We start from the raw sequence: 112,076 nt of genomic DNA on the forward strand, positions 1-112,076 counted from the left end.
CCCGCGGCACCTTCAATTCGCACCCCTACGTCATGACGGCGATGGATGAATTCCTCAGCCGCCTCGCCAGCCCGAACTTCAACGCCGTCTATCAGGGACTCGACGAGACCTGGAACGGCCGCGCCGCCGCCTTGAACGAGCGGCTGACGGCAAAGGACTTGCCCGTCCGCGTCAGCAATCTCTCCTCGATCTGGATGGTGCAATATACCGAGCCGTCCCGCTACAACTGGATGCTTCAATATTATCTCCGCGCCGAAGGGCTGGCGCTCAGCTGGGTCGGCACCGGCCGGCTGATCTTCAGCCTCAACTACACCGATGCGGATTTCGGCGAAGTCGCCGACCGTTTCGTCGCGGCTACCGAGAAGATGAAGCGCGACGGCTGGTGGTGGCACGATGCTTCGATGACCAACAAGAACATCAAGCGGCAGATTTTGAAAGAGATGCTCGCCAAGCGGCTGGGCCGCTGAGGCCATCGTCATGGCCAGGCAAAAGCGCGAAGCGCGTCTTCGCGCCGATGTCCCCGCCATCCACGTCCTATTTGCTGCCGACATCGCCGGGCCCGCCTCCGCGTCATTGCCTGCGACAAACGCGAAGCGTTTACGCAAGGGAGCGTAGCGACGAAGCAATCCATCTATCCCCGCGCGGAGAGGTGGATTGCTTCGCTTCGCTCGCAATGACGATCTCACAACTGGTGCTTAAGAACGTGGATGGCCGGGACAAGCCCGGCCATGACGGCGTTGTTGGATCAAGCTCAACGCTTACGCGTGCTTGACGTGCTTTTCGAGGCCGGGGTCGATCAGCTCGCCCTTCATCAGAGCCAGCGGCGCCTTGTAGTACAGCTTGAGATCGCTGAAGGGGTCGGTGAGGATCTTGGTCATCCAGACCAGGCCGGTCTCGACGTCGCGGATGAAGAACAGGTGGATGGTGCGGAACAACAACCCGCCGGCTCCGACCACGAGCCAGATCTTGGCCACCTGGCGCATGAAGTCCGCCGGCGACGTCCAGGGCGTGAACAGACCGAACAGGGTCGGGTCGAAATACAGGACCAGCGGCGACAGCGCCCAGATCGCCATCAGCACGACCTTGCGCTGCAAATTGTAGCCGACCTTGATTTCTTCCTTGTGCTCATGGGTGGCGTGGTTGACGTGGTCATACCCCCTCGGCTCGAAGAAGAAGTGACCGGCCTGTCGCGAGGTCATGGAGACCAGCCAGCCGACGAGCGCCGATACCATCGGATCGATAAACAGCATCGCGTAGGCGAACAGGAAGCTCGCGGCGCTGACGAAGTGCAGCGACTGGTTGATGCGGCTGTGATGATAATAGCGATGGTCGTCCCAGCGCTGGGTTCGCAGTTCCTGCAGAAAATTCTTGATCATTCTCTACCCCTAAATTCTCGTCCGTTTGACGTTTACTGAGATTCGATGTCCGGCATGTGACATCATGATGTTGACATGTGACTGAACGCAGCGACGCGATGACGCGGACGTCATCAGCCGCGCGTTACGCGGCCGCGGCTACATCGATCTTGCGAAAACGCACCAGCGAGAAATGTCCGAGCGGCGGCACCAGGCGGCGCTCCGCCAGTTCGATGCCGCGCGCGCCAGCCAGCCATTGGGCATAGCGCGACCAGGCGAACTCGGCGGTGCGGAAGCCCAGCGGGCGCACCACCGGCTGCAGCCGCTGCTCGATGAAGCGGCGCATGCCGGCATCGGCGCTGACGCGGGTCAGGATGATGAGCTCGCCGCCCGGCCGCAGCACGCGGGCGAATTCGTCGAGCGCCTTTTCCGGGTTCGGCACCGCGGTGACGACATATTGCGCCATCACGACGTCGAACGAATCATCGGGAAATTCGAGGTTTTCGGCGTCCATCACCGCAAGGCCCTCGACGTTTTTCAGACTGAGTTCGTCGACGCGCTTCTTCGCCTTCTCCAACATCAACTCCGAAATGTCGGTGCCGAAGATGCGCAGGTGCGGCGCGTAGAGCGGCAGCGAGATTCCGGTGCCGACGCCGACCTCGAGCACGCGGCCACCGATCTTGTTGGTGGCCTGGATCGCCGCCTTGCGGCCCTTGGAGAACACGCCCCCGAACACGAGGTCGTAAACCGGCGCCCAGCGATCATAGGCCTGCTCGACCGTTTCGCGGTCGAAATCCAGGGTCCTGCTGCCGTCAAGCTTGATGATGTCTGCCATGGTTCGTTCTGCCTTCTTGTCTTACGCGTATGACTGGTTTGATGGTCTTAGCTCTGCACGGCACTTGTCGCGGGTGCCCGGCGCACCGGCCGCAACGCACGGCTCGGCTGCAGCGCCGTCAGATTGCCGATGAACTGCCGGGCGCTGTTTTCCCAGGAGCGCGAAAGCGCAAAGCTCCGACAGGCCTCGTGCGACATCGTCAGCGCGCGCAGGCACGCGCTGCGCAGATCGGTGTCGATCGCGCCGATCGGATGATCGGCGATGACATCCTTCGGACCCGTGACCGGAAATGCCGCCACCGGCGTACCGCAGGCCAGCGCCTCGAGCTGCACGACGCCAAAAGTGTCGGTGAGGCTCGGAAACACGAAGACGTCGGCGGCCGCAAGATGCGCGGTGAGGTCCGCGCCCTTCTTCTCGCCGAGGAAGATCGCGTCAGGAAATTGCTTTGCGAGTTGCGCCTTCTGCGGCCCGTCGCCGACCACCACTTTCGAGCCGGGCAGGTCGAGCGACAGAAACGCTTCGAGATTCTTTTCCACCGCGACGCGGCCCATGGTCATGAAGATCGGGCGCGGCAGATCGAGCGCCGCCGGAACATGCGGGTTGAAGAGATCGGTGTCAACGCCGCGCGTCCAGAAGCCGAGTTTGCGAAAACCCCGCGCGGAAAGTTCCTGCCGCAGCGAGTCGGTCGCGACCATGACGGTGGAAGACGCGGCATGAAAGTGCCGCATCACCGCATAGCCGACACTGAGCGGAAGGCCGGTGCGCACCGCGACATATTCGGGAAAACGCGTGGTATAGGACGTGGTAAACGCGAGCTTACGACGGCGGCAATGGGCGCGGACCGCCCAGCCGATCGGCCCCTCGGTCGCGATATGGATCGCGTCCGGCGCGGCCTCTGCGATCCGCCGCGCGATCTCGCGCCGGTTCGGCAGCGCGATGCGTAAGCCGGGATAGGTCGGCAAGGGCATCGATGGAAACCCGTCCGGAGTCAGAAAGCTGATATCGGCGCCGAGCGCGGAGGCGCTACGCGCCAGCGACGTCAGCGTGCGGACCACGCCGTTCACCTGCGGATGCCACGCGTCGGTCGCTACCAGTATCTTCATGTCCCGGACCCGAGATTAATGATTCTCAAATCCGACGTTGGGACATGGATATTTCAAGCGTGTGACGTCATCGTTCCGTAAGGTTGTTTTTTAAGCCCCTCTCCACGCATTTTGGTGTAACGTGACAGCAACATGTCAGACTCGAACGACAATAATGCGCGATCCCGCCGCCGGCGACAGGGGCGTAGCTACGCGCTCCTGATCCTTGCCGCCGGCATGCTGGCGTTCGGCGTCGCCGCCGGCGCGCTGTATTACGTGCTGCGGCCGACCACGCTGCGGATTGCGGTCGGGCCTGCGGGCAGCGAAGACCAGAAGCTGATCCAGCTCATGGCGCAGACCTTTGCGCGCGAAAACAGCGCGGTGCGGCTGTCGCTGGTCACGACGGAAGGGACGGCGGAGAGCATCGCGTTGTTCACCGCCGGCAAGGCCGATCTCGCGGTCGCGCGCGGCGATCTGAACCTGCCTGAAAATGCCGAGTCGGTCGCCATCCTGCGCAAGAATGTCGTCGTGCTGTGGGCGCCTTCGGGCCTTCCGGCCAAGGGCTCAAAGAAGCAGCCGACGCCCAAGATCAAGAGTCTCGATGAACTCGCCGGCCGCCGCGTCGGCGTGATCGGGCGGACGCAGGCCAATGTCACGCTGCTGCGCGTGATCCTCAAAGAGTCAGGCATCAATCCCGACAAGGTCACGATCAGCCAGTTCGGCACCAACCAGATCAATGAGATGGCGCGCGATCCGTCGGTCGACGCCTTCATGGCGGTCGGCCCGCTCAAGAGCAAGATCACCGTCGACGCGATCGCGGCAACGGCAACCGCCCGCGGCGAGCCGAAATTCCTGCCGATCGACGTTGCGGACGCGATCGCGAAGAAGAACCCGGTCTACGAATCCGAGGAAATTCCCGCCAGCATCTTCGGCTCCTCGCCGCAGCGGCCGGAAGACAAGATCGACACCGTTGCCATCAATCACCTGATCATCGCGCCGAAGTCGCTGTCGGACACCGCGGTCGCCGCCTTCGCCCGCCAGCTCTTCACCAACCGCCAGCAGCTGGCGCGTGAATTGCCGACCGCCTCGCAGATCGAAAAGCCCGACACCGACAAGGACGCCGCGTTGCCGGCGCATGCGGGCGCGGCCGCCTATATCGACGGCAACGAGCGCACGTTCCTCGAAAAATACACCGACTACATCTGGTTCGTGGTCCTGGGGCTCTCGGGCCTGGGATCGGCAGGCGCCTGGCTGAGGCACTACTGGAACAAGGACGAGCGCGAGCAGTACATCGCTCATCGCGATCATTTGCTCGAGCTGATTTCCAGGGTGAGGAAGGCCGAAACGTCGGAAGAACTCGTGGAAATGCAAAGCGCGGCCGACCGCATGTTGCGCGAGACACTGGATTGCTATGACGACGGCACCGTCGAGGAAAGTGATCTGTCGGTGATCGCGCTGACGCTCGAGCAATTCCATCACGCGGTCACCGACCGCCGCGTCGTGCTCAGCGCCGGCGGAGCCGGCATGCCGCGGATGCGTGCCGGGTAGCGCTCACGCGCATTGCACCGAGAGCAATGTTGATGTTGCGCCCGGACCGGCGCAGCGCCATGTTGCGCCCGATCGCGGCGTTTCGCGCAATACCCCCAGCGGACATTCATGCCTTTCCGCTTCACAGGAAAGAGTGACAGACGGCGCCTGCCGCGGCCATGGGCCTCGACAACATCGGCGCAGGTGCGGCTGTGATCGCGTCGGCCATGCCAGAAATGCCCGGGCTGTTCACGCTCGCGATCGCGCTCTCCGGCATGTTCCTGATCGCCTTCATGAAGGGCGCGTTCGGCGGCGGCTTCGCCATCGTCGGCATCCCGCTGCTTTCGCTGGCGATGGACCCTATTACGGCCGGCGCACTGCTGGCGCCTTTGTTCGTGGTCATGGATATCACGGCGCTGCACTATTGGCGGCCGAACACCTGGTCGCGCGTCGACCTTGCGATGCTGCTCCCTGCCCTCGTCGTCGGCATCGGGCTCGGTTATTTCGCGCTGCGCGATCTCGACCGGCACGCCGTCGAAATTGTCATGGGCGCGGTGACGCTGGCGTTCGTCGCGTTATGGTTTCTGGGCGGCGGTGAAGTCAAGCCGCGTCCACGCTCGACATGGAAGGCGATGCTCGCCGGCCTCTCCTCCGGCGTGACCACGATGGTCGCGCATTCGGGCGGACCGCCGCTTGCGATCTACCTGCTGCCGCTCGGCATGTCGAAGGCGCTCTATGCCGGAACTACCAGCCTGTTCTTCACGGTCGGCAACCTCCTCAAAGCCGGCCCGTGGCTCGTGCTTGCCACGCCCTCGAAGAGCCTGTGGGTACTGATGGCGCTGTGCGTACCGGCCGTCCCTGCGGGCGTCTGGGCCGGATGGCGGCTGCACGAGCGCCTCGACCAGCGCGCGCTCTACCGCGCCTGCTACGCCATTCTGGTCGTCACCGCGGCAAAACTGTTGTGGGACGGGCTGGCGGGATACGTCCGGGCCTAAAGAAACCGGCCCTTAACCCTGCGACGAAACACGGACGAAACAATTCCCTAACGGGACGAAACCATTTTGGCGATTTTGTGCAAATGTCCTGAAACGCTTCACCTGTACATGTTTGCCCAACGACGCGCCGAAAAACGGTGCGACTGGGCGTAGAACAGGGGACGACCAATGTTTCATTCATTGAAGCTGAACACCCGCTTTGCTGCCGCCGCTTTGGGTGCGCTGGCAATCGGCGTGACCGCATTTTCCGCACCCGCCGCCGCGGCTCCGCTGCCGCTGTTTCCGTTTTTCCTGCCGCAGTTCGAAGCGGCCCCGCCGCCGGTGCAGGCGGTGCCCCAGGATGAAGAAGACCGGACGGTCGAGATCCCGGCGCGCCTGCGCCGCCAGGTCGTGAGCTACGCCGGACGCGAAGCGCCGGGCACGATCATCATCGATACCCCGAACACCTATCTCTACCTCGTGCTCGGCAACGGCCAGGCGATGCGTTACGGCATCGGCATCGGCCGCGACGGCTTCACCTGGTCGGGCACGCAGACGATCACCCGCAAAGCGGAATGGCCGGCCTGGACCCCGCCCCCGGAAATGATCGCCCGCCAGCCCTATCTGCCGCGCCACATGGCCGGCGGCCCCGGCAATCCGCTCGGCGCCCGCGCGATGTATCTCGGCGGCACCATCTATCGCATCCACGGCACCAACGCGCCGGAGACGATCGGGACCCGCGTTTCCTCCGGCTGCCTCCGCCTCACCAACGAAGATGTCAGCGATCTCTATTCGCGGGTCAGCGTCGGAACCAAGGTGATCGTGCTGCCGATGACGGATCGCCGCGCCGATCTTGGCCGCACCATCCGCTAAGTTATTAACGTCTCTCAATGCGAATAACGGCCCCGGCTTTCGTCGGGGCCGTTTGTATTGATCCAGGGCGTGTACTCACAAATTGCGTTCGTTCGGCAATCGCTGGCGCATGTCCGCTTTGCCCCCAAAGCGACCAAATAGCAGACATCTCGATCTGTCCGCTTAGTGCCGCCGTTAACGGAAGTGGCCCCTTTATTATTCGTCGATCACCTCGTTAGAGCTTTTCCTACTAATTGCGAGAAAACGTTAGGAATGCCGACGGCTGGTGGCGCGCCGTTGATCTATATCAAGCTTCCGCTGCAGGGTTTACGATGGTGGTTGCTTATCGGGCCGTTTGCGTACCGTATGCGGCGGCTCATTCCCTCTCTTCGAGCAGGGGTGATCATCATGCAATTCTCCCGGCCCAACGAGCCCAGTCGTCGCCTCGTTCTAGGCGCACTCGCAGCACTGCCCGCATTCTCCGTGCCACTCGTCGCCAGTGCCCAGACACAAACAACGACCGCGCAAGCATTGCTTCCCGCAGCGGCTAGGTTTTCGTTCGCTGCGGTCGGCGATACCCGACCGATGATGTATCTGCCGCTGAAGGAAGGGCAGCCGGACCTCAGCAAGTTCTTCGTCGAGATGTTCGGCTTGGTCATGCCGGAAAAGGTTGCCGAGGCCGTCGTAGCGAAGGATGTGAAGATGATCTTCGATCCGGTCACAAAGGACCTGATCAAAGTAGTCATGCCGTTCGCGTCCAAGACGGAAGTTATGACCTTAACGGTGGATAAAGGTTGGGTCACCGAGGCATCCGTTGAAGACTTGAAGCTGCTTCCCGGAGTGCATCGAACGATGTTCCGGCTTCAAGGCGGCGAATGGGTGACCCGTGAAATCGTCAAGGACGTTCAATCCGGTCGCGCCAAATTCGTGGTCAATAGCGGTGACGCCGTATGGTGGGGCAATCAGGGCTTGACCGTCAGCGACAGCCCATACTGGAAACGCGTGAACGATACGATGTTGAAGAAGCTACCGGCGCCAGATGATGAGATGCGCGCAGCCGGGTTGGATGGGCGATTTTTCATGAGTGTGGGCAATCATGAGATATGGGCCGATCCGAAAATCGAGGGCGTTCTTTCGGCGGTGCCCTATCTGAAGAAGTTCGGTGTCACGCCGGAAAACCTCATCTACAAATTCGACTTCAAGGGCACCCGCTTTATCTATCTGTGGAGCGGCAAGTACGACTACCGTTCGCCGTCACTATGGGACGCTGATCGGCCGAAGTATGCAGAGCAGATGACGCAACTTCAGAAGTGGATGGACGAGGCGAAGGCGAATGGAATTCGGAAGACCTTTATCGTCTTCCATTATCCGGTTTTTGCGCGCTCGGGTCTAGGTCCTATCCCGGCTCCCGACAACCCGCACAAGGTGATTGCGGCATATGCCAAGGACATGGAAGTGGTCGTGTTGAACGGGCACGTCCACACCACGGAATTCTACGAGGTAGATGGGGTGAAGTATCTGATGCTGGGCGGTGGGGGCGCGGAACAAGACCCAATCCTTCCCGGTCGAACGAGCATCAAGGTACCCGCTGACTATCCGCCGGACCTCTACTGGAAGGGACAGGCTCCGAAAGAGGAGTACAATTACGTACTTGTCGATGTCCAGCCCGACCAGAAGACGAAATTCACGCTCAATCGGTTCCGGCCGTGGTCGGCAGAGCCATTCGGGGTTGAGGAACTCTTCAAGTGAGCCGGAAGCAGGCGTTTACGGGAGTGAGGTTCTGGCGACAGTTTTCCTAATCATCCATGGCTTGGTCGCGGTCGCATTGCTTGGCGCGATAACACACCAGACTTTAGCGGCTTGGGAAGCGGCTCACGCGCGGCCCGCCTCGTTCTTCGGCCGCTTTCGTTCGGTACCCTCGGCCTCGTTCGCCAACGCCGTTGTCGTCCTCTATGCGGTTTCCACCTTGCTGGGTGGGCTCGTCTATCTTTACTTTCGTGTGGATGTGCGGCCCGAGCTAGAGCGCGCTGGCCACTGGCATGTCCTAGGCTTCTTCGACCTCAAGGAACATTTCGCCGCTATCGGGTTAGCGTTGCTGCCCGCCTACTGGGTTTGCTGGCGACGCCCGCTTGCCGGTGAGCCCACCCGAATCCGCACCGCGCTCACTTCCATCCTTGCCTTCATCGTTTGGTGGGGCTTTCTGTCCGGTCACGTTGCTAACAACATCATGGGTTTTGGCTCATGACGTCATCCGCCCCATTCCGCCGCTTTGCATTTGCGTTCGGGTCGACATTCGCAGTTCTCTACGTGGTCGCCGTCGCAAAGGATCTGGCTCTGTTCACTGTTTTCCCGTCGCTCGGCATCGTACTTACAGGTACGCATCATTCACGAGATGTCGCCGACCCCGCGATGGGGTTTCTGGCTCCTGCAATGTACTGGTACGGATGGGCGACGACGGCTGCACTCGGAGCACTGATGGCAGGCCTTGTTGCCGCGTCGTTACCCGGGCGTTCGGTGCGACACTTCTGGTCGGGATGGGTGTGGCTAATTCCTGCGCTTTCGATGATCGCTTGCGTCTATCTCACTCTGCCTTGGTTTCGGCTCTGACTTGGGTGCGACTTCCGCAATGGGGTCACAAGCGGAAATACTCACACTGAGCAGATGTTATCGCGTTATCCCCTAGAAGCGGACATCCGATCTGCGCATTTATGCGTACACGCCCTAATGCCAGCCTTATTGCGCAGTGGCGCGCCGCTCGCCGCCGCTGTAGAACGTTGTGGGGCAATTCAATGGGATCCGGGGGGACGATGCGTCTGCCGATGCATCTGAAGACGATTTCGATTGCACTCGCGGTCGTCATTGTCTCGTTTGTAGCCAGCCTGAAGGTGATGGACTTCGTCGCGCCGCGCGCCACGAACAAGCCGCCCGCGCTCGCCGAATTGCCGCCGCTGCCGCCGGCGCCGCGCGCATCCACCGTGATGGCGCCGATTGCGGTTGCGCTGTCGGCGATCCGCGACGCCGCCGATCGCGGCGCGCCGCGCAACTTCGCCGGCAAGGCCGACAATCCGATCTCGCAGATCCTGCAGAATGCCGATATCGGCTGGACCGCCTCGCGCGGGCCGATCACCGCGACCGGCGCGCAGGACGTGCTGTCGCTGGCGACGCCGCTGACGGGAACGCTCAATGTCACGGGCTCGCTGTCGGCAAAGGCGACGGGTGCGGTCGGCGACGCGCTCGGCGGCCTGCTGGGCGGCAACGTCGCGAAGCAGATCGGCAGCGTGAACATCAAGAACCTCAACGCCAGCGCCGAGATCAAGGGCAACGTCCTCATATCGGCGCGGCCGAGGATCGCCCCGAACTGGCGCATCGAGCCGAATTTGACGGCACAGGTCAATCTCAACGACTCGAGCCTCAGCGTGGCGGGCGCGCGCGTCAACGTGCCTGCGCAGGTGAAGCCATTGATCGACAAGAACGTCGCCGAGCAGATCGCGCTGGTGCAGGCGCGCATGCGCAACGATCCGGCCTTCGAGCAGAACGCGCGGGTACAGTGGGCCAAGGCCTGCCGCTCGATCCCGCTGCAGGGCACGACGGCCGGTTCGACGATGCCGGCGCTGTGGCTGGAATTGCGCCCCATCCGGGCGATTGCCGCGCAACCGCGCATCGACGCGTCGAACCTCACGCTGACGCTCGGCATCGAGGCGGAGACCCGTATCACTCCGGCCGAGACCAAGCCGTCCTGCCCGTTCCCCGCCACCATCGCCATCGTGCCGCCGACACCGGGACGGGTCGCGATTGGCGTTCCCATCGATATGCCCTTCACCGAGATCAACAAGATCGTTGAAGCGCAGTTCGCCGGAAAGACTTTTCCGGAAGATGGTTCCGGCTCGGTCGACGTCACCGTCAAGCGCGCCAGCGTCGCGGCGTCGGGCAACCGCTTGCTGATTTCGCTATTGGTGAGCGCCAAGGAAAAAAAGAGTTTTCTGGGCCTCGTCGGCGAAGCCAATGTGCATATCTGGGGAAGGCCGGTGCTCGATCAGGCCGAGCAGACGCTGCGACTGACCGATATCGAGCTCGCCGTCGAGTCGGAGGCCGCCTTCGGGCTATTGGGCGCCGCGGCGCGCGCGGCGATCCCGCATCTGCAGAAGACGCTGGCGGAAAAAGCGACCATCGACCTCAAACCGTTCGCCGCCAACGCCCAGCGAAAGATTGCGGCCGCGATCGCCGATTTCCAGAAGAACGAGGAAGGCCTGCGGGTCTCCGCCGAGATCAGCAAGCTGCGGCTCGCCGACATCGCCTTCGATTCCAAAACGCTGCGCGTCATCGCGGAAGCCGAAGGCGCGATCAACGTCTATGTGAGCGCGCTGCCGGCATTGTAGCGCCGAGCAGCGCAACTCTCTCCGTCATTGCTGCGTAGTCCGTAGGGTGGGTAAAGCGAAAGCGTGCCCACCATTCGCATTGCGATCCGTTGGTGGAATAATGGGCTGCGCTTTGCCCACCCTACGCTTACTACGCATGCCTCGCTTACGATCCCTCGAACTTGAACGAGACGCTGAGCTTGGCGCGGTAGGCTTCGACCTTGCCGCTGGCATCCAGTTGGAGATCCAGCTTCACGACCTCGGCGACGCGCAGATCGCGCAGCGACGCGCCGGCGCGGTTGACCGCGGCGGCAGCGGCCTTCTCCCAGGATTCCGTGCTGGTGCCGATCAGCTCGATGACCTTGTAGACGCTATCAGGCATGTCGTCCTCCCGTTGATGCAAGGGTCAATGCAAGGCAGGACGCAGGGTGCTCCTGCCGCAACACAACCTAACATCGGGACGCGCATCGTGAATAGGATGCGCTGCACCATTACGAGCGGTTACGCGCCGGCGTGCGCCCATAAAGCAAACGGCCGGGCGGCAATTACGCCGTCCGGCCGTTTGTAAAGATCGTTGCTGTGCGACCGATGGCTTACTCGGTCGAGTACTTGAACTCCGGCATCGCCTTGAGCTGATCCTTTGTCGCGCTCAGCATGGCGTGGTCCGGATACCACGGATTCTTCTTGACCACGGCAGGCGCCGTCGTCGCGGCACCGGTCGTCGTCGTGCTCGAAGGCCTTGCGCCGCCGGGGGCGGGTGCGCTTGAAGCGCCGGTATAGGCTATCGGATCATCGACGAACTTCACCTTGTCGAAGGCGACCGAAACCAGATGCTCGCCGACACCGAGGAAGCCACCGACGCCGATCACCACGGCTTTGATGTTGCCGCTCTTGTCGGTCAGGAGATCGTTGATCGATCCGAGGCTTTCGTTGCTATCATTGTACACATTCAGGCCGACCAGCTTCGAGGACCGCCAGTTGCCCTTGAACGACGAGGTATCGGCCGCAGCCACAGGCGCAGCGCTTGTCGCCTGATCGGTGTTGGCAGACGAAGTCGGACTCTGCGCGAACGCGACACTGGCCAGCAGCGCGGAACCCGCGAGGCCGGCGATGGCATATTTGGCTAACATGATGGGTTCTCCTCAGTTCGGAAACGCTCTGGGAAAACCCGTCACTTCAACAAGCGTTCCACGAATTTCATCGGGAACACCGGGAACGAAGACGCGCGACGATGAAACGCAGATGCGCCATCAGAAGCCGCCCCAGTAAGGCGGCATGCCGTAATAGCGATGCAGCTCGGCTTCCTTTGCGCGATCGCCCCAGTCGAAATCCTTGTCGGCACGAAACGACGGCGCGCGCTTCAGCTCTTCATCATCGATGTCGAGTTCGTAGGCTTCGAACTTCGTGTTGTAGCGAAGCCGTCCCCACGGCAACGGAATCAGATTGGCCCCGATGCCGAGAAACCCGCCGAAACTCAGGATTGCATAGGATACTTTACCGGTGACCTTGTCGATCATCACCCGTTCGATGTGGCCGATCATGTCCCCGTTCGGCCGGCGCACCGCGGTCCCCTCGACGCGGTCGCTCGCGATCAGCTGATGCGGCTTGGTCATGACGTCGCTTGCCATTGTACCCTCCACACGTGAATGGGAACCAACGCTGCACTGCGTCGCCAGTTCCGCCGCCGCGAAACAAGACAACCATCCTTTCCTATCCGGAAAGGATGGTTGCAAGGCGCAGCTTTGGGGAAGCGGTTTGAAAAATCAGCTCTGGTAGTCGATCAACAGCGCCGAGAACGAGTTGCTGCTGCTCGAAGTCGTGCCGGCCGCGCCATAGGACGTCGATGACGAAGCCGACAATGACTCCTGCAATGATTGCAGGAACTGCTTCAGGATGTCGTCGATCGATGTCGAGGACGAGGAGGATGTGTCGTCGCTGGAGGACGCGTCGCCTGAAGGCGGCGGGCCTCCCGGAGGCGGACCGCCGGCTCCGTGCGGGCCGCCGGCGCCGCCGGGTCCTTTGGCGAACGCCGCCTTGAAGACGCCCTGCAGTTCGGTGGCCTGATCGCTGGTCAGCTTGCCACTGGAAACTTCGCCGGAGATAAGGTCGTCGATCTTCGATTTCAGGTCGGCGTGCGACGGCCGCGTGCCGCTGGCCTGGTCGCTGGCGCGGCTGGCTTGCATCGCCGAATCGATATCGGTCAGGGCAGCCGACAAGGCGTCCTTGTCCGATGAACTGATGGCACCGCTGTTTACTTCGGACTGCAACTCATCCTGCAACTTCTGGAGGGGCGACTGGTAGGTCTGGGCCGAGGCCGCCGAGATCGAGGTCATGATAGCTCCAAGGGATCATCAAGGGATCGTCAGGGGATGGTCAGGTGATTCGTCGAGGTACGCGTGGAACATGCATCGACCGTAGGGCTCCGGGTCTTAACGAGATATTTTCGCCCGCCCCCTCGCCTGTTGCCCGGTGTTGCCCCGAGTTATCCAGAAACATCCGGAAACAAAAATCCTTCGCACGCACGCCCGAATCACCGACAAAAGGTCGGTATGGCCCAGGCAATACCCAACATCCTTGTCGTTGAGGACGATCGCGAGACGCGGTCGCTGATCGCAAAATACCTGCGCAACAACGCCTGCAACGTGGCGACCGCGGCCGACGGCCGCGAGATGGCCCGCGCCATGACCGACCGCAGGGTCGATCTCTTGATTCTCGACGTCATGCTGCCCGGCGAGGACGGCCTCAGCCTGTGCCGCAAGGTGCGCGCGCAATCGCAGACCCCGATCATCATGCTGACCGCGCGTGGCGAGGACGTCGATCGCATCCTCGGCCTGGAGATGGGCGCCGACGACTATCTGGCCAAGCCGTTCAACCCGCGCGAATTGCTGGCCCGGATCAACGCGGTGCTGCGCCGGCAGGCCATAGCCTTCACCGCCAGTGCCACCGAGGGCGCGACCGCGCTTGCATTTGCAGGTTGGCGGATCGATTTCCGGCTACGCGAGTTGCGCAATCCCGAGGGCGCGCACGTCGCCATGACCAGCGCCGAGTTCGACCTGCTGCGAACATTCTGCGAGCGGCCCGGCCGGGTGCTGTCGCGCGACAGCCTGCTCGACCTCACGCAGGGCCGCAATGCCGGCTCGTTCGAACGCTCGATCGACGTGCTGGTCAGCCGCATCCGTCGCAAGATCGAAGCCGATCCGCAAGCCGCCACCATGATCAAGACAGTGCGCTCCGGCGGCTACATGTTCACGCCGCGCGTTGAACCCAGCGTCGAGGCGATGACCGCCGCCGGCCACTGATCATGATGGGCCTTTTGAATCTGCGCGGCATCAGCGGCCAGATTGCAGCCCTCGTCGTCGTCTCGATCGCTGCCCTCCATCTGATCATCACTGCGAGCTTTTTTCTGCACCGGCCCGACCAGCCGGATCCGTCGTTCGATCGCGGCGGCCACGGCCAGCTTGCCGCGTCCGTGCAGTTGCTCGGCGCCGCGCCCGCCTTCGAACGGTCGCGGCTGTCCGCCGACATCGCGCGCGCCTTTCCACAGCTCGGCATCGAAATCCTTCCCTCCGGGTCGATGCCTGCGGCGGACGCAGCCAGCGGGTTCAACTCGCACGGCCTGCAGCGGCGTCTCGGCCATGACTATCGCATCTTCCCGCTTGCGGGCGGCGAGCCCCGCAAGCTCGGCATCGGCTTGCCGGACGGCATGTTGATTTCGGCCAACGTCCTGCCGGACCGGCCGCGGCCGCCATTTCTCGGCGGGCCCTGGATGATGACGCTGCTGTTTGCCGTCATCAGCGTCACGTTGCTGGGCCTGTGGGCGGCCCGCGCATTGACCGCGCCCTTGTCGTCCTTCGCCAAGGCCGCCGAGAGCTTCAGCCTCAACGGCGGCGCGGCGCCGCTGCCCGAACGCGGGCCGGAGGAAATCCGCTCGGTCGCACGCGCGCTCAATCGCATGCGCCAGCGCATCACCGGCCTGATCGACGACCGCACCAAAATGCTCGCCGCGATCAGCCACGATCTGCGCACGCCGATCACAAGAATGCGTCTGCGCTCCGAATTCATCGAGGACGAGACCCACCGCAGCCGCATGCTCGACGACCTCGACCAGATGCGCTCAATGCTGGAATCGGTGCTGTCGTTCCTGCGCAACGGCCGCAGGTTGGAGGCCATGACGCTGACCGATGTCGCCAGCACGCTGCAGCTGATCACCGACCAGTTCGCCGACATGGGACGCAAGGTCGGCTATGACGGCCCCGCGCACGCTATGGCCACGGTGCGGCCGGACGATCTGCACCGCGCCGTCACCAATCTGGTGGAGAACGCCGTGCGGTTCGGCGCCGAGGCGGTGATCCGGCTGCGCGTCTTGGCGGATCACCTCACCATCGACGTCGAAGACGACGGCCCCGGCATTTCCGATGCGCTGAAGCAGAACATGCTGGAGCCGTTCGTGCGCGGCGACGAGGCCCGCAACATGGACGAAGCGGCAGGCTTCGGCCTCGGTCTTTCGATCACCAACGCCATTGCAACCGCGCATGGCGGCACACTGTCGCTGCACGACCGGCAGCCACATGGACTGGTGGTTCGGATACGATTGCCGGTTCGCCAGAACAGCGACCGCGCTGCGGCCTAGATAGTTGCGTCAGGCTGCCAGCGCGTCGGGATCCGCTTCCTCATAGATCGCGATCGCCTCGAAGCGATAATCGCAGGCGCGACAGAACCAGAGGAAGGACGTGCGGCCCGGACTGCTCTCGACCCAATCGGGTCTCGGGATCGGCTTGCCACACTGCGCACAGGGATTGCCGCGAGGCAGATAGCTGGAATCGAGTCGAGCCATGGCGCATCTCCCTTTTGACGTCTTGCCGACGACGTTTTGCTTGATCGACGATTATTATGTCGTTGAATGAGACAGGATTGCTGTCAAAACTAAACATTCTGGCGGCAACGCTTGTACACTTTCATCGATTCATTTGCACGACAATCATGCGCGTCGGCATGACGCAGTTCGCGTAGCAGACGCGATGCATCGCACTAACAATTTGCGCGGCGCGCCCACCGTTGGTCCGTTAACGAATGCGCTGCCTGCAAGATCTCGCCGCGATGTCGTCGGTTTTTCGCCACATCTGCGCCCGGTAATGGAACTACCCAAACCAACAGTCGTTAACATCCGTCCGCAGAGATTTTTTTATGAAAAGTTTTCCGACGTTTGCGTTCGCCGCCGCCGCAGCGCTCTTGGTTTCGCCCGATGCGATGGCGCAGAGCCGCGCGCAGTATGACAGCATGGTCGCAAGCCATGCGCGCGCCAACAACGTGCCGGAAGCGCTGGTGCACCGCGTGATCGTGCGTGAGAGCAAATATCATGCTGGCCTCGTCGGGCGCGGCGGCACCATCGGGCTGATGCAGATCAAGCTGCCGACCGCGCGCGGCCTCGGCTACACCGGTGACGCCGCGGGCCTGCGCGATCCCGACACCAATCTCGCCTGGGGCGTCAAATATCTCGCCGGCGCCTATCGCGCCGCCAACGGCGATCACAGCCGCGCCGTGCGTTATTATGCGAGCGGCTATTACTACGCGGCAAAACGCCAGCGGTTCGAACAGCCCAAAGTGGCCGCGCCGATGCTCGCGAGTGATGCGCCGCCAAAAATCGTCGCCAAGCCGGTCGAAACGGCGAAAGTCCCCGCCGAGGCGAACGCAATGCAGACCTCCAAATAGCGGGGGTTTTGCAAATAGCGGCGTTTTGGGCCCCGGTTCAGCCTGTCCGAGGCGCGACAGCGGTGCAGTTCCCGCAAAGCCGCGTTGACACGTCAGCCCAACTGCCTACATTAGCCCTGTTCCGAGGGGTGCTCCGATGAGGAGCTGAGATACCGCAAGCTTGGGCAGTTCAGCCCAGGACCGCGGTGACCCTTTGAACCTGATCCGGGTCATGCCGGCGAAGGGACAGGGATGTACCAGAAGTCAGATCCGCGGGGGGATTCCCCCGTTTCCATCATCGGCGCGGGCATTGCCGGCGCATGGCAGGCGTTGCTGTTCGCGCAGGCCGGCCATGCCGTCACTCTGTATGAGCGCAGTGACGCCGATATGACGCTTTCCACCAGCCACTGGGCCGGCGGCATGCTGGCGCCCTGGTGCGAGGCCGAAACCTCGGAGCCCGCGATCGGCCGGCTCGGCATCCGCTCGCTCGACCTGTGGCGCGAGCATTTTCCCAACACCCCGTTCAACGGTTCGCTGGTCGTGGCGCATGCGCGCGACCGCGCCGATTTCGAACGCTTTGCGAAACTGACATCAGGCCATGTCAGGCTCGACGGGCACGGGCTAAGCGAACTCGAACCGTCGCTGGACGGCCGTTTCCGCGACGGCCTGTTCTATGCCGGTGAAGGTCATGTCGAGCCGCGAAAAGTGCTGCCCGAACTGCATGCCCGGATCGAAGCCGCCGGCGGCACCATCAAGTTCGACTGCGACACCAGCGCGGAAGATCTCGACGGCATCGTGATCGACTGCCGCGGTCTGTCCGCCCGCGACGAGCAGCCCGAATTGCGCGGCGTCAAGGGCGAGATGATCATCGTCGAGACATCCGAGGTCGAGCTGTCGCGCCCGGTGCGGCTGATCCATCCGCGCTGGCCGCTCTACGTGATCCCGCGCGGCGACAACAAATTCATGCTGGGCGCAACCTCGATCGAGGCCGAGGACACCGGCGTCAGCGTGCGCTCGGCGCTGGAACTGCTCGGCGCCGCCTATGCCGTGCACCCGGCCTTTGCCGAAGCGCGCATCGTCGAATTCGGCTCGGGCCTTCGTCCCGCCTACCCGGATAACCTACCGCGCATCACGGTCGACAAGAAGATCGCGGTGAACGGCCTTTACCGCCACGGCTTTCTGCTGGCGCCTGCGCTGGCCGAGCTGACGCTTGGCTATGTCCAGCGCGGCGCGATCGACAATGAGGTGATGCGATGCGTGTGACCGTCAATGGGGAGCAGCGGGAGATCGCCTCGTCCCGCGTCGACGCCCTGCTCAGCGAGCTCGAATATGAAGGCACGCATTTCGCGATCGCGCTGAATTACGATGTGCTGCCGAAAAACCGCTGGGCGGAGACTGTGCTGAAGAGCGGCGACGAGATCGAGATCATCACGCCGCGGCAGGGAGGGTGAAGTGATGGTGAATCGCGCCGCGGTCTCCCTTAACCTCTCCCCGCTTGCGGGGAGAGGTCGGATCGCGCTTGCGATCCGGGTGAGGGGGTACAGGTCCATCGATAGATCACACTCGCGGAGAGAGCCCCTCACCCCGACCCTCTCCCCGCAAGCGCGGGGCGAGGGAGCCAAACCGTCATCGCCCGGCTTGACCGGGCGACCCAGTACTCCGCGGCCTATCGGTTTGATCGCTGGCTTCCCGGCGTACTGGATCCCCGCCTTCGCGGGGATGACGAGTGGCGTTGTCGAGACGACAGGATCATTTGAGGAGACACCGTGAGCATGCTCAACTTCTACGGCAAAACCTTCTCCTCCCGCCTGCTGATCGGCACGGCCTTGTACCCCTCGCCCGCGATCATGCAGGACGCGATCCGCGCATCGGGAGCCAATATCGTCACCGTGTCGCTGCGGCGCGAAGCCGCCGGCGGCAAGACCGGCGATGCGTTCTGGTCGCTGATCCGCGAGCTCGGCGTCACGGTGCTGCCGAACACCGCCGGCTGCCGCAGCGTGCGCGAGGCGGTGACGACGGCAAAACTGGCGCGCGAATTGTTCGGAACGCCCTGGATCAAGCTGGAGGTGATCGCCGACAACGACACGCTGCAGCCCGACGTGGTCGGCCTGGTCGAAGCCGCCGCCATCCTGATCAAGGACGGCTTTGAAGTGTTCCCCTATTGCACCGAAGACCTTTCGGTCGCGATGCGGCTGGTCGATGCCGGCTGCAAGGTGGCGATGCCGTGGGCCGCGCCGATCGGAAGTGCAAAAGGCATCACCAACCGCGATGCCTTGAGGCTGATGCGCGAGCGCCTGCCCGACATCACGCTGGTGGTCGACGCCGGCCTCGGCGCGCCCTCACATGCCGCCCACGCCCTCGAACTCGGCTACGACGCCGTGCTGCTCAACACCGCCGTGGCCAAAGCCGCCGACCCGGTCGCGATGGCCAACGCATTCCGCCTCGGCGTGGAAGCCGGCCGCACCGCTTATGAAGCCGGGCTGATGGAAGCCCGCGACTTCGCCTCGCCCTCAACCCCTGTGATCGGGACCCCGTTCTGGCATGCCGTATCCTGATAAATTCTATCCCGTCGTTCACAACGTCGCCTGGGTGACGCGGCTGGCGCTGCTCGGCGCCGGCACCATCCAGCTGCGCGCCAAGGACCTCAATGATTCAGAGGCGCTGCAGATCGTGAGCGACGCGCTGGAGGCCATCAAGGGCACCGACGCCAAACTCGTGGTCAATGATTACTGGCGCGCGGCGATCGTCGCCGGCGCAACGCACCTGCATCTCGGCCAGGAAGACCTTGCCGACGCCGACCTCAGCGAAATCCGCAAAGCAGGATTGACGCTCGGCATCTCCACCCATGACGACGCGGAACTGGCGACCGCGCTTGCCGCGAAGCCGGACTACATCGCGCTCGGCCCGATCTTCCCCACCACGCTGAAATCGATGCGCTTCGCGCCGCAGGGCATTGCAAAAATTACCGAGTGGAAGAAGCGCGTAGGCAGCATCCCGCTGGTCGCGATCGGCGGCATCAAGTTCGAACAGTCGGCCGAAATTTTTGCCGCCGGCGCGGATTCCATCGCCGTCGTCGGCGATGTCACGCAGAACGCCGATCCGGATGCGCGGGTGCGGCAGTGGCTCGGCCAGAGCGCGGAGGCCGCGTGATGCGCACTGTTCGAAGCACCGTGCCAGTCATTCCGCCGTCATCGCCCGGCTTGACCGGGCGATCCAGTACGCCGCGGCCTCTCCGCCCCTCAGCGCGGTCTCTGGGATACTGGATCCCCGCTTTCGCGGGGATGACAGCGGTAGCCGTTTCTCGCTCAGCGATGCCAACGAATTAGAACAAGGAGGATAACATAATGAACATCCGCTCCAATCCCGACACCACGCTTCCCGCCGTCACCACCGGCCCCCTGCCCTCGTCGCGAAAGATCTTCGCTACCCCCGACGCCGCGCCCGACCTGCGCGTGCCGCTCCGCGAAATCATCCTGAGCGAAGGCGCCGGCGAGCCGAACCTGCCGGTCTACGACACCTCCGGCCCCTACACCGACCCGACGGTGACCATCGACGTCAACGCCGGCCTGTCGCGCAACCGTCTCGCCTGGGTGAAGGAACGCGGCGGCGTCGAGGAGTATCAGGGCCGCGACATCAAGCCGGAAGATAACGGCAATGTCGGCGCCTCGCACGCCGCAAAGGCGTTCACCGCGCATCACAACCCGCTGCGCGGCCTCGACGGCCACAAGATCACCCAGCTCGAATTCGCCCGTGCCGGCATCATCACGAAAGAGATGATCTACGTCGCCGAGCGCGAAAACCTCGGCCGCAAAAAGCAGCTCGAACGTGCCGAAGCCGCCCTCGCCGACGGCGAAAGCTTTGGCGCGGAAGTCCCCGCCTTCGTCACGCCGGAATTCGTGCGCTCCGAGATCGCGCGCGGCCGCGCCATCATCCCCTGCAACATCAACCACGCCGAGCTCGAGCCGATGATCATCGGCCGCAACTTCCTGACCAAGATCAACGCCAATATCGGCAACTCCGCCGTCACCTCGTCGGTCGAAGAAGAAGTCGACAAGATGGTGTGGGCGATCCGCTGGGGCGCTGACACCGTGATGGACCTCTCCACCGGCCGCAACATCCACACCACGCGGGAATGGATCTTGCGCAACGCGCCGATCCCGATCGGCACCGTTCCGATTTATCAAGCGCTGGAAAAGTGCGAAGGCGATCCGGTCAAACTGACCTGGGAGCTCTACAAGGACACGCTGATCGAACAGTGCGAACAGGGCGTCGATTATTTCACCATTCACGCCGGCGTGCGCCTGCCCTACATCCACCTCACCGCCAACCGCGTCACCGGCATCGTGTCGCGCGGCGGCTCGATCATGGCGAAGTGGTGCCTGGCGCATCACAAGGAGAGCTTCCTCTATACCCATTTCGACGAGATCTGCGACCTCATGCGCAAGTATGACGTCTCGTTCTCGCTCGGCGACGGCCTGCGCCCCGGCTCGATCGCCGATGCCAATGACCGCGCGCAATTCGCCGAACTGGAGACGCTCGGCGAGCTCACCAAGATTGCGTGGGAAAAAGGCTGCCAGGTGATGATCGAAGGCCCCGGCCACGTGCCGATGCACAAGATCAAGATCAACATGGACAAGCAGCTCAAGGAATGTGGCGAAGCCCCGTTCTACACGTTAGGCCCGCTGACCACCGATATCGCGCCGGGCTACGACCACATCACCTCGGGCATCGGCGCGGCCATGATCGGCTGGTTCGGCTGCGCCATGCTTTGCTATGTGACACCGAAGGAACATCTCGGCCTGCCTGATCGTAACGACGTCAAGGTCGGCGTCATCACCTACAAGATCGCCGCCCACGCCTCCGACCTCGCCAAGGGCCACCCCGCCGCGCAACTGCGCGACGACGCGCTCTCCCGTGCGAGGTTCGACTTCCGCTGGACCGACCAGTTCAACCTCGGCCTCGATCCGGACACCGCAAAGAGCTTCCACGACGAGACCCTGCCGAAGGAAGCCCACAAGGTCGCGCATTTCTGCTCGATGTGCGGCCCAAAATTCTGCTCGATGAAGATCACGCAGGACGTGCGGGATTACGCGGCGACGTTGAATGATCCGGCGAGTGTCGGGATGTCGGTGAGCGGGACCATCGAGGATGGGATGGCGGCGATGAGCCAGAAGTTCAAGGAGATGGGGTCGAGCGTGTATCTGGATGCGGAGAAGGTGAAGGAGAGTAATCGGGTGTTGTGAGGGCTGCGCACTCACCTGAATCGCAATGACCGACAATCTGACCGGTGTCTGGGACGGCACCTATGTTCAGTCGCAAATTGGAATGGTCACGTTTCTGGCGACGCTTATCGATTCCGGTGGCGCGCTCGGCGGAAACGTGACCGAACCCTGCATCTTGCCCGGCTGCCTGGTGGGCGGCACCCACAACGCCTCGATTGCGGGCCATCGATCCGGCAGCGCGGTCTCGTTCATCAAACGTTACGAGCCATCTGGCTGCGGCTATGACACGGTCTTTTATGAAGGCGTGGTAAATGCTGACGCGACAGAAATCGATGGGCGCTGGAGGTTGCCAGGGCTGTCTGGAACATTTCTGATGGTTCGCTCGACCAAGCCTGCACAATCGATCGCAACCGAAGAACGGACGAAAGAGCCGGCGCGTTAGCAAGTAGCCCGGATGAGCGCCGCGACATCCGGGACTACGTCAAGAAAATCTCCCCGCATATCGCTCCGCTCATGCGGGCTACGAATGGTTGAAGTGGTGACGGTCGAGTTTTCGACAACCAGCGTGCAGGACGGACGAGCGAAGCGACATCGCCATCTTTCGCAACGAGAGCATGGCGGACTGGGCGCGAGCGACGATGGGTTTCGCTGGGCTCTACCCATCCTACGCTGCTGACAGGTCTATCTGCCCGCCGCTGAACATATACTTCAGGGTGTGACAAAGCGACGTCAAAACCTTTCCGTGCCATTTAACCTTTCATTAACCGATTCGCGCCCACCCTCCGTCTACGGCTTGGGGGCCGTTGATTCCTGATGTTTCTGCTCCGCGTTTCGGAGCAAGCGTCGATCGGGAGGTGTTGATGCCCCAGGAGTATCTTGGCGGGTGCGGTGACGTGTATCTTGGCCTGGACTGTGTTCCCGTGCCCGAGATTCCGCTGTCGGAGTCTCAGACCCTTTCACCCCACCAGATCGTGCCGATGCTGATCGGCTCCACAATCGAGGCGATCGAGCGCGAGCTCGTGCTGCAGACGCTGGCGCGCTGCCACGGCAATCGCACCCACGCAGCACGCGTGCTCGGACTTTCGGTGCGCACGATGCGGAACAAGATCCGGCAGTATGCGACTGACGGCGTCGACGTTTCCACGCACAGCTAGGTCGAGCACGTTTCGCCGTCATCGGGGGTGCGTTCGTGCAAGCTCCATCGGCTTTGCTTGCTGTAGCGAGGCTGCAGTCCGCGTAAAGCGTAGGGTGGGCAAAGCGAAGCGTGCCCACCATCACGAGCACAGTGTGAATTGGTGGGCACGCTTACGCTTTGCCCACCCTACGGACCTGCGCTGCGGACTGATTTGCTTGCCGCGCAAGCGCAAATCCTGTGCATCCGTGCGACAAATCAACACGACGGGCAAATCAGTAAAACCTGTCCAGTCCTTCGCGCAAAAATATTCCGCTTAACACGATGGCCAAATCAGCCACATATCTCCGCCCGTCTCACCCGATGAGAGGGGCGCTCGCGAACGTCACGAACGCGCGGTGGGATGCGGTGGACGCGAGAGCTGCGACTGACGTGTGTGGCTCGAGCGTACGGTGAAGTCGTGTGGTCCTGATGTCGCGGTGCTGGCATTAAGTCCGAGAGAAGCGAAGCTTCTCGGAGGCGACGGTGGCAAAAGAGCCGTTCGCCGGGGAGAGCACGAAGTAAGCCGTAAAGCCACTGCGCAGGGAAGGCCGGGATGCTCCGCCTGTACCTGTATGCTCGTGTGCGCGTTTCTCATGCGCAGATTGCACACGAGACCGTGGGTGCAGCGTGCACCCGGTCTTCCCTGCGCCCTCCGATTTCGAGGAGAGGCAAATGATGATGCAAACCTCGGGCGAAAGAAGTCGCGAGAACGCGAAACCATATCCCCGTCATTGCGAGCGCAGCGACGCAATCCACCTCTCCGCTTGCCGAGCTATGGATTGCGTCGCTGCGCTCGCAATGACGGGAGTAAGCCGCAGCGCACTGGATCTACCGCACGGGCCGGGAACTGAACGGCATACATCGCCCACCCCTCACAACCCTTCGTTGCAATAACGATTCCAGATACGATGCGTCCCTTGCAAAAGCGTGGCAAAGTCGCGAACAATCCGGTGTCCGAAAAATGAGTCTATTCAAAATGCAAATGACCGGGCAACTGTCCGATTATTTTTTTGTTACCCGCTCCGATCGAAACGGTGATGACTTAATTTCGACGTATCAAGCCAGGAAAAAAGCAAGGGGAAGAACCGGCATCGCAGCGTCGCCAACGAGATAAAAAAGCCAACGAGATAAAAACAAGGCAGGAGAAGGCAAAGCGTGGGTGAACTTCTGGGATCGATGGCTTTTTTCCTGATCGTCATCGCCGTGATCGCTGGCACCTGGGCCTGGATTTCCACGCTGTTCAGGAAAGGCGTCATGGCGCTGGTCGGCTTCGACCGGATCTGCGTCCAGCAGTTTGAGACCATGTTGCTCTACCGGAACGGACGCTTCGAAAGGGCCCTGCCCCCCGGGCGGCACCGCATCCGGGCCGGCAGCCGGCAGATCGCGCGGATCGACCGCCGTCCCGAAATCTTCAGGCTCAACCAGGGCACCGTTTCGACGGACCGCTTTTCCCTCAACCTTACCTATGTCGTGCGGACCCAGATCGTCGACCCCAGGGCCACCTTCGAAAGCACGCAGAATTACCGGGACGAGATCTGCATGCGCCTGCAATCGGTCGTGAAAGCGATGTGCAGCCGCAAAACGCGGCTGGAAATCCAGACCGATCACCAGACCTTCAGCAACAATGTCCAGAAGGCAGCCAACCAGGTGTTCCGCTCGATCGGCTGCGAATGCCTGACCTTCGAGCTGATGCAGGTGGATGTCGCCGGGCCCGCCATCGAACTGGACGCCAAGAGGGCGAGTGTCGCGGCGCAGGCGCCCGTGAGCGTGGGTGGAAAAAGCGCGCTCGCTGCAATGTGATCGCGCCACGCCGGCCGGCCGATCGGTCAGCCGCGCCGCCCTCCGGCCTGCCGCCCGGAATGCCCCGGCCGCCGGACCGTCGCGCGAGAGGCGGCTCATGCTGCGCCGCTGCCGATTCCGAACAGATCATCCTACACTGGTCCAGCACCGGCACGCCGCGCTGGGTCGCGAAACGCGTGCGCAGCTCGTCTGCGCGCGCCGAATGGCTTTCGCCATTGCGAAAACGGCCGCAATGCCCAACATGTTCCCTATCATCATTGACCCGGAACACCCTGACATGAGCCAGACCAGACTGTTCGAGCCCTTTAAGCTTGGCCCGATCACGCTTCCGAACCGCCTCGTGATGGCGCCGCTGACCCGTAACCGCGCGGTACCTCCGGGCATGGTGCCGAGCCCGCTGGCGGTCGACTATTACGGCCAGCGCGCTTCCGCAGGGCTGCTGATCACCGAGGCGAGCCAGGTTTCGCAGCAGGGCCAGGGCTATCAGGATACGCCCGGCATCTACTCGAAGGATCAGGTCGCGGGCTGGCGCAAGGTCACCGACCGCGTGCATGAAAAAGGCGGGCGCATCTTCATCCAGATCTGGCATGTCGGCCGCGTCTCGCACGATACGTTGCAGCCCGGCGGCGGCAGGCCGGTGGCGCCATCCGCGATCCGCGCCAAGGGCAAGACGTTCGTCAATGGCACCTTCACCGATATCTCCGAGCCGCGCGCGCTGGAGCTGTCGGAAATTCCTGACATCATCGAGGATTTCAAACGCGGCACCGAGAATGCGCTGGCCGCCGGTTTCGACGGCATCGAGATTCACGGCGCCAACGGCTATCTGCTGGATCAGTTCGCCAAGGACGGCACCAACAAGCGCACCGACGCCTATGGCGGGTCGATCGAGAACCGCGCCAGGCTGATGCTGGAAATATCCAAGGTGGTGGCCGCCATTGCCGGCCCCGAGCGTACCGGCATCCGCATCTCTCCGGTGACGCCGGCCAACGACGTCTCCGATAGCAACCCGCAGCCGCTGTTCGATCACATCGTCGATGAGCTCAACGCGCTGAAGCTGACCTACATCCACGTCATCGAGGGTGCGACCGGCGGCCCGCGCGACATCGCGCCGTTCGACTATGCATCCCTGCGCAAGCGCTTTGGCGGAGCCTACGTCGCCAACAACGGCTATGACTTCGATCTGGCGAATAAGGTGCTCGATGCCAACGCGGCCGACCTGATCGCGTTCGGAAAGCCGTTCATTTCCAACCCCGACCTGGTGGAACGCCTGAAGAAGGGCGCGCCGCTGAATGCGCCGGACAAGGCGACGTTCTACGGCGGCGACGCCAAGGGCTACACCGATTACCCGACGCTTGAGGCCGCGCAGGCGGCAGAGTAAGGGCGCAACGTCCCCTCCCGTCATTGCCTGCGACAAACGCAAAGCGTTTGCGCAAGGGAGCGACAGCGACGAAGCAATCCATGCCTCAGCAAGCGTCGAGATGGATTGCTTCGCTCCGCTCGCAATGACGAACGAAAAAAAAGGCCGGGATCGCTCCCGGCCTTTCGTTTTTCTCGGGTTGTCATGCCCCGCGAGAGCGGGGCATCCAGTCACCGCAGCCATCGGCAAGCGAGCCGAAAGGCCGTGGCGAACCGGATCGTCCGGACCAGCCGGACGATGACGCCCGGGGGATTACTTCGCCTCGGCGCGCTTGGGAGGCGTTGCCGGCCACGACTTCACCAGCGTGTCGTAGTCGACGGTTTCGCCCTTCGGCTTTTCGTTCGACAGCTTGCGCTGGGGAGCGATGTTGCCGTCCTTGGCGGACTTGGCGAACCAGAACTCGGCCGTCTCCTTCTTGTTCAGCTTCGGCCCGCAGGCGCCCTGCACGCCGGACTTCTCAAGACGTTCGAGCACCGAGTCCTGCGCTGCTGCCAGCGCATCCATCGCCGCCTGCGGCGTCTTCGCACCGGACGACGCATCGCCGATGTTCTGCCACCACAACTGCGCGAGCTTCGGATAGTCAGGCACGTTATTGCCGGTCGGGGTCCACTGCACGCGCGCGGGCGAGCGGTAGAACTCGATCAGGCCGCCGAGCTTCGGCGCACGCTCGGTGAACGACTTGTCCCAGATGTCGGATTCACGCACGAAGGTGAGACCGACATGGCTCTTTTTCAGTGACACCGTCTTGGAGTTGATGAACTGCAGATAGAGCCAGGCCGCCTTGCGGCGATCGGGCGGGGTCGACTTCAGCAGCGTTGCGGAACCGGCGTCCTGGTAGCCGAGCTTCATGCCCTCCTTCCAGTACGAGCCATGCGGCGACGGCGCCATGCGCCACTTCGGCGTACCATCGGCATTCATCACCGGGATGCCCGGCTTCACCATGTCGGCGGTGAAGGCCGTGTACCAGAAGATCTGCTGCGCGATCGCACCCTGTGCCGGCACCGGCCCCGATTCGGAGAAGGTCATGCCCTGCGCCTGCGGCGGGGCATACTTCTTCATCCACTCGAGGTATTTGACGATCGAATAGACCGCCGCCGGACCGTTGGTGTCGCCGCCCCGCTCGACGCTTGAGCCCACCGGACGGCAGCCTTCCATGCGGATGCCCCATTCGTCGACCGGCAGTCCGTTCGGGATGCCCTTGTCGCCGTTGCCGGCCATCGACAGCCAGGCGTCGGTGAAACGCCAGCCGAGCGAGGGATCCTTCTTGCCGTAGTCCATGTGACCATAGACCTTGACGCCGTTGATCTCCTTGATGTCGTTGGTGAAGAACTCGGCGATGTCTTCATAGGCCGACCAGTTCACGGGAACGCCGAGATCGTAGCCATACTTGGCCTTGAACTTGGCCTTGTACTCCGGATTGGAGAACCAGTCGTAGCGGAACCAATAGAGGTTCGCGAACTGCTGGTCGGGAAGCTGATAGAGCTTCTTGTCCGGACCGGTGGTGAAGGATTTCCCGATGAAGTCGTCGACGTCGAGTTGCGGATTGGTGACGGCCTTGCCTTCGCCGGTCATGTAGTCCGACAGAATCACGGTCTGATTGTACCGGAAGTGCGTGCCAATCAGATCGCTATCGTTGATCCAGCCGTCATAGACGTTCTTGCCGGACTGCATCTGGGTCTGCAGCTTCTCAACGACGTCACCTTCCTGGATGATGTCGTGCTTGACCTTGATGCCGGTGATCTCGGTGAAGGCTTTCGCCAGCGTCCGCGATTCATACTCATGCGTCGGGATGGTTTCCGAAACGACGCTGATTTCCATTCCCTTGAAGGGCGCGGCGGCCTTTTCAAACCACTGCAGTTCCTTCAACTGATCGGCCTTCGACAGCGTCGAAGGCTGGAATTCGCTGTCGATCCACCGTTGATTGACGGCATCGTCCGCACGCGCAGGTGCGGCCATCGTAATGGAAGCCGCGATCAGCGCAGCTGCGCTGGTCATCGTCAGAAAGCTCTCCTTGGTCAAGGAACTATTCCTTCCTCTAAAACGTCGCATGTTGATTCCTCCGGTTGCAGCGACAAACACAAACTCAGGCCCGGGTTGATCCCGGATCTGCTCTTTTTCGCTTCCTAGACGGTGCGGAAAACCGCAACGGCCGAAACAAGCGAAATCAGGGTTGCGAGCCACAGGCTCGATATTTCAACGCCCTCTCCGATCGGGAGCGTCAGAAGCGGGTCGATGCCGACAAAGGCGATCCACAGCAGATGGATGACAGCGGCGAGCACCAGCGAAATGAACAGGCGGTCACCGCGCGTGGTCGGAATGCGCAGCACGCCGACGCGTTCGGCTTCCGGATAGGCGACCGCAAGCCAGGTCATGACGCCGAGCGTCAGCGACAGCATCACGAAGAAGATCGCGGTCGGCAGCGTCCACGCCATCCATGCGATATGTTCCATCGGCGCCCCCTACACCCGACCGAGCGCAAAGCCGCGCGCGATATAGTTGCGGACGAACCAGATCACCAGGGCGCCGGGGATGATGGTGAGCACGCCGGCAGCCGCCAGCAGCCCCCAATCCATGCCAGAGGCGGAGACCGTGCGGGTCATGATCGCCGAGATCGGCTTGGCGTTGACCGATGTCAGCGTGCGCGCCAGCAGCAATTCGACCCACGAGAACATGAAGCAGAAGAATGCAGCGACGCCGATGCCGCTCGCGATCAGGGGCACCAGGATCTTAATGAAGAATCGCGGGAAAGAATAGCCGTCGAGGAACGCGGTTTCGTCGATCTCGCGCGGAACGCCCGAGACGAAACCTTCGAGAATCCAGACCGCCAGCGGCACATTGAAGATGCAATGCGCGAGCGCGACCGCCCATGGCGTATCGAACAAATTGATCGCCGAATAGAGATTGAAGAACGGCAGCGCATAGACCGCCGCCGGCGCCATGCGGTTCGACAGCAGCCAGAAGAACAGATGCTTGTCGCCGAGGAAGCGGTAGCGCGAAAACGCGTAGGCGGCCGGCAACGCCACCGAAATCGAGATCACGGTGTTGATCAGTACGTAGGTCAGCGAATTGATGTAGCCGGAATACCAGCTCTCGTCGGTGAAGATGCGCTTGTAATTTTCCAGCGTCGGCTGGTGCGGCCACAGCGTCATGGTGGTGACGATCTCGGTATTGTTCTTGAAGCTCATGTTGACGAGCCAGTAGATCGGCAACAACAGGAAGATCAGGAACACCACCATGATGATGCGGCGGCCGGGAATCGTGTTCATCACGCGGCTCCCTTTTTTTCGGGACGCTCGGTCCCGGCATTGGTCATGACGGTGTAGAAGATCCAGCACACGATCAGGATGATCAAGTTGTAGACCAGCGAAAGTGCCGCGGCCTTGCCGAGATCGAACTGCCCGAGCGCGATCTTGACCAGTTCGATCGAAACGAAGGTGGTCGAATTGCCAGGACCGCCGCCGGTCACCACGAACGGCTCGGTGTAGATCATGAAACTATCCATGAAGCGCAGCAGCACCGCGATCAGGAGCACGCGGTTCATCTTCGGCAACTGGATCGCCTTGAACACCGCCCAGCGCGAGGCGCCGTCGATCTGCGCCGCCTGATAATAGGCGTCGGGAATCGACTTCAGCCCGGCGTAGCACAGCAGCGCCACGAGGCTGGTCCAGTGCCAGACGTCCATCACGATGACGGTGGCCCAGGCGTCGAACTCGTTGGAAACGTAGTTGTAGTCGATCCCGAGACCGTTGAGCGTATAGCCGAGCAGGCCGATGTCGGGCCGACCGAAAATCTGCCAGATCGTTCCGACCACGTTCCACGGGATGAGCAGCGGCAGCGCCAGAATCACGAGGCATACGGCAACGGTCCAGCCCTCGCGCGGCATCGACAGCGCCACCACGATGCCGAGCGGCACCTCGATCGCCAGGATGATGGCGGAGAACAGCAGGTTGCGGCCGAGCGATGCCAGGAACCGCCCGCCGAGATCGGTCGATGGATCGAGCAATTCCTTGAACCAGCCGACGCCGTTCCAGAAGAACTGGTTGTTGCCGAACGTGTCCTGCATCGAATAGTTCACGACCGTCATCAGCGGCAGGATCGCGGAGAACGCGACCACCAGGAACACCGGCAGCACCAGGAACCAGGCTTTCTGGTTGATGGTCTTGTCCATCAGGCAACCCCCTCGACCAGATGGCTATCGGCATAAACGTGAACATGGGCGGGATCGAACACGAGCCCGACCGAGTTGTCGGGTACGGAAAACCCTGACGGCACGCGGGCGGCGAATTTTGCGTCGCCAATGCGAACGCGCGCGAAGCGGACGCGGCCAAGATCGTCGATGCGCTCGATCGTGGCGGACAGCAGGCCGGACGCGGGAGCCGCGACAGTGACGAATTCCGGCCGCACGCCGATCTCGATTCTAGCGCCCGACGGCAGCACGCCGTAATTGCGGTGCAGGCCAATGACGTGACCGTCGATGCGCGCCTCATGCCCGCTCACCTCAGCCGGCACGATGTTCATGCCGGGCGAGCCGATGAAATAGCCGACGAAAGTATGCGCGGGCTTGTCGAACAATTCGGCCGGCGTGCCGCTCTGCACCACGCGGCCGTCATGCATGACGACGACCGTGTCGGCGAAGGTCAGCGCCTCGGTCTGGTCATGGGTGACGTAGATCATCGTGAGATCGAGCTCGCGGTGCAGCGCCTTGAGTTTTGAGCGCAACTGCCATTTCAGCTCGGGGTCGATCACCGTCAGCGGCTCGTCGAACAGCACCGCGGCGACGTCGGAACGGACGAGGCCGCGACCAAGCGAAATCTTCTGCTTGGCGTCCGCCGTCAGGCGCGTCGCCTTGCGGTCGAGATAGAACGTGAGGTCGAGCAGGTCGGCGATGTGCCTTACCCGCGCGTCGATCTCGGCCTTGGGCACGCCGCGGTTCTTCAAGGGGAACGCAAGGTTCTGACCGACCGTCATGGTGTCGTAGATCACCGGAAACTGGAACACCTGCGCAATGTTGCGCTTCTGGGTTGACAGCGGTGTGATGTCGGCGCCGTCGAACAGGATTTTTCCGCGCGAGGGCGCGACAATGCCGGAAATCAGGTTGAGCAGCGTGGTCTTGCCGCAGCCGGACGGGCCGAGCAGCGCATAGGCGCCGCCCTGCCGCCAGGTCATGGTCACCGGCTTCAGCGCAAATGATTCCTCCGGCGCGTCATTGCCGCCGTAGGAGTGCGCGAGATCGACGAGGTCAATGCGGGCCATGTCGCATCTCCCTCAGGTGGGGCCCGGCGCGGCGACCAGACGGTCGGCGGCGTCGAACACGAAGACATTGTCGGGATCGAGCACGGCATCGAGCACGTGGCCTGGCTCGTATTCATGCACGCCCTGCAGCACCGCGACCCAATTGGAGGCGTCGCGGTTGAGATGCACGAAACTTTCCGAACCGGTGATCTCGGTCACCGTCACGGTGGCGTGGAACGCGTGCCGCCCGACGATGCCGTTGGCGACTTCGAGCTGATGGGCGCGGAAGCCGACACGATAGGGTCCGTCGGCGAGCGATGCGTAGAGGCCAGTGGCCGGCGCCTGGATGCCGCCGACATATTGCACAGAACCGTTCTTCTTCTCGATGCCGACGATGTTGAGCGGCGGATCGGAGAACACCTGCGCCACCCGCAGCGTATCGGGCTGGCGATAGACTTTTGAGGTGTCACCGGCCTGCAGAACCTGGCCTTCCCACATGCAGACGGTGTTGCCGCCGAGCAGCAGCGCCTCCGAGGGCTCGGTCGTCGCATAGACGAAGATTGCGCCCGATGCCTCGAAGATGCGCGGCAGTTCGGTGCGCAGCTCCTCGCGAAGCTTGTAGTCGAGGTTGGCGAGCGGCTCGTCCAGCAAAACCAGATCGGCGCCCTTGACCAGCGCGCGCGCAATCGCGGTGCGCTGCTGCTGGCCGCCGGAAAGCTGCAGCGGGGTGCGCTTCAGATAGGGCTCAAGCCGCAGCAGTTTGGCGGCTTCCTGGACGCGCCGGTCGATCTCCTCGCGCGGCCTGCCCTGCACCCGCAATGGCGAGGCGATGTTTTCATAGACCGTCAGCGAGGGGTAATTGATGAATTGCTGATAAACCATCGCGACCGAGCGCTGCCGCACGTCAACGCCGGTGACGTCCTTGCCATCGACCAGCACGCGGCCGGTCGCAGGTTTGTCGAGACCGGCAAGCAGGCGCATGATCGAGGTCTTACCCGACAGCGTCGGCCCGAGCAGCACGCTCAGCGTGCCGCGCTCAAGCTTCAGCGAGACATCGCGAATGGTCGGGATGCCGTCCACAGATCGCGTGACGTGATCGAGCGTGACGCTCACGGTCGCCCTCCCGCTTCGCGCAAGGGACGTTCGCCGGGCGCGCGGTGGGCTTTGATCCACTCATCGAGCGCGGCAATTTCATCCGGCGACAGCCGCAAGCCGAGCTTGGACCTTCGCCACACCACATCATCGGCGGTGCAGGCCCATTCGTTCGACATCAGGTACCTGACTTCGCTCTCCGTCAAGGTGGCGCCGAACGATTGGCCGAGATCGGCAGAGGACTTCGCGGTGCCGAGCAGTTTTTTCGCACGCGTGCCATAGGCATGCGCGAGCCGGTTGGCATGCGCCGGCTTGAGGAACGGATATTCCCGCGTCAATTCCGCCGTAAGCGCGGCGATCGCCGAAACATCCATGTCGCCGCCGGGCAGCGGCGACTTGCCGGTCCAGCCTTCCTTGGCCTTGGCGCTGCGCAGGTATGGCGAGAGCCGCTCCAGCGCTTCCTCGGCGAGCCGCCGATAGGTCGTGATCTTGCCGCCATAGATCGACAGCAACGGCGCGCCACCGGGCGTATCGAGTTCGAACACGTAATCGCGCGTCGCAGCCTTGGCTTCGCTGGCACCGTCGTCATAGAGCGGGCGCACGCCGGAATAGGTCCAGACGACATCCGCCGGCAGTACGGGCTTTTTCAGGTATTCGCTGACTGAGGCACAGAGATATTGGATCTCTTCGGGGCTTGCTTTCACCTTGGCCGGATCGCCGTCGTAATCGCGATCGGTGGTGCCAATCAGGGTGAAATCGTCCTGATAGGGAATGACGAAGATGATGCGGCCGTCGGCGTTCTGGAACATGTAGGCGCGGTCGTGCTCATAGAGCTTGCGCACCACGATGTGGGAACCCTGCACCAGCCGCACTTTTGCCCGCGCGTTGACGCCGGAGCCCGACGAAAGCACCTGCTCGACCCACGGGCCGCCGGCATTGACCAGCGCGCGCGCCTGGATGGTGGTGCGCTCTCCACTGATCGTATTCTCGACGGTGACCTGCCAGATGCCTTCGACCTGCCGGATCTCGACCGCGCGCGAGCGGGTGCGGATTTCGGCGCCGCGATCGGCGGCGTCGCGTGCGGTCAGCACGACCAGGCGCGCGTCATCGACGAAGCAGTCGGAATATTCGAAACCGCGCTTGTAGCGGTTGGCGATCAGAGGTTTTCCGACCTCGTCGTGGACGAGATCGACCGAGCGCGTCGGCGGCAGCAGATGGCGGCCGCCGATATGGTCGTAGAGGAACAGCCCCAGCCGGAGCAGCCAGGCCGGGCGCAGGCCTGCGTGATGCGGCAAAACGAAACGCAGCGGCCTGATGATGTGGGGCGCGATCTGCCACAGGATTTCGCGCTCGATCAGCGCCTCCCGGACCAGCCGGAACTCGTAATATTCGAGATAGCGTAGCCCGCCATGCACCAGCTTGGTCGACCAGGACGACGTTCCGCTCGCCAAGTCATTCATTTCACACAGGAAAACGGAATTCCCCCGACCCGCCGCATCGCGCGCGATGCCGCAGCCGTTGATGCCGCCTCCGATGATGGCGAGATCGAATACCCTGTCCAACGAAACGCTTCCCCGGCGATCGCCCTTCATTTCGGCGATTTTGCTTTCGGATTGGAGTTAATCACAAAGAAAAACGAAAGCAAGTCGAAAGCGAGGTAGCCTGTGGACCAAGCGGGTTGAATCCGAGGGATGACGGGATCAGGGCCGTCCTCGTGGCAGCGGACCGCCGCTCACGACGTAGACGCCGACGGAAATCGCGGCGATGGCAATCCAATCCATCGTGGTCGGCCACTCGCCAAGAATTGGAATCGCCATGACAGCCGTCATCGCCGGAGACAATGCGGCGAACGCGGCACCGCTGGAGGCGCCGAGGATGCTGACCGCGCGTCCGTAGAAGATAAGTGAAACGATCGCCGTCAGAATTCCCTGCACGAAGGCTTGCAGAGCGATATCGCTCCAGGGAGCCAAGGCGAGACTCGTACCCGCCACCATCACATAAACCGGCATGTAGAGAACAAGGGCGCCGACTGCCGCGATGGCCGCAGCATGCAGCCCACCAAGCCGCGCACGGCGCATCGCGACCGTATAGAAGGCCCAGGCAAGGGCAGAGCCGAGAAACAGCAGATGCCCGATGCTCTGCCTGGACTCGATCGCATCGCCGCCGGCACCCCAGGCGATTCCGAAGGCGCCGAAGAGGATCAGCACGAAGCCGATCTTTTTCGCGGCCGTAAACGGTTCGCGCAGGAAGGCTGCCGCAAGAAGCGCGACCATCAGCGGCATGACGCCGGGAAACAACGCTCCCGCGTGCGCGGCCGGGGCGAACATCAGGCCGGCGTTCGCGAACAGGACGGGTGCACCGCCGCCGAGCACGATCGCCGCCACTCCGATCCAGCCGAGGCGATCGAGCGCAAGACCTCTGCTCCCGACGTAAGGCAACAGCAGCAAGCCGGCCACACCAAAGCGAAGCGCGGCAATGTCCCACGGCGTGAGACTGCTCTTGAGACCGAGGCGGGCCACCACGATCCATCCCGACCATATGCTGACCGCCGCGAGGCCATAGAGGGCGCCGCGGACATAGGCGGTAGCGCTGCGTCCGCCGGCAGCCAGATCGGTCATGGGTCGGCTCTTAAAAGATCGGGGAAACAGTATGTAGGTATCAGCGCAGGCGCGTGACAGTGGAAGCCGGCTCGCCGACCGGCTCGTCGATATCCGCCGGCGGCTTGTCCATCGCCTCGACTACCTCGATGCCGCGATGGTGGCAGATGCTGGCAAGGCCTGCCGGCAGCGGCGCATCCGTCACAAAGGTCTGGATCTGGCTGAGATGGGCGATGCGCACCGGCGCGCTGCGCCGGAGTTTTGTCGCGTCCGCGACCAGCATGACGCTGCGCGCATTGGCGATGATCGCCTGCGCCGCCTGCACTTCGCGATAGTCGAAGTCCAAGAGCGCGCCCTCCTCATCGATCGCGGATGCGCCGATGATGGCGTAGTCGACCTTGAACTGGCCGATCAGGCTGATTGCGGTCGAGCCGATCACCGCGCCGTCGGCGCGGCGCACCGCGCCGCCTGCCACGATCACCTCGATGCGCGGATGGCGGTACAGCAGCATCGCGACGTTGAGGTTGTTGGTGATGACGAGCAGGTCTTCATGCGAGGTCAGGGCGCTGGCGACTTCTTCCGTCGTGGTGCCGATGTTGATGAACAGCGAGCAGCCGTTCGGAATCCGCGACGCGGCGGCGATGCCGATCGCCCGCTTCTCCTCCGCCGCCACGAAGCGCCGCGCCTCATAGGCGAGGTTCTCGACGCCGGAAGCAATGATGGCGCCGCCGTGGATGCGGGTCAGCGAGCGCTGGTCGCAGAGGTCGTTGAGGTCCTTGCGGATGGTCTGCGCCGATACCTCGAAACGCTTGGCAAGGTCTTCCACCATCACCCGGCCAAAGGCGCGGGCGATGTTGAGGATTTCAGTCTGACGGTGGGACAGTCCGGCCACGGCTGGCACCCTTGAGATATAGGCCTGGGCACAAAGTTGCCGTTATGGTGCGGCTGATTGGGGCCGCGGTCAACGTGGGAGATCGGCCGCAGGGCCGTTGGCCGGCCGAAACAATTATTCTGGTTAAGGCGACCGCGCCGGAAGCCAGGTGAGCCGCACCTGCTGCGGCGCTCGACAAAACAATTTGTGGCTGCAAGACTGCCCCACAAACAAAAATGGAGGAAACGATGGACATCGATCGACGTCAACTGGCGCTGCCCGCACTCGCGCTCGGGCTATTGACTGTGGTTCCGGCCTTCGCCGGTGCGGACGAAGATGCGGTTGCGAAAAACGTCGAAGCCTTCCGTGTGGCGCAGGCCGCCGGCAATGCCGAAGGGCTTGCCTCGCTCTGCGCCGACGACCTGAGCTACAGCCACTCCAATGCCAAGGTCGACACCAAGGCATCGCTTCTCGACGGCACCGCCAAGGCCAACTACAAATGGACATCGCTCGACTACAAGGATCCCACGGTCCGCGTCGTCGGCCCAGCCGCCATCGTGCGCTTCACCTTCGTCGGCGAGCAGGAGTTCACCGACGGCAAGAAGACGCCGCAGAATCTGCACATCCTGATGAACTGGCAGAAGCAGGGTAACGACTGGAAGCTGCTGTCCCGGGCGGCCACCAAGCTCTGACCCCCGGGCGACCGGCGCTGGCGGTCAGGCCGCCAGCGTCATCCCGCTGGCGAGCTGCCGCGCGGCGCGCTCGGCCTCGCGTGCGTTGCGGAATATCTGCCCTTCCAGCCGATTGAAGCGATGCGAGGCGGCAAAGAAGCGATAGCCGCCGGGAGTGCGTACGATAATTCCTGCCGGTTGCGAGCCGACTTCGATGATATAGGTGTCCGACATGGCCCAGCCTGTGATTTCTTCCGGGCTTACAACGGGTTGCACGGCAAATTGTTCCTTGCTCCCGTTGCGTCAGAACCCGGAATTATGTCAAAGCTGGTCACGGAATAGCGAGCGAATCGTTCAAATGGCCGGAGAACTGACATGATGCCGAAATTCGCGCTCTCGATGCTGGTTGCCCTAGCGGCTTGCGCACCGCTCCAGGAGGCGGCGGCGCAGGAAAGCACGCTCGGGGGCGCGCTGTTCGGCGGCGCCGCGGGCGCCATCGTCGGCGGCGCGCTCGGCGGTGGCCGGGGTGCGGCGGTCGGCGCCATTGTCGGCGCAGGCACCGGCGCCGCGATCGGTGCCCAGGGCGAACCTCGGGACGGCGGCTATCGCTGGTATCAGGGCGGTTGCTACGTCGAAACGCCCGGCGGCTGGCAGGCCGTTTCGCCACGTTACTGCGGTGTCCAGGCGCAATACGCCCCCCCGCCGCCCCGCTATTACGACGATACGCCGCGCTGCATGCGTTCGCCGAGCTACAATCCGCGTCGTGGCACCTTCATCGGCCGTGATGGCTACGAGCGTCCCTGCCCGTAAGCTTCAGGTCGTGATCACGCCGTCCGGGGTGACCGGCTGCGGACGGCCGTTGTCGTCGATCGAAACGTAGGTGAAGTTGCCGTCGGTCACCAGGATCGACTGCAACTCCTTGCGCCGCACGACCCATGCTTCGAGATGGACCGTGATCGAGGTGCGACCGACCCGCACCAGATTGGCGTAGACGGAGACGAGATCCCCGACATAGACGGATTTGCGGAAATTCATCGCTTCAATCGCGACCGTCACCGTGCGCGACTTGGCGATCTTGGACGCGAACACCCCGCCGCCAATATCCATCTGGCTGAGCAGCCAGCCGCCGAAGATGTCGCCATTGGCGTTGGTGTCGGCCGGCATCGCCAGCGTGCGGATGCAAAGATCGCCGCGCGGCTCAGTCTCGGTTGAGACCGGTGTGTGCACATGGGTTTCGGTCATATCCATCCCGGATGCTGCGTACAGAGATCGCGGATCATAGACGACCCGGGCCTGAAGTTAAGTGTCGCCGCACTTGCCGCCCCGGGCCCGCCAGCACGCCGGTTTCCCGGTAACGCCGCTGCCACGCGCCGTCGTCGGCACGCGGCACGATTCCGGTGACGGGCCCGATCACGCGCTCCAGGCCGCGCCAGACATGGAGCCCGTCGCACACATAATTCGCCCATCCATTCACCACGCAATAATGGACCGCCTGATTGTGGTGATGAACCCAATGGTGCGCCGGCGGGCACACCAGATGAAGCCGCTGCGCCAGCCGCATGATCGACGAGCGGGCGGGCTTGTGCGCGAGATTATGAAAATGCATGCCGAACAGCAGGCAGATCGCACTGATCAACCACAGAAGCATCAGCGTCCAGGTCACAGCCGAGACCGGACACAATGCGGTGACGACAGCGGCAACGCCGAACGCCACCGCGCTCGGCGCGGAGCCGAACGATGCATTCTCCAGGAAACCATAGACATGGTCAGGATGGGTATGATGCTCGCGGGTGATCGCGATCGCGCGCCCCATGGTCCGCTCGTCGAACCAGGTATCCATCGCCCAATGCACCGCGCCGGACGAAAAGTCGGCCAGGAAGTAACCGGCCAACAATGCCGCCATCAAATACGGCCAGCTCAACGCGGCAAGGGTGAAGTAATAGGCGAGCCAGAATGCGCAGAACAGGATGACGGCAATATTGGCGCCGATCCAAAAACGCATGGTCCTGATTTCACGAAGCGTCGCATCCTTGAAAAGCGGAACGGTCTGCATGGCGTCTCCACACTTTGGGGATACGACCTGTGATCGTGTTTACCTAACACAATCCATCAGATTGCGCCACGATCCGGCGATGCCACACACCATCGGCCAGGAACGTCCAAGACGGGCTCTGACCGACGTCCAGCCTTGTTTGCTACTTGAAGGTCTCCCAGCCGGCATCCGGCGTAAACCGGCCGCCGAATTTGCCGGTCAGAGTGTCCAGCGTCGCGACCACGTTCTCCACGCCGCGGGTTCGCGCATAGTTCAGAGGACCGCCGCGGAACGGCGCGTAGCCGGTGCCGAAGATGACGGCGCCGTCCACCACGTCGGCATTGTCGACGATGCCCTCGCGCAAACAGGCGACGCAGACATTCGACATCGGCAGGATCAGCCGGTCGACCATTTCCGCCGATGGTTCCGAGATCGCGGACATGCCGCCGGTGTCGGCCTTGCCGTCCTTCCAGGTGTAAAAGCCCTTGCCAGTCTTACGGCCGAGTTCGCCCTTGGCGACCTTTTCTCGCAGCCAGGCCGGCGTCGGCGGCAGCATGTCGCCGAACTTCGAGCGCAGCATGTCGCCGACATCGAGGCAGATATCGAGCCCGACCTGGTCGGCCAGTTCAATGGGTCCCATCGGCATGCCGAACTTCTTCGCGGCAGCGTCGATGACCGATTTGTCGATTTTCTCGTCCAGCATCACCATCGCCTCCAGCATGTACGGCGTCAGCGCGCGGTTGACGAGGAAGCCGGGCGAGGATTTTACGGGGAGCGGCAGCCGGTCGATGGCGCCGACGAAGGCCAGCGCCTCTTTGAGTAATTGCGCATCGGTGCCGTCATGGCTGACGACCTCGACGAGTTGCAACCGCGATACCGGATTGAAGAAGTGCAGCCCAAGCAGCCGCTCGGGCCTCGATAGCGTGGTGCGCAGATCCTGCAGCGGAATACTCGAGGTATTGGTGGCAAGGATCGAGCCGGGCTTCATTTTCGGCTCGAGGCCGGCGTAGACTTTTTGCTTCAGCTCCAGTTTTTCCGGCACCGCCTCGATGATGAGATCGGCATTGCGGACGCCCTCGGCCTGCATGTCCGGCATCAACCGATCCAACGCATCGCGCACGGCGGGGCGCTTACGCAAAATCTTGCCGTAGAGCTCGGCGGCGCGCTTGATCGCGCCCGCGATCGGCTCCGGCTTCATATCCGCGAGCGTGACCTGCACGCCCTGACCGGCGCACCAGGCGGCGATGTCGCCGCCCATCGCACCGGCGCCGATAACGTGAACGCGCTCGATCTTGTTGCCGCTGCCTGCGAGCTTCTTCATCTGCTCGCGCAGGAAGAAGACGCGGATTAGATTTTGCGCGGTCGGCGTCACCATCAGCCTGGCGAAAGACGCCTTTTCCGCGCTGAGCATCGCCCGCTTGTCGCCGCCGTGCTTTTCCCAGAGATCGATCAGCGCGTAGGGCGCGGGATAATGCGCTTGCGGCGCGGCCTTGGCGGCCTCGCTGCGCATCCGCCCGGCGAGGAATCCCCTGACGGGACCGAGGCTGAGAACATTGTTGAGCAGCCCGGGCCGCGCGCGCTGCAGCCGTCCGGACACGGCGTCCTTCACGGCATTGCGAACATGCCGCTCCTGCGTCACGGCGTCGACCAGCCCGAGCGACTTTGCCTTCCGTGCATCGATGGTCTTGCCGGTCAGCATCATCGACATCGACTGCATCGGATTGACCAGCTGCGTGAAGCGCACCGTGCCGCCGAGACCGGGATGCAGGCCGAGCATCACCTCGGGAAAGCCGAACCGCGCATCCTCGATCGCAATCCGCATCTGGCAGGCGAGCGCCACTTCGAGGCCGCCGCCGAGGCAGAAGCCGTGAATCACGGCCACGCTCGGAACCCGCAGGGCCTCGAGCCGGTCGATCACCGCATGCGCGCGGCCGATCTCGGTCTCGACCGCGTTCGAATCGGTCGCCCCACGAAACGCATTGACGTCGGCACCGGCAATGAAGCCGGACTTTTTGGCAGAACGGATGACGAGGCCGGTAGGGCGCTGTCCTTCCAGCTCCGCCAGCACCTTGTCGAGTTCCTCGATCAGATCGGCTGAAAGCGTATTGGCGCTGGTGCCTTCGCGGTCGAACAACAGCCAGGCGACGCCGTCGGCATCACGCGTCAGCCTGAAATTTTTGTAGGGGCCAGCGGCGTCGGGCGTAGGCCCGAGTTCGAGCACGCGATCGCCGAGAACGTCCATGATCTGGCTATCCATGCTCACACCATCTCTATCAGCATCGCACCGCCCTGCCCGCCGCCGATACATTCGGTGGCGATGCCGCGCCGCGTGCCCAATCGCTTCATGGCGTTGACGAGGTGCAGCACGATACGGTTGCCGCTGCAGCCCACGGGGTGGCCGAGGCTGATCGCCCCGCCATCGACGTTCAGCCTGGTTTGGTCGAGTTCGCCCGCCGCGCCGTCGAGGCCAAGAATTTCCTTGCAGAATGTTTCATCGTTCCAGGCGGCGAGACAGCCCAGCACCTGCGTCGCAAACGCCTCGTTCAATTCCCAAGTTTCGATATCTCCGAGCGTCAGCTCGTTGCGTTTCAGCAGCTCGGTGGCCGACAGCACCGGGCCGAGACCCATGATGCCGGGATCGAGCGCCGACCACTGGCTGTCGAGAATGGCCGCCTTCGGCGTCAGGCCGTGCTTCGCCACCGCCTCCTCGGAAGCGAGGATCACCCAGGACGCGCCATCGGTGATCTGCGAGGAATTCCCCGCCGTGACCTTGCCCCACGGGCGCTCGAATACCGGCTTCAGTTTCGCCAGGCTCTCCGGCGTCGAGTCCGGCCGCACGCCATCGTCATGATCGTAGAATTTGCCATCGCGCGCGAACGCGGTTTCGACCTCGCCCTTCAGCCAGCCTTCCGACTGCGCTTTCGCCAGCCGCTTGTGGCTTTCGGCGGCATAGGCATCCGACTGGGCGCGGGTGACGCCGAAGAGATGGCCTACCACCTCGGCGGTCTGGCCCATGTTGAGTTCGGTGATGGGATCGGTGAGCCCGCGCTCCAGCCCGATAATCGGCTTCAAATAGCTGGGCTTCACCTTGAGCGCGGCCATGATTTTCGCGCCGATGCCTTTCGCTCCCGCAAGGCCCGCGAACCAGCGCACGCCCTGTTGCGGCCAGACCAGCGGCGCGTGGCTCAACGCTTCCGCGCCGCCCGCCAGGATGAGGTCCGAAACACCTTCGCGGATGTAGCGGTAGGCCGTGTCGATCGACTGCATGCCGGAGCCGCAGTTGATCTGCACAGTGAAGGCGACCATCTTCTCGCCCATGCCGAGCCGCAGCGCGGCGACGCGGGCCGGGTTCATTTCGTCGGCGATGACGTTGACACAGCCGAGGATGACCTGATCGAAAGCTGAGGGCGCAAACGGCTGCCGCGCCAGCAGCGGCCGGCCGCATTGCACGGCGAGATCAACCGGCGTGAACGGCCCGGGACCGGAGCGCGCTTTCAGGAACGGCGTCCGGCTGCCGTCGACGATAAAGACCGGTTTTGCCATCAGCTTGCCGCCCTCTGTTCACCCAGTTCCTGGAAGAACTGATGCACGTCGGCAGCCTTCCTGTAAATCGGCGACAACGCTTCGGCTGCGAAATCGTCGACCTCGATCACCTTCGCAACGGCTTCGTGCGCAGCCTGAAGCTTCTCGCCATCGGCCTGCGTAATGACGCCTTTCTTGACCGCCTCTTTCCAGTCATGCAGGCGCGCCGCGCGCATTTGTTTGGAAGCATCTTCTGCCGCCGTGACCAGAAGGAACGCCTTCTCCAGCCGCGCCACGCCGCCATCATCGTCGACCGCGGAAAGATCCGATGTCAACCGGTCGCGCGCCGCCGACGGCTCCAGCACGAGCTGCGCGCATTGGTGCACGACGCGGTCCGACGGGCCGGTCACCTTTGCGCCGAACGGCTGGATCAGGAATTTCAGTATCACCGCCACGAACCGGTTCGGCAGGTTGGCGAGGATTTCGGCAAAGCGGTTTTCGATGGTGCGGAAACCACTTGCCATGCACCATTCAAGCGCCGCGAAATCTTCCCTTTGTCGTCCCTCGTCCTGCCAGCGTTTGAGCGCCGCCGACAACAGATACAATTCGGACAGGATGTCGCCGAACCGGGCCGAGAGCATTTCCTTGCGCTTGAGCGCCCCGCCCAGCGTCAGCAGGGCCATATCCGCGCACAAGGCAAACGCGGAAGAATAGCGCGAGAGCTGGCGGTAGAACTGCGTCGCCTCGCCCGCATCGGGCGCTGGTGCAAACAGGCCGCCGCTCCAGCTTCGGCCCCAGGCGCGGAACATGGTTTTGAAGCTGTGGCCGACGTGATTCCAGAATGCCTTGTCGAAGGCGTCGAGCCCCTTGGCGCGGTCGGCTTCACCCAGCGCATTCATTTCCTCAAGCAGGAATGGATGAGCGCGAATAGCGCCTTGGCCGAACACGATGAGATTGCGCGTCAGGATGTTGGCGCCCTCGACCGTGATGCCGACCGGCACCGAGCGATAGAGATTGCCGAGATAATTTTGAGGCCCGTCGATCACGGCCTTGCCGCCATGGATGTCCATGGCGTCGTCGATCGCGATCCGCATCCGCTCGGTGGCGTGCAGCTTCATGATGCCGGAGATGACGGCGGGATGATGCCCCTGGTTGAGCGCGGCGCAGGTCAGCCGCCGCGCGGCGTCGAGCAGATAGGCGGTGCCGGCGATGCGGGCGAGCGGCTCCTCGATGCCTTCGAACTTGCCGATGGCGATGCCGAACTGCTCGCGGATGCGGGCATAGGCGCCAGTGGTGCGCGCGGCATAGGCTGCGCCCGCAGCGGAGAGTGAAGGCAGCGAGATACCGCGGCCGGCGGCGAGCGCCGTCATCAGCATCTTCCAGCCCTGCCCGAGCCGCTCTTGCCCGCCGATGATGTAGTCCATCGGTATGAACACGTCGCGGCCCCAGTTCGGGCCGTTCTGGAACACCTGCATCGCCGGCAGATGCCTGCGGCCGATTTCGACGCCGGGCAGATCGGTCGGGATCAGGGCAACGGTAATGCCGAGATCTTCCTGCTGACCCGCGAGGTGATCGGGGTCATAGGCCTTGAAGGCGAGACCGAGCAGCGTCGCGACCGGGCCCAGCGTGATGTAACGCTTGTGCCAGTTCAGCCTTAAGCCGAGCACCTCGCGGCCTTCGAAATTGCCCTTGCAGATGATGCCGGTGTCGACCATCGAGGACGCATCGGAGCCCGCTTCCGGGCTGGTCAGGCCAAAGCAGGGAATGTCAGTGCCTGCGGCGAGCCGCGGCAGCCATCTTTCCTGCTGCTCTTTGGTACCGAAGCGCATCAGCAGTTCGCCCGGCCCGAGCGAGTTCGGCACCATCACGGTGACGGCGGCCGTCAGCGAGCGTGAGGAAAGTTTGCGCACCACTTCCGAATGCGCATAGGGCGAGAAGCCGAGGCCGCCGAATTCCTTGGGGATGATCATGCCGAAGAACTTGTGGCGCTTGATGAAGGCCCAGGCTTCCGGCGGCAGATCGCGCCATTCCCAATTGATCTTCCACTCGTCGAGCATGGCGCAGAGCTCGTCGACGGGGCCGTTCAGAAAGGCCTTCTCCTCTTCAGTCAGCGTCGCCGGGGCAACGGCCAGCAATTTCGACCAGTCGGGATTGCCGGTGAAGAGATCGGCGTCCCACCAGACGTCGCCCGCTTCAAGCGCCTCGCGCTCGGTGTCGGACATCGCCGGCAACACGCCGCGTGCCCAGGAAAAAATCGGTTTGCTGATGAAATCGCGGCGGAAGCTCATGGCGAACTCTCCTGGTCTGCGGCGCGACGTCGCGCCTCACCTGGGCCAAACGACGGCTCATTCTAGCTGAAACGTACGGGTTTCGGGGACGGTTCGCATCGGGATTGAAGCGAAATTGATAAACCGGGAGATAACGGCGGAAGCCCGGAAGCGTTCCGAAAAGTCTGCATTATCCGGTGGTTAAAACAATCTCTCTCGTCATTCGGGGCGCGACAAAGTCGCCAGCCCGCAAATCCCTCGTGGACACCGGTTTTGCTGGCCAATGGATTCGGGACCTGCGCCAACGGCGCATCCTCAGGTGCACAGTTGCGCACCGGGAAATGACGCGTAGAGAGATCGCGGCAGACCCAGCCGTTACGAATCGCGCTTGTTGCGTCGCCGCTCATTGGGGACGAACACGGCAAACACCTCTCTAACGCGAACGGCAGGCGTGACATCCCGGGTAAAGCGAAGCTCCTCGGTCGTCCGGGTTTCCTCCACGCGAGGCGCGTAGAGCGCGCTGCCGTACAGCGATCCGTCAAACCGCAAATTGCTCTCGTCGTCGGTGAGATAGGCATTCGAAATAAACAGAAGAACAAACAGCGCCGATCCTACGACGGTAAAATATTTGAATATGGGCATTGGTACACACGCCTCTCCCTTGCTTGAAAAGGAGGGTGCACCACGCGCCATAAAAGCAGGGTTTAGACCTGCCCGGCTTTTGCCGGAGCGGTTGGTTGGAGGTTGCCAATTTATGACGAATTTTAACTAACCAGGGCGCGTACCCATAAAACCCGGTTCGGTAAGCGCTACCCGCCGAATGCCCGCCTCCTGAACCCGGACATTGCCCGACGCAGTCGGCACTTCGCGCAGGTGTCGAAGCTGCCTTGAAGACAAATCATTGTTTCGGAGGAACTCCATCCTTCCAATCGGCGCTGGACGCGTCCAATAATTGAAGCAAAAGTTTCGCGCGATCGGGCGCCTTGGCTTCTATGGCCGCCTGCTTCTGCTGTCTCCATTCCATGTCCGCGAGATACCTGGTCATCCAATCCGCAAAAGTTTTCTTCGGATCCGCGCCAAGCTCCATTCCAAGCGTCTGGCTGAAGACATATTCGATGGTGATCAAATATCGTAATAGCCCCGTCGTCCGGTCCAAAAGTGCGGGCTCACGACAGTACGCGTCAAAAGCCAGACTTACTGTTTCTTCCAGATTTCCCTCTTTCTTCAGCAGACGCTTGGCGAGCTCCAGCTGGCTTTCAGGCGCGTTACCCGAATCGCGCAACCTGATGCGATAGGGAATTTCCTTGATATAGTCGTCCGCGCCTTCCCTACTCACCGAGAAAGGATACTTCGCGCGGAAGCGTTCGAACAAATCCTCCGCTTCCTCATACTGTCCCAGCTGAAAGGTATACCACGCGACGTCGTAGGCTACTCCTTCAGCCAACACGGAACGGGGTGACTTTTCCAGAAAGTCGTGGCTCGCCGCAAGCAGTTCGCGGAGCGCCTTGTCTCTGGCGGCGGATCGCTCGGCCGGTATCACGCTGTTCATCGTTTTCAGTGCTTCAGCGGCGTCCGCCTCCGAACGCGGAATCTTCCTTGCGAGCCGGCCAAATAGCGAAAGCACCACCGTATCTATCTGGTCCTCATCCAACGCCTCGACGCCACGCTGCTCCATTTCGTCGAGCGCATGCGTGAGGCCCTCGAATGCGCGTTTGTATGCGAAGGTTTTTAGCTTGCAGTACGATACGCGTTCCTTGACTTGTATTGCCGTGAGGAGATTGGCCGGGCCTGGAATTCGATCAGCCACCTGACCGTCCGGCCCTCGAACCACTGTTGAGCTATAGTAAAGTGAAAACATATCTCCTGTTGCGGTACCGTCGGCGCTCCCGATATCGAGCACGAACAGCGCCTGGTTGAACAATTTATCAATGAACTCGTGAGCAGCATCTTCATTCCCTTCCGCCGCTGCAACGAAATCAGCCGCGCCCGGCCCGTCCCTGATCTCGACGAGGGAACATTCCGACTGTCTCTCGATCGCCTGCAACTGTGCCATGAACCACGCAAGACGTGTATCTCTGGGGCCTGCCGGCTTAATGAGTTGGGAGTGGCTCGAGGCGATCTTCAGCACGAATTTTTCGGGAAGCGAATTAATGCCGCTCTGCGGCGCGACCCAATAGTCCTTGATGCTGATGATCGCGCGTTCGTGCACGGTCAGCTTATTGCCTGGAGCGCCCGGAAACGGACTAATGCGTGAGTTCCAGAAGACCTGCAGGTTGGCGAGGCTTTCGCTGAATGCACGCAGGAACGCGAGATCGGGGGAAAAGAGCGTACTAAGGGCGGTCACCCGGTCGGATCCGTGATTGGGTGTTCCATAGGTAAAAAGGCTGTGCAGGCGCATCGCAGCCGCCATATCGACCTCATGCAGGTGACGGAACGCAAGCTTGCAAACCAGACCACCCATGCTGTGGCCGACGAGTACGTACGAGTCGTAGCGCTCCTGGTCGACGAGGGTCATTTGAATGGCGCTCGCAAGCACTTCAGCCCAAGCCTCGACTCGCGGCAGCCGTTGGAATGGAATCAGCCTGCTGACCACCGAGGTTTGATAATTGAACAGGGCGAAGTCGAACGCCTGGAGCTCGCGCTCCGGAAAGGCTTCAGTGAGAAAAGGCAACCACGCCGTCGCGCCGCTGTTCAACCCATGCACGAAAACGATGATGCGCTTCTCTTGAGCGTCATCGAGAACGCTGGTGCGTTTTATTTGCAGCAGGAGCGGCCGATCCGCCAATGCTTTATGAACTTCGTCCATGGACCATTCGCTGAGCGTCACCTGACGCAATGGAATGTCGGAAGGTGTGGCCATGAGCTCCTCCTCCGGGTCCGGATAGTTGGCAGCTCGCTCCTGTCTGGTATGGAGCGACGGTAACTCGCCTGCCTTTCGAGCGAATGTGAAGCGCCTCACACGTTGCATAAATTCCGGGTGTAGCGGAGCAGTTGCTGGCAGGTGGAACAGGCACACCAGCAAGACAAGCGGCTCGTCTTCATCTGCAAACCCCGCCTGATAAAGATTTGGGCGGGCACGTTGTCAAAAGCGATCAAGCGCCGGCGGGTCGCGCCGGCGCTTGATTATTGTATCCCGCGAAGTGCAAAGCGAACTAGCCTGGTCCCGCGCCCTGCGTGGCGGTGTACACGGCGTAGAGCGACTGGCTCGCGGCCATGAACAGACGGTTGCGCTTGGGGCCGCCGAAGGTGACGTTGCCGCACACCTCGGGCAGGCGGATGCGGCCGAGCAGCTTGCCTTCCGGCGACCACACCGTTACGCCGCTGTAGCCGACGGCGCGGCCGGCATTGCTGGCGGCCCAGACGTTGCCGTTGACGTCGCAACGCATGCCGTCCGGTCCGCATTTCACGCCATCGACCATGAAATCGCTGAACCGCTTCTGGTTGCTGAGCTTGTTGTCGGCGCCGACATCGAACACGAACATGTCGCCACTGCCGCCTGCGCCGGTGTCGCCCGGCCCCTTGCCGGTCGAGGCGACATACAGCTTCTTGTAGTCGGGCGAGAAACAGAGGCCGTTGGGATCGGGCACCTGCGCCTCGGTCACCACGAGGTCGACGCGGCCGGAGGGATCGATGCGATAGCAATTGGTCGGCAGTTCGCGCTTGCCCGGCACGAAGCCGGCCGGCTGGCCGATCCGCGGATTGAGCTTGCCGCCGGGATTGGTCGCGCCTCCCGCGATGTCGGGTTCGCCTTCATAGAGCTGGCCACCGTAGGGCGGGTCAGTGAACCAGTAGCTGCCGTCCGGATGCGCGACGACATCGTTCGGCGAATTGAGTTTCTTGCCGCCGAAATTGTCGGCCAGCACGGTCGCGGTGCCGTCGTGCTCATAGCGCACCACGCGGCGGGTGAGATGTTCGCAGGAGAGCTGGCGGCCCTGGAAATCGAACGAGTTGCCGTTGCTGTTGTTCGACGGCGTGCGGAAGACGCTGACGTGACCGTCGTCCTCCGACCATCGCATTTGCCGGTTATTGGGAATGTCGCTCCACAGAAGGTAGCGCCCCTGCGCGCTCCAGGCCGGCCCCTCGGCCCACAACAGCCCGGTGTGGAGGCGCTTGATCGCCGTGTTGGGCTGGGCGAGGTCATTGAACGATGGGTCGACCGCGATGATATCCGGGTCCCAGAAATAGGTGGTCGGCGCGCCACGCGGACTGAAATCGCGCGGCGGGTTGGTGATCGTCGACGGCGGCGCCACCGGGCCGGGTTGAGGGCTGGTCAGGGGTGTCTGGGCCAGCGCTGCGCTTGCTCCCGCCACGGTGGCGCCGGCGCATACCGCCAGACCGTGGACAAGCGTTCGTCGTGATATCGTGGTTTCCGGATCGCACTGCTGTTCTGGATCGCGCCGCTCTTGGCGTGTCATCGCATCCTCCCAATATGTTCACCGGCCGTTGATTCAGCCTGGCAACCTGAGGTTAATCCGGACCGCGTCCGGTTGCGAGAGCTGCTTTCAATTCCGCTCCCGGATCAAACCTGCTGTCGAAAAATGGCATTACGTCGTCCAACGCATGCCTGACGCTCCGCCATCTCAGCGCTTGGGGCGATTGCCCACATGGCGACAAAGTGGTCGACGTGTTAGTCACTCCCCGGTTTTCCGAGCTCTCCGCAATTCAATCTGTCCGCAGGACAAACCAGCGATGAAGACGCGGACTCAACAGATATTGCATTGCACCGCGGTATCGCGCGCCGGTCGGCTTCTTGCTGCGACCTTGTCATTGGCGATCTGGACCAACGCGGCCGCGGCCGGACAGGCCGCCAACATCCCCGCCCCGTCTCCAGACAAGCTCGAGCGCATCACCGAATTTTTCAACAATGAGGTGGCGACCGGGAAATTGCCGGGCGCCGTCGTGTTGATCCAGCAGCATGGCAAGCCGGTCTATCTGAAATGTTTCGGCGTCCAGGATGTCGCAACCAAAATTCCGATGACACCAGACACGATCTTCGCGCTTCATTCGATGACAAAGCCGATCACCAGTGTCGCGGCGATGATGCTGATCGACGCGGGCAAGCTCTCGCTTGCCGATCCCGTGTCCAAATTCATTCCCGGGTTTTCCGACGCGAAAGTAGGCGTCGGTTCAGGCACTCCTGACGGCGAGAGCGCTCTAAAGCTTGTGCCGGCAGATCGGCCGGTGACCATCATGGACCTGCTGCGCCATACGTCAGGCATTACGTACGACTATATCGGTGGCAAGCTGATCATGAAGGCCTATTCGGAATCGGGCCTTTTTAATGAGCAATACAACAACGAGGTGTTTGCCGATCGCATCGCCAAATTACCCTTGGCGCGGCAACCCGGGACGCTTTGGCGTTATGGACATTCAACCGATGTTCTCGGGCGCATCATTGAGATCGTCTCCGGACAGACGCTCTATCAATTCGAAAGGCAGTACATCTTCGAGCCTCTCGGCATGGCCAGCACGAAATTTGTGCTGGAAAGTTCCGACGAACGGGCGCGGATGGCGGAGCCGCTGCCAAGCGATACCATCCTGAAACTCGCGGAGGCCCAACGTCGCGCCCATCCGGAATGGGAGTCCGGCGGCGGCGGATTGGTCTCGTCCCTGACCGACTACGCCCGTTTTGCCCAGATGGTCCTGGGCGGCGGGCAATTCGACGGCGAACGGTACCTCAGCCCGGCTGCATTCAAGGCGATGACGTCAGACCATATCGGGCCTGGTTCAGGCGTTGCGCGGGATTATTACTACTTTCCCGGCGATGGCTTTGGCTACGGCTATGGCTTTGCGGTGCGTACTGATCCAGGAAATGCCAAACCACCGCCGCCTGGTTCGATCGGCGAGCTTAAATGGGATAGCGGCAGCGGCACTTATTTCGGGGTCGATCCAAAGCTGGACATGATTTACATCCTGCTGGAGCAGACCCAGAACGAACGTGGACGCATCACGCCCGCATTCAGGAAGCTGGTCTACGACGCGTTCGCCACGGACAAATGATCCGACTGCCCTGCTACGTAAAACCTTCGTCAGGAATATTCAACACCTGACCGCACGCCTTGCAGTGCACGGCATCGCTGTCGTGGCGCTGCAGTCCACAGGTCGGACAAGCAAACCGCACTTTGTGGGGTGAGAGCAGCACGCGGGCCAGATTGAAGAACAGCGTTACGCCGAAAATCATGATGACCACGGTGATCATGCGGCCGGTCGTTCCCGGCAGGGTGATGTCGCCAAAGCCCGTTGTCGTCAGCGCCGTCACCGTGAAATACAGTGCGTCCGCATAGTTCGCGATCTGCGGGTTGCGAAACTTCTGCGTTTCATAAACGATCGCGGTCATCACGAAGATGAATACCGCAAGGTTGGTGACGGCAAAGATCACTTCCTCATTGCGCCGGAAGAACGTGCTGTCTTCGCGCAGTCGGGCCAGCATCCGGTAGTCGCGCAGCAACCGCAACGTTCGCAAAACCCGCAGGAAGCCGCCGGCTTCGCCGGCAAGAGGCGCAAGGAATGAAATAATCGCGACAATGTCGGTCCAGGTCGAAAAGCGGGTAAACTCGAGCAGCCGATGCCGGCTGACGAGCAGTCGCGCGGAAAAGTCCGCGAGCATCACGACGCCGAACATCACATCGAGCGATTCGGTGACATCGTTGGAAGGGAGAAATGAAGTCGCGATGATAAACAGAACGGTTACGATATCGAATGCCAGCAGCGCGTAGCGGAAGCGAACACCTTGCGGCGTTGCGCCTTCGTAAAGACGTCGAACGGCCTTCCGGGTTGCGGCAAACGACATGGCGCCATCTTCGCCGCTCGCGTGCGCCATTGCAAATGATGGTTGATGGCGGCGGAAACTTCAATTTCGGAAAACCGCCCAGGAGGTCACTTCTTGTTCGCCGCCGCGTGCTCGATGAACGCGACCTCGGTGCCCTTCTTCAGCAGCTTCGCCAGTTTGTCGACGTCCCAGTTGGTCAGGCGCACGCAGCCGTGCGATTCCGACTTGCTGACCTTCGAGGGGTTCGGCGTGCCGTAAATGCCATAGCTCTCCGATGAAAGCCCGATCCAATGTGTGCCTGCCGGGTTGTTGGGACCGGGGTTGATCGTGAAGGCTTCTTTGGATTTGACGCCCTTGAACTTGTAGTCCGGATTGTAGCGGTAATTCGGTCGCGCATCGATCGAGGTGACTTTGAGCACGCCGCTTGGGGTCGGCTTCTCGTCGCTTCCGACGCTCGCCGGGAAGAAGGCGAGCAGTTCGCCGGCCTTTCCGAAGGCCTTTACCGTCTGGGCATCCTTGTCGACTTCGAGGCGTGCGACGGCTTGCTTGGCCTCCTTTTTCATGACGTTCACGATCGAAATCGTCTGGCCGGCCTCGTCAAATTTCTTGCCGGGGTTAAGAGCTTCAAGAAGCGCTTCGCTCATGTGAAATTTTTCGGCAATCGCCTCGCGCGGACTGGTGTAGTCCAGCGACTTGAGCCCTTTCATATCTTCCATTTTTGCGGGGAGCTTTTCCAGAAACGGTCCCTTCGCGTCTTTCTCGGTGATCTTGTAGTCGACGACGACGGGATCGGAACTGGCGGCCAACAAGGCGGCCCAGATTTCAGGCGTGAGCGGCTGCTTGCCAACGGGCAAGCCTTTGGCTTCGCCGAACGCCTTGAGCGCCTTCTCGGCGTTCTCGCCAAGCTTGCCGTCGATCTCCCCGGGAGAAAAATTGGCGCGGTCGAGCAGAACCTGCGCCTTGACGACGACCGGATCTATTCGGTCATCGGCCGGCGGCTTGCCTTTGAACTCCGCGTTGTTGACCGCCGCCGCATCGGGGCCTGCGAAGGCCGGAGGAACGAGACAGGCAAGCAGCACCAGCCCGGCGAGTAAGCGGATCATTGGCAATCTCCGAAACAACATCTGATAAGGAGTTGGACGGCTCGGAGTTCCCGAAGTCGTAGCCCGGGTGAAGCGAAGCGCAACCCAGGGCCAGCCCGTCCGGAGAAAGATCCCGGGTTTCGCTTCGCTTCACCCGGGCTGCATTGAGTAGCTCAATCCGGCCGGATCATCTCGAACATGTTTTCCGGCTTGATCTCAAAATAGTCGCCGCGGCGGCCGGCCCGGACGATCGGATGAGCCAGCCCGGTCTGGTAGACGCCGTCCTGGATGAAGGCCTTGTCGATGTGGACGGCGACGACTTCGCCCAGCGTCAGCCAGGCCTGCGCCTTGTCGCCATTGGCACCCTGCAACTGGATGATCTGCGTCACCTTGCATTCGAACGCAACCGGGCTTTCCGCCACGCGGGGCACGTTGACGAGCTTGCAGGGCGCAGCGGTAAGTCCGGCGATCTCGAACTCATCGACATCGCGGGCAACGTGCGCCGCGGTCGCGTTCATCTGCTTCGCCAGATCCATGGTAGCGAGATTCCAGACGAATTCGCCGGTATCCTGGATATTGCCCGCGCTGTCCTTCCAGTTCGTCGAGGAGAAGCCGATGATCGGCGGGTGATAGGCGAAGGCGTTAAAAAAGCTGTATGGCGCCAGATTGACATTGCCGCTGCCGTCGCGCGAGGAAATCCACCCGATCGGGCGCGGAGCGATGATGGCGTTGAAGGGGTCGTGCTTGAGGCCGTGGCCGTTCTTCGGCTCGTAGAAATGCAGGTCTTTTGCGGTCACGCCGGAATTTTCCTTATTTTTCGTAGCCCGGATGGAGCGAAGCGTAATCCGGGACTCTCGCAAGTGGCCAGAGTCGTCCCGGATTACGCTTCGCTCCATCCGGGCTACGAAGTTCGGGATAGCCGGTCAAGTGGCGAACAATTCAATTCGCCTTGCGCGGCTCGAGGGCCCGGAAAAGGAAATCAGTCATCTGATCGATCGTTGCGGTGGGCTTGTTGGCGGCCTGCGCGATCATCTGCGGGTGGAAGAAGCGGATCATGCCCGTGCAGGTGCAGAGCGCTGCCAACGGCAGGTCAGGCGCCTCGAACTCGCCGGATGCTACGCCCTGCGCGATCACCTGGCCGATGATGCCGGTGATACATTCGATATGGGCAACGCAGACGTCCCAGTCCTCCTCCATCGCAATCGCGACCATCTCGTGCAGCTTATTATCGCCGACATAGCGCTCCGAGTTCATCCGATTGACGGTCTTTAGCAACTCGCGCAGGCGCGGCTTCGCCGGACCGGGTTGGGCCACGATCCGCCGCGCCTCGACCTCGACCTCACCCATCAGCGTCCGCGCCACGCCTTCGTGAATCGCCTTCTTCGAATCGAAGAAGCGATAGACGTTGGCGGGACTCATCCGCAGTTCTTTGGCGATGTCGGCGACCGTGGTCTTCTGGTAGCCGATCTGCCGGAACAGACGCTCCGCCACCACGAGAATCCTTTCCCGGGTGTCAGTCTCGACGTGTTCCGAAATCAGCGTCATGTCAGTACTCAATGTTCAATTATTCTGCGGCGTCGGCAAGCGGAATTGCGTGCGGACCCTTGATCTGATGTTGCGGCGCAAGATCAGGCTGCTCGGCCTGGCCGCTTTCTTCCAGGCTCCTCCTGAACCACAGGGCGTAAAGACCCGGCAAGTACAGCAAGGTCAGGAAGGTTGCAACAAACAATCCGCCCATGATGGTGATCGCCATCGGGCCCCAGAAGGCCGAGCGCGATAGCGGAATCATGGCGAGAATCGCCGCCAGCGCCGTCAGCACCACTGGCCGCGCACGCCGGACGGTGGCCTCGACGATGGCCTCCTTGCGCGTCAGACCCTGAGAGACATCCGCCTCGATCTGATCAACCAGAATAACCGCGTTGCGCATGATCATGCCGGCCAGCGCGATCAGGCCGAGCAGCGCCACGAAGCCGAACGGCTGGTTGGCAACATTGAGGCCGAACGAAGCACCGACAATGCCGAGCGGCGCGGTCAGGAAGACCAGCAACAGACGCGAGAAGCTCTGAAGCTGGATCATCAGCAGCGTCAGCATCACCATGACCATCAGCGGAAACAGCACGAAGATCGAGGCGTTGCCCTTGGCGGATTCCTCGAATGCGCCGCCCGGCTCGATCCGGTAAGCGGGTTCGAGATGGTCGCGGATCTCCTTCAGCTTGGGCCAGATCTGGCTTGTGACATCGGGTGCCTGGACACCATCGACGACGTCGGTGCGGACCGTGATCGCCATGTCGCGGTTACGCCGCCACATGATCGGCTCCTCATGAGAATACTCGATCTTGGCGATCTGTTGCAGCGGCACGGCAACACCATTGCGTGACGTCACAGTGAGGTCACCGACGCTACCGAGATCGAGCCGTTCGGACGGGACGGCACGCGCGACCACGCCAACCTTCTCAATGCCGTCACGGATGGTGGTGACCTGCGCGCCCGAGATCAGCATGGCGAGTGCCTGCGAGACGTCCTGCGGGGTCAGGCCGAGCGCGCGGGCACGGTCCTGATCCACCACGAGCTTCAGGTAAGGCGACTGCTCATTCCAGTCGAGCTGCGGCTCCACCACGTTCGAATTCTGCCTCATGACGTCGCGCACCTTGTAGGCGATGTCGCGCACGGTGTTGGCGTCGGGGCCGATCACGCGGAATTGCACCGGGAAACCGACCGGTGGGCCGAAATTGAAGCGGTCGACGCGCACCCGGGCTTCGTTCAGATCGCCCTCAGCGACTGCCTTCTCCAGCCGCGCCTTGATCCGCTCGCGGGCTTCGACGTCCTTGGAGACGATCACGATCTCGGCAAACGCCTCGTTCGGCAGCTGCGGATTGAGGCCGAGCCAGAAGCGCGGCGAACCCTGGCCGACATAGGAAGTATAGGTCGCTATATCCTTGTCGTCCTTCAGCAGCGCCTCGGCCTTCTTCACGGATTTTTCCGTGACGTTGAAAGCGGTGCCTTCCGGCAGGCGCAGCTGCAGGAACAGTTCGGGCCGCTCGGACAGCGGGAAGAACTGCTGCTGCACGTGCCCGAAGCCAACGATCGAAAGCGCGAACACGCCGACGGTTGCCAGCACGACCTTGACCCGGTGATCGACGCACCATTGCACGACGGCGCGAAGGCCACGATACATCCGTGTCTCATAGATCGCGTGCGGATCGTGGTTGTGGTGCACCTTGATGTTCGGCAGCAGCTTGACGCCAATATAGGGCGTGAAGATCACCGCCACGAACCAGGAAGCAACCAGCGCGATCGCCACGATCCAGAAGATACCGCCGGCATATTCGCCGACCGCAGAATTGGCAAAGCCGATGGGGAGGAAGCCAGCGGCCGTGACCAGCGTTCCCGTGAGCATCGGAAACGCAGTTGATTCCCAGGCAAAGGAGGCCGCGCGCATGCGGTCCCAGCCCTGTTCCATCTTCACCACCATCATCTCAACCGCGATGATCGCGTCGTCGACCAGAAGGCCGAGCGCGATGATCAGCGCGCCGAGCGTGATGCGATGCAAATCGATCGACATCGCGTTCATGACGATGAAGACGATGGCGAGCACCAGCGGCACCGACATCGCGACCACGATGCCCGTGCGCCAGCCGAGCGCCACGAATGAGACGAACAGCACTATCGCGAGCGCCTCGATGAAGGAATGCACGAACTCGCCGACGGCGCGCTCGACCACCTTCGGCTGGTCGGCGATCTGCTCGACCTCGATGCCCTGCGGCACGGCCTTCATGAAATCGTTGGTCGCTTTCTCGACCTCTTTGCCGAGTTCGAGGATGTTGGCACCCTTGGCGGTGACCACGCCGATGCCGAGCGCGGGCTTGCCTTCCTGGCGGGCGACGAAGGTGGGGGGATCGACGAAGCCATGCGTGACGGTTGCGATGTCGCCGAGCCGGAACACACGGCCGTTGCTTTCGACCGGGCTTTCGGCCACCGCCTTGACGCCGTCGAGCGCGCCGGTAACGCGCAGCGGCACGCGCTGCGAGGACGTTTCCACCGTGCCGGCCGGCGTGACGTTGTTCTGTTTGGCCAGCGAATCGAACAGCGCCTGCGGCGTGATGCCGAGCGTCGCCAGCTTGGCGTGCGAGAACTCGACGAAGATGCGCTCTTCCTGGGTGCCGTAGAGATTGACCTTGGTGACGCCGGTCACCTTCAACAGCCGCTGGCGCATGCCTTCGGCGGCTTTCTTCAGCTGCGCATAGTCGGCGCCGTCCCCGGTCATCATGTAGAGAATGGAATCGACGTCGGAGAATTCGTCGTTGACGGTCGGCCCGAGCAGGCCTGCGGGCAACTGGCCCTGCACGTCGGCGAGCTTCTTGCGCAACAGGTAAAACAGATAGGGCACGTCCTTTGGCGGGGTCGAATCCTTGAACGTGACCTGCATCGCCGTGAACGACGGTTTTGAATAAGTCTGCACCTTCTCGAAGAACGGCAACTCTTGCAGCTTCTTCTCGATGGGGTCGGCGACCTGGGTCTGCATTTCCTGCGCGGTCGCGCCCGGCCAGATCGCCGAGACGTTGACCACCTTCACGGTGAAGAAAGGATCCTCGGCGCGGCCAAGCCGCTGGTAGGAGAAGAAGCCGGCGGCGCCCAGCATGATCATCAGGAACAGGATCAGGGTCGGATGGCTCACCGCCCAGCCCGAGAGATTGAAGCGCTTCATGTCACTCTCCAACTTCAAAATCTGTTTGCGTTTCCAGCGTCATTGCCTGCGACAAACGCGAAGCGTTTGCGCAAGGGAGCGAAGCGACGAAGCAATCCACACTTCCTTGTGGCGACATAGATTGCTTCGCTTCGCTCGCAATGACGGAGCTAACTCGCAATGACGAACTAGAACGACAGCGCCGAGACCACCCGGACCTTCTGGGCCGGATCGATCTTCTGCACGCCGAGCGCGACCACCTTGGCGCCGTCGTTGACGCCGCCTGAGATCACGACCGCATTGCTCTCGTAGGATTTCACGATCACCGGCTGCAGCTTCACCGCGCCGGCATCATCGACGGTGTAGAGCGAGGGATTGCTGCCCTGGCTGAACAGTGCCGACAGCGGCAGTTTTGCCACGCGCTCGGTCGCGGCATCCGCCAGCGTCAGCGTCGCCGTCATGCCGAGCGAAACCTTGTCGTCGGCTTCCGGCAGCGAGAATTTCGCAAGATAGGTCCGGGTCGCCGGATCGGCCGAGGGCGCGATCTCGCGCAGCTTCGCGGCATATTTCTTTTCCGCATCCGACCACAGCGTTACGCTGGCCGTGCCGGACTTGGCGCGGCCGACCAGCGTCTCGGGAATCGCGACCACGGCTTCCTTTTCGGCAAAGCGCGCGACGCGGATCGCGGTCTGGCCCGAGGCCACGACCTGGCCGGGATCGATCAGGGTCGCGGTGACGACGCCGCGGCTGTCGGCCAGCAGCGTTGCATAAGAGAGCGAGTTCTTGGTGAGTTCGACCGAACGCTCGGCACGATTGAGACGCGCCCGCGCCTCATCGGCAGCGGCGTGGCTCTGGTCCAACTGCGCATCGGTGGTCCAGCCCTTGGCGCGCAGATCCTTGGCGCGCTGCTCGGCGGCGCCCGCTTGCGCCAGCACGCCGGTGGCGGCGCGGAATTCGGCCTCGGCCTGCTCGGCCTGCAGCTTCAGGTCGACCTCGTCGAGGGTGGCGAGCGGCTGACCGACATCGACGGTCTGGCCAACCTCGACCAGGCGCCGCGCGACCTTGCCGGGAACGCGGAAGCCCATGTCGGTCTCGATCCGCGGCCGGATGGTCCCGACAAAACTGCGCTCAGGGGTCTCTGCCCCGTAATGCACGGTAGCAACCAGGACCGGGCGGCCCGGAGCCGCCGTTTCCGCCGCCTTTTCGTTACACCCGGCCAGCGCAAACACCGCGAACGCCAAAGACGCTCCTGTCAAGAGCCTGTAATAGCTAGAGAAAATGGACCGGGCAAACATGGGGACTCTCCATCGGAACATCTGATGAAGAGTATCAAGTGCTCACTGATGAATGTCAACATTCGTCAGTGATCATCAATTCGTGAGTGCCGATGTGATTAATGGTAGGCGGCGAGCAGCTTTCGGCACGACCTCGCCTCGGATGCCGGCTTTAGCGGACGACCGGCTATCGCCGTTCTCGATGCTGGATCCGTCCATTTTCGATCTGGCCGTTTGCCGCCCTTTAAGAAACGAAATGCCAGGTTGTGGCCATGAAATGGATACTCACCTTCGCGTACTTCGCATTTATGTATTGGTGTGTCCGGAAGGCCCACGAAAGCGCCGCCGAATATGCAGCAACGGGCATGCTGCGCTCGCCGCTCTATTGGACGGCGATGATTCTGATCTGTTTCTTGTTCGGGCTTGCGCTCTCCGAGCGTTACGTCCTCACCCAAAGCTCGACCTTGATCTGGGCGTGGTGGGCCGCGCTTGGGGCAACGGTGATTGCACTTCTCATCGTTCGCCGCGCAATGAAGTGGCGCTATCCGATCTAGCAGTGAACGTAACGGTCGCAGGATGGTAGAGCCAACGGGTCCGGCCTTCGGCCGGACCGATGATAAACTCGGCGAAACCCATCCTCTCGCTGCGGGCACAAAGAGATGGATTTCGCTGCGCTCTACCCATCCTACAAGATTATTTCGCGTCCGCGAATTCCGTCTTCGTCTCGTGGCCGCCCAGGAAGACGAGCAACCCCGCCGCAAGCGGCAATAGCGATAGCACCAGCAATCCCGTCGACGTGTTACCGGTCGCCTCCTTTACCCAGCCGATCAAATAGGGCCCGCCGAACCCTGCGAGGTTGCCGATCGAATTGATCAGGGCGATGCCGCCGGCCGCCGCCGTGCCGGACAGCCACGCGGTCGGCAGCGTCCAGAACACCGCAAAGGTGCAGAAAATACCGATGGCGGCGACCGTCAGCACGGCCATGGTGATGGCGGGATCGGTGATGTAGCTGGAAGCGGCCAGCGCAGCCGCCGTCAACAGCAGCGGCCCGCCGACATGGGCGACGCGTTCGCGGGTGGCATCGGAATGCCGCGCCCACAGGATCATGGCGATGGTGCCGAACAGATAGGGGATCGCGGTGACGAAGCCGGTCTGCGCGTTGGTGAGCCCGAACGCCTTGACGATCTGCGGCAGCCAGAACTGCATGCCATAGAGCGCGCCGACGAAACCGAAATAGATCAGGCTCAGCGTGATCACTTTTGGCGATGACAGCGCCTCGCCGAGCGTCAGGTGTTTTGCCGCCTGCTTGGTCGCGATCTCCGCCTGCAGCTTGGCCGAGAGCCACGCTTTCTGTTCCTTGGTCAGCCAATCGGCCTTTTCAGGCCTGTCGGTCAGATAGAACCAGGTGACGATGCCGAGCAGCACCGAGGGGATGCCCTCGATGATGAACAGCCACTGCCAACCCCTCAGGCCCATCACGCCGTCGAGCCCCAGCAAGAGCCCAGAGATCGGCGCACCGATCACGGTCGATACGGGAACAGCAATGGCAAAGGCGGCGAGAAACCGCGCGCGATATTCTGCCGGATACCAGTAGGTCAGATAGAGAATGATCCCGGGGAAGAAGCCGGCCTCGGCCACGCCGAGCAGGAAGCGCAGCACGTAAAAGCTCATCTCGCCGCTGACGGTCGCCATCAGCGCCGAGATGATGCCCCAGGTCACCATGATGCGGGCGATCCAGCGGCTGGCGCCGAATTTCTCCAGCGCAAGGTTGCTCGGCACCTCGAAGATGAAATAGCCGATGAAGAAGATGCCGGCGCCCCAGGCGAAGATCAGCGGCGTGAATTTCAGGTCCGCATTCATGGTGAGCGCGGCGAAGCCGAGATTGACGCGGTCGAGGTAGGAAAAGAAATAGGCCAGCACCAGAAACGGGATCAGCCGCCACGAGATCGTACGGATGGTGGAAGTTTCGATGTCGCTCTTGGATGACACAGCTGGCTGGCTCATGGTTTCCCCCGTCAGGCTTCTTGTTGCCGACGACGATTAGCTGGGGTTGTCACCGCTTGCAATGCAGGATGCCCGCGCTGGCGCAACATCGGCATTCCGCCCGCGAAGGGCTCGGCTGTGGAGGCCGACGGCGAGCGCCTTACTCCGCCAACTGAAACCGCTCGAACCGGTCCAGCTCTTCCTCGATGCGGCGCTTGTAGTCCTTGCGCTGGGCCCCGCGACCTGCGCCCTTGCCGACCCAGCTCCATTTCTGCATCAAGAGTTTCTTGTTCTGGCGGTCGGTCTTGAGGTCGATGGCGGCGACGATGTCGCTGCCGACCAGCACCGGCAGCGCGAAATAGCCGAACAGGCGCTTTTCCTTCGGCACATAGGCCTCGAAGCGGTGGCCGTAATCGAAGAACAGCTCGGTGCGCTTGCGCTGGATGATCAGAGGATCGAACGGCGAGAGAATGTGCACCTGGCCCTCACCGCCTGGCACCGCCCCATCCGCCTCGAGCACTTCCGGCCGGGCCCAATGCTCCTGCTTGCCGGCGCCTTCGAGCGCGACCGGCGTCAGTTCCCCGCGCCGCACCCGCGCCTCGATCAAGCGCCGCACCGCCCCTTTGCTCGGCGCGTCGAGATGGCAGATGGAATCGAGGCTGACGACGCCTTGCGAACGCAACGCGCGGTCGAGCAGGTAGGTGGTGGTTTCAGCCGTCGAGGCCGGCTTCGGCGGCTTGTCCCAGCCGAAATGCCGCGTCATCAGCTCATAGGTCTTGAGCATGCCGGTGCGTTCGGAGATCGTCACCTCGCCGGTGTAGAAGGCGAGCTGCAGCGCCCGCTTCGAGGGTTTGCCGCTCTGCCAGAGATGTTCCTTCTCGGTCAGAACGTCGTCCTCGATGTCGCGGATGGTCAGCGCCCCATCGCGCCGCAACAGCCGCATCACCTTGCGGGTATCCTCGGGCTTGACGGAAGCAAACCACTGGTGACCCTCGCGGCGGTGCTCTCGCATCGCCGGCACGAAGAAGCGAAAATCCTTCGCCGGAACATAGGACAGCGCATGCGTCCAGTATTCGAACACGCTCTTGTCGACGCTCTGCGCCTGGCGCAGGTCCGCGCGGGCGTAGGCCGGGATCCGGCTATAGAGAATGTGATGATGGCAGCGCTCGATGACATGGATGGTGTCGATCTGCACATAGCCGAGATGGTCCACCGCCGCCGTAACCGCCTGCGGCCCGGCGCCGAACGGCTCGCTGGTATCGAGCCGCTGGGCATGCAGCCAGAGTAGCCGGGCCTCGGTTTTGGTCAGGGGGCGGAGTTCGGTCGCGCGGGGCATCGCGCGGCAATGTAGTCGGATTCGCCGGCGGGAGGAGTCCCGGATTCGAGGTATCTGACCCTACGGACCGGGATCAACCCTCCGCTTCTGCCGATCCCCGACGCTGCCGGTTGCGATCTCGGCCTCGCAGGAGGCGCGGCCGGGCTGGGGCGCCTGACATTTGTAGACGTTGCCGGTGAGGCGATCGACCAGCCACGCGCTCTCCTCCGTCGGGCTTTCGAACCCGACGTAGCGGCTGCCGAGCGCACTGATCAGCGTCGACAGCAAAATTGCAGCGGCGATCATCGCCGCGCCAATGAGTGTTGGCATGGAATTCCCGGAACCAGCAGGCTCCGATGCGCTGGTGCGATAGCCCTGATACTCACGCTGTCGCTTGACTGACTGTAACACCCGCCCCGCCCGTCTGGTTGCCCCGAACGAATTCTTCTTCAGATTTTTTTTGTGAGTTGATTTGCTAGGCACCCATCTTGCCGATTTGTTGTCCACAGATCGGCGATCGCGCGACGACCCACAGTTTTCTTTTCTGAAGCAAGCTGCAGGAAGTAATGCAGCGGTCGCTTGGCCCGTAAGACTCCGGATGCCACCGTGCTCGCACCGTCCTGTCACTGCAGTGCGTTGTGCTGCGGACATTGAGATCGCCTGGATCGCTACGCTGCGGATCGCCGCACCGCGCGAGCAGCCTCCATCGAACTTGGTGACAGCCCGATGCCGAAGTCGAGGCCGGTCAGCCGACGCCCGCCCGACGTCGTGGCGGGATAAGGATCGAGGCCGCGGTTCCCGCCTGGGTAGCGTCTTCCGAGACGAGCGGCGAGCCATCCCGGGCGTCGATCCAACGCGTGATTCATATCACGCGCGCAATGTTGGCCGATCCATCCATGGAAGACGGTCCACCGCGCGAAATGACGCTCTATCGGGCCCAAACATCCTGCAATGCCACTTCAAAGCCCGGGCCTCGCACAGGACCGCGGCCACCAATGTGACTTGAATCACATTGTCGGCTTTGAACCCGTCCTATCGTTGCAGCATCAAAACGTCATGCACGCCACTTTGCAGGCGTTTAACAGTGAGGATTAAGACAATGACCCGCTTTCTTTCGATCATGACTATCGGCGCCGCGCTGTCGATGACAGCGGGCCTTGCTGTCGCCGGCGACACCGTGTCGGCTGAAAAGATCCTGGATGCCCTGAAGCCGAAACCGGGTGTGAGCCGCGGCCTTTCGACCGGCCCGCAGCAACCGGTGGACGTCGCCGTACAGGCCAAGGAAGTCGGCTTCGTCAACACGCTCCGTAACCGCAAGACCCGATCGCTTTCGCTCGGCGAGCGCCAGGAAATTGCGGAACTTGCCGCGACCAAGCCGAAGATCGATCTCGAAATCCAGTTCGACTACAACTCGGCCGACATCAGCAAGGGCTCGGTGACCGCCGTGCAGGAACTCGGCAAGGCGCTCTCCGATGCGAGCCTGAAGGGTTCGACCTTCGTGGTTGCCGGTCATACCGACGCGATCGGCGGCGAGGCGTATAACCAGGATCTTTCCGAGCGTCGCGCCGACACGATCAAGAAGTACCTGACCGAGAAGTACGGCATCACCGGTTCCAACCTCGTGACCGTCGGCTACGGCAAGACCAAACCAAAGGATGCGAATGCCCCGATGGATCCGGCCAACCGCCGCGTCCAGGTCGTCAACATGGATACCAAGACCGCGTCGAAGTAAGGTCTTGGTGGCCAGTCCGCCTGCCGCTTGCGGCAGGCGGATTTTCGTTGCGCACAAATGAGCGGCGAGCCCACCGGATCGGCTTGGCCTGCTCATTGGGCGATCGATGCGATGGCCGCCTCAAATCCAGCTCTGGAAAACCATCAGGCGGCTGAACGTTGCCATCGAAGTGCCTAGAACGCGGCCGATATCGGCAGCATCGCGGCAAAGCCGGCAAACCCGATCACGACATAGACCCACAGCAACCACCGGGGCGTGCCACTGCGTCTCAAGGCATAGACCAGCGCGAGGCTCGCCGTGGTCGCCGCCGGAAGGTAGTAGTAAATGAACCCGAGCGTTCGCGGCAGCAATGCCCATGCGAGGTATGGGCCGAAATAGAACGCCAGCACCAGGAAGGCATCGACCCGCCGCGTCACGATCCAGTCGCGCAGGCAGATCGCAACCGCGATCAGCGCCGGCCACAGGATCAGCGGGTTCCCGAGAAACACGACGGCCGCGATCCGGTCGTCGCCGGTCTTGTCGAAGAGATACCAGACCGGGCGCACCAGAAACGGCCAGGACGGCCAGGAGCTCATGTAAGTATGACCCGCGATCGCGGTCGTGGTGTTATCGCTGAAGATCCGCCGTTGCGCTTGCAGAATGTCCGGGAACGAAAAACCGTAGAGCGGAATGAACGTCGCGAGATAGACGGCCGCCGGAATGAGCACAAAGCAGATGGCGAAATGCCACCACCTGAAATCGGGCCAGAGATCGGGCCGATACCAATCTTCCGGCCGCGCGTCGGCGAATTGCGTGCGCCAGCTTTGCATCAGGCGGATCACGGCGACGATGACGATGCAGACCGCGAGTACGAACAGCCCGCTCCATTTGCAGCCGATCGACAGGCCGAAGCCGAACCCGGCAAGCGCGAACCATCGATGCGGCCGCTCCCTTCGAAAGCCATGCATGAACGCCGCGATCGCGAACAGGCTGAAGGCGAGCGCGAAAATATCCAGCATCGCGATCCGCGACTGCACGAACAGCATCTGGTTGAAAAAGGCGAGCAGGCTCGCTGCAATCGCCGGCCCTTGCGCCGCGAACAGCGCCAGGCCGCACAGATACACCGCAACGATCGCGAGCGATCCGAACAGGACGCCCGGATAGCGCCAGCCCAGCGGCCCGTCGCCGAACGAACGGATCGACAGCGCGATGAACTGCTTGGCGAGCGGCGGATGCATCGGGTTGAGCATCGGCTGCGGCATCACCGGCTCCAGCATCTGTCGCGCCGCCGGCACGTAATGCACCTCGTCGAAATAGAATTTCTCCGGCGTGGTGACGCCGATCAGCATCGCGAAATGCGCGAGAACAAACAGCACTGCCGCGGTGATCCCTGTGCGGAGCATCACAGAGAACGAAGCAGAATGTGATGTGGCTGAAGGCTTCACGGAGAACCCGGCACGGAATCAGGGACAGGATGACATTGCGGCAGAATTGAGTGTGATGTCTCTCTATTTTTATGTCCATCGCATTGAACGCATTTCGAATCCAAAATCACTAACCGACGGGCGAGTAGGCCACGCGAGTGATAATTCTGCTACATCGCACACGCGCTCGATCCGGTACGATGTCGGGATAATTCGATCGGCTTTGAAATGATTTTTTGTAACTTCGTTCGTTCGCTATTTGCAATTGGCCTGGTAACTGCGTTGGCTGCTCCCGCGTACGCCCAAACGCGCGTCGGCGAAGCGGCGGTCGTCAAGAATGAAGTGCTCCGCGTTGCCGGACCTTCGACCGCCCAGATCAATGTCGGCGATGGACTCCTCCGCGACGAAACCGTGCGCACCGGCGTCGACAGCGCAACGCGGCTGGTGATGGCCGACAGCACCAATCTTTCGCTTGGACCCAACGCGACGCTAAAGCTCGACCGCACCGTTTTCGACGATGAGCATCACTATCGTGAAGTCGCGGTGCGCATGACGTCGGGCGCGTTTCGTTTCATCACCGGCCATTCGGACAAGGCCGCCTACAAGATCACGACTCCGCTGGCCGCCATCGGCGTGCGCGGCACCACGCTCGATATCCTGTCGCAGCGCGGCCAGACCATCGTCAATCTGCAGGACGGTGCGGCGTCGGTCTGCACGGTGACGTTTGAATGCATCCAGCTCACCCGGCCCGGTGACACCGCCATCATCACCTCGGGCGGCGGCGGCAGATCGACGATCAAGAAGACCAACAATCCGCCCTGGACGTTTGCCGCAACCTGCAGCGCCGCGGCAGGGCTTTGCAGCAAGACGCAATATGCGGATGCGACCCCCGTCATTGTCGATGACGGCAGCGATCCCACCGGCATGCTGTGCGGGCGCTGACCGTGGTACATTTCACCCGCAGCGCTCTGTTGTCTGCAACGCTTTTTGTCGCGCTGCTCGCGACGCAATCTTCGCCGGCACTAGCGCAGTCACCATCGCCCTCGCCGACACCGTTGGAAGAATGCAACGAATGCTACTCACCGACGCCGACGCCGAGCCCATCTCCGACGCCGACGCCCTCGGCCTCGCCGTCACCGACGCCGAGTCCCACATCGCAGACGCGCGCCAACGCACCGCCCACCAACGCGCCGCCGGTGACCGGATCCGACTCGAGCGCCGGCTCGATCAACGACCTGGCTGGACAGCGCTTCAACCAGATGATCACCAACCGCGTGCTCGGCAACGTGCTGCTCGGGGTCAACGAGCAGATCAATTGCAACGATTGCATCAGCGCGTTCGGTTCGGCGGGTTCGTTCTCGGCCGGCATTCACGGCCGCAAGAACCTGACACCCAATCTGTCGCTGCTCGCCGGCATCGCCTATACGCAGTACAACGAAGGCGGATACCACGTCACCAGCGCGCCGATCGGCGCATTCGCGCTGCGCTATGATTTTGTCGACTGGGGATCGTCGCGGCCGTTCTTCGATATCGGCACCATCCTGTCGCCGTTCCAGAAGGTGCGCTATTCGCGCAGCTACACGACGAGCCTCGGCGCGGTGTCGCTCGAAAGTTCGACCACGAGCGAGAATTACGCCGTCTATGGCCGCGCCGGCTGGATCAGCCGGCTGTCGCCGCGCGATGAGGTGGCGGCTTCCGTCGAGGTATGGCAGCTATGGCAGCGGGTCAAGGGCTACACGGACCCCACCACGGCCTTCAATCCGTTCGACGCCTCGATCGCCGATGGCACCGATCGCACCAACCTCGTCAAGGTCGGCGGACAGTGGACGCATTTGTTCGGATCGAGCGTCGAAGCCAACATCAACGGCGGATGGGTGCAATCGTTCGGAGCGCGATCCGGCATCGTCGCCAGCGTGACCGGTGACGGCACGATCGTGCCCACGATCGGCAACCAGGGTTGGTTCGAATATGGCGGCCGGCTCGGCTTCCGCATCACCAAGGGCTGGGTCGCCGACCTCTTCCTCAATGGCACCGCCGGCCCGCAGCCGGTCGGCAATACGCTTCACGGCGGCCTGGGGTTGCGGGTCAGTTATTAAATGGACCGTAGGGTGGGTTAGCTTTGGTCTCTCAGGAGGTTGTCCATCTGGTCTGAACCGAGGAAGCTGAGGTTGCGAAGCTTCAGTGTTCCACGGAGAGACCAGATGAACGTCCACATGAATGCGCCTTTGACGCCCAAAGGTCGAGAGGCGATGGTGCGAGGCGTGGTCGAGGGCGGGCTGAGCCAGGCTGACGCGGCAAATCAGTTCAACACGACGCCGAAAACGGTGGCCAAGTGGGTCAAGCGGTTCCGCGCAGAAGGCGTGGATGGTTTGCGCGATCGCTCGTCGCGACCTCACTCATCGCCGAGCCAAACCCCACCAGCCACGTGCACCGCCGTCGAGGCGTTGCGCCGGCAGCGCCAAACCGGCAAGCAGATCGCAGCCGAGGTCGACGTGTCACCGGCCACCGTCAGCCGCATCCTTCGCCGCTTGGGATTAAGCCGGATGCGGGATCTGGAGCCCGCCGAGCCGGTGCGCCGGTATGAGCGCGAGCAGCCCGGCGAGCTCATCCATATCGACATCAAGAAGCTCGGCAGGTTCGTCAGACCAGGCCACCGCATCACACACGACCGCCAGAAGGGCGAAAGCCGCGGCGCCGGCCACGAGTTCGTCCATGTCGCCATCGACGATGCATCGCGCCTGGCCTTCTCCCAGATCCGGCGGGATCAGAAAAAGGAGAGCGCCATCGCCTTCCTCAACGAGGCCGTCACTTACTACCGCAGCCTCCGCATGAAGGTCACCGGCATCATGACCGACAACGGCTCCTGCTATCGTGCCAAGGCCTTCGCCAGAGTGTGCAGGAAGCTCGGCCTCCAGCACATCTTCACCAGACCCTACAGACCGCAAACAAACGGCAAGGCCGAACGCTTCATCCAGACAGTGTTGCGCGAATGGGCCTATGCGCGCGCCTACGACACTTCAGACCAGCGCGCCGAAAACCTGCCAATCTGGCTTCATCACTACAACTGGCATCGCCCGCACGGCAGCCTACAGGCCAAACCACCCATCAGCCGCCTCGGCCTCCAGAAGGACGACCTGTTGAGATTCCACAGTTAGCGCAGCGTAACCCACCACCTCTCTTAGCGTGTCGGTGGGTTACGCCTTCGGCTAACCCACCCTGCGAAACGCCTCATGCCGCGCTCTCCCTTCATACGCGCGCTTCAGGCCTTCGATGTCGAGCTTGACCATCTCGCCGTTGAACCAAAGGCAGGGAGAAATCTTCGACATCGGGAGAATTCCGGACTGGATGAAAGATCAGGCATCGGCCGTCGCGGATTGCGCGGCAGCGGCATCCATCCACATCACCTCCCAGTGATGGCCGTCGGGATCTTCAAAACTGCGGCCGTACATGAAGCCGTAATCCTGCTTCGGGCCGGGATCGGCACCACCGCCCGCGCCTTGCGCCTTCCCAACCATGTCGTCCACCGCGTCACGGCCGTCGGCGGACAGGCAGATTATGACCTGGCTGGCGGCCTTGGCGTCGGCGATCTTCTTCGTAGTGAACTGCCGATACTTGTCGTGGGTCAGCAGCATGACGTAGATGGTGTCGGAAAACACCATGCAGGACGCCGTGTCATCGGAGAATTGCGGGTTCTTTTCGCCGCCAATCGCCTGATAGAAGGCCGTGGAACGGGCGAGATCGCTGACCGGCAGATTGACGAAGATCATTTTGGCCATAATGGCTCCTTTTTGGCGGTTCCACCCGAGGACGAACGAGCATGCGGCGAGCCGACACGCCGTTTGAAAATTTTTTAGCTATTGAGGCGTGATGGCCGCGACATCTGCGCGAAGACGCGCTTCTCTTTGGCCGGCCGTAACGAATCGAGCGGCCACACACGCACCCGGATTGACGCGACCCGTTACGTCGCGATCGGGGTCGGCATGGTGAGAAACGCCCGCGTCACATGCCAGAACAATTGCCGGTTGATCGCCAGCGCCACCGAATGGGCGGTGCCGGGCAGGATGATGAACTGGCGGTCGCCGTTCGGCAGCTTGTTATAGAATTCCTCGAGATCGGCCACGGTGGCGATGCCGTCATATTCGCCGCGCACCAGCAGCACCGGGGCCATCACCTTCTCCGGATGCACGACCGGCAGATTGGCGGTCATGTCGAGATAGGTGCCGGTCGGAATCTGGTCGCCGAACTGCATTTCGGCATCCGCCAGTACTTCCATCACAGCGGGATCGGACGTGCCCGGCTTGTCGCGGGTCGCGATCGAGCGGATCATGTCGCGGTCGCGCTTGCGCATATTGTGGGTGCGGTAATACGCCAACTGCTCAGCGCGCTTGGTCAGGGTCGGCGAGCCCTCGCCCTTATAGGTGAAAGCGGCGAACACCAGCCGATCGACGCGATCGGGCACGGCCATCGCATAGGCGCCGGCGCGCAGCGCGCCGGAGGATTCGCCGACGAAATGCACCTTCTGCTGACCGGTTTCGCGGACAATCAGTTCAACCGCGACCTTCAGATCCTCGGCGCCGCTGGCGATATCGGCATTTCCCGAGGTGCGGCCGGACTTGCCGTAATTCTCGTGATCCATGGTCCAGCAGTCGAACCCGTAACGCGCGAACTCGTTCATCGCGGAATATTCGCCCTTGCCGGGTACGGTGAGATCGAACACCCGCGACGTCACTGACGAACCGTGGACGAAGAAAACAACCGGTCGCGGCGGCTCGCCCGGCTGGGGCGCACCGATCCGCTTGCGAAACATCCACAAAGGAATGTCGCCCTTCTTGGTCCAGTATTCGCTGCTCCAGATTTCGCCGCCTTCCGAAGGAACGGCGGTCGCGGCCTGAGCGGTGGCCGCGGCTGCGACGCCAAGGCCAATCCCACCGACGCCTAGCCCTTTGAGCAGCGCGCGTCGTGCCAGCGGATATCCGGAGTGTGTCATGCTTCATCCCTGCATCATGTTTTCCAGCGCGACAAAGTCTAACAGTGGGCCTGATTGTTTGAAAGAAGTGTGCGCTGCACCGCAAAGACATAATCGCGCGATCACGCTGAGTAATCGGCTGACAGCCATTGGTTGCAGGTCTATCCTCTCCGGGAACCGTCCACAAAAGGGGGGAAACATGAGCAACCAACTGACGGAAGCCGAACTTGCCGCATTGATGCCCTCCGAACTGTGCGCATATCACACACCGATCCCGACGCAGATCGTCTCGAGCGACGAATTCTATCCCGACCCGCAGAACGAACGGCAGCGCGAGGTCGAAGCGCGGCTGCTGGCGATGGCAGACGATCTCGGCGGCAAGCAGGGCCTCGACCGCCGCCGGTTTTTCCAGACCGCCGCCGGCATGGCCGCCTCGTTCGTAGCGATGAACGAAGTCTATGGGCCGCTGTTCGACGTGACGAAGGCGGAAGCCGCCACGCCCGCAATAGCCCAGGAGCGCGCCGGCGCGCTGAAAGACCAGTTCATCATGGACATGCACACGCATTTCCTGCGCGACGACACCCGCATCATGGGTTTTGTCGAAATGCGCAAAGCGGTCGGCAAGGCCGGCTGGAACAAGGGGCTCAACGATCACGAGCAGACCATCGAGGACCTCAAGTTCAATAACTACAAGAAGGAGATGTTTCTCGACAGCGACACCAAGATTTCGCTGATCTCCTCCGCGCCGTCCGACATCGAGCAGGACTGGTTCCTGACCAACGAGCAGATGGCCGATGCCCGCAGGAAGATCAACGAGGAGGCTGGCTCGCGCCGGGTGTTCGCGCACATGATCTTCACGCCCGGACAGCCCGGCTGGCTCGACAAGCTCGATGCCGGCCTCGCGCTCAAGCCCGAGTCCTGCAAGGGCTACACCGTCGGCGATAACACCCACAAGGAAATCAGCCGCTATCCCTGGCGGATGGACGACGAGAAGGTCGCCTACAAGGGCTATGAGAAGATGGTGAAGGCCGGCATCAAGAATGTCTGCATTCACAAGGGGCTGTTCGCACCGGGAATCGAAAAGCAGTTTCCCAATCTGCGCGGCTTTGCCGACGTCGCCGACGTGGGCCAGGCGGCAAAGGACTGGCCGCAGCTCAACTTCGTCATCTATCACTCCGCCTACCGCCATGTCGGTGGCGATCCAAAACACGCGCTGGCTGAGTTCGAACGCACCGGGCGCATTTCCTGGACCAGCGACCTTGCCGACATCCCGGCGCAGTACGGCGTCAACAATGTCTATGGCGACGTCGGGCAATTGTTCGCGACAACGCTGGTGGCAGAACCGAATGTCTGCGCCGCGCTGATGGGCACGTTGATAAAAGGGCTCGGCGTCGATCACGTCTGCTGGGGCACCGATGCGCTGTGGACCGGTGCACCGCAATGGCAGATCGAAGGCCTGCGGCGCCTCGAAATCCCCGAAGCCATGCAGAAGAAGTTCGGCTACGCACCGCTGGGCGCAGCGGACGGACCCGTGAAGTCGGCGATCTTCGGTGGCAACAATGCGCGGCTTTACGACATCCAGCCCAAGCGCGCGATGCTCGACATCAGCGGCGACCGGTTTGCCCTGATGAAAGCGGAATATGAGAAGGCGGGGCCGGAGCCGTCCCACACGCGCTATGGCTACGTGGTGCCGAACGGGACCATGGATCACAGCCTGTTTGCATAACCTCCCCACCGTCATTCCCGGGTGACGCGCGAAGCGCCGCACCCCGGAATGGCGGGCTTTTTCTCACTTCCCCCTGAACTGAGGCGTGCGCTTGTCGGCAAACGCCTTGACGCCTTCCTTGAGGTCCTCGCTGTCCCTGATGACATCGAGCAGCCGGCGCACCTCGGCGACCCCTTCCAGCGGACCCTTCGGCATGGCGTCGCGGGCGAGCTTCTTCAACGCCCGGACCACCAGCGGCGCGTTGGCGGCAATTTTCGCCGCCATCTCCTGGGCGAGCGCGACATGCTGTCCCTTCGGCGCGACCTTGTTGACGAAGCCGATCTGGTAGGCGCGCTCCGCCGACATTTCCTCGCCAACCAGCAAAAACTCCATAGCGATCTTGTGCGGCATCCGCGCCATCACCGAGGAGATGCCGCCGGCGGTGGTGCCAATCTTGCCCTCGGGGTAGATGAAGCGCGTCGTCTCGGATGCCACGCACATGTCCGCCATCTGGACCAGCACGAAGGCGCCGCCGACGACCCAGCCGGATGTCGCGGCAATGACCGGCTTGTCGAGTTCGACGCCCAATCCAGGCACCGCGTGCCACATGTTGACGGGGAGATCCCTGACGTCGGCGCCGACCGAAAAGTATTTTTCTTCGGACGACGCGAGCACCGCCACGCGATCATCGCTCTCGTGAAAGCGGAGCCAGGCTTCGCGCAGTTCGTCACACAACGCATTGTTGAGTGCGTTGTGTGACGAGGCACGGTCCATGGTGATGGTGGCGACGTGGCCCGCGCTCTCGTAGCGAACAAGTTTCATGGGATTCCCCCGCGACATCCGCACGACGGCGGTGTTTGTTGTTTTTACTTCTTCTCGGCGGGATCGCGGTGCACCGGATCGACCCACAGCACCGTCTCAGGCTTCTCCACCGGCTCGATGTCGAGATTGATCGCCACCGCCTCACCGTCGCTGCGCACCAGCACGCATTCCAGCACCTCGTCGCGGCTGGCATTGATCTCCTGATGCGGCACGTAGGGCGGCACGAAGATGAAATCGCCGGGGCCGGCTTCCGCCGTGAACTGCAAATGCTCGCCCCAGCGCATCCGTGCCTTGCCCTTGACGACAAAGATGATGCTTTCGAGGTGGCCGTGATGATGCGCGCCGGTCTTGGCGTCGGGCTTGATCGTCACGGTGCCCGCCCATAATTTCTGGGCGCCGACGCGGGCGAAATTGATCGCGGCCTTGCGGTCCATGCCCGCGGTTGACGGCACGTTGGGGTCGAGCTGATTGCCGGGAATGACGCGGACGCCGTCATGCTTCCAGCGTTCGTCATCGCCGTGCGAATGATCGTGATCGTGGGGATGGGTGTGATCGTGGTTGCCGCTCATTTTCTTCTTTCCAGGAACTTCTTGGGGTTTACCGACGGTACATAAAACCGTGATCGCAAACCAGCCAAATCGAGGAACTATTGCGGTCCAAGACGCGTTGCCTTGGCGAAGTTCAATCACCTCAAAGGAGTATTGTGATGGGCGCCACCACCGACAAGATCAAGGGTACGGCCAACGAAGCGATCGGCAAGGCCAAGCAGGGCATCGGTGAAGCCACCGGTTCCGACCGTCTTCAGGGCGAAGGCGTGATCCAGGAAGTGAAGGGCAAGGGCCAGAAGGCCGTTGGCGACGCCAAGGAGGCCACCAAGGATGCCGTGAACAAGGCAGCCGCGGCGGCGAACAGGAATCTCTGATCGAAGCGACGCGATTGGTGAGAACAGAAGGATCGGTCTCTTTGGGGCCGGTCTTTTTCGTGCCTGTTCTTCTTACCTCGCCCCGCTTGCGGGGAGAGGTCGAATTGCACGGAGTGCAATTCGGGTGAGGGGGTACAGGTCTATCGAAAAATCTCGTCGGGCGGAGAGAGCCCCTCACCCCGCCCCTCTCCCCGCAAGAGCGGGGCGAGGGAGTTACCGCCGTCTATTCATCACATCCGGATTGACCACATTGATTGGCGCACCGGCGGCGTACGCCACGATCTGATCGAAAATATCCGTAAACTGGATTTCATATTCGTTGCGCGAGACGTAACCGAGATGCGGCGTGCAGACCACATTGTCCATGGTCAACAGCGGATCGTTGACGTCGCGCAGCGGCTCCTTTTCATAGACATCGACCGCGGCCATGCCGGGCCTGCCGGCGCGGAGCGCGTTGACCAGCGCGTTCGGCTCGATCAGCGGCGCGCGGCTGGTGTTGACCAGGAGTGCCGTTGGTTTCATGCGCTCTAGGTCTTCCGCCTTGACGATGCCGCGCGTGGCGTCGACCAGGCGCATATGCAGCGAAACCACGTCGCATCGTTCGAAGAAATCGGCCTTGCTGGCGGCGGTCTCGTAGCCGTCGGCGCGCGCCTTCGCGAGCGCCGGCTCGCGCGCCCAGACCAGCACCTTCATGCCGAACGCCTTGCCGTAACCGGCGACGACGGCGCCGATCCGCCCGTAACCATAAATGCCGAGCGTCTTGCCGCGCAGCGTATGACCGACGCCGATCTGCCATTTGCCGGCCTTGAGCGCCGCCATCTGCTGCGGAATGGCGCGCATCGCGGCCAGGATCAGGCCCCAGGTGAATTCGGCGGTCGCGTAGGACGGCGTATCGGCGTGCTGGCCCGACGACACGACGATACCGAGCTTGGTGCAGGTATCGATATCGATATGCGGAAAGACGCTCCGCTGGCTGATCAGTTTCAGTTTCGGCAGACGCTCCAGCAGCGGCGTACGGATCTGCGTGCGTTCGCGGATCAGGACCAGCGCCTCAGTATTCTGCAGGCGCTCCGCCAGCACATCGACGTCCTGAACGTGATCGTTCCAGATGGTGACGTCATGCCCGGCGAGCTTGCTGAAGCAGTCGAGGGTGCGCACCGTGTCGAAATAATCGTCGAGGATCGAGACCTTCACGATGCGCCTCCCCGGTTGCGCGGCTACTTCACGGCCAGCAATTCGACGTCGAACATCAGCGTGGCGTTCGGCGGAATGACACCGCCGGCGCCGCGCGCGCCATAGCCGAGTTCAGGCGGAATGATCAGCGTGCGCTTGCCGCCGACCTTCATCGAGCCGACGCCCTCATCCCAGCCGCCGATCACCTGCCGCACGCCGATCTTGAATTCGAACGGCTCGTTGCGGTCGACCGAAGAGTCGAATTTCTTGCCCTTCTGGCCGTTCTCGTAGAGCCATCCCGTGTAATGCATGACGCAGGTCTGTCCGGTCTTCGGCGTGGCGCCGGTGCCTTCCTTGCTGTCGATGATCTGCAAACCTGAAGCTGTGGTCATGGGCTTTTTTCCTGCGGTCTGGGCCGATGCCAGCTGGGTGGCGATCGGCGTGGAAACCGCGGCCGCCATTGCGGCGAGAGCGGTCCGGATAATCGTGCGTCGGGAAGATCGCATCTCAGTGCACCTCGTTCGGGAGACCGACGTCTCTAGCCCAAGGTGGGCCATTTCCATAGCCATTTTTCGAGCCATTTTACCGGTCGGCGGCCATGTTTCAGCCGCTGTTGCGGCCGTCGCGATCGATCGCAAAATCTGCGAGCAGCGGCGAGGTTTTGCCGGCGATCAGGTCACCGATCAGGCGCGCGGCCAGAAAACTGAAGGTGATGCCGTTGCCGCCATACCCGTAGGCCGCATAGACGCCCTTGGCGCCGGGGACCGGGCCGATCAGCGGCAATCCATCATGCGTCGTATCGAACGTTCCCGACCAGCGAAATTCGATGTCGGGTCTCGCAGCCGGCCAGAGTGCCGCGAGCCGCTGCACCAGCGCCCGCGATTTTTCGGGAATCAGACGGTCGCGCGCCTCCGGTTCGACAATTTCCGTACTGTCCTCGCCGCCGATGATGATGCGTCCCGCTCGCGTCGTTCGTGCATAGAGATAATCCTCCGCATCCTCCCAGATCAGCGTGCCGTCGTTCCAGAGGTTCTGCGGCTGCGGCACCGTTGCAATGGCCCAGCTCGACGACACCGCGTGCACGGTGGAGTGAACGATGTCGGGCATCACATAGCCGGTGGCGAGCACGACGGACCGCGCTTCGATCTCGCGATCGTTAGCCATGCGGACATTGACCGCGCGCCCGGCGGCTTCAAACGCCACCGCGTCTGCCTCAAACAACCGTGCGCCGCGCGCGAGCGCCGTCCGGAGCAACCCATGCGCCAGTTTCATGGGATCGGCATCGGCTGCGCCCGACGAAACGATCGCACCGGCACGCGTGATGCCAAAGCGATCCAGCAGCACGGCATGGTCGAGAAAATCGCCAGGCAAACCGGCGCGCGCCCGCACACGATGCTCTTCCATCAGGCCGGCGCTGCCTTCACCCGCCGCAAGATACAGTGAATTCTTGTCGCGCACGTCGCAGGCAATGCCCAGCCGCCAGACCAGCGATTTAAGACCGGCAACGGCATCGCGGCTGGCGCGATAGGCGCGCGAGGCACGCTCGAAGCCATAGAGCTCGCTCAGTTCGCGCAGGGGCCGGTCGATTTCCCATAACAACATGGATGTGGAAGCAGTCGTACTGCCCCGTCCCGGTAACTCGCGATCGACGATAATGACGTCGAGGCCCTGCCGCGTCAGACGTTCGGCGACCAGCGATCCCGTAATGCCGGCGCCGATAATCAGCGCATCGCATGTGAGGTTCTCGCCGAGCTCGCGGCGCGGCGGATGTGACGATGTCGCAAACCACGGCGAACGGCCGCCGCGCAGGTCTGCCTGTTCGGTATCGTCTGAATCAAGAATGATGATAGCTGACCTCTGACAACAGGCGGCTGTCCGCGGCAATGCGGATAGTCCCGGCCCATCGCTCTAACGAAAGCGACGGGCTGTTGTTCCAGAGGTAACGAGAACCGACGGGATCAATAGCCGAGCGCGCAACCGTCCTTGCGGGGATCGGAGCCGCCGGTCAGCGTGCCCTTGTCCCAGTCGATCCAGATCGCCTGACCACCGCCGAGCGGGCCAACCACGCTGGTGGTCTTGTGGCCGATCTTCTTCAGGCCCTCGACGATGGCAGCCGGCACGCTGTCCTCGAGCTGGTAGAAGCCCTCGTAATGCAGGCCGCGCGGCATATCGATGGCTTCCTGCACGTCGCAACCATAGTCGAGAATGTTGGTCAGCACATGGCTCTGGCCGACCGGCTGATACTGCCCGCCCATCACGCCGAACGGCATCACCGCGCGGCCGTTCTTGGTGGCGAGTGATGGAATGATGGTGTGCAGCGGCCGCTTGCCCGGCGCGATGCAATTTGGGTGCCCCGGCTGGATCCGGAAACCACCGGCACGGTTCTGCAACAGGATGCCGGTCTTGTTGGAGACGATCGCCGAACCGAAGGAATGCGCGATCGAGTTGATGAACGAGCAGACGTTGCGGTCCTTGTCGACCACGGTGATGTAAACCGTGGACGGATTCATCGGCGGCGCCACGTTCGGCAGATCGAGCAGCCGGTCCATCCTGATATTCTTGATATGCTCCTCGGCAAATTCCTTGGCGAGAATGCCGGCGACATCGACATGCACCTGCGCGGGATCGCCGATGTACTGCTCACGCATCATGTAGGCGATGCGCGCGGCTTCCGCCTCGAGATGGAAGCGCTCGACGCTGAGCGGCGCGAACTTGGTCAGGTCGAAGCGGGAGAGGATGTTCAGCATCACCAGCATGGTGATACCCGGCCCGTTCGGCGGGCACTGCCAGACGTCGTGGCCCTTGTACATCGTGCCGATCGGCGACGTGGTTTCGGTCGAATGCGCGGCAAAATCTTCCAGCGTGTGCAGGCCACCGATGCCGCGGAGCGTTTCCACCATGTCGGCGGCGATCTCGCCGGCATAGAACGCGTCGCGGCCGTTCTTGGCGATCGCGCGCAGCGTCTTGCCCAATTCCGGCTGACGAATGATGTCGCCGGCCACCGCCGGTTTGCCATGCGGCAAAAGATAGCGCTCGGTGTTGGTGCCGTTCTTTAGCTTCTCGAACTGGTTCTTCCAGTCGAAGGCGATACGGGGGGCGACGATGTAGCCTTCCTCAGCCGCCTTGATCGCGGGCTGCAGCAAGGTGTCGAGCCCCATCTTGCCGTGGTCACGCAGGATCGTGTCCCAGGCGTCGATCGCGCCGGGAATGCTCACCGCATGGGCCGACGTCAGCGGCACCGAATTGATCTTGCGCTCCAGGTACCATTCGACGTTCGCCGCCATCGGCGCACGGCCGGAGCCGTTATAGGCGACGATCTTGCCCTCACCCTTCGGCTGGATCAGCGCAAAGCAATCGCCGCCGATGCCGGTCGATTGCGGCTCGATCACCCCTAACAGCGCGCAGGCCGCAACCGCGGCGTCGGCCGCCGTACCGCCCGCCCGCATCACGTCGATGGCGACAACCGCGGCGTCCGGGTGCGACGTCGCCACCATCGCATTCTGGGCATGGACCGTGGAGCGGCCGGCGAAATGGAAATTCCTCATCGCGAGAGCTTTCTTGCAAGCGTTTCTTGAGCATTGGGCGGGTTTGCAGACGGTTCTTGGCATATTCATCCCCTGCGGGGCAATGGCTGGCATGCCAGGGGAGCCATGATCTGCCAGCGAAGGCAGGGGGCCATACGCCCAGGCTTATGGAAGCTTGGCTGGCACGACGGTGGGGTTTCCCCTGCCCGGCCTGCCTGATAAACGGTCGCCATGCCGCTCAAGGTCGCCGCCCTCTACCAATTCGCCGCGCTGCCGGACTTCCGGGAGCTGCGCGAGCCGCTGCGCGCGCTTGCGGCCGGCCTTGGGATCAAGGGCAGTGTGCTGCTGGCCCACGAGGGTATCAACGGCACAATTGCGGGCGGCGACGAAGGGGTCGACGCGTTCGTCCGCGAGTTGCAGCACGGCTCCCTCTTCGGCGGCCGGCTCGACAATCTCGAACTCAAGTTTTCGAGCGCTTCCGAGATGCCGTTCCAGCGGCTGAAAATCCGTTTGAAAAAAGAAATCGTCACGCTCGGGGATACGGCTGTCGATCCGACGCAGCGCGTCGGTACCTATGTCGAACCGTCAGACTGGAACGAACTGATATCGGCGCCGGACACGCTGGTGATCGATACCCGCAACGCTTTCGAGGTGGCGATGGGCACCTTCGAGGGCGCGATCGATCCCGGCATCAGGAGCTTTGGGCAGTTCAAGGAGTTCGCCGCGGAGAGGCTCGACCCGGCGAAGCATCGCAAGATCGCGATGTTCTGCACCGGAGGTATCCGGTGCGAGAAGGCCAGCGCCTATCTGCTGGCGCAGGGGTTTGACGAGGTCTATCACCTCAAGGGCGGCATCCTGCGCTATCTCGAGGGCGTACCGGAGCAAGAAAGCCGCTGGCGCGGCGAGTGTTTTGTATTCGACGAACGTGTGGCGCTTGGCCACGGGCTGCGGCAGCGACGACCTAACGATGGCCCCCATGAGTAATCTTGACGCACTGAGCGAGCGTATCGACGCGCTGGAAATGCGGCTGGCCTATCAGGATGTGACCATCGAGACGCTGAACCAGACCATCACCGCGCAGTGGCTTGAGATCGACAAATTGACGCGGCAACTGGCCGAACTGAAAGAGCGGGTGCGGGAGACCGAAAGCCATACCGCCGGGCCGTCGAACGAACCGCCGCCGCATTACTGAACAGCCAACATGAAAGCGGCCTCCCCGACGGAGGCCGCTTTCATGCGTTCGAACAACCGATAACAGGCGCTTGCATCAGCCGTGCATCGTGAACCAGACCGTCGCGGCCACCGCTACGGCAACAATCGCGGCCCACAGGACCGGCGACACTTCTTGGTGCTGCCGCTGCGCGGCGAGTCGTTGGCGGCATGGTTGAATTCGGTTTTCATCGCGGGATCCGTTTCGCGATCTCAGCGAAAGACGCCGCGGATCTTGTCCCACAACGACTCATTTCCGCGATCGCCATCCGCCTTCGACGGCGCCGGTTGCGCCGCGCTCACCGGATCGGAGGCCGGAAAGGTACCGACCAGACCCTTCTCCAGCTTCTCGTGGATTTCGCGGTCGGCCAGCATCGCCTCGTGGGGATCGGCGGCATGCTTGTCGTGCGGTGCAGGGTTGAATTTCTCAGCCATAGGGTACCTCCGTGGCTGAGATAACGGCCCCGTTCTGCGCCAGTTCCACATTTCGTCCGCGGTATCTTTCCTTGGCCTGGGGGGAACCTGCGTGTATCAGAGGCGCAAATCTCGCCGTCCTGCAGGATCTTTTCGATTGTCCCAGAAACCCGCCGTAAAACCCTTTCTCGAAGTTCTGTCCGGCCGCCGGCAGCAGGTGCCGCCAGTATGGATGATGCGGCAGGCCGGCCGCTATCTGCCAGAATATCGCGAACTGCGCGCCAAGGCCGGAGGCTTCCTCGACCTCTGCTTCACGCCGGCATATGCCGCTGAAGTGACGCTGCAGCCGATCCGCCGCTTCAACTTCGATGCCGCGATCATCTTTTCCGACATTCTCGTCATCCCCTATGCGCTCGGCCGTTCCGTCCGCTTCGAGGCCGGCGAAGGCCCACGGCTTGATCCGCTGGATACGCCGGAGCAAGTGACGACTCTGGCGCGCGGGGCCGATTTCAGCAAGCTTGAGCCGGTCTATGAGGCGCTGCGCCGCGTGAAGCGCGAACTCGCACCCGAGATCGCGCTGATCGGTTTCTGCGGCGCGCCATGGACGGTCGCGACCTACATGGTCGCGGGACACGGCACGTCGGACCAGGCGCCGGCACGGATGATGGCCTATCGTCATCCCGAGGCGTTCGCTGCAATCATCGACGTGCTGGTCGAAAATTCGATCCAGTATTTGCTCGGCCAGCTCAAGGCCGGCGCCGACGTGCTGCAAATCTTCGACACCTGGGCCGGTGTGCTGCCGCCGCGCGAATTCGAGCGCTGGTCGATCGAGCCCGCGAAACGCATCGTCGCCGGCGTCCGCGCGCAAGTACCCGACGCCAAGATCATCGGTTTTCCCCGCGGCGCCGGCGCGCTGCTGCCGGCCTACGTGGAAGCAACCGGCGTCAATGCCGTCAGCATCGATTGGGCGGCCGAGCCGTCCCTGATCCGCGAGCGCGTGCAAAACCGCGTCGCGGTACAGGGCAATCTCGATCCTCTGGTGCTGATCGCGGGCGGCGCCGCGCTCGACCGCGCCGTCGACGACGTGCTGGCGAACTACGCCCAAGGGCGGCTGATCTTCAACCTCGGCCACGGCATCCAGCCGGAAACCCCGATCGCGCATGTCGAGCAGATGCTGAAGCGGGTGCGGGCGTATAAGGGGTGAAGTAACTCCCTCGCCCCGCTCTTGCGGGGAGAGGGTTGGGGTGAGGGGCTCCCTCCGCGAACTCAGCCTGTAGCCCGGATGAGCGAAGCGATATCCGGGGCCGGTCTCTCCGATCGCGCTGGCGAGAGGTTCCCGCATGTCGCTGCGCTCATGCGGGCTACGACTGCTGGCGTCGTTGGCTACCTAGCGTCCTCCAGAATCATGCCGGACGCCTTTTCCGCAATCATGATGGTCGGCGCATTGGTATTGCCCGACATCAGGTCGGGCATAACAGACGCATCGACCACGCGCAGGCCTTCGATGCCGCGGACGCGCAAGCGCTGGTCGACGACGGCGAGCGCATCGCTGCCCATGCGGCAGGTCGAGGTCGGGTGATAGACCGTGCTGCCGGTGCGGCGGCAGAAGTCCAGCAGTTCGTCGTCGCTCTGCACTTTCGGACCGGGATCGACCTCCGCGACTGCGTAGGCTTTCAGCGCAGGAGCAGCGAGGATCTTGCGCAAAATCCGGATGCCGTCGATGAAGGCGCGGCGATCGGTTTCGGTCGCGAGATAGTTGATGCGGATTTCCGGCGGCACGGAAGGATCGGCGCTTCTGATGCGCAACGAGCCGCGGCTTTCCGGGCGCAGCTGGCAGACGGAAGCGGTAAAGCCCGAGAGCGCATGCAGCTTCTCGCCCATCTTGTCGGTCGAGAACGGCAGGAAGTGAATCTGGATATCGGGCGAGGCCAGCCGCGGACTGGTCTTGAAGAATGCGCCAGAGGTGCCGGCGGCAATCGTCAGCGGTCCCTTGCGCAGAGCTGCGTATTGAAGGCCCGCCATCACGCGGCGTACCGGATTGTTGACGACGTCGTTGAGCGTGACTTTTTGTGCGCAGCGGGTGACCAGGCGGACCTGCAGATGGTCCTGCAGATCGTTGCCGACGCCGGGCGCGTCGAACACGATCTCGATGCCGTGCTGCTTCAACAAGTCGGCCGGTCCGACGCCCGAGAGCTGCAGCAATTGCGGCGAGTTATACGCACCGCTGGAGACGAGGATTTCCTTGCGCGCCCGCGCCGTGCGCACGCGGCCTTCCTGCTTGTATTCGACCGCTTTGGCACGGCGTCCTTCGAACAGGATGCGCTGCGCCAGCGCCGACGTCTCGACGTGCAAATTGCCCCGCGCTTTCGCCGGACGCAGATAGGAGAACGCCGTGCTGGCGCGGCGGCCGCGTCTGGTCGTGGTCTGGAAAAATCCCGCACCTTCCTGGGTCGCGCCGTTGAAATCGGGATTGGTCGGAATGCCGGTCTCGGCGGCGGCAACGACGAAGGCTTCCGACAGCGGATCGTGATGCCGCCAGTCGGATACCGGCAGCGGGCCATCGGCGCCGTGGTATTTGTCAGGACCGCGCTGCTGGTTCTCGGCCTTCTTGAAATAGGGCAGCACGTCGTCATAGCCCCAGCCGGCGTTGCCGCGCTGACGCCAGCGATCGTAATCCTCGTGCTGGCCGCGCACATACAGCAAGCCGTTGATCGAACTCGAACCGCCGAGCACTTTTCCGCGCGGCTGGAATACCTGCCGACCGTTCAATCCCGGCTCCGGCTCGGTCTGGTACATCCAGTTGACGGATTTTTCCTTGAACAGTTTTCCGTAGCCAAGCCGCACGTGAATCCAGAGATTGCTGTCTTTCGGTCCGGCCTCCAGCAGCAACACGGAATGTCTGCCGTCGGCGCTCAGGCGATTGGCGAGCACACATCCGGCCGAGCCGGCGCCGACGATAACGTAGTCGAATTCGGAAGCGTCATTGTTCTTGTTCATTTGTTTCCCCGCACGCAACCCGAAAACAGGTAGCGGGGCCGTCACGGGCGGTCAATTGCCTCCCGGTCGCGGGCGGGGAACGAAAGCGATTACGCCGGCTGTTTTGCGAGTTTCAAGAAGTCCGGCGGCCGGCGTTCGGCGAATGCGGCGAAGGCCTCGCGCGCCTCGGCGGTTTGCAGGCGCGCCGCGAATTGCTCGCTTTCCGCCTTGATCTGCGCCATGAGCCGCTCCGGATTGCGCATCAGCCGCTTCGTCGTGCTGACAGCACCCGCCGGCTGCTTCGCCAGCCGGGACGCGAGCGCTCTTGCTTCAGCCTCGAGTTTGTCGAGCGGCACCACCCGGTTGGCGAGCCCCCACGCAAGCGCAGACTTGGCATCGACGGTTTCACCGAGCGCGAACATTTCGAAGGCGCGCGCGTAACCGATGCGGAGCGGCATCAACAGGCTGGACGAGGCTTCCGGCACCAATGCCAGACTAACGAACGGCGTCGACAGCAGCGCGTTCTCGGCCAGCACGACCAGATCGCAATGCAGCAGCATCGTGGTGCCGACGCCGACGGCGCGTCCCTGCACGGCTGCGACCAGCGGGCGGCTCGATCTGGCGAGCGCCTGCAGGAAACGGCTGACATGCCGCTCGCCCTGAACCGCGCCTGCCGCAATGGCGGCGAACTCGCCGACGTCGTTGCCGGCGGTGAACATGTCGCCCTCGCCGCGGATCAGCAGGACGCGGACGGATGGATCGGTCTCCGCGCCTTGGATTGCGTCGGCCAGCGCGCCGTACATCGCATTGGTCAGCGCATTCTTCTTGTCGGGGCGGGCCATCGTCAGGCTCAAAATCCCGTCGCTCTTCTCGATCTTGATGTGCTCGGTCATTCGTCTTCTCCTCTGGGAAATTTGGTTTGCATGGTTGTGAGCCAACGCGCGACGACGTCGATCTCGGCGTCGGTGAATCCGTCCGTGAGGCGCGCGTTTACCTCAGTGAGCCCCGCCTTCGATTGCGCCATTGCCGCGCGGCCGGCCGGCGTCAGCCACAGACGCCACGCCCGGCCATCGTCCGGATCCGCCCGCCGCTTGATCAGGCTTGCCGCCGTCATACGGTCGACCAGCCCGCTGATGCCGGGTGGCCCCAGATCAAGCGCCGCACCCGCCTCCCCCATCAAGACGCCGTCGCGCTGGCCCAGAATGAACAGCAAGCCGGACTGCGCGGCGGTAACGCCGCTGGCTTGCGCCCGCGCCGCCATCCAGCGCTGCAGCCGGCGCTGCGCGACGTTGAGCAGGAACACGAGCCGATGCTCGCGACGCAGGCTCATATCAACGACGATTTATTTCGCATGCGAACTATTTACATCACTGCCGGCAGTTTGTCACGGCGATTTTCGACAGCATGCACGGCCAAGCAGCAACAAGCCGTCCCTACAAGCGACCTGATCGACGTAAATCGCAACAAGAGCAACCGGTTAAAGAAAAAATCGATTTTCGATTGACGACGTCGTCCTGCCTCTCCAATCTGCGCCGCGATGAGCAGTATCGGGTTGAGTTTTGGTGAAGTCCTTGCCGGCGAACGGCCGCGAAGCCTGACGTCCGCCGTTCAGGGACGGCTCCGTGCCGACATTCTCTCGACCCGGCTGCTGCCCGGCCAGAAGCTGCATATCGCCGGCCTCGCCAAGCAGTTCTCGGTCAGCCTCGCCGCCGTGCGCGAGGCGCTGTCGCGCCTGGTCGCGGACGGACTGGTGCAGGCGTCCGACCAGCGCGGTTTTCGCGTCAGCCCGGTATCTGCCGCCGACCTCAGGGACGTGACCCAAACCCGTACCGATATCGAAGGGCTGGCGCTGCGCCGCTCGATCGAGCGCGGCGACGCCGTATGGCTCGCCGCGGTGGAGAAGTCGTTCACCGCACTCTGTGCCGTTCCCCACACCTATCCCGACGATCCGACGCACCATTATGAGGAATGGGTGGTGCGGCACCGCGTCTTCCACCGCACATTGGTCAACGCCTGCGGCTCGCAATGGCTGCTCGGGTTTCGCGATGTGCTGCACGAGCAAAGCGAGCGCTATCGACGGCTCGCGATCCGGCGCAACAACAAGAAAACCCGCAATGTCGAGGCCGAGCACGCCGCGATCGTGCGCGCCACACTCAAACGCGATGCCGATGCTGCGGTCGCGGCGCTCTCGAAGCACTTTATGACGACCATGCGGCTCGTCGAGCTCGCTACTCCCGACCCATCGGGGAATTAGCGGCACCATCTGATCCTCCGTTCGAAGAAGAAGCCTTACAAAAAAGCAAAAAGGGAACCTCACAATGAGCATCACGCGACGCCACATCCTGGCAACGATCGCCGCCGCCTCCGTTCTTGGAACATCGGCCATGGCGCAGGCCGCCGACACCGTTCGCATCGGACTTCCCACCAAGACCTACTGGCCGACCACGATCGCCGAAACGGCGGTTCGCCAGAAATTGTTCGAGAAGGAAGGCATCACCGCCGAGCTCACGATCTATCGCGGCGGCGCCGAGACGTTCGAAGCGATGGCGGCAGGCGCCGCCGACGTCATCCTCGATGCAACCTCGCTGGTATCGGCCGGACGCAAGAAGGGCGTGAACTCCAAGGTGCTCGCCAATGCCGCCATGGGCTATTACGGCTGGCAGTTGATGACGCTCGCAAAATCGACGCTCGGCGTCAGCGACCTGAAGGGCAAGAAGGTCGCGATCACCTCCGCCGGCTCCGGCTCCGACCTGCTGGCGCTGTGGACCCAGCAGGACAAGAAGATCGAATTCACCCGCGTGCCTGTCGGCGGCGGCGGCCTGGTGCCGAACCTGCTCGCCGGCAACGTCGAAGCGGCCGTGGTCTATTCACCGCTCAGCTTCCAGATTTCCAAATCGGGCGAAGCACGCACCATCCTCGACTTCTCCAAGGACGTGCCGCCAAACCTCGCCGCGGGCTGGATCGCGCTCGACAAGTACGCGCAGGACAAGCCGCAGATGGTGCAGAAGACGCTGAATGCGCTCTACGGCGCACTCGCCTTCATGCGCGCCAACAAGGATGCCTCCGTCAAACTGATCAGCGAGCTCTATGAAATCCCCGCCGAGATCGCGGCGCTGGAATATGAGAACACGATCATGAAGCTGGAAACCGACGGCAGCATGGACGGACCGAAAATTCCGGAGCAGCTCCAGCTCGCGCTCGACATGGCGAAAGCCGGCGGCATGAAGGATCTTGGGCCGGCGGCAGAGATCATCTCGACGCAGTTCAAGCCGGTTCCGACCAAATTCTGAGGCAGGCGATGCAAAGCGGGTTGGCCGTAAAGGCGACGCGGATCGGCATTGTGGTTGCATTGTTTGCAATCTGGGAAATGCTGTCGCGGACCGGCATCGTCAACCCGCGCCTTCTTCCCTCGGCATCCGATACGCTCGCCACGCTCGGCGACCTCCTGCAGCGGGCCAGCGTGCGCAAGGATCTCGCGGTCACCGCCACCGAGGTGGTGACCGCGTTCGCGCTCGCCGTTCCCGTCGGCGCGCTGATCGGCTTCCTGATCGCGGAGAACAAGTATTTTTCCGACGTGGCAAAGCCGCTGCTGTTCTTTGCCTTCAGCATTCCGAAATCGATCTTCCTCCCGATGTTCATCCTGGTGTTCGGCGTAGGCTTTGCGCAAAAGGTCGGCTTCGGCTTCTTCTCCACCATCTTCATTGTGATCATGTCGACCACGACGGCGGTGGAGTCGGTCAAGATCGAGCATCTGACCGTCGCCCGCTCCTATGGCGCCACGCCGATGCAGACCGCGTTTCGCGTCTATCTGCCGAGCATGCTTCCGGTCCTGCTGGAGGCATTGCGGATCTCGATGATCTTCAATCTCACCGGCGTCATCCTCGCCGAAATGTACGCCTCGCGCGACGGCATCGGCCATCAGATCGCGACCTGGGGCGAAAACTTCCAGATGAAGCAGTTGCTGGCCGGCGTGGTGATGATCGCCGTGATCGCGATTGCCTTCAATGAACTGGTCAGATGGGTGGAAACACGATGCAGCCATTGGCGAACATAACCCCGTTGAAGCCGGCCGGCGCGATCGAGGTCCGCAATGTCGGGCAGATCTTCAAGACCACGACACAGGACGTCATGGCGCTGGAGGACGTTTCGCTCGACGTCAAGCCCGGCCGTTTCGTCGTGTTGGTCGGCCCGAGCGGCTGCGGCAAGTCGACGCTTCTGATGATGATGGCGGGCCTGCGCCAGCAGACCTCGGGCACCATCACCATCAGCGGCGCGCCGATCCCCGAGCCTGACCCTAACCGGGTCGGCGTGGTGTTTCAGGAAGCGAGCCTGTTTCCCTGGCTGACGGCGGAAGAGAATGTCGAATTCCCGCTGGCGCTGCGCCGCGTCGCCAAAAGCGAACGCCGCGCCAAGGCGCAGGATGCGCTGAAACTCGTCGGCCTCGACGGTTTTGGAAATCGCCATCCGCACGAACTATCCGGCGGTATGAAGCAGCGCGTCTCGATCGCGCGCGGCCTGGTTCAGGACCCGCCGGTGCTGTTGATGGACGAGCCGTTTGCCGCGCTGGACGAACAGACCCGCATGACCATGGGCGACGAGCTGCTGCGGATCTGGGCGGCCACCGGCAAGACGGTGGTGTTCGTCACCCACAGCCTGACGGAAGCGGTCTATCTTGCCGACGAGGTGATCGTGATGTCACCGCGCCCCGGCCGCATCGTCGATCATCTGCAGGTCTCGCTGCCGCGCCCGCGTACCTATGAGATGCTGAGCGGCGACGCCTTCGGCAGCCTGCGCGACCGCATCTGGCGGCACATCCGCAAATCGGCGTGAGGCAGAGATGACCGCGGCAACGCTTCGCAGATTGATCGTGATCGGCCTGATCGCATTGTGGGAGATCATGCCGCGCACCGGCTTGATTCCCGAGCTGTTTCTGCCGTCGCTTTCCTCGACGCTCGCCGCCGGCTGGAACGAGGCGGGCGAATACGGTCACGCGCTCGCCGTGACGCTCTATGAGGTCGCGATCTCGATGGCGTTCGCCTGCGGTGGCGGCATTTTGCTCGGCGCCGTCGTCGGCAGCCTGCCGCGGCCGCGCATCCTGATCATGCCGATGGTATCGAGTCTCTACGCGGTGCCGCTGGTCATTCTCTATCCCGTGTTCACGGTCTGGCTCGGCATCGGTTCTGAATCCAAGATCGCATTCGCTTCGATCTATGGCTTCCTGCCGACGATGCTTGCCACCGCTGCAGGCATTCAGACCATCGATCCACAGCTTTTGCTTGCCGCCCGCAGCATGGGCGCGACGCTGAGCCAGCGGCTCGTTCGCGTGATCATCCCCGCGGCCATCCCGACCGTGCTGTCGGGACTGCGCGTCGGCGGCGCGCTGGTGATCGTCGGCGTGGTCGTATCAGAAATGCTGATCTCGTCCGCCGGCATCGGCTATCTGATTTCGCGCTACCGCACCATCCTCGACAGCCCGCATGTCTTTGCCGGCGTGCTGCTGGTGCTGGCGATGGCGATTGCCTTCAACGCCGCGATCAAATGGATCGAGCGCAAGGCGGCGATCTGGCAGACGGGATCACGCGCCGGCCAGCGCGCCGCCGACGAGATCACCGCCGGCGCCATTCAGCCTGCGACCTGACGGAGGGCTGTGTGTTCGACCTGACGCTGACATTCGACAATGGTCCCGAGCCCGGCGTGACGCCGCGCGTGCTCGATATTTTACGCGAACGCGGTATCAAGGCGACCTTCTTCGTGATCGGCGAGAAGCTCGGCGATCCCGAGCGCCGCCGGCTTGCGGCGCGCGCGCACAGCGAGGGCCACTGGATCGGCAATCATACTTTCACGCACTCGGTGCCACTCGGGCAGCAGCATGATCCCGATACGGCCCAGCAGGAGATCGGCCAGACGCAAGCCGCGATCGGCGAACTCACGCATGCAAACCGCTGGTTTCGTCCGTTCGGCGGCGGCGGCAATCTCGACGAGCGGCTGTTGAAGCCTTCCGTGGTCGAATATCTCACGCGCAACAAGCACAGCTGCGTGCTCTGGAACGCGATTCCACGCGACTGGGACGATCCCGACGGCTGGGCCGACCGGGCCCTGGAGCAGTGCCGGTCACAGCCATGGAGCCTGATGGTTCTGCACGATCTGCCGAGTGGCGCAATGGACCATCTCGAACGCTTTATCGACGGCGCCGGAAAAGCCGGCGCACGCTTCCATCAGGACTTTCCGCCCGATTGCGTTCCGATCCGTTCGGGCGAGATCGTACGGTCCATCGAACCCTATGTGTCCTCTATCGAAGAAAGTGGCAAACAATGAAGATTGCGAGTTTCAAGGCAGGTCCGACGGTAACCTACGGCCTGGTGACGAATGCCGGCATCATCGACGCCGGCAAGCGGCTGAAGGCTCATCCAACGTTGAAGTCGCTGCTCGCAAAGGGATCGCTCGACGAACTGAAAGCACTGCAAACTGAGCGTCCCGACTACGCGTTCGCCGAAATCGAGCTGCTGCCGACCGTGCCCGATCCGGACAAGATCTTCTGCATCGGCGTCAACTACGCCACGCATCTCGCCGAAAGCGGCCATCCGACGCCGCCGCACCCGATGATCTTCACCCGCTTTGCCAACAGCCAGGTCGGCGGCGGCCAGCCGATGATCCGGCCGCTGGAGTCGGAGCGCTTCGATTACGAGGGCGAGATGGCCGTCATCATCGGCAAGGCCGGCCGCCGTATTTCGCGCGAGACGGCGCTGGCGCATGTCGCAGGCTACGCCTGCTACAATGACGGCAGCATCCGCGACTGGCAGCGCCACACCTCGCAATTTGCGCCGGGCAAGAATTTCGTCGGCACCGGCGCGTTCGGGCCATGGATGGTCACGACGGACGAAATCCCCGACATCACCAAGCAGACGATTGCGACCCGGCTCAACGGCGTCGAGGTGCAGGCCGCGCCAATCTCGGACCTCGTGTTCGACGTCCCTGCCCTGATCGCCTATTGCTCGACCTTCACCGAGCTCGTCCCCGGCGACGTCATCGTGACCGGCACCACCGGTGGCGTCGGCGCCTACCGCACGCCGCCGCTCTGGATGAAGGATGGCGACGTCGTCGAGGTCGAGGTCTCCGGCATCGGCGTGCTGCGTAATCCGGTCAAGGATGAGGCTGCGGCAGCGGCGACGCGCGCGGCCTGAGAATTGAGAAGTAATAACAAGAGCAAGGAGACGATCATGAACCTGCCAAAGCACCTGCTGCCGACCACCGTCGTCGGCAGTTATCCGCAGCCGGAATGGCTGGTCGATCGCGCGATGCTGTCGAAGGTGGTGCCGCGCACGCGCCTGCATGCGATGTGGCGGCTGCCGGCCGAACATCTGGAGGAAGCCCAGGACGACGCTACCGTCGTCGCGATCAGGGATATGGAGCGCGCCGGCATCGACATCGTGACCGACGGCGAAATCCGCCGCGAGAGCTACTCCAACCGTTTTGCCACCGCGCTCGAAGGTATCGACGACGAAAATTCGGCCATGATTACCTCGCGCAGCGGACACGCGACGCCCGTGCCGCGCGTCACCGGCCCGGTAAAACGCCGCGGGCCGGTCGAGCTGCACGACATGAAGTTCTTGAGGCAGAACACTGATCGCGCAGCAAAAATCACCCTGCCCGGCCCGTTCACGATGAGCCAGCAGGCGAAGAACGAATTCTACAAGGACGACGAGGAGCTGGCGATGGCGTTCGCCGCCGCCGTCAACGCCGAAGCGCTCGACTTGCAAAAGGCCGGCGCCGACGTGATCCAGCTCGACGAGCCGTGGGTACGCAACAATCCGGACCTTGCCCGCCGCTATGCGGTGAAGGCGATCAACCGCGCGCTCGAGGGCATCACCGTGCCGACCGTGGTGCATCTGTGCTTCGGCTATGCCGCGGTCGTGCCCGGCTCGACCAAGCCGGCCGGCTATTCCTTCCTCGCCGAACTCGCCGACACCAAGGCCGAGCAGATTTCGATCGAGGCGGCCCAGCCGAAGCTCGACCTCGGCGTGCTCAGGGATCTGTCGTCGAAGAAGATCATGCTCGGCGTGCTCGACCTCGGCAATCCCGAGATCGAATCCGCCGATGTGGTGGCTGACCGGATCCGCAACGGCTTGAAGCACGTCGCTGCGGATCGTCTGGTCGTCGCGCCGGATTGCGGCATGAAATACATGCCGCGCCATACAGCGTTCGGAAAACTGAAGGCGATGTGCGATGCGGCGGCGGCCGTCCGCAAGGAGCTCAGTTAGGGTCCGGACCGCTTCTCTATCCGTACCAGAAACTGTTCGAGCGGGTCGTCCTCACGGCCCGTTCGTTCCAGATGGATCGGTTGACGGAGAAGACGCAACCAGTGTTCGGCCTCGGCCAGCCAATAGACCTTGCTGTTCGGTTCGCGCTGCGCGAGCTGCCTGCAAAGCGCCGCTCGCGAACTCAACTCGGTTTGGGTTATCATGCCATTCCCCTGCCAAGGATGGGGCATTCATCCTGACAGCCAGGCAAGCTGGATCCTTGATCTATGTCAAATGCAAAGGGCGATGGGCTGGACGGCACGTTAGGGGGAGCTGCTAGATCGGCTGGCCCTGCAGCCACGCCGCGCCCCGCGCGTACAATGCCTCGACTTCGGGCCCCTTGAGCCCGGGCATGTCGCGCTTGACGGTATAACCGATGCGAGTCTGCAGGTAAGCGAGGTGCCGGTAGCCCGATGGAAACTGCTCGAGCAGCGCCTTGTCGAGAGCGGGCACAGCGCCGGGGGTAACGGGATCCATCCGATCCTTCTCATAGATCGGCTGGCGCAGCACGATGCCCCAGCGGCCCTCGCGCTTTTCGAGAAAATCGTAGAACCTGCCGGTGCAGAGCACGTCGCACAGCACGCCCTCGACCTCGGAGCGTTGCGAGATCGTCATCTTGGTCTGCGCGATCGCGCGGTGTCCTGCGAGGTCGACCGAGATGCCGCCAAGGAAATGCAGGATACTGACGCCCCTGGCCCAGGCCTGCTTGCTGATTTCGATGAACTCGTCGCCAGTGCCCTGCGTCCAGGTCGCCATCATGCGGCCGTCCGGATGCCAGACGGTGCGGAAACGCTCCCAGTCGCCCGCATCGCGCCAGATCGCCCAGTTCTGCAACAATTCCCGGATCAGGCGGTCGTCTTCAATCTCGCTGGCGCTTCCGGGCATGCGGACGTTTCCCTTCGGAGGTGTTTCTCAAGCGTCCATGAGACATAGCCGCGGCGGTCGTCCGCTGACAAGTCAGGTAGACCAAGGGGTTGGCCGAACGCTCGAGGCCTTCACAACAACTTCGCACGGACGAATAGCGCACGCAGGGCGTTGGTCGCTTGTACCGTCAGCATCGCGTTATCAGCGGCGCGCTGCAGTGCACTGACAGCATCGGCATGCAGCGCGCGGAATTCGATCCACTCGATCGAGCTGAGATTGCTGATGAAGCGATAGGCCTGACCGACCGTTCCGATCGACACCGTCTTGCCGTTCAGGTTGATCTTGAAAACCGCACGCAGCGGCGTGTCGGAAGCGGCGGCATCGCCTGCGGCGGCGCTCATGACGGGGATGGTGAACGCCGCGATGCAGTGAGGCCTTCGCGCATGCTCGGCACCACGACGAGGCGCTTGACCTCGCCGTTGGTGTAAGCCGCGAGGAACCGGTCATAGTCCTTGATCGAGACGCAGCCGTTGGAATCGCCGTTGGGCCCAAGCATGTAACTGTGCACGAGAAGTCCCGTGCGCCCATGCATTTCGTTTTCGCCCACAGGAGTCATGCGCAGCGCCGCGACCCCATGAAACAGTTTTTCGCGCGGTTTCAAATCGTAGACGTTCGGCGGCGTCGCGCCGACCATGCGCTGGTTGATGTGCGCTGGATTGTCCATCAGGCTGCCCAGCCCTGAGTGGGCCTCGAGCTTGGTGCCGTTCGGCAGGTAAACGACCTGGGCCGAAATGTCGTAGACCGCCGTCTGACCGTCGTAGCCGAGCGCCGACAGATCCTTTCGCTCGCTGAGCAGCCCATCCCCCGGCGTCAGCGACGCCAGCGTGAAGCGCATCGGCACCAGATCGGCGAGCTTCTCGAACATGGTGCGGTTATCCGACGAAACCGTTGCCGGATCGCTCCCCGTTGACTGAAGATTGGCTAGGACCGGCCGGGCTCGTGGCAGCGGGATTGCCACCTCGACCGTCGGGGCGGGCGGCTCGGGCTGAACGTTCTGCTCCTCACGCGATCGTCCGCCCAACTGGCTTTCGATGTGCCCGAACTCTGCATCGAAATTCGAACGTGGCGCCGGGCGCCAGGGGTAGTTAAAGGACAACGAACGGCGCACCGAGCCCTGGCCGAAGCGCTCTTCGAATGAGGTCGTGTTGCCGATATTAGCGGATGCGGGTGCGGGATTGATCCATGTGGATAGATCGAAATCGGTCACCCAAACGGCCAGCCCGAGCACCATGAATAGCGCCGCCCCTCCGAAGGCCGCGTCGCGGAGCAATCGGATACCGCGGCTCGTCGCAAGCCCGGCTGCGCTGGTCGTCTTCCTACCCATCTATCCCCGGCTCGGCGCTTCGGAATCACGTCTGATTCCTAATGGATTCACCGAATAAGTCCCACCATAATGCAAACCAAAGTAAGGCATAATCGAGACAATCGCTCAGCGCCATCATGACCGGCTGAATCCACGGATTCAAGCCCATCTAATGGCAAACCGGGACGGGATTTCCCGGTGAAGCCGCGCTCAGGGCCGCAAAACCGGGTTGGTATTCGGCGCGGGCGCCGCTTCCATCTCGGCCTGCTCCGGCAGCTTGTCGGCATGCACAGCGAGCGCCGGCCCGATCCAGATCGGGTCGGCCGCATGATCCCGGCGCGGGTTGGTCGTGTTCGGATGGACCAAAACGCTCAATTTGCCGTGGTTGAGCATCAGCCAGGGCACCAGTTCGGGGAATATCTCGCGAGCAAAGGCCACCTGGTACATGGCCTGGTCATGCGGGCCGACCTTGACGTCGTGCCAGCGTCCGAGCGTGACCGAGAACCGCTCGCCGATCCAGGCGCGCAACTGCTCGGCTTCGGCCCGCGTGGTCGCCGGATCGTAGTAGACATGGGCATGGTAGCTCGCGATCTCGCCCAATGGTCGCGGACCGCCCGCCTCCGGCTCACCCGTCATTGCCTGCGCTCCACACCATCGTTGCTTTGGACCGGTCGATGATCGCTGCAACCGGCGGCGTGGTCAATGTGGGTGTCAGCCCGACCGCTTCTTGCCGCCCTCGAAGACAGTCATACCGGCAGCGGGATCGAGGTCGACATCGGTTGCCTCCGTCAGGCGTGCCATCGTCATGTAGAAGCCGATCGCGAGGATGGATTCGACGATCTCCTGCTCGCTGAAATGCGTGCGCATGGCAGCAAACACCGGCTCGGCGACGCGCACGTTCTCGATGACTTCCCGGCCAAACGCCAGCAGCGCCTGTTCGGCGGCATTGAACGCGGCGTCCTCGTATTTGCCCTGTTCGATGCAGTCGATCTGCTTTTGCGTGACGCCGACGCCGAGCGCGATCGGAACATGCTGCCGCCACTCATAGGTACCGTGCTCCCACTGCGCGACCTGAAGAATCAGCAATTCACGATTGACATGACTGAGCTTCTGGCGATGCAGGATCGAATTGGCGAACCGCATCGCCGGAATGAAATTGGCTTCGGCATGCGCCATCATCCGAAAAATGTTCAGGACGACCGGCATCCTGTCAAACGACGCGCGCACGTCGCCGCTGGTTGCCGCCGGGTCGATCAGGGGAAGTCTTGCCATCCGCTTGTTCCTTACGCTTTTGCTTCTTTCCGCCGCTACGCTTCCGCGCACGGACCCGAACTTACTGCTTCCGCGAGATACGCGTATCGCTCAGCGTCCGCCGACTTCGCGGATCGGATCGGAGCCGTCCCAACCGGTGGCGACCTTGCGGATATGCTCGAAGAAACTCCCCTTGCTGCCGCTGATGTCGGAAATTTCCACCACGGTGCCGGGATGGGCCTGCGTGTCGAAATAGGCGAAGCGGCCCTTTTCACCGCCGATCTGACCTTCGTGTCCGACTTTATAGCCAAGCGACAGCGCGCGGTCGTAGAGGCCCTGATAGTCGCGGGTCCAGTACGACATGTGCTGCAAGCCTTCGCGGCCGGAGTCGAGGAACTCCTTGTACATCGAGGGCGCTTCGTTGCGCTGCTGGATCAATTCGATCTGGAGATCACCGGAATTGGCGAGCGCTATGCTCATCTCCACGGCGGAGTCCTCGCCCCGGTGGCGGAAGTAATCGGTCTTGACCCTATCGATGTAGTACCAGGGCCCAACGCCCATCACGTTGACCCAGTGATCCATGGCGGCGCGGATATCCCGCACGACATATCCGTTCTGGCAGACTGCCCCAAAGATACGGCTCATGACGACCTCCCGTCTGCTTTCTCGGCGGATACCTTCACCGCCTCTCAATCTTTTGGCCCCGTTCAGCCGATCGACCGGCCGCCGTCGATCACGAGTTCTGTGCCGGTGACGTAGCGGCTCTCGTCGCTGGCGAGCCAGAGGATGCCGTTGGCGATATCTTCCGGCGCGGCCTTGTAGCCGAGCGGGACGGCGCGTTCGGTGAGCTTATCCAGCGTCGGGCCGCGCTCCCGCCCGCCGTTCGAACCGTCCTCGACGGTGCCGATCAGCGTATCCCAGATCGCGGTTTCGGTGATGCCCGGATGCAGCGAGTTGACGCGCACGCCATCCTTGGCGGCTGCGCATTCCAGCGCGACCGATTTCGTAAACAGCCGCACGCCGCCCTTGGTTGCGCAGTAGCCCGAGACGTTCGGCGACGCCTTGATCCCCGCAATCGAGGAAACGTTGATGATGCTGCCGCCGCCGCCTGTGCGCATCAGCGGGAGCGAATGCTTCACGCCAAGGAAGACGCCGTCGAGATTGACGGCCACCTGCCGCTTCCAGTCGGCGAACGCCATGTCGACGACGGGACCCGAGAGGCCGATCCCGGCATTGTTGACGAGAACATCCAGCCTGCCGAACCGCGCCCGGGTCTGGCCCACGATCGACTGCCAGTCCTCCTCACGCGTCACGTCGTGGTGGTAGTACTCACACTCGCGTCCGATGGCGTGTAGTTCGCGCAGCAGGCCCGCGCCCTTCTCGTCCTGCAGGTCGGTGGCGACGATCTTCGCGCCCTCGCGCGCCAGCAGCAGGGCTGCGCTTCGTCCGATGCCGTTGGCGGCGCCGGTCACCAGAGCGACTTTTCCTTCGACACGCCGCGTCATGGCTTGGTCCCGTTTTCCTGCCCGCGGCCATTCGGCCGGTTTGTTGCCACGCGGGGAACAATGCGTGTCCGCCCTGCTCCTGGCGTTTCTTGGAAACGTTTCCATACTTTATCTCTCACTTTTATTCAATGCCCGTTTCTGCTGGCTCATAGCTTGTATATCGTTTCCAGAATGAGCTAGATTTCGTCTGCCTACGCCCGAGCGGCGATGTCCAAGGGAACCCCGCAATGTCGTTGCGCCAGCCTGCACGCGCCACAATTCGCGACGTCGCGGCCGATGCCGGCGTATCGGTCAGCAGCGTCAGCCGCGTCATGAACGGCGAGCCGCACATCAGCCCGGAATTGCACGCCCGCATCATGCGGGCGGTGAACCGCCTGCGCTTCGAGCCGCATTCGGCGGCGCAGGCGTTGCGTTCGCGCGAGAGCAAAACGATCGGCTGCATGGTCTCCGACCTCTCCAATCCGCTCTACAGCGAGATGATCAACGGCGCCGAGGAGGAATTCCAGCGCGCCGGCTATGTGCTGATGCTGGCGGCGACCCGGCACGAGCAAGACCGCGAAACGGCGTTCATATCCGCGGTGCGACGGCGGCGGATGGACGGGTTGCTGCTGTTCGCCGGCGACAACGCCCATACCGACTTCACCGGCGCGCTCGCGAACCTGGACCTTCCCTGCGTGGCGATCGATCGCGAGGTGCCGGGCGTTCCCTCGGTGCGTGCGGACCATCGCGGCGGTGGCCTCGAAATCACGCGGTATCTCATCGGGCTCGGCCATCGCCGCATCGCACTGCTCACTGGGCGCGCCGCGTTGCTGCCGAGTTCGGAGCGGCTTGCCGGCTACCGGCAGGCCCATGCCGAGGCAAAGCTTGCGGTCGATCCCGACCTGATCCGGCCGCAGACGCAGGGCTCCAGCATTGCGTTCAGCGACGTCTGCCAATTGCTGCAAGGCCCCGACCGTCCGACCGCGATCATTACCTTGGGCACGCACATGCTGGCCGGCGTGATGGACGCACTTGCCAGCAACGGCCTCCGCTATCCCGACGACATGTCGCTGGTGTGCATCGGCGACACCGATCTCGCCCGGCATGCAACGCCGGGCATTTCCGCATTGACCTGGGATCTGGACCAGATGGGCCGTGTCGCCGCCAACATCCTGCTTGACCGGATTCGCGGCGGCGACGCAGCGCGCAAGATCCGGCCGGTCTACCTGCCGACACGGTTCATCCTTCGGCACTCCGGCGCCAAGCCTCGTGCCCCCTGATCGCGCGACGGCGTCACTGATTTCCACGACTGGCGAACAACGCCGGAGACGAACGACCAAAACAAAAAAACAAACGGGAAACCCAGGGAGTAGAGTAATGAAGTTACGCGCGATAATGCTTTTGCTGCTGGCGCTTGCGTCGGTGGCATGTCCGGCGCGCGCTGAGGACGCGGCCGACTACCCCTCCAAGAAGATCAAGATGCTGCTGCCATTCGGGGCCGGTGGCGGCGGCGACGTGCTCGGCCGGCTGCTTGCCGACCGGATGGGCAACCGCCTTGGGCAGACCATTTACGTCGAAAACCGCACCGGCGCCGCCGGCACCATCGGCGCGCAGCTGGCAGCAACCTCGCCGCCTGACGGCTACACCATCACGATCGGCGGCATGACCACCCATGTGCTGGCGCCAGCCGTCTATCCGAACCTGCCGTATGATCCGATCAAGGATTTTACCACCATCGGCCGTATCGGAACGTCATCCATCTTGCTCATAGCGACGCAGGATTTTGCCGCCAACGACCTCCGAGGGCTGATCGAGCTGTCAAAGAAGGGCGACCCTATCCAGTATGGAAGCTGGGGCGTCGGCTCGACCGGGCATTTCTGCGGCGAAATCCTCTCCCAGAAGGCGGGCGTCCGCCTGCAGCATGTGCCGTTCAGCAGCGCGGCGAAACTCGCCAACGACCTGATGGGCGGGCACATCTCGGTGGGGCTGGTCGACATGGCGACCGGGACGCCGCTGGTGAAGGATGGCAAGCTGAAGGCGCTTGCGGTCTGTGGCGGAAGATCTCCGAGCCTGCCTGACGTGGCGAGCTACAAGGAGCAAGGCGTCGATTTCGAGCGGAGCCTGTCCTGGGTGATGTATGCGCCCGCCGGTGTTCCTGCTCCCGTTACGCAAAAACTCTCTGGCGCATTGAAAGAGTCGCTAACCGAGCCCGACATCGTCGAGAAGCTGCTGGCACTCGGCATCTCCGCGGATTTCATCGCGGGAGATCAGCAGCGCGACATCAACGCGCGCGACATTGGAGCCTGGAAGAAAGTCGCGAGCGACGCCAAGATCGAGATCAAGTAACAGCGCTAACGCAAAAGGAGGGCCGAGACGATCGGTCCTCCCCGCCTCATTCATCGAATGTTTACTTCGCCTTGCCGAACAGCACAGGCAATTGGCGCGGGCCGCGCACAGTGCCTTCCGACCAGGTGACCTTGCCGGCGGGGTCGAGCCTGAAATCCGGAATCCGCTTCAGCCATTCCTCGATCGCAACGGTCATTTCCATGCGCGCCAAATTGGAGCCGACACAGCGGTGAATGCCAAGGCCGAACGCGGCGTGGCGATTTTCCTTGCGGTCGATCACCACCTTGTCGGCATCAGGGAACATCGCAGGATCGCGGTTGGCCGCCGGGAACGACAGCAGCACCATGTTGCCCGGCTTGACCGGGCAGCCGCTGATGGTCGTCTCCTTCATCACCTCGCGTGCCATCGTCACCGGCGAATAGGCGCGCAGCAACTCCTCGACCGCAAGCGGCATCAGTTCGGGCTCGGCGACAAGGCGCTCGCGATCCGCAGGTACCCGCGCCAGATGCCAGAGCGAGGAGCCGATCGCGCTCCAGGTGGTGTCGATGCCGGCGATCAGCAATAGCCGCAGCGAACCCAGCACGTGCTCATCCGCCAGCGGATTGCCGTCCTTGTCCTTCGCGTTCATCAGCGTCGAGATCAGATCATCGGTCGGATTCTTTTTGCGATGCTCGATATGCCCGGCGAAATAGCCGGTCATCTCTCTCACCGCTTCCATCAGCGCGTTCTCGTCCTTGATGCCGAGTTCGAGGATGCCGTGAATCCATTTGATGAAAAGATCGCCGTCCGTCTCGGGGATTCCGAGCATATGCGCGATGGCGCGGACCGGCACATGCTTGGTGTAGCGCGCGGCGGCGTCGCATTTGCCGTCGGCGATGAACTCGTCGATCAGCTCGTTGCAGATAGCGCGCACCCGCGGTTCGAGTTTTTTCATCGCGTCCGGCGTGAACGGCGGCAACAGCAACTGCTTGGCCGGCTTGTGGTCCGGCGGATCGGAGGTGATTGGCGGCGCTCTGGCGCCGATCTCCGGCCGGACGTCGCGCACGATGACGCGGCGAGAGGAAAAATGCTCGGTGTCGTAGGCGATTTCCTTCACCGCCTGGTAAGTGGTCGGCATGTAGCAGCCGAGGAATCGCTCGGTGTGAATGACGGGCGAGGCCGCGCGCAATTTTTCCCAGATCGGAAACGGGTTTTCCGTCCAGGTTGGATCGGTGTGGTCGAAATCGTTGACCCAGTCGGTGACCGGCGGATGTTCGGGCATGATGCTGGCGGAATCGGACATTGGAGCAATTCCTCTGCTTGGTTCGTTCAGATCTAGGGAATTATTCGATCTCGCGATCGGCTATTCCTCGGTCACCTCGATCGCGATCTCAGGGCAGTTGCTCTGGGCGAGCCAGGCCTTGTCTTCCAGGCCCGCGGGCACAGAACCGTCGCCGACTTCATGCGCGTTGCCGAACTCGTCGAGGTCGAACAGTTCGGGCGCCAGTGATTTGCAGCGCGCGTGGCCCTGACATTTGTCCTGGTCGACGCGGATTTTCAGCTTTCCGGCCATCGCAGCGTTTCCCTTTTGTGTGGCGCGCATTGTCTCGCGCGGCCTTCCGGCGCAACGGCGCGGACCCGCCGGAACACCGCGAAGTTATATCGTATTACATTCGCGACGCCGTTGTGCTGTCAAGTCAAAAGTTATAGAGCATGACATTGAAATGCCACCTCGTCCCGCACGCAAAGCGCTCAACGCCTATCACCATGGGGATCTCCGAGATGCCCTGGTGCAGGCCGCATTGCATGAAGTCGAACTGGGCGGCCCGGAAGCGATCAGCATCAGCGCGCTTGCCAAGATACTCGGCGTTTCGCAGCCGGCCCCCTACAAGCATTTTGCCGATCGCGAGACGCTGCTGACGGCGGTGACGGCCGAGGCGTTCCGCCAGTTCAGCGCGATGATGCGCACGGCGATCGAAAAACCGTCGAAGCAGTCGAAGCTGTCGCGCTTCGCGCAGCTCACGCTTGATTTCGGCCTGCGCCGCAACGGCATCTATCGCCTGATGTTTGCGTCGCGAACCATGGCATGCGCGCCGAAAGGCAGCGAGTTGCACAGCGCTGCCATGGAAACCTTCGAACTCCTGGTGGAAGCACTGGAGGTCCCCGCCGTGGGGCTGTTGCGCGAGCGTAGCGCCCTGAAGGTCTGGGCTTCGCTGCATGGCGTGGTCATGCTCGCCGAACAGGGATTGCTCACCGGCCAGGTCGCCCATGTCAGCGTGGAAGAACTGGTCGAGGACATCGTCGAGGAAACGAAACTCGCGCTGTCGGTGGCGATCGAGTCGGCCGGCAAGGCGGGCCGGTGACGGCAACGGCTCCGGCATCCGACGGTCCTGACAATCAGGGCCTCTATGGCGGCATGGTTCTCGGTATTGCGGCCGTCGCAGCGCTCGCCGTTGCGAACTCACCGTTCGGACCGGACTACGAGGCGCTGTTGCGGACGACCGGCGAAGTCCGGATCGGATCGATCGGACTGAGCAAGACCATCGACCACTGGATCAATGACGGCTTGATGGCGGTGTTCTTTCTGCTGGTCGGACTCGAGATCAAGCGCGAGGCGATCGAGGGCGCGCTAGCGAGCCCAAAGAAGGCGGCATTGCCCGTGATCGCCGCGTTCGGCGGCTTTGTCACGCCGGCCGCGATCTTCGCCGCAGTGAATTGGAGCGACGCCCACGCGCTGCGCGGTTGGGCCATACCGGCAGCCACCGACATCGCCTTTGCGCTCGGCGTCTGCGCCATGCTGGGACGCAAGGTGCCGGCCTCGCTGAAAACCTTTCTGCTGGCGCTTGCGATCATCGACGACCTGATGGCCATCATCGTGATCGCCATCTTTTATACCGCCGACCTTTCGGTCCTGGCGCTGGCACTCGGTGGCCTCGGCGTCGCCGCGCTCGCGGTTCTCAACCTGCTCGATGTGCGCAGGCCGTCGTTCTATCTCATCGCCGGGCTATTCACCTGGGTCTGCGTGCTCAAATCCGGCGTGCATGCGACACTCGCCGGCGTCGCTGTCGGTCTCGCGATGCCACTGTCCAGACGCGACGGGCACAGCCTGCTGGAAGATGCCGAACACGCGCTCAGGCCGTGGGTGATTTTCGCCATTGTGCCGATCTTCGCCTTCGCGAATGCGGGCGTATCGCTCCACGGATTGACCTTGTCAAAGCTGGCGGAGCCGCTAACGCTTGGCATTATCGCGGGACTTTTCGTCGGCAAACAGATCGGAGTCTTTGTCGCATCGCTGCTTGCGATCAGGCTGGGCCTCGCTGCGATGCCGGAAGGAACGACCACCACAAAGCTCTATGCCATGGCCATCCTGACCGGCATCGGCTTCACCATGAGCCTCTTCATCGGCACGCTGGCGTTCGACGACGAGGCGGTGCTGAAGCAGGTCCGGCTCGGTGTCCTCGCGGCTTCGCTGCTGTCGGGCGTCGTCGCCGCGCTGCTTTTTGCGATCCTCGGCCGATCGAACGATGTTCCGGCGTCGCGATAGGGAAGCGTGCGGCGAACGGCGATGAAGCCGCGACGCAAACGCGCCACACTCGCGAATGGATCGAGCCCCTTGCGGCGACTGGTTCTTGTATTCGTCGTCGGCAGATGTTCATCTCGGCCACCCAAGAGACGTCCTAGATTGAGCACGCGTTTTACCAGGACTCCCACGCCACGCCGTCCGCAGCTCGGACCAGTGCGAAGCGCAGCTCTCGGCGTGCTGCTGTCATTCTGCCTTTCCGGCGCAGCGCTTGGAAAGGACGAGGACGACGGTGAGGAGGATGCGGCCAAGGCGAAACCGCCGCTACCGAACATCTACCTCGATTTGCGAACGATCTATTCGACACTGCCTGCCGGGTCGCTCTCGATCGGATTCAGCGCGCCGCCGCTGTTGTCGACGCTGACGAACCTTTCCACGCTGCGAACTTCGCCGTCCAGCCAAAGCCTCTCGATCGACCTGCCCTTGACCGTCGATGTCAACGACCAGCTCTCGGTCTATGGCGGCGTCAGCGGAGCCACCTCGCAGACGGGTAGAGATCCCTGGACGACGTTCTCGATCTACGCCTTTACCGTTGGATTCCAGGCCGACATCTATCAGCAGAACGGCGGAATGTTTCCGACCATCACCATTCAATCCAACGCGACGCGATCGATTTCGGACGCGCCGCTGGCCACGACGTCCTACAACACCATCCTCGAAGCCGATTACGCGTTGAACACGGATGAAACGCGCGGGCTGCTCGCGGGGATGCAGTACGCGAGAGTCTTCGTCGACACCCCGCTCGCCCGCGTCAGCCCCGACGTCATGGGCTATGTCGGCGGCTATTATCAGTCGGACAACAATTGGAAGCTCACCGGCCGCTTCGGCGTTCAATCCTTTGGTGGCGCGCAGCTTCTGAACCTGACGCCGTTTCCCGCCTTCACGCAGCCGATCGTGCGCTTCGACCTCGACCGCATGGACGACGACGACAACCGGCTGTTCGGCATTACGGCGCAGATCGCCTGGACGCCGAAGCCGTCCTATCAGCTAACGCTGCGAACGCCGCTCTACGCGATCAAGAATTAGCCGCTCATGCAGGCTGCGAATCCCGCACGGCCGCGCCGCGCAGCAGCTTGCCGATCTCCGGCTTGCAGGCGCCGCAATTGGTGCCGGCCTTCAGGCGTCGGCCGACGTCGTCGACGCTCGCCGCGCCCTTCTTGATTTCAGCCGAGATCTGGTGCTGCCCGACGCCGAAGCACGAGCAGACGATCGGCCCGACATCCTGGCTGGCATCCAGCGGTTGGCCGGTCAGCAGCGACATCCGCGCATTCGGCGACAACGCCTGCTCAGCGAACAGCCCTGACAGCCACGACCGCGAGACCAGCTTGTGATCGGGGGCGATGAACACACAACCTTCCAGCCGGCCGTCGCGAACGGCCGCGTAACGGAAACGGCCGGCCTTCGGATCGCGATAGGCGATCCATTCGATGTCGTCATATCCGGCGCGAAGCTGCGCCCGCGCCCAATCGCGCCAGCTCGTCGGCCGTTCGTCGCCGGCGAGCTCCATCCGCCAGCAGACCCCTGAAAGGCCGCCGACCCAGTAGCCACCTTTGGGACGTTCGATCTCCTGGCGGCTGAGAATGAACGCATGCCATTTCGGCAAGTAAGCTGCCGCCTTGACCGGCGTGTGCTTGGACTCCGGCTGCCCGGAGATCGGATCGGTCGCTGGATTGACCAGCGCGTTGACCCGGCCGTCGCCGGCATACTCGCCGTTCCAGTGCATCGGCACGAACACGCAGCCGCGCCGCTGTTCGGCCGTGACGACAACGCGCGCCACCATCTCACCCCACGGACTGCTCAGCCGCGCGAGCCCGCCATTCTCGACGCCGGTCATGCGCGCATCGTCGGGATGGAATTCGGCATAAGGCTCGAAAATATGCGCCAGCAGCCGCGCCGATTTTCCCGTGCGCGTCATGGTGTGCCATTGATCGCGGACCCGGCCGGTGTTGAGCACCAGCGGATGGTCCCGGCTGGTCGGGTTCACCGCGGCACGCGGCGTCACGGGCACGAAACGCGCCTTGCGATCGGCGGTGAAGAATTTTGCGGTTTCGAACATCCGCGGCGTGCCGGTCGGATATTCGCGCGTCACCGGCCACTGGATCGGGGTAAGCGCGTCGTAGGCGCGATCGTCGAGCGTATTCAGGGCGGACAGATCGAAATCGCGCGTCCCTTCATTCTCGAAACTGGAGAGTCGGGCGTGCTCGCGGAAGATCGCGGCAGCGTTCGGATAGTCGAACCCCGAAAAACCCATACGCTGCGCGACGTCGCAGACGGTCTGCCAATCGGCCCTGGCTGCGCCCGGCGCCGGCAAAAATCGCCGCTGCCGGGAGATGCGGCGTTCGGAGTTGGTGACGGTGCCGTCCTTCTCGCCCCAGGTCAGCGCCGGCAGCAATACATGGGCATGACGCGTGGTGTCGGTATGCCGCATGCAATCGGAGACCACGACGAGCTCGCATGCATCGAGCGCGCGGCGCGCGCGATCGGCATCCGGCAGGCTAACCAGCGGATTGGTCGACATGATCCAGACCGCCTTGATGCGCCGGTCGGCGATCGCGTCGAACATATCGACGGCCTTGAGACCCTGCCTGTCCGCGATGACAGGCGACTGCCAGAAGCGCTGGACAATGTCGCGGTGTTGCGGATTCTCGATCTCCATATGGGCGGCCAATTGATTGGCCAGCCCGCCGACTTCCCGGCCACCCATCGCGTTGGGTTGTCCGGTCAGCGAGAACGGCCCCATGCCGGGCCGCCCGATACGCCCGGTCAACAAGTGACAGTTGATGATCGCATTGACCTTGTCGACACCGCTGCTCGACTGGTTGACGCCCTGCGAATAGAGCGTGACGACCCGCTCGGTTCTGGCGAACCAGTCGAACAACAATGCCACCGCGCCCTCGGCCAGGCCGCAGATCTCGGCCGTCTGTGCCACTGTCTGGCCGGCGACCTGTTGCAGCGCGGCTTCGGCGCCGGTGGTGGATCCATCCACGAACGCGCCGTCGATGGCATTGGAGGACGCAAGGTGCGCGAGCAACCCGTTGAACAGCACCGAATCGCTGCCCGAACGAAGCGGCAGGTGCAGATCGGCGCCGTCACATGTCGCGGTCCGCCGCGGATCGATGACGACGATGCGGCACGCCGGGTTGTTTGCCTTGGCGGCCACCATGCGCTGGTAAAGGATCGGATGGCACCAGGCGGCATTGGAGCCGACCAGGACCAGCAGATCGGCGGTTTCGAGATCCTCATAGCAGCCCGGAACGGTGTCGCTGCCGAACGCACGCTTGTGACCGGCCACGCTCGAGGCCATGCACAGCCGGGAATTGGTGTCGATGTTGGCGGTGCCGATGAAGCCCTTGGCGAGCTTGTTGATGACGTAATAGTCCTCGGTCAGAATCTGGCCGGAGACATAGAAGGCCACCGAATCCGGCCCGTGCTCGCGGACTACTCTGCCAAAACCCTCCGCGACATGATCGAGCGCCGCATCCCAGGTCGCTTCCTGCCCGTTGACCACAGGCGCGAGCAGCCGCCCCTCGAGGCCGATGGTCTCGGCCAGCGCCGAGCCTTTCGCGCACAGCCGCCCGAAATTGGCCGGATGCAGCGGATCGCCGCGGACGGTTACCGCGCCCGTGGCATCCCTGTCAGCGATGACACCGCAGCCGACGCCGCAATACGGACAGCTTGTCTTCACTGGCACGGGCGATCACCCTCACTCGGCGGGCACGGCCACCGCCGTCTGGATGCAAAGCCAGACGGTGTTGTTCTCCACCTTGGTCGGATGCGCGCGCGTGCATCCCTCGTCAGGCGCGACCGCCGTGCCGCTTTTGAGCTCGATGACGAAATTGTGCAGCGGACAAGTGACGCGCTTGTTGTGGACGATGCCTTGCGACAACGGTCCGCCCTTGTGCGGACAGCGATCGTCGAGTGCGAACACTTCGTCATCGGCGGTTCGAAACACTGCGATGTCTCCGGACGACGTCCGCACGACGCGCGAGCCAAGCACGGGAATATCATTAAGCGTCCCGATTTCAATCCAGTTGCTCATGCGAGCTCCAGCTCCGCAAGCGGGGTGAATTCGTTGCGATCGACACCGCGTTTGGCACGCGCCGCCCAGGGATCGCTCTGCGAGAATTGCTGCGAATGGGCGAAGCGGACGAACAGCGCCTTGCGGTTGGCGACATCATCGACCACCTGCTTGCGAATGGCGTCGAGACCGACCCGATCGCACCACTTGTACATGCGCTCCAGATACCAGCCCTGCTCGCGATAGAGCTGTGTCAGCGCGGCGATGACTTCGAGCGTCTCTTCCTCGGTCGCGACCTTGCCCAGGAACTCGGTTCCCTTGATGTGAAGACCGGCAGCGCCGGCGAAATGAATCTCGAACCCGGAATCGACGCAGATCACGCCGACGTCCTTGCAGGTCGCTTCCGCGCAGTTGCGCGGGCAACCGGACACCGCAAGTTTCACCTTGGCCGGCGTCCACGAGCCCCACATGAACTTTTCGATCTTGATGCCAAGGCCGGTCGAATCCTGCGTACCGAAACGGCACCATTCCGAACCGACGCAGGTCTTCACCGTGCGCAATCCCTTGGCATAGGCGTGACCGGATACCATGCCCGCATCGTTCAGGTCCGCCCAGACCGCCGGCAAATCCTCCTTCTTCACGCCGAGAAGATCGATGCGCTGCCCGCCGGTCACCTTGACGGTCGGAATCTTGAACTTGTCTGCGACATCGGCGATGGCGCGCAATTCATCGGGCGTCGTGACGCCACCCCACATCCGCGGCACGACCGAATACGTACCGTCCTTCTGGATATTGGCGTGGACGCGTTCGTTGATGTAGCGCGACTGCTGATCATCGCGATATTCGCCGGGCCAGGTGGCGAGCAGGTAATAGTTCAGGGCGGGTCGGCACGAGTGACACCCGTTCGGCGTCTTCCAGTCCATGAACCTCATGACGTCCGGGATGGTTTTCAAACCGTTCTCGATGATGACGCGGCGCGCGTCGTCATGGCTGTGATCGGTGCACGCGCACATCGGCTTGACCTTCGGCGCCGCCGAGTAGTCGCCGCCGAGCGTGAAGGCGAGCACCTGCTCGACCAGCCCGGTACAGGAGCCGCAGGACGACGACGCCTTGGTGTGGGCGCGCACGTCGTCGATCGTGAACAGTTTCTTTTCGCTGATCGCCTTGACGATCGTGCCCTTGCAGACGCCGTTGCATCCGCAGATTTCCGCATCGTCACCCATGGCGGCGACCGAATTCTTGCCGCTATGGCCGCCATCGCCGAGATTGGCGGCGCCGAACACCAGCCGCTCGCGCATTTGCGAAACGTCGGTGCCGTCGCGCAGATGCTGGAAATACCAGGGGCCGTCGATGGTGTCGCCATAAAGCACGGCGCCGATGATTTTCTTGTCGCGCAGGATGATCCGCTTGTAGACGCCGCGGGAAGCGTCCTGCATGACGATCTCTTCCTTGTCCGCGCCCGGCGCGAAGTCGCCGGCGGAGAACAGGTCGATGCCCGTCACTTTCAGTTTGGTCGAAACGACCGACCCGTCATAGGTCGCAAAGCCCTTCATGGCGAGGTGGTTGGCGCAAACCTTGGCCTGGTCGAACAGGGGAGCGACGAGGCCATAGGTCTGACGGCGATGCTGCACGCATTCGCCGACCGCATAAATTCGTCCGTCGTAGGTCTGCATGGTATCGGAGACGACGATGCCGCGCTCGCAATGCAGGCCCGCCTTGCGGGCCAGTTCGAAATTCGGGCGGATGCCGACCGCCATGACGACCAGATCGGCAGGGAGTTCCTCGCCGTCAGCGAAGCGCACGCCGGTGACGCGGTCCTCGCCGAGGATCGCCTGCGTCTGCGCGGGCATCTTGAACACCATGCCGCGCTCTTCCAGCGACTTGCGCAGCAATCCACCCGCGACCTGATCGAGCTGACGCTCCATCAGCGTGTCGAGCAGATGCACGACGGTGACGTTCATGCCGCGCTTCATCAGTCCGTTGGCGGCTTCGAGGCCGAGCAGGCCACCGCCGATCACGACAGCGTTCTTGTAGCTGGTCGAAGCATGAACCATGCGCTCGACGTCCTGAATGTCGCGAAAGCCGATCACGCCCGGCAGGTCCTTGCCCGGAAGCGGCAGCATGATCGGGTTCGAGCCGGTCGCGATCAGCAGGCGATCGTAAGGCACCCGCGCGCCATCGGCGGTAACGACTTCGCAGGTACGGCGATCGATCATCTCGATCATTTCGCCCTTGCGCAGCGTGATGCCGTTATCCTCGTACCACTGCTCCGTGTTGAGCATGATGTCATTGACGGTCTTCTCGCCTGCGAGCACGGGCGACAGCAGAATTCGGTTGTAGTTGCCATATGGTTCGGAACCGAAGACGGTGATGTCATAGAGATCGGGCGCACGGTCCAGCAACACTTCCACCGTGCGGATGCCGGCCATGCCGTTGCCGATCACCACCAACTTTTGCTTGTTTATTTTCTCGAGCATGCTCTGCCTTCTAATCCAGGTTCCGATGGTCCGACGCGGCGACGCAGCTCTGCATCGTCGGTTGGCAAGAAGTCGTGATGATTGGGGAGCGCCCATCGGCGGGCAGAGGATCGTCGACTATGACGATCGAGATTTCGAGTATTCAAGAGACGTGCCAACGCCGGACCCGCAACTTTCCGGGCGCAACGCGCGACTTCAGCCGATGAAGCGTCAACTGGCTGCCCAAAAAATCAGCCCCTCGGGCTAGGCATTGTGCACAACACGAATACTTAACCACGACCTGGTGTCGATTTGCCCCCGGAAACGGCACGACACGGATAAGCGGCTTTTCAGGCGCGCTTTTCCGCAGATACCCGACACCGCATAATAAAACACCATGCTGCACGTTCGCGCGGCTGCTTTTGCCACCAAACGGAGCAACAGCCGCATTCGCGGCGGGGTTCGCCACGCGCCGCAAGGCACTGCAAAGACTTGCAAAGTGGCGCGCTTGTTTCATCTGGCACACGAATTGCTGACGTTGGGACCAGAGTGCGCCTCAACGACGAGACGACTCGCTTCCCAAAATTCCATCCCTTTGTGCCGAGATCACCGTGCTTGTGCGGTGTCGCGCACCGATGTTCGAGGCTGCTCGATGAAGTTTGCTGAATTCAAGAAGGCAGGGCACTGGCCCACGCTGCTCGCCGCCTTCCTCTATTTCGACATAAGCTTCATGGCTTGGGTCGCGCTCGGTCCGTTGATCGTCTACATCGTGCGCGACATGAGCCTTGCCGTCGACGAGAAGTTCACGCTTGTCGCGATCCCGGTTCTGGCCGGCGCATTGCTGCGGGTACCGATGGGTCTTCTCGCCGACCTGTTCGGCGCCAAACGAACCGGAATTATCGCGCAACTCGTCGTCATCGCCGCAACTGCTTGGGTTTGCTACTTCGGCCTCCCGACCAAGCTGTCGGTGGAGATCTTCGGTCTCGCGCTCGGCATCGGCGGCGCCTCGTTCGCGGTGGCGCTGCCGCAGGCGAGCCGCTGGTATCCGCCGCAATATCAGGGCGTGGTGATGGGGATCGCCGGCGCCGGCAATATGGGTGTCGTGCTCGACACGATGTTTGCACCGACGATCGCCGAGCATTGGGGCTGGCAAGCCGTGTTCGGCGTGCTGCTGGTTCCGATGTTGCTGATCCTCGCCTACTACGCCTACGCCGCCAAGGATGCGCCCGGAGAGCGGAAAGCGATCTCGCTGAAGGCTTACGGTACACTGCTGCGCGATCCCGACAGCCGATGGTTCATGTTCTTCTACTTCATCACGTTCGGCGGCTTTGTCGGACTGGCCAACGCGCTCCCATTGTATTTCTCCGTGCAGTATCACGTGTCAGGCGTCGCGGCGGGCCTGCTGGTTTCCCTGATCGTCGCTTTCGGTTCGGGCTTCCGCCCGGTCGGCGGCCTGCTCGCTGACCGCATCGGCGGCATCCGCTCACTGTCGATGTTCTTTGGCGTCGTCGTCGCGGCCTATCTCGTCATCGCTTTCATGCCGGAGGGGCCGGCCGCGCCGGCGCCCGCGGGTTGGTCGCTCACCGAGATGCCGCGGATCGCCTGGATATCGGTGCTGCTGTTCTCGATCGGCGTGCTCGCGCTCGGCATGGGCAATGGCGCGGTGTTTCAGCTCATTCCACTTCGCTTCCGCCAGGAGATCGGCCTGATGACCGGCATGGTCGGCTGCGCCGGCGGCATCGGCGGCTTCTTCCTTGCCAAGGCGCTCGGCATCGCCAAGGGAATGACCGGCGGGTTTGGTGCGGGCTTCGTGTTTTTCGGCCTGCTGGCGTTGCTTGGTTTCCTCGGACTTGCCATGGTCAAGGTGCGCTGGCGCACCACATGGGGCGCCGCATCCGGAGCGCGGGTCTGACGACGCGCGCTGCTAACTGACAGGCCGAGCGGGTGACGATCGGTTCGCAACGAAATCTCGGGGTTCGCGTCGGCTTCGTCAGCGAGACCGGCAAGCGGTCCGCCAATGAGGATTACGTCGGGACCTGCCTTGGCCGGTCCGGTGTCAGCAACCGCGACATCGTCGCCGCGGTCGCCGACGGCGTCGGCGGACACAAGGGCGGTCGCGAAGCCGCCGAACTCGCGGTTCGATGCTTCATTGACGCCTATTATTCCCTCCCCGAAACGCTCGGCGTGCGCCGCCGGGCCGCGCGCTCGCTGGAAGCCGCCAATAGCTGGATCTACACACAAGGCCGCATTGATCCCCTGCTCAGCGGCATGAGCTGCGCCTTTTCGTCGATCATCCTGTCGCAGCGGCAGTGCCACATCATTCACATCGGCGACACCCGCGCCTATCGCCTGAGCGAGGGGCGCCTGGAGCGGCTGACCACCGACCACATCGCCGGACGCGGTGATCTCGCGCATCTGCTCAACCGCGCCATCGGCTTCGAGGATTTTGCGCGCTTCGATTACGCGACCGTCGGGCTGCGCCAGCATGACAGGCTGCTGATTTGCAGCGACGGCGTTCATGGCGTGCTGGCCGATCACCGGCTGCAGGTGCTGTTGAGCGAGCGCGCCTCGCCGGAAGAATCTGCCCGCGCTCTGGTCGATGCAGCGATGGATGCCGGCTCCAGCGACAACATGACCGCGCTGGTGCTCGACGTCGTCGACCTCCCGCCCGCCGACCGCGTCGAGCTCACTCACTCGATCGCGACGCTTCCGATTCTGGATCTGCCCGAAACCGGCGACGTCATCGACGATTTCACGCTCGGCGATGTATTGTCGGACGGACGCTACAGCCGGCTGTTCAAGGCGATCGACAAGCGGCAGGGCCGCGAGCTCGTGCTGAAGTTTCCGCATCCGCGCGTCGCCAGCGAGGGCTCCTATCGCCTCGCCTTCGTCCGCGAGGCGTGGGTCGCGGCGCGCGTGCGAAGCCTGTGGATCGGAGAAACCATCGAACTACCGGCTGAACGGCAGACCCGCCTCTATTCGGTGATGCCGCTTTACGAAGGCGAGACGCTGGAACAGCGACTGAATCGTTCGCCGCAACTTTCGCTCGCCGAAGGCATCGGGATTGCGACCAAGCTGGCGCGCGCGGTTGCGACCTTGCACCGGGCCGGCATCATCCATCGCGACATCAAACCCGATAACGTGATTTTGCTGAAGGCCGGCGGATTGCGGCTGGTCGACCTCGGCGTCGCGCGCGTACCGCTGCTGGAGGATTTTCCGGCGGAGGATATTCCGGGCACCGCGAGCTATATGGCACCGGAGCTCTTTGGCGGACGCACCGGCGACGAGTTTTCCGATCTCTATGCGCTCGGCGTCACCGTGTACCGGACATTCACTGCCGCCTACCCTTATGGCGAGATCGAGCCGTTCTCGCGGCCCCGCTTCGGCAAGCCCGCTTCCCTCTCCCGCTATCGCCCCGACCTGCCGGCGTGGCTGGACGCCGTGATCGGCAAGGCGCTCAACGTCGATCCGGCGCAACGCTGCGGCGATGTCATCGAGTTCTCACATGAACTCGAGAATGGCGCGATGTGGGCGAAGCCCGCCGTCGCCGCACGGCGCTCGCTCTACGAACGCGATCCGCTCGTCTTCTGGAAGAGCCTGTCGGCAGGACTGATCGTGCTCGTCATCCTGCTTCTGGCATGGTCGGTACGACATTAGCCCGACACTCCGGTAGAGCGTCGGGCTATGTCACGTCAGCGAAGCAAAGTGTGTGTTGGCTTCGCGATCTGCTCACACCCCGGTCTGGGTGATGAACTTGGTGTTGAAATAGCCGTCCATCGCCTCGGTGCCGCCCTCCGAGCCATAGCCGGAATCCTTGACGCCGCCGAACGGCACTTCAGGCAAAGCCAGACCAAAACTGTTGATCGAGACCATGCCGGCTTCGATGGCCGCGCCGATCGCGGTCGCCGTCTTGGTCGAGC

109 protein-coding genes, 2 pseudogenes and 1 riboswitch (2 of these 112 cut by a window edge) are annotated in these 112,076 nt (G+C 62.7%); of the genes and pseudogenes, 48 read left to right on the forward strand and 63 right to left on the reverse strand.

Going from position 1 to position 112,076, the window contains the following annotated elements; all coding sequences use genetic code 11:
* On the forward strand, window positions 1-467 hold the final stretch of the coding sequence (locus tag ACPPVP_RS35730; RefSeq protein WP_426528248.1) for an aminotransferase class III-fold pyridoxal phosphate-dependent enzyme. Its footprint begins 1,198 nt before the window's first position; only the last 467 of its 1,665 coding nucleotides appear in the window; the start codon falls outside the window, past its left edge; the stop codon is at window positions 465-467.
* Between the two features lie 291 nt (window positions 468-758).
* On the opposite strand, the gene ACPPVP_RS35735 is transcribed toward ACPPVP_RS35730, so the two are convergent.
* The 3 genes from ACPPVP_RS35735 to ACPPVP_RS35745 all read right to left on the reverse strand — a co-directional run bounded on the left by ACPPVP_RS35735 (window position 759) and on the right by ACPPVP_RS35745 (window position 3,293).
* Window positions 759-1,376, reverse strand: a complete 618-nt coding sequence (locus tag ACPPVP_RS35735; protein WP_426528249.1) for a hypothetical protein — start codon at window positions 1,374-1,376, stop codon at window positions 759-761.
* 124 nt (window positions 1,377-1,500) lie between these two features.
* Window positions 1,501-2,190, reverse strand: coding sequence for a class I SAM-dependent methyltransferase (locus tag ACPPVP_RS35740; protein ID WP_426528250.1), 690 nt, complete (start codon window positions 2,188-2,190; stop codon window positions 1,501-1,503).
* A 47-nt stretch (window positions 2,191-2,237) separates the two neighbouring features.
* Window positions 2,238-3,293, reverse strand: coding sequence for a glycosyltransferase family 4 protein (locus ACPPVP_RS35745; RefSeq protein ID WP_426528251.1), 1,056 nt, complete (start codon window positions 3,291-3,293; stop codon window positions 2,238-2,240).
* 132 nt (window positions 3,294-3,425) lie between these two features.
* Here ACPPVP_RS35745 and ACPPVP_RS35750 point away from each other — a divergent pair, with 132 nt between their 5' ends.
* The 7 genes from ACPPVP_RS35750 (at window position 3,426) to ACPPVP_RS35780 (ending at window position 11,001) form a co-directional block, all read left to right on the forward strand.
* Window positions 3,426-4,820, forward strand: coding sequence for a TAXI family TRAP transporter solute-binding subunit (locus ACPPVP_RS35750; RefSeq protein ID WP_426528252.1), 1,395 nt, complete (start codon window positions 3,426-3,428; stop codon window positions 4,818-4,820).
* Between the two features lie 215 nt (window positions 4,821-5,035).
* Entirely contained in the window at window positions 5,036-5,794 is a 759-nt protein-coding gene (locus ACPPVP_RS35755; protein ID WP_426538225.1) for a sulfite exporter TauE/SafE family protein, read from the forward strand.
* Between the two features lie 168 nt (window positions 5,795-5,962).
* Window positions 5,963-6,646: a L,D-transpeptidase gene (locus ACPPVP_RS35760; RefSeq protein ID WP_426528253.1), complete on the forward strand. Its 684-nt coding sequence runs from the start codon at window positions 5,963-5,965 to the stop codon at window positions 6,644-6,646.
* A 252-nt stretch (window positions 6,647-6,898) separates the two neighbouring features.
* Complete coding sequence (locus ACPPVP_RS35765; protein WP_426528254.1) at window positions 6,899-8,374, forward strand: metallophosphoesterase family protein; 1,476 nt, start codon at window positions 6,899-6,901, stop codon at window positions 8,372-8,374.
* Window positions 8,375-8,435: 61 nt separating this feature from the next.
* On the forward strand, window positions 8,436-8,870 hold the full coding sequence (locus ACPPVP_RS35770; protein WP_426528255.1) for a hypothetical protein: 435 nt from the start codon (window positions 8,436-8,438) through the stop codon (window positions 8,868-8,870).
* Complete coding sequence (locus tag ACPPVP_RS35775; RefSeq protein ID WP_426528256.1) at window positions 8,867-9,232, forward strand: hypothetical protein; 366 nt, start codon at window positions 8,867-8,869, stop codon at window positions 9,230-9,232. The genes ACPPVP_RS35770 and ACPPVP_RS35775 overlap by 4 nt, the downstream gene beginning before the upstream one ends.
* Window positions 9,233-9,432: 200 nt before the next feature.
* Complete coding sequence (locus ACPPVP_RS35780; RefSeq protein ID WP_426528257.1) at window positions 9,433-11,001, forward strand: DUF4403 family protein; 1,569 nt, start codon at window positions 9,433-9,435, stop codon at window positions 10,999-11,001.
* A 145-nt stretch (window positions 11,002-11,146) separates the two neighbouring features.
* Here ACPPVP_RS35780 and ACPPVP_RS35785 read toward each other — a convergent pair whose 3' ends face one another.
* The 4 genes from ACPPVP_RS35785 to ACPPVP_RS35800 form a co-directional block, all read right to left on the reverse strand.
* On the reverse strand, window positions 11,147-11,362 hold the full coding sequence (locus ACPPVP_RS35785; RefSeq protein ID WP_426528258.1) for a dodecin family protein: 216 nt from the start codon (window positions 11,360-11,362) through the stop codon (window positions 11,147-11,149).
* A 211-nt stretch (window positions 11,363-11,573) separates the two neighbouring features.
* Window positions 11,574-12,110, reverse strand: a complete 537-nt coding sequence (locus ACPPVP_RS35790; RefSeq protein ID WP_426528259.1) for a PRC-barrel domain-containing protein — start codon at window positions 12,108-12,110, stop codon at window positions 11,574-11,576.
* Window positions 12,111-12,230: 120 nt separating this feature from the next.
* On the reverse strand, window positions 12,231-12,608 hold the full coding sequence (locus tag ACPPVP_RS35795; protein WP_426528260.1) for a PRC-barrel domain-containing protein: 378 nt from the start codon (window positions 12,606-12,608) through the stop codon (window positions 12,231-12,233).
* A 135-nt stretch (window positions 12,609-12,743) separates the two neighbouring features.
* Complete coding sequence (locus ACPPVP_RS35800; RefSeq protein WP_426528261.1) at window positions 12,744-13,313, reverse strand: hypothetical protein; 570 nt, start codon at window positions 13,311-13,313, stop codon at window positions 12,744-12,746.
* 216 nt (window positions 13,314-13,529) lie between these two features.
* On the opposite strand from ACPPVP_RS35800, the gene ACPPVP_RS35805 reads away from it, so the two are divergent.
* Both ACPPVP_RS35805 and ACPPVP_RS35810 read left to right on the forward strand, forming a co-directional pair.
* Window positions 13,530-14,279 carry a response regulator gene (locus ACPPVP_RS35805; RefSeq protein ID WP_426528262.1) on the forward strand — a complete coding sequence of 250 codons (750 nt, stop codon included), beginning with the start codon at window positions 13,530-13,532 and terminating at the stop codon, window positions 14,277-14,279.
* A gap of 2 nt (window positions 14,280-14,281) precedes the next feature.
* Window positions 14,282-15,610: an ATP-binding protein gene (locus ACPPVP_RS35810; RefSeq protein ID WP_426528263.1), complete on the forward strand. Its 1,329-nt coding sequence runs from the start codon at window positions 14,282-14,284 to the stop codon at window positions 15,608-15,610.
* Between the two features lie 9 nt (window positions 15,611-15,619).
* On the opposite strand, the gene ACPPVP_RS35815 is transcribed toward ACPPVP_RS35810, so the two are convergent.
* Window positions 15,620-15,814: a hypothetical protein gene (locus tag ACPPVP_RS35815; protein ID WP_057854958.1), complete on the reverse strand. Its 195-nt coding sequence runs from the start codon at window positions 15,812-15,814 to the stop codon at window positions 15,620-15,622.
* A 350-nt stretch (window positions 15,815-16,164) separates the two neighbouring features.
* On the opposite strand from ACPPVP_RS35815, the gene ACPPVP_RS35820 reads away from it, so the two are divergent.
* From ACPPVP_RS35820 to ACPPVP_RS35855, 8 genes are all read left to right on the forward strand, one after another.
* Window positions 16,165-16,689, forward strand: coding sequence for a transglycosylase SLT domain-containing protein (locus ACPPVP_RS35820; protein WP_426528264.1), 525 nt, complete (start codon window positions 16,165-16,167; stop codon window positions 16,687-16,689).
* A 114-nt stretch (window positions 16,690-16,803) separates the two neighbouring features.
* Window positions 16,804-16,933, forward strand: a riboswitch (TPP riboswitch).
* A complete protein-coding gene (locus ACPPVP_RS35825; protein ID WP_426528265.1) occupies window positions 16,921-17,931 on the forward strand; it encodes an FAD-dependent oxidoreductase in 1,011 nt (336 codons plus the stop codon). Its footprint overlaps the riboswitch before it by 13 nt.
* Window positions 17,922-18,119: a sulfur carrier protein ThiS gene (thiS, locus tag ACPPVP_RS35830; RefSeq protein ID WP_426528266.1), complete on the forward strand. Its 198-nt coding sequence runs from the start codon at window positions 17,922-17,924 to the stop codon at window positions 18,117-18,119. The genes ACPPVP_RS35825 and thiS overlap by 10 nt, the downstream gene beginning before the upstream one ends.
* A 321-nt stretch (window positions 18,120-18,440) precedes the next feature.
* Window positions 18,441-19,223 (forward strand): thiazole synthase, encoded by a 783-nt coding sequence (locus tag ACPPVP_RS35835; protein WP_426538227.1) that lies wholly within the window; start codon window positions 18,441-18,443, stop codon window positions 19,221-19,223.
* Window positions 19,210-19,818, forward strand: coding sequence for a thiamine phosphate synthase (locus ACPPVP_RS35840; RefSeq protein ID WP_426528267.1), 609 nt, complete (start codon window positions 19,210-19,212; stop codon window positions 19,816-19,818). The genes ACPPVP_RS35835 and ACPPVP_RS35840 overlap by 14 nt, the downstream gene beginning before the upstream one ends.
* Window positions 19,819-20,012: 194 nt before the next feature.
* Window positions 20,013-21,911, forward strand: a complete 1,899-nt coding sequence (gene thiC, locus ACPPVP_RS35845) for a phosphomethylpyrimidine synthase ThiC (protein ID WP_426528268.1) — start codon at window positions 20,013-20,015, stop codon at window positions 21,909-21,911.
* A 25-nt stretch (window positions 21,912-21,936) separates the two neighbouring features.
* Entirely contained in the window at window positions 21,937-22,332 is a 396-nt protein-coding gene (locus ACPPVP_RS35850; protein WP_426528269.1) for a hypothetical protein, read from the forward strand.
* 418 nt (window positions 22,333-22,750) lie between these two features.
* Window positions 22,751-23,044 (forward strand): helix-turn-helix domain-containing protein, encoded by a 294-nt coding sequence (locus ACPPVP_RS35855; RefSeq protein WP_426528270.1) that lies wholly within the window; start codon window positions 22,751-22,753, stop codon window positions 23,042-23,044.
* Window positions 23,045-24,077: 1,033 nt separating this feature from the next.
* Here ACPPVP_RS35855 and ACPPVP_RS35860 read toward each other — a convergent pair.
* Window positions 24,078-24,320 carry a hypothetical protein gene (locus ACPPVP_RS35860; RefSeq protein WP_426528271.1) on the reverse strand — a complete coding sequence of 81 codons (243 nt, stop codon included), beginning with the start codon at window positions 24,318-24,320 and terminating at the stop codon, window positions 24,078-24,080.
* Between ACPPVP_RS35860 and ACPPVP_RS35865 the strand changes: the two genes are divergently transcribed.
* Entirely contained in the window at window positions 24,319-24,864 is a 546-nt protein-coding gene (locus ACPPVP_RS35865; protein WP_426528272.1) for an SPFH domain-containing protein, read from the forward strand. The genes ACPPVP_RS35860 and ACPPVP_RS35865 overlap by 2 nt on opposite strands.
* A gap of 277 nt (window positions 24,865-25,141) precedes the next feature.
* Entirely contained in the window at window positions 25,142-26,242 is a 1,101-nt protein-coding gene (locus ACPPVP_RS35870; protein ID WP_426528273.1) for an alkene reductase, read from the forward strand.
* Between the two features lie 291 nt (window positions 26,243-26,533).
* Here ACPPVP_RS35870 and ACPPVP_RS35875 read toward each other — a convergent pair whose 3' ends face one another.
* From ACPPVP_RS35875 to ACPPVP_RS35915, 9 genes are all read right to left on the reverse strand, one after another.
* Window positions 26,534-28,330, reverse strand: a complete 1,797-nt coding sequence (locus ACPPVP_RS35875; RefSeq protein WP_426528274.1) for an ABC transporter substrate-binding protein — start codon at window positions 28,328-28,330, stop codon at window positions 26,534-26,536.
* A 74-nt stretch (window positions 28,331-28,404) separates the two neighbouring features.
* The gene (locus ACPPVP_RS35880; protein ID WP_426528275.1) at window positions 28,405-28,731 is read right to left on the reverse strand and encodes a DUF2160 domain-containing protein; all 327 of its coding nucleotides are present in this window, start codon (window positions 28,729-28,731) and stop codon (window positions 28,405-28,407) included.
* A 9-nt stretch (window positions 28,732-28,740) separates the two neighbouring features.
* On the reverse strand, window positions 28,741-29,547 hold the full coding sequence (locus ACPPVP_RS35885) for a carbohydrate ABC transporter permease (RefSeq protein WP_426528276.1): 807 nt from the start codon (window positions 29,545-29,547) through the stop codon (window positions 28,741-28,743).
* Window positions 29,547-30,449, reverse strand: coding sequence for a carbohydrate ABC transporter permease (locus ACPPVP_RS35890; RefSeq protein WP_426528277.1), 903 nt, complete (start codon window positions 30,447-30,449; stop codon window positions 29,547-29,549). The genes ACPPVP_RS35885 and ACPPVP_RS35890 overlap by 1 nt, the downstream gene beginning before the upstream one ends.
* The gene (locus ACPPVP_RS35895; protein ID WP_426528278.1) at window positions 30,449-31,534 is read right to left on the reverse strand and encodes an ABC transporter ATP-binding protein; all 1,086 of its coding nucleotides are present in this window, start codon (window positions 31,532-31,534) and stop codon (window positions 30,449-30,451) included. The genes ACPPVP_RS35890 and ACPPVP_RS35895 overlap by 1 nt, the downstream gene beginning before the upstream one ends.
* Before the next feature lie 12 nt (window positions 31,535-31,546).
* Window positions 31,547-32,626 carry an ABC transporter ATP-binding protein gene (locus ACPPVP_RS35900; RefSeq protein ID WP_426528279.1) on the reverse strand — a complete coding sequence of 360 codons (1,080 nt, stop codon included), beginning with the start codon at window positions 32,624-32,626 and terminating at the stop codon, window positions 31,547-31,549.
* Window positions 32,623-34,167, reverse strand: a complete 1,545-nt coding sequence (gene glpD / locus ACPPVP_RS35905; RefSeq protein ID WP_426528280.1) for a glycerol-3-phosphate dehydrogenase — start codon at window positions 34,165-34,167, stop codon at window positions 32,623-32,625. Before glpD ends, ACPPVP_RS35900 begins: the two co-directional genes overlap by 4 nt.
* A gap of 138 nt (window positions 34,168-34,305) precedes the next feature.
* Window positions 34,306-35,223, reverse strand: coding sequence for a DMT family transporter (locus ACPPVP_RS35910; RefSeq protein ID WP_426528281.1), 918 nt, complete (start codon window positions 35,221-35,223; stop codon window positions 34,306-34,308).
* Between the two features lie 40 nt (window positions 35,224-35,263).
* Entirely contained in the window at window positions 35,264-36,094 is an 831-nt protein-coding gene (locus ACPPVP_RS35915) for a DeoR/GlpR family DNA-binding transcription regulator (protein WP_426528282.1), read from the reverse strand.
* A gap of 227 nt (window positions 36,095-36,321) precedes the next feature.
* Here ACPPVP_RS35915 and ACPPVP_RS35920 point away from each other — a divergent pair, with 227 nt between their 5' ends.
* Window positions 36,322-36,765: a nuclear transport factor 2 family protein gene (locus ACPPVP_RS35920; protein ID WP_426528283.1), complete on the forward strand. Its 444-nt coding sequence runs from the start codon at window positions 36,322-36,324 to the stop codon at window positions 36,763-36,765.
* A 24-nt stretch (window positions 36,766-36,789) separates the two neighbouring features.
* Here the strand turns inward: ACPPVP_RS35920 and ACPPVP_RS35925 are convergent, their stop codons facing one another.
* Window positions 36,790-36,978, reverse strand: coding sequence for a hypothetical protein (locus ACPPVP_RS35925; protein ID WP_426538229.1), 189 nt, complete (start codon window positions 36,976-36,978; stop codon window positions 36,790-36,792).
* Between the two features lie 141 nt (window positions 36,979-37,119).
* On the opposite strand from ACPPVP_RS35925, the gene ACPPVP_RS35930 reads away from it, so the two are divergent.
* Window positions 37,120-37,554, forward strand: coding sequence for a glycine zipper domain-containing protein (locus tag ACPPVP_RS35930; protein WP_426528284.1), 435 nt, complete (start codon window positions 37,120-37,122; stop codon window positions 37,552-37,554).
* 3 nt (window positions 37,555-37,557) lie between these two features.
* Here ACPPVP_RS35930 and ACPPVP_RS35935 read toward each other — a convergent pair whose 3' ends face one another.
* From ACPPVP_RS35935 to ACPPVP_RS35970, 8 genes are all read right to left on the reverse strand, one after another.
* Window positions 37,558-37,986: an acyl-CoA thioesterase gene (locus ACPPVP_RS35935; RefSeq protein WP_426538231.1), complete on the reverse strand. Its 429-nt coding sequence runs from the start codon at window positions 37,984-37,986 to the stop codon at window positions 37,558-37,560.
* A gap of 34 nt (window positions 37,987-38,020) precedes the next feature.
* On the reverse strand, window positions 38,021-38,797 hold the full coding sequence (locus tag ACPPVP_RS35940; RefSeq protein ID WP_426528285.1) for a fatty acid desaturase CarF family protein: 777 nt from the start codon (window positions 38,795-38,797) through the stop codon (window positions 38,021-38,023).
* A 142-nt stretch (window positions 38,798-38,939) separates the two neighbouring features.
* On the reverse strand, window positions 38,940-41,033 hold the full coding sequence (locus ACPPVP_RS35945) for a 3-hydroxyacyl-CoA dehydrogenase NAD-binding domain-containing protein (RefSeq protein WP_426528286.1): 2,094 nt from the start codon (window positions 41,031-41,033) through the stop codon (window positions 38,940-38,942).
* A gap of 2 nt (window positions 41,034-41,035) precedes the next feature.
* On the reverse strand, window positions 41,036-42,319 hold the full coding sequence (locus ACPPVP_RS35950) for an acetyl-CoA C-acetyltransferase (RefSeq protein ID WP_426528287.1): 1,284 nt from the start codon (window positions 42,317-42,319) through the stop codon (window positions 41,036-41,038).
* The gene (locus ACPPVP_RS35955) at window positions 42,319-44,586 is read right to left on the reverse strand and encodes an acyl-CoA dehydrogenase (protein ID WP_426528288.1); all 2,268 of its coding nucleotides are present in this window, start codon (window positions 44,584-44,586) and stop codon (window positions 42,319-42,321) included. The genes ACPPVP_RS35950 and ACPPVP_RS35955 overlap by 1 nt, the downstream gene beginning before the upstream one ends.
* A gap of 354 nt (window positions 44,587-44,940) precedes the next feature.
* Window positions 44,941-45,207: a hypothetical protein gene (locus ACPPVP_RS35960; protein WP_426528289.1), complete on the reverse strand. Its 267-nt coding sequence runs from the start codon at window positions 45,205-45,207 to the stop codon at window positions 44,941-44,943.
* A 256-nt stretch (window positions 45,208-45,463) separates the two neighbouring features.
* A complete protein-coding gene (locus ACPPVP_RS35965; protein WP_426528290.1) occupies window positions 45,464-47,425 on the reverse strand; it encodes an alpha/beta fold hydrolase in 1,962 nt (653 codons plus the stop codon).
* 292 nt (window positions 47,426-47,717) lie between these two features.
* Complete coding sequence (locus tag ACPPVP_RS35970; protein WP_426528291.1) at window positions 47,718-48,980, reverse strand: SMP-30/gluconolactonase/LRE family protein; 1,263 nt, start codon at window positions 48,978-48,980, stop codon at window positions 47,718-47,720.
* Window positions 48,981-49,254: 274 nt separating this feature from the next.
* Between ACPPVP_RS35970 and ACPPVP_RS35975 the strand changes: the two genes are divergently transcribed.
* Window positions 49,255-50,565: a serine hydrolase domain-containing protein gene (locus tag ACPPVP_RS35975; RefSeq protein ID WP_426538233.1), complete on the forward strand. Its 1,311-nt coding sequence runs from the start codon at window positions 49,255-49,257 to the stop codon at window positions 50,563-50,565.
* Window positions 50,566-50,578: 13 nt separating this feature from the next.
* Here ACPPVP_RS35975 and ACPPVP_RS35980 read toward each other — a convergent pair whose 3' ends face one another.
* The 6 genes from ACPPVP_RS35980 to ACPPVP_RS36005 all read right to left on the reverse strand — a co-directional run bounded on the left by ACPPVP_RS35980 (window position 50,579) and on the right by ACPPVP_RS36005 (window position 58,395).
* Window positions 50,579-51,355, reverse strand: coding sequence for a potassium channel family protein (locus ACPPVP_RS35980; RefSeq protein WP_426528292.1), 777 nt, complete (start codon window positions 51,353-51,355; stop codon window positions 50,579-50,581).
* A gap of 86 nt (window positions 51,356-51,441) precedes the next feature.
* Window positions 51,442-52,437 carry a L,D-transpeptidase family protein gene (locus ACPPVP_RS35985; protein WP_426528293.1) on the reverse strand — a complete coding sequence of 332 codons (996 nt, stop codon included), beginning with the start codon at window positions 52,435-52,437 and terminating at the stop codon, window positions 51,442-51,444.
* 152 nt (window positions 52,438-52,589) lie between these two features.
* A complete protein-coding gene (locus ACPPVP_RS35990; protein WP_426528294.1) occupies window positions 52,590-53,213 on the reverse strand; it encodes a flavin reductase family protein in 624 nt (207 codons plus the stop codon).
* Window positions 53,214-53,355: 142 nt separating this feature from the next.
* A complete protein-coding gene (locus tag ACPPVP_RS35995; protein ID WP_426528295.1) occupies window positions 53,356-53,961 on the reverse strand; it encodes a TetR/AcrR family transcriptional regulator in 606 nt (201 codons plus the stop codon).
* Window positions 53,962-53,980: 19 nt separating this feature from the next.
* A complete protein-coding gene (locus tag ACPPVP_RS36000; protein ID WP_426528296.1) occupies window positions 53,981-57,121 on the reverse strand; it encodes an efflux RND transporter permease subunit in 3,141 nt (1,046 codons plus the stop codon).
* Between the two features lie 167 nt (window positions 57,122-57,288).
* Complete coding sequence (locus ACPPVP_RS36005; protein WP_426528297.1) at window positions 57,289-58,395, reverse strand: efflux RND transporter periplasmic adaptor subunit; 1,107 nt, start codon at window positions 58,393-58,395, stop codon at window positions 57,289-57,291.
* Window positions 58,396-58,640: 245 nt separating this feature from the next.
* Between ACPPVP_RS36005 and ACPPVP_RS36010 the strand changes: the two genes are divergently transcribed.
* Window positions 58,641-58,928, forward strand: a complete 288-nt coding sequence (locus ACPPVP_RS36010; RefSeq protein ID WP_426528298.1) for a hypothetical protein — start codon at window positions 58,641-58,643, stop codon at window positions 58,926-58,928.
* Between the two features lie 139 nt (window positions 58,929-59,067).
* On the opposite strand, the gene ACPPVP_RS36015 is transcribed toward ACPPVP_RS36010, so the two are convergent.
* The 3 genes from ACPPVP_RS36015 to ACPPVP_RS36025 form a co-directional block, all read right to left on the reverse strand.
* Complete coding sequence (locus ACPPVP_RS36015; protein ID WP_426528299.1) at window positions 59,068-60,378, reverse strand: MFS transporter; 1,311 nt, start codon at window positions 60,376-60,378, stop codon at window positions 59,068-59,070.
* Window positions 60,379-60,517: 139 nt separating this feature from the next.
* Complete coding sequence (locus ACPPVP_RS36020) at window positions 60,518-61,693, reverse strand: winged helix-turn-helix domain-containing protein (protein ID WP_426528300.1); 1,176 nt, start codon at window positions 61,691-61,693, stop codon at window positions 60,518-60,520.
* Between the two features lie 60 nt (window positions 61,694-61,753).
* A complete protein-coding gene (locus ACPPVP_RS36025) occupies window positions 61,754-62,002 on the reverse strand; it encodes a hypothetical protein (protein ID WP_426528301.1) in 249 nt (82 codons plus the stop codon).
* A gap of 769 nt (window positions 62,003-62,771) precedes the next feature.
* Here ACPPVP_RS36025 and ACPPVP_RS36030 point away from each other — a divergent pair.
* Complete coding sequence (locus ACPPVP_RS36030) at window positions 62,772-63,404, forward strand: OmpA family protein (RefSeq protein ID WP_426528302.1); 633 nt, start codon at window positions 62,772-62,774, stop codon at window positions 63,402-63,404.
* Between the two features lie 120 nt (window positions 63,405-63,524).
* On the opposite strand, the pseudogene ACPPVP_RS36035 reads toward ACPPVP_RS36030, so the two are convergent.
* Window positions 63,525-64,786: pseudogene (locus tag ACPPVP_RS36035) on the reverse strand (phospholipid carrier-dependent glycosyltransferase).
* A gap of 249 nt (window positions 64,787-65,035) precedes the next feature.
* Between ACPPVP_RS36035 and ACPPVP_RS36040 the strand changes: the two are divergent.
* The 3 genes from ACPPVP_RS36040 (at window position 65,036) to ACPPVP_RS36050 (ending at window position 67,962) form a co-directional block, all read left to right on the forward strand.
* Window positions 65,036-65,749 (forward strand): FecR family protein, encoded by a 714-nt coding sequence (locus tag ACPPVP_RS36040; protein ID WP_426528303.1) that lies wholly within the window; start codon window positions 65,036-65,038, stop codon window positions 65,747-65,749.
* Window positions 65,737-66,903, forward strand: a complete 1,167-nt coding sequence (locus ACPPVP_RS36045; protein WP_426528304.1) for a hypothetical protein — start codon at window positions 65,737-65,739, stop codon at window positions 66,901-66,903. The genes ACPPVP_RS36040 and ACPPVP_RS36045 overlap by 13 nt, the downstream gene beginning before the upstream one ends.
* A 105-nt stretch (window positions 66,904-67,008) precedes the next feature.
* Window positions 67,009-67,962 carry an IS481 family transposase gene (locus tag ACPPVP_RS36050; protein WP_426528305.1) on the forward strand — a complete coding sequence of 318 codons (954 nt, stop codon included), beginning with the start codon at window positions 67,009-67,011 and terminating at the stop codon, window positions 67,960-67,962.
* Between the two features lie 198 nt (window positions 67,963-68,160).
* Here the strand turns inward: ACPPVP_RS36050 and ACPPVP_RS36055 are convergent, their stop codons facing one another.
* On the reverse strand, window positions 68,161-68,583 hold the full coding sequence (locus ACPPVP_RS36055) for a VOC family protein (protein ID WP_426528306.1): 423 nt from the start codon (window positions 68,581-68,583) through the stop codon (window positions 68,161-68,163).
* A 182-nt stretch (window positions 68,584-68,765) separates the two neighbouring features.
* Window positions 68,766-69,794, reverse strand: coding sequence for an alpha/beta hydrolase (locus tag ACPPVP_RS36060; protein ID WP_426528307.1), 1,029 nt, complete (start codon window positions 69,792-69,794; stop codon window positions 68,766-68,768).
* Window positions 69,795-69,972: 178 nt separating this feature from the next.
* Here ACPPVP_RS36060 and ACPPVP_RS36065 point away from each other — a divergent pair, with 178 nt between their 5' ends.
* On the forward strand, window positions 69,973-71,499 hold the full coding sequence (locus tag ACPPVP_RS36065) for an amidohydrolase family protein (protein ID WP_426528308.1): 1,527 nt from the start codon (window positions 69,973-69,975) through the stop codon (window positions 71,497-71,499).
* A gap of 63 nt (window positions 71,500-71,562) precedes the next feature.
* Here ACPPVP_RS36065 and ACPPVP_RS36070 read toward each other — a convergent pair whose 3' ends face one another.
* Complete coding sequence (locus ACPPVP_RS36070) at window positions 71,563-72,300, reverse strand: enoyl-CoA hydratase/isomerase family protein (protein WP_426528309.1); 738 nt, start codon at window positions 72,298-72,300, stop codon at window positions 71,563-71,565.
* A gap of 44 nt (window positions 72,301-72,344) precedes the next feature.
* Entirely contained in the window at window positions 72,345-72,869 is a 525-nt protein-coding gene (locus ACPPVP_RS36075; RefSeq protein WP_426528310.1) for a cupin domain-containing protein, read from the reverse strand.
* 137 nt (window positions 72,870-73,006) lie between these two features.
* Between ACPPVP_RS36075 and ACPPVP_RS36080 the strand changes: the two genes are divergently transcribed.
* Window positions 73,007-73,222: a CsbD family protein gene (locus ACPPVP_RS36080; protein WP_426528311.1), complete on the forward strand. Its 216-nt coding sequence runs from the start codon at window positions 73,007-73,009 to the stop codon at window positions 73,220-73,222.
* A gap of 213 nt (window positions 73,223-73,435) precedes the next feature.
* Here the strand turns inward: ACPPVP_RS36080 and ACPPVP_RS36085 are convergent, their stop codons facing one another.
* From ACPPVP_RS36085 to ggt, 4 genes are all read right to left on the reverse strand, one after another.
* A complete protein-coding gene (locus tag ACPPVP_RS36085; RefSeq protein ID WP_426528312.1) occupies window positions 73,436-74,416 on the reverse strand; it encodes a D-2-hydroxyacid dehydrogenase family protein in 981 nt (326 codons plus the stop codon).
* A gap of 23 nt (window positions 74,417-74,439) precedes the next feature.
* A complete protein-coding gene (locus ACPPVP_RS36090) occupies window positions 74,440-74,901 on the reverse strand; it encodes an FKBP-type peptidyl-prolyl cis-trans isomerase (protein ID WP_426528313.1) in 462 nt (153 codons plus the stop codon).
* Between the two features lie 97 nt (window positions 74,902-74,998).
* Window positions 74,999-76,279, reverse strand: coding sequence for an NAD(P)/FAD-dependent oxidoreductase (locus ACPPVP_RS36095; RefSeq protein ID WP_426528314.1), 1,281 nt, complete (start codon window positions 76,277-76,279; stop codon window positions 74,999-75,001).
* 74 nt (window positions 76,280-76,353) lie between these two features.
* Complete coding sequence (gene ggt / locus ACPPVP_RS36100) at window positions 76,354-77,940, reverse strand: gamma-glutamyltransferase (protein ID WP_426528315.1); 1,587 nt, start codon at window positions 77,938-77,940, stop codon at window positions 76,354-76,356.
* Window positions 77,941-78,150: 210 nt separating this feature from the next.
* On the opposite strand from ggt, the gene ACPPVP_RS36105 reads away from it, so the two are divergent.
* Together ACPPVP_RS36105 and ACPPVP_RS36110 are read left to right on the forward strand one after the other, a co-directional pair.
* Window positions 78,151-78,903 carry a rhodanese-related sulfurtransferase gene (locus ACPPVP_RS36105; protein WP_426528316.1) on the forward strand — a complete coding sequence of 251 codons (753 nt, stop codon included), beginning with the start codon at window positions 78,151-78,153 and terminating at the stop codon, window positions 78,901-78,903.
* The gene (locus ACPPVP_RS36110) at window positions 78,896-79,111 is read left to right on the forward strand and encodes a SlyX family protein (protein WP_426528317.1); all 216 of its coding nucleotides are present in this window, start codon (window positions 78,896-78,898) and stop codon (window positions 79,109-79,111) included. Before ACPPVP_RS36105 ends, ACPPVP_RS36110 begins: the two co-directional genes overlap by 8 nt.
* A gap of 230 nt (window positions 79,112-79,341) precedes the next feature.
* Here ACPPVP_RS36110 and ACPPVP_RS36115 read toward each other — a convergent pair whose 3' ends face one another.
* On the reverse strand, window positions 79,342-79,563 hold the full coding sequence (locus ACPPVP_RS36115) for a hypothetical protein (RefSeq protein WP_426528318.1): 222 nt from the start codon (window positions 79,561-79,563) through the stop codon (window positions 79,342-79,344).
* A gap of 136 nt (window positions 79,564-79,699) precedes the next feature.
* Here ACPPVP_RS36115 and hemE point away from each other — a divergent pair, with 136 nt between their 5' ends.
* A complete protein-coding gene (gene hemE / locus ACPPVP_RS36120; protein WP_426528319.1) occupies window positions 79,700-80,746 on the forward strand; it encodes a uroporphyrinogen decarboxylase in 1,047 nt (348 codons plus the stop codon).
* A 179-nt stretch (window positions 80,747-80,925) separates the two neighbouring features.
* On the opposite strand, the gene ACPPVP_RS36125 is transcribed toward hemE, so the two are convergent.
* From ACPPVP_RS36125 to ACPPVP_RS36135, 3 genes are all read right to left on the reverse strand, one after another.
* Window positions 80,926-82,539: a GMC family oxidoreductase gene (locus ACPPVP_RS36125; RefSeq protein ID WP_426528320.1), complete on the reverse strand. Its 1,614-nt coding sequence runs from the start codon at window positions 82,537-82,539 to the stop codon at window positions 80,926-80,928.
* Between the two features lie 89 nt (window positions 82,540-82,628).
* On the reverse strand, window positions 82,629-83,411 hold the full coding sequence (locus ACPPVP_RS36130) for an enoyl-CoA hydratase-related protein (protein ID WP_426528321.1): 783 nt from the start codon (window positions 83,409-83,411) through the stop codon (window positions 82,629-82,631).
* Window positions 83,408-83,848, reverse strand: coding sequence for a MarR family winged helix-turn-helix transcriptional regulator (locus ACPPVP_RS36135; RefSeq protein ID WP_426528322.1), 441 nt, complete (start codon window positions 83,846-83,848; stop codon window positions 83,408-83,410). The genes ACPPVP_RS36130 and ACPPVP_RS36135 overlap by 4 nt, the downstream gene beginning before the upstream one ends.
* Window positions 83,849-84,055: 207 nt before the next feature.
* Here ACPPVP_RS36135 and ACPPVP_RS36140 point away from each other — a divergent pair, with 207 nt between their 5' ends.
* From ACPPVP_RS36140 to ACPPVP_RS36175, 8 genes are all read left to right on the forward strand, one after another.
* Entirely contained in the window at window positions 84,056-84,772 is a 717-nt protein-coding gene (locus ACPPVP_RS36140; RefSeq protein ID WP_426528323.1) for a GntR family transcriptional regulator, read from the forward strand.
* A 64-nt stretch (window positions 84,773-84,836) separates the two neighbouring features.
* Window positions 84,837-85,808, forward strand: coding sequence for an ABC transporter substrate-binding protein (locus tag ACPPVP_RS36145; protein ID WP_426528324.1), 972 nt, complete (start codon window positions 84,837-84,839; stop codon window positions 85,806-85,808).
* Window positions 85,809-85,816: 8 nt separating this feature from the next.
* Window positions 85,817-86,572 (forward strand): ABC transporter permease, encoded by a 756-nt coding sequence (locus ACPPVP_RS36150; RefSeq protein WP_426528325.1) that lies wholly within the window; start codon window positions 85,817-85,819, stop codon window positions 86,570-86,572.
* Window positions 86,551-87,348 carry an ABC transporter ATP-binding protein gene (locus ACPPVP_RS36155; protein ID WP_426528326.1) on the forward strand — a complete coding sequence of 266 codons (798 nt, stop codon included), beginning with the start codon at window positions 86,551-86,553 and terminating at the stop codon, window positions 87,346-87,348. The genes ACPPVP_RS36150 and ACPPVP_RS36155 overlap by 22 nt, the downstream gene beginning before the upstream one ends.
* A 7-nt stretch (window positions 87,349-87,355) precedes the next feature.
* The gene (locus ACPPVP_RS36160; RefSeq protein WP_426528327.1) at window positions 87,356-88,156 is read left to right on the forward strand and encodes an ABC transporter permease; all 801 of its coding nucleotides are present in this window, start codon (window positions 87,356-87,358) and stop codon (window positions 88,154-88,156) included.
* An 11-nt stretch (window positions 88,157-88,167) separates the two neighbouring features.
* Window positions 88,168-88,833, forward strand: a complete 666-nt coding sequence (locus tag ACPPVP_RS36165; RefSeq protein WP_426528328.1) for a polysaccharide deacetylase family protein — start codon at window positions 88,168-88,170, stop codon at window positions 88,831-88,833.
* Window positions 88,830-89,699 carry a fumarylacetoacetate hydrolase family protein gene (locus ACPPVP_RS36170; protein ID WP_426528329.1) on the forward strand — a complete coding sequence of 290 codons (870 nt, stop codon included), beginning with the start codon at window positions 88,830-88,832 and terminating at the stop codon, window positions 89,697-89,699. The genes ACPPVP_RS36165 and ACPPVP_RS36170 overlap by 4 nt, the downstream gene beginning before the upstream one ends.
* 36 nt (window positions 89,700-89,735) lie before the next feature.
* The gene (locus ACPPVP_RS36175) at window positions 89,736-90,776 is read left to right on the forward strand and encodes a uroporphyrinogen decarboxylase family protein (RefSeq protein WP_426528330.1); all 1,041 of its coding nucleotides are present in this window, start codon (window positions 89,736-89,738) and stop codon (window positions 90,774-90,776) included.
* Here ACPPVP_RS36175 and ACPPVP_RS36180 read toward each other — a convergent pair.
* The 8 genes from ACPPVP_RS36180 to ACPPVP_RS36215 all read right to left on the reverse strand — a co-directional run bounded on the left by ACPPVP_RS36180 (window position 90,773) and on the right by ACPPVP_RS36215 (window position 95,798).
* A complete protein-coding gene (locus ACPPVP_RS36180) occupies window positions 90,773-90,979 on the reverse strand; it encodes a hypothetical protein (protein WP_426528331.1) in 207 nt (68 codons plus the stop codon). The two genes, ACPPVP_RS36175 and ACPPVP_RS36180, sit on opposite strands and share 4 nt — an antisense overlap.
* A gap of 112 nt (window positions 90,980-91,091) precedes the next feature.
* On the reverse strand, window positions 91,092-91,700 hold the full coding sequence (locus tag ACPPVP_RS36185; RefSeq protein ID WP_426528332.1) for a nuclear transport factor 2 family protein: 609 nt from the start codon (window positions 91,698-91,700) through the stop codon (window positions 91,092-91,094).
* Window positions 91,701-91,810: 110 nt separating this feature from the next.
* Entirely contained in the window at window positions 91,811-92,080 is a 270-nt protein-coding gene (locus ACPPVP_RS36190) for a hypothetical protein (RefSeq protein ID WP_426528333.1), read from the reverse strand.
* On the reverse strand, window positions 92,077-92,970 hold the full coding sequence (locus ACPPVP_RS36195; protein ID WP_426528334.1) for a DUF2778 domain-containing protein: 894 nt from the start codon (window positions 92,968-92,970) through the stop codon (window positions 92,077-92,079). The genes ACPPVP_RS36190 and ACPPVP_RS36195 overlap by 4 nt, the downstream gene beginning before the upstream one ends.
* A 282-nt stretch (window positions 92,971-93,252) precedes the next feature.
* On the reverse strand, window positions 93,253-93,678 hold the full coding sequence (locus tag ACPPVP_RS36200; protein ID WP_426528335.1) for a DOPA 4,5-dioxygenase family protein: 426 nt from the start codon (window positions 93,676-93,678) through the stop codon (window positions 93,253-93,255).
* Between the two features lie 75 nt (window positions 93,679-93,753).
* Window positions 93,754-94,314, reverse strand: a complete 561-nt coding sequence (locus ACPPVP_RS36205; protein WP_426528336.1) for a carboxymuconolactone decarboxylase family protein — start codon at window positions 94,312-94,314, stop codon at window positions 93,754-93,756.
* A 90-nt stretch (window positions 94,315-94,404) separates the two neighbouring features.
* Complete coding sequence (locus ACPPVP_RS36210) at window positions 94,405-94,938, reverse strand: VOC family protein (RefSeq protein WP_426528337.1); 534 nt, start codon at window positions 94,936-94,938, stop codon at window positions 94,405-94,407.
* A 62-nt stretch (window positions 94,939-95,000) separates the two neighbouring features.
* A complete protein-coding gene (locus ACPPVP_RS36215) occupies window positions 95,001-95,798 on the reverse strand; it encodes an SDR family NAD(P)-dependent oxidoreductase (protein WP_426528338.1) in 798 nt (265 codons plus the stop codon).
* A gap of 227 nt (window positions 95,799-96,025) precedes the next feature.
* Between ACPPVP_RS36215 and ACPPVP_RS36220 the strand changes: the two genes are divergently transcribed.
* Together ACPPVP_RS36220 and ACPPVP_RS36225 are read left to right on the forward strand one after the other, a co-directional pair.
* Window positions 96,026-97,057 carry a LacI family DNA-binding transcriptional regulator gene (locus ACPPVP_RS36220; RefSeq protein ID WP_426528339.1) on the forward strand — a complete coding sequence of 344 codons (1,032 nt, stop codon included), beginning with the start codon at window positions 96,026-96,028 and terminating at the stop codon, window positions 97,055-97,057.
* Between the two features lie 97 nt (window positions 97,058-97,154).
* Window positions 97,155-98,123, forward strand: a complete 969-nt coding sequence (locus ACPPVP_RS36225; RefSeq protein ID WP_426528340.1) for a Bug family tripartite tricarboxylate transporter substrate binding protein — start codon at window positions 97,155-97,157, stop codon at window positions 98,121-98,123.
* 61 nt (window positions 98,124-98,184) lie between these two features.
* Here the strand turns inward: ACPPVP_RS36225 and ACPPVP_RS36230 are convergent, their stop codons facing one another.
* The gene (locus ACPPVP_RS36230) at window positions 98,185-99,405 is read right to left on the reverse strand and encodes a cytochrome P450 (RefSeq protein ID WP_426528341.1); all 1,221 of its coding nucleotides are present in this window, start codon (window positions 99,403-99,405) and stop codon (window positions 98,185-98,187) included.
* Between the two features lie 60 nt (window positions 99,406-99,465).
* Window positions 99,466-99,675 carry a ferredoxin gene (locus tag ACPPVP_RS36235; RefSeq protein ID WP_057853801.1) on the reverse strand — a complete coding sequence of 70 codons (210 nt, stop codon included), beginning with the start codon at window positions 99,673-99,675 and terminating at the stop codon, window positions 99,466-99,468.
* A 151-nt stretch (window positions 99,676-99,826) separates the two neighbouring features.
* Between ACPPVP_RS36235 and ACPPVP_RS36240 the strand changes: the two genes are divergently transcribed.
* The 3 genes from ACPPVP_RS36240 to ACPPVP_RS36250 all read left to right on the forward strand — a co-directional run bounded on the left by ACPPVP_RS36240 (window position 99,827) and on the right by ACPPVP_RS36250 (window position 102,708).
* Entirely contained in the window at window positions 99,827-100,465 is a 639-nt protein-coding gene (locus ACPPVP_RS36240; RefSeq protein WP_426528342.1) for a TetR/AcrR family transcriptional regulator, read from the forward strand.
* The gene (nhaA, locus tag ACPPVP_RS36245) at window positions 100,462-101,646 is read left to right on the forward strand and encodes a Na+/H+ antiporter NhaA (RefSeq protein WP_426528343.1); all 1,185 of its coding nucleotides are present in this window, start codon (window positions 100,462-100,464) and stop codon (window positions 101,644-101,646) included. Before ACPPVP_RS36240 ends, nhaA begins: the two co-directional genes overlap by 4 nt.
* Before the next feature lie 192 nt (window positions 101,647-101,838).
* Window positions 101,839-102,708 (forward strand): hypothetical protein, encoded by an 870-nt coding sequence (locus tag ACPPVP_RS36250; RefSeq protein WP_426528344.1) that lies wholly within the window; start codon window positions 101,839-101,841, stop codon window positions 102,706-102,708.
* A gap of 4 nt (window positions 102,709-102,712) precedes the next feature.
* Here the strand turns inward: ACPPVP_RS36250 and ACPPVP_RS36255 are convergent, their stop codons facing one another.
* The 3 genes from ACPPVP_RS36255 to nirB are packed head-to-tail and all read right to left on the reverse strand — an operon-like array spanning window position 102,713 to window position 108,177.
* Complete coding sequence (locus ACPPVP_RS36255) at window positions 102,713-105,373, reverse strand: molybdopterin-dependent oxidoreductase (protein WP_426528345.1); 2,661 nt, start codon at window positions 105,371-105,373, stop codon at window positions 102,713-102,715.
* A 12-nt stretch (window positions 105,374-105,385) separates the two neighbouring features.
* Entirely contained in the window at window positions 105,386-105,721 is a 336-nt protein-coding gene (gene nirD, locus ACPPVP_RS36260) for a nitrite reductase small subunit NirD (RefSeq protein WP_426528346.1), read from the reverse strand.
* Entirely contained in the window at window positions 105,718-108,177 is a 2,460-nt protein-coding gene (nirB, locus tag ACPPVP_RS36265) for a nitrite reductase large subunit NirB (protein WP_426528347.1), read from the reverse strand. Before nirB ends, nirD begins: the two co-directional genes overlap by 4 nt.
* Before the next feature lie 631 nt (window positions 108,178-108,808).
* Here nirB and ACPPVP_RS36270 point away from each other — a divergent pair.
* Complete coding sequence (locus ACPPVP_RS36270; RefSeq protein ID WP_426528348.1) at window positions 108,809-110,068, forward strand: MFS transporter; 1,260 nt, start codon at window positions 108,809-108,811, stop codon at window positions 110,066-110,068.
* Between the two features lie 32 nt (window positions 110,069-110,100).
* On the forward strand, window positions 110,101-111,813 hold the full coding sequence (locus tag ACPPVP_RS36275) for a protein kinase domain-containing protein (protein WP_426528349.1): 1,713 nt from the start codon (window positions 110,101-110,103) through the stop codon (window positions 111,811-111,813).
* 72 nt (window positions 111,814-111,885) lie between these two features.
* Here the strand turns inward: ACPPVP_RS36275 and ACPPVP_RS36280 are convergent.
* A pseudogene (locus tag ACPPVP_RS36280) lies at window positions 111,886-112,076 on the reverse strand (aldehyde dehydrogenase family protein); its annotated part runs 58 nt beyond the window's last position; the annotation flags it as partial.

It is taken from the genome of Bradyrhizobium sp. McL0615 (assembly GCF_049993905.1).
Classification (GTDB): domain Bacteria; phylum Pseudomonadota; class Alphaproteobacteria; order Rhizobiales; family Xanthobacteraceae; genus Bradyrhizobium.

What these genes read in the sequence shown, in the direction of transcription:
- ACPPVP_RS36060 (WP_426528307.1), bottom strand. Translation starts at nt 69,794, where the DNA reads ATGACACACTCCGGATATCCGCTGGCACGACGCGCGCTGCTCAAAGGG.
- ACPPVP_RS36005 (WP_426528297.1), bottom strand. Translation starts at nt 58,395, where the DNA reads ATGTTTGCCCGGTCCATTTTCTCTAGCTATTACAGGCTCTTGACAGGA.
- ACPPVP_RS35955 (WP_426528288.1), bottom strand. Translation starts at nt 44,586, where the DNA reads ATGAGCTTCCGCCGCGATTTCATCAGCAAACCGATTTTTTCCTGGGCA.
- ACPPVP_RS35950 (WP_426528287.1), bottom strand. Translation starts at nt 42,319, where the DNA reads ATGGCAAAACCGGTCTTTATCGTCGACGGCAGCCGGACGCCGTTCCTG.
- ACPPVP_RS36170 (WP_426528329.1), top strand. Translation starts at nt 88,830, where the DNA reads ATGAAGATTGCGAGTTTCAAGGCAGGTCCGACGGTAACCTACGGCCTG.
- ACPPVP_RS35965 (WP_426528290.1), bottom strand. Translation starts at nt 47,425, where the DNA reads ATGGCCACACCTTCCGACATTCCATTGCGTCAGGTGACGCTCAGCGAA.
- ACPPVP_RS36090 (WP_426528313.1), bottom strand. Translation starts at nt 74,901, where the DNA reads ATGCGATCTTCCCGACGCACGATTATCCGGACCGCTCTCGCCGCAATG.
- ACPPVP_RS35880 (WP_426528275.1), bottom strand. Translation starts at nt 28,731, where the DNA reads ATGGAACATATCGCATGGATGGCGTGGACGCTGCCGACCGCGATCTTC.
- ACPPVP_RS36125 (WP_426528320.1), bottom strand. Translation starts at nt 82,539, where the DNA reads ATGAACAAGAACAATGACGCTTCCGAATTCGACTACGTTATCGTCGGC.
- ACPPVP_RS36080 (WP_426528311.1), top strand. Translation starts at nt 73,007, where the DNA reads ATGGGCGCCACCACCGACAAGATCAAGGGTACGGCCAACGAAGCGATC.
- ACPPVP_RS36070 (WP_426528309.1), bottom strand. Translation starts at nt 72,300, where the DNA reads ATGAAACTTGTTCGCTACGAGAGCGCGGGCCACGTCGCCACCATCACC.
- ACPPVP_RS36195 (WP_426528334.1), bottom strand. Translation starts at nt 92,970, where the DNA reads ATGGTGCTCGGGCTGGCCGTTTGGGTGACCGATTTCGATCTATCCACA.
- ACPPVP_RS36160 (WP_426528327.1), top strand. Translation starts at nt 87,356, where the DNA reads ATGACCGCGGCAACGCTTCGCAGATTGATCGTGATCGGCCTGATCGCA.
- ACPPVP_RS35895 (WP_426528278.1), bottom strand. Translation starts at nt 31,534, where the DNA reads ATGGCCCGCATTGACCTCGTCGATCTCGCGCACTCCTACGGCGGCAAT.
- nirB (WP_426528347.1), bottom strand. Translation starts at nt 108,177, where the DNA reads ATGCTCGAGAAAATAAACAAGCAAAAGTTGGTGGTGATCGGCAACGGC.
- ACPPVP_RS35795 (WP_426528260.1), bottom strand. Translation starts at nt 12,608, where the DNA reads ATGGCAAGCGACGTCATGACCAAGCCGCATCAGCTGATCGCGAGCGAC.
- ACPPVP_RS35865 (WP_426528272.1), top strand. Translation starts at nt 24,319, where the DNA reads ATGGCGCTGGTCGGCTTCGACCGGATCTGCGTCCAGCAGTTTGAGACC.
- ACPPVP_RS35945 (WP_426528286.1), bottom strand. Translation starts at nt 41,033, where the DNA reads ATGGATAGCCAGATCATGGACGTTCTCGGCGATCGCGTGCTCGAACTC.
- ACPPVP_RS36065 (WP_426528308.1), top strand. Translation starts at nt 69,973, where the DNA reads ATGAGCAACCAACTGACGGAAGCCGAACTTGCCGCATTGATGCCCTCC.
- ACPPVP_RS35995 (WP_426528295.1), bottom strand. Translation starts at nt 53,961, where the DNA reads ATGACGCTGATTTCGGAACACGTCGAGACTGACACCCGGGAAAGGATT.
- ACPPVP_RS35885 (WP_426528276.1), bottom strand. Translation starts at nt 29,547, where the DNA reads ATGAACACGATTCCCGGCCGCCGCATCATCATGGTGGTGTTCCTGATC.
- ACPPVP_RS35760 (WP_426528253.1), top strand. Translation starts at nt 5,963, where the DNA reads ATGTTTCATTCATTGAAGCTGAACACCCGCTTTGCTGCCGCCGCTTTG.
- ACPPVP_RS36025 (WP_426528301.1), bottom strand. Translation starts at nt 62,002, where the DNA reads ATGCCAACACTCATTGGCGCGGCGATGATCGCCGCTGCAATTTTGCTG.
- ACPPVP_RS36270 (WP_426528348.1), top strand. Translation starts at nt 108,809, where the DNA reads ATGAAGTTTGCTGAATTCAAGAAGGCAGGGCACTGGCCCACGCTGCTC.
- ACPPVP_RS35735 (WP_426528249.1), bottom strand. Translation starts at nt 1,376, where the DNA reads ATGATCAAGAATTTTCTGCAGGAACTGCGAACCCAGCGCTGGGACGAC.
- ACPPVP_RS35960 (WP_426528289.1), bottom strand. Translation starts at nt 45,207, where the DNA reads ATGCCCATATTCAAATATTTTACCGTCGTAGGATCGGCGCTGTTTGTT.
- ACPPVP_RS35740 (WP_426528250.1), bottom strand. Translation starts at nt 2,190, where the DNA reads ATGGCAGACATCATCAAGCTTGACGGCAGCAGGACCCTGGATTTCGAC.
- ACPPVP_RS35860 (WP_426528271.1), bottom strand. Translation starts at nt 24,320, where the DNA reads ATGACGCCTTTCCTGAACAGCGTGGAAATCCAGGCCCAGGTGCCAGCG.
- ACPPVP_RS36215 (WP_426528338.1), bottom strand. Translation starts at nt 95,798, where the DNA reads ATGACGCGGCGTGTCGAAGGAAAAGTCGCTCTGGTGACCGGCGCCGCC.
- ACPPVP_RS35925 (WP_426538229.1), bottom strand. Translation starts at nt 36,978, where the DNA reads ATGTCGGACACCTATATCATCGAAGTCGGCTCGCAACCGGCAGGAATT.
- ACPPVP_RS35745 (WP_426528251.1), bottom strand. Translation starts at nt 3,293, where the DNA reads ATGAAGATACTGGTAGCGACCGACGCGTGGCATCCGCAGGTGAACGGC.
- ACPPVP_RS36020 (WP_426528300.1), bottom strand. Translation starts at nt 61,693, where the DNA reads ATGCCCCGCGCGACCGAACTCCGCCCCCTGACCAAAACCGAGGCCCGG.
- thiC (WP_426528268.1), top strand. Translation starts at nt 20,013, where the DNA reads ATGAACATCCGCTCCAATCCCGACACCACGCTTCCCGCCGTCACCACC.
- ACPPVP_RS35930 (WP_426528284.1), top strand. Translation starts at nt 37,120, where the DNA reads ATGATGCCGAAATTCGCGCTCTCGATGCTGGTTGCCCTAGCGGCTTGC.
- ACPPVP_RS35985 (WP_426528293.1), bottom strand. Translation starts at nt 52,437, where the DNA reads ATGATCCGCTTACTCGCCGGGCTGGTGCTGCTTGCCTGTCTCGTTCCT.
- ACPPVP_RS36210 (WP_426528337.1), bottom strand. Translation starts at nt 94,938, where the DNA reads ATGAGCCGTATCTTTGGGGCAGTCTGCCAGAACGGATATGTCGTGCGG.
- ACPPVP_RS36140 (WP_426528323.1), top strand. Translation starts at nt 84,056, where the DNA reads ATGAGCAGTATCGGGTTGAGTTTTGGTGAAGTCCTTGCCGGCGAACGG.
- ACPPVP_RS36200 (WP_426528335.1), bottom strand. Translation starts at nt 93,678, where the DNA reads ATGACGGGTGAGCCGGAGGCGGGCGGTCCGCGACCATTGGGCGAGATC.
- ACPPVP_RS35970 (WP_426528291.1), bottom strand. Translation starts at nt 48,980, where the DNA reads ATGACACGCCAAGAGCGGCGCGATCCAGAACAGCAGTGCGATCCGGAA.
- ACPPVP_RS35850 (WP_426528269.1), top strand. Translation starts at nt 21,937, where the DNA reads ATGACCGACAATCTGACCGGTGTCTGGGACGGCACCTATGTTCAGTCG.
- ACPPVP_RS35800 (WP_426528261.1), bottom strand. Translation starts at nt 13,313, where the DNA reads ATGACCTCGATCTCGGCGGCCTCGGCCCAGACCTACCAGTCGCCCCTC.
- ACPPVP_RS36115 (WP_426528318.1), bottom strand. Translation starts at nt 79,563, where the DNA reads ATGGCTGAGAAATTCAACCCTGCACCGCACGACAAGCATGCCGCCGAT.
- ACPPVP_RS36110 (WP_426528317.1), top strand. Translation starts at nt 78,896, where the DNA reads ATGAGTAATCTTGACGCACTGAGCGAGCGTATCGACGCGCTGGAAATG.
- ACPPVP_RS35825 (WP_426528265.1), top strand. Translation starts at nt 16,921, where the DNA reads ATGTACCAGAAGTCAGATCCGCGGGGGGATTCCCCCGTTTCCATCATC.
- ACPPVP_RS36175 (WP_426528330.1), top strand. Translation starts at nt 89,736, where the DNA reads ATGAACCTGCCAAAGCACCTGCTGCCGACCACCGTCGTCGGCAGTTAT.
- ACPPVP_RS36230 (WP_426528341.1), bottom strand. Translation starts at nt 99,405, where the DNA reads ATGTCCGATTCCGCCAGCATCATGCCCGAACATCCGCCGGTCACCGAC.
- ACPPVP_RS36145 (WP_426528324.1), top strand. Translation starts at nt 84,837, where the DNA reads ATGAGCATCACGCGACGCCACATCCTGGCAACGATCGCCGCCGCCTCC.
- ACPPVP_RS35790 (WP_426528259.1), bottom strand. Translation starts at nt 12,110, where the DNA reads ATGTTAGCCAAATATGCCATCGCCGGCCTCGCGGGTTCCGCGCTGCTG.
- ACPPVP_RS36180 (WP_426528331.1), bottom strand. Translation starts at nt 90,979, where the DNA reads ATGATAACCCAAACCGAGTTGAGTTCGCGAGCGGCGCTTTGCAGGCAG.
- ACPPVP_RS36030 (WP_426528302.1), top strand. Translation starts at nt 62,772, where the DNA reads ATGACCCGCTTTCTTTCGATCATGACTATCGGCGCCGCGCTGTCGATG.
- ACPPVP_RS35890 (WP_426528277.1), bottom strand. Translation starts at nt 30,449, where the DNA reads ATGGACAAGACCATCAACCAGAAAGCCTGGTTCCTGGTGCTGCCGGTG.
- ACPPVP_RS35750 (WP_426528252.1), top strand. Translation starts at nt 3,426, where the DNA reads ATGTCAGACTCGAACGACAATAATGCGCGATCCCGCCGCCGGCGACAG.
- ACPPVP_RS35935 (WP_426538231.1), bottom strand. Translation starts at nt 37,986, where the DNA reads ATGACCGAAACCCATGTGCACACACCGGTCTCAACCGAGACTGAGCCG.
- ACPPVP_RS35805 (WP_426528262.1), top strand. Translation starts at nt 13,530, where the DNA reads ATGGCCCAGGCAATACCCAACATCCTTGTCGTTGAGGACGATCGCGAG.
- ACPPVP_RS36220 (WP_426528339.1), top strand. Translation starts at nt 96,026, where the DNA reads ATGTCGTTGCGCCAGCCTGCACGCGCCACAATTCGCGACGTCGCGGCC.
- ACPPVP_RS35875 (WP_426528274.1), bottom strand. Translation starts at nt 28,330, where the DNA reads ATGCGACGTTTTAGAGGAAGGAATAGTTCCTTGACCAAGGAGAGCTTT.
- ACPPVP_RS36190 (WP_426528333.1), bottom strand. Translation starts at nt 92,080, where the DNA reads ATGAGCGCCGCCGCAGGCGATGCCGCCGCTTCCGACACGCCGCTGCGT.
- ACPPVP_RS36105 (WP_426528316.1), top strand. Translation starts at nt 78,151, where the DNA reads ATGCCGCTCAAGGTCGCCGCCCTCTACCAATTCGCCGCGCTGCCGGAC.
- ACPPVP_RS36050 (WP_426528305.1), top strand. Translation starts at nt 67,009, where the DNA reads ATGAACGTCCACATGAATGCGCCTTTGACGCCCAAAGGTCGAGAGGCG.
- ACPPVP_RS35940 (WP_426528285.1), bottom strand. Translation starts at nt 38,797, where the DNA reads ATGCAGACCGTTCCGCTTTTCAAGGATGCGACGCTTCGTGAAATCAGG.
- ggt (WP_426528315.1), bottom strand. Translation starts at nt 77,940, where the DNA reads ATGAGGAATTTCCATTTCGCCGGCCGCTCCACGGTCCATGCCCAGAAT.
- ACPPVP_RS35840 (WP_426528267.1), top strand. Translation starts at nt 19,210, where the DNA reads ATGCCGTATCCTGATAAATTCTATCCCGTCGTTCACAACGTCGCCTGG.
- ACPPVP_RS36225 (WP_426528340.1), top strand. Translation starts at nt 97,155, where the DNA reads ATGAAGTTACGCGCGATAATGCTTTTGCTGCTGGCGCTTGCGTCGGTG.
- thiS (WP_426528266.1), top strand. Translation starts at nt 17,922, where the DNA reads ATGCGTGTGACCGTCAATGGGGAGCAGCGGGAGATCGCCTCGTCCCGC.
- ACPPVP_RS35820 (WP_426528264.1), top strand. Translation starts at nt 16,165, where the DNA reads ATGAAAAGTTTTCCGACGTTTGCGTTCGCCGCCGCCGCAGCGCTCTTG.
- ACPPVP_RS35870 (WP_426528273.1), top strand. Translation starts at nt 25,142, where the DNA reads ATGAGCCAGACCAGACTGTTCGAGCCCTTTAAGCTTGGCCCGATCACG.
- ACPPVP_RS35765 (WP_426528254.1), top strand. Translation starts at nt 6,899, where the DNA reads ATGCCGACGGCTGGTGGCGCGCCGTTGATCTATATCAAGCTTCCGCTG.
- nirD (WP_426528346.1), bottom strand. Translation starts at nt 105,721, where the DNA reads ATGAGCAACTGGATTGAAATCGGGACGCTTAATGATATTCCCGTGCTT.
- ACPPVP_RS35835 (WP_426538227.1), top strand. Translation starts at nt 18,441, where the DNA reads ATGCTCAACTTCTACGGCAAAACCTTCTCCTCCCGCCTGCTGATCGGC.
- ACPPVP_RS35780 (WP_426528257.1), top strand. Translation starts at nt 9,433, where the DNA reads ATGCGTCTGCCGATGCATCTGAAGACGATTTCGATTGCACTCGCGGTC.
- ACPPVP_RS35810 (WP_426528263.1), top strand. Translation starts at nt 14,282, where the DNA reads ATGATGGGCCTTTTGAATCTGCGCGGCATCAGCGGCCAGATTGCAGCC.
- ACPPVP_RS36185 (WP_426528332.1), bottom strand. Translation starts at nt 91,700, where the DNA reads ATGCCCGGAAGCGCCAGCGAGATTGAAGACGACCGCCTGATCCGGGAA.
- ACPPVP_RS36205 (WP_426528336.1), bottom strand. Translation starts at nt 94,314, where the DNA reads ATGGCAAGACTTCCCCTGATCGACCCGGCGGCAACCAGCGGCGACGTG.
- ACPPVP_RS36150 (WP_426528325.1), top strand. Translation starts at nt 85,817, where the DNA reads ATGCAAAGCGGGTTGGCCGTAAAGGCGACGCGGATCGGCATTGTGGTT.
- ACPPVP_RS36040 (WP_426528303.1), top strand. Translation starts at nt 65,036, where the DNA reads ATGATTTTTTGTAACTTCGTTCGTTCGCTATTTGCAATTGGCCTGGTA.
- ACPPVP_RS36235 (WP_057853801.1), bottom strand. Translation starts at nt 99,675, where the DNA reads ATGGCCGGAAAGCTGAAAATCCGCGTCGACCAGGACAAATGTCAGGGC.
- ACPPVP_RS36055 (WP_426528306.1), bottom strand. Translation starts at nt 68,583, where the DNA reads ATGGCCAAAATGATCTTCGTCAATCTGCCGGTCAGCGATCTCGCCCGT.
- ACPPVP_RS36155 (WP_426528326.1), top strand. Translation starts at nt 86,551, where the DNA reads ATGCAGCCATTGGCGAACATAACCCCGTTGAAGCCGGCCGGCGCGATC.
- ACPPVP_RS36075 (WP_426528310.1), bottom strand. Translation starts at nt 72,869, where the DNA reads ATGAGCGGCAACCACGATCACACCCATCCCCACGATCACGATCATTCG.
- ACPPVP_RS35910 (WP_426528281.1), bottom strand. Translation starts at nt 35,223, where the DNA reads ATGACCGATCTGGCTGCCGGCGGACGCAGCGCTACCGCCTATGTCCGC.
- ACPPVP_RS35975 (WP_426538233.1), top strand. Translation starts at nt 49,255, where the DNA reads ATGAAGACGCGGACTCAACAGATATTGCATTGCACCGCGGTATCGCGC.
- ACPPVP_RS35980 (WP_426528292.1), bottom strand. Translation starts at nt 51,355, where the DNA reads ATGTCGTTTGCCGCAACCCGGAAGGCCGTTCGACGTCTTTACGAAGGC.
- ACPPVP_RS35920 (WP_426528283.1), top strand. Translation starts at nt 36,322, where the DNA reads ATGGACATCGATCGACGTCAACTGGCGCTGCCCGCACTCGCGCTCGGG.
- ACPPVP_RS36130 (WP_426528321.1), bottom strand. Translation starts at nt 83,411, where the DNA reads ATGACCGAGCACATCAAGATCGAGAAGAGCGACGGGATTTTGAGCCTG.
- ACPPVP_RS36240 (WP_426528342.1), top strand. Translation starts at nt 99,827, where the DNA reads ATGCCACCTCGTCCCGCACGCAAAGCGCTCAACGCCTATCACCATGGG.
- ACPPVP_RS35815 (WP_057854958.1), bottom strand. Translation starts at nt 15,814, where the DNA reads ATGGCTCGACTCGATTCCAGCTATCTGCCTCGCGGCAATCCCTGTGCG.
- ACPPVP_RS35775 (WP_426528256.1), top strand. Translation starts at nt 8,867, where the DNA reads ATGACGTCATCCGCCCCATTCCGCCGCTTTGCATTTGCGTTCGGGTCG.
- ACPPVP_RS35755 (WP_426538225.1), top strand. Translation starts at nt 5,036, where the DNA reads ATGCCCGGGCTGTTCACGCTCGCGATCGCGCTCTCCGGCATGTTCCTG.
- ACPPVP_RS36000 (WP_426528296.1), bottom strand. Translation starts at nt 57,121, where the DNA reads ATGAAGCGCTTCAATCTCTCGGGCTGGGCGGTGAGCCATCCGACCCTG.
- ACPPVP_RS35855 (WP_426528270.1), top strand. Translation starts at nt 22,751, where the DNA reads ATGCCCCAGGAGTATCTTGGCGGGTGCGGTGACGTGTATCTTGGCCTG.
- ACPPVP_RS35785 (WP_426528258.1), bottom strand. Translation starts at nt 11,362, where the DNA reads ATGCCTGATAGCGTCTACAAGGTCATCGAGCTGATCGGCACCAGCACG.
- ACPPVP_RS36135 (WP_426528322.1), bottom strand. Translation starts at nt 83,848, where the DNA reads ATGAGCCTGCGTCGCGAGCATCGGCTCGTGTTCCTGCTCAACGTCGCG.
- ACPPVP_RS36015 (WP_426528299.1), bottom strand. Translation starts at nt 60,378, where the DNA reads ATGAGCCAGCCAGCTGTGTCATCCAAGAGCGACATCGAAACTTCCACC.